General features: G+C 63.0%; 104 protein-coding genes and 2 tRNA genes (2 of these 106 only partly in view). 44 read left to right on the forward strand and 62 right to left on the reverse strand.

All coding sequences use genetic code 11. The annotated features are described in order from the left end of the window. Positions 1–178: the 5' end (the start) of a hypothetical protein gene (locus tag AC1Q6X_RS09660; RefSeq protein ID WP_492496646.1), read on the reverse strand. The gene continues 587 nt to the left of window position 1, outside the view; 178 of the gene's 765 nt are visible here — the first part of the coding sequence; its start codon is at positions 176–178; the stop codon falls past the left edge of the window. 175 nt (positions 179–353) lie between these two features. Here AC1Q6X_RS09660 and AC1Q6X_RS09665 point away from each other — a divergent pair, with 175 nt between their 5' ends. The 4 genes from AC1Q6X_RS09665 (at position 354) to AC1Q6X_RS09680 (ending at position 4,727) form a co-directional block, all read left to right on the forward strand. Beyond that, a complete protein-coding gene (locus tag AC1Q6X_RS09665) occupies positions 354–1,742 on the forward strand; it encodes a caspase family protein (RefSeq protein ID WP_492496648.1) in 1,389 nt (462 codons plus the stop codon). An 85-nt stretch (positions 1,743–1,827) separates the two neighbouring features. Next, positions 1,828–2,652: a hypothetical protein gene (locus AC1Q6X_RS09670; RefSeq protein WP_492496650.1), complete on the forward strand. Its 825-nt coding sequence runs from the start codon at positions 1,828–1,830 to the stop codon at positions 2,650–2,652. Positions 2,653–2,683: 31 nt separating this feature from the next. Continuing rightward, positions 2,684–3,415 carry a hypothetical protein gene (locus AC1Q6X_RS09675; protein WP_121670848.1) on the forward strand — a complete coding sequence of 244 codons (732 nt, stop codon included), beginning with the start codon at positions 2,684–2,686 and terminating at the stop codon, positions 3,413–3,415. A 46-nt stretch (positions 3,416–3,461) separates the two neighbouring features. Beyond that, on the forward strand, positions 3,462–4,727 hold the full coding sequence (locus AC1Q6X_RS09680) for a DUF6445 family protein (RefSeq protein ID WP_492496652.1): 1,266 nt from the start codon (positions 3,462–3,464) through the stop codon (positions 4,725–4,727). A 116-nt stretch (positions 4,728–4,843) separates the two neighbouring features. Here the strand turns inward: AC1Q6X_RS09680 and AC1Q6X_RS09685 are convergent, their stop codons facing one another. The 18 genes from AC1Q6X_RS09685 to AC1Q6X_RS09770 all read right to left on the reverse strand — a co-directional run bounded on the left by AC1Q6X_RS09685 (position 4,844) and on the right by AC1Q6X_RS09770 (position 27,225). Continuing rightward, positions 4,844–5,785: a LysR family transcriptional regulator gene (locus tag AC1Q6X_RS09685; protein ID WP_070219038.1), complete on the reverse strand. Its 942-nt coding sequence runs from the start codon at positions 5,783–5,785 to the stop codon at positions 4,844–4,846. Between the two features lie 93 nt (positions 5,786–5,878). Further along, positions 5,879–6,850, reverse strand: coding sequence for a glycoside hydrolase family 43 protein (locus AC1Q6X_RS09690; RefSeq protein WP_492496655.1), 972 nt, complete (start codon positions 6,848–6,850; stop codon positions 5,879–5,881). Positions 6,851–6,854: 4 nt separating this feature from the next. After that, positions 6,855–7,829 carry a galactofuranose ABC transporter, permease protein YjfF gene (gene yjfF / locus AC1Q6X_RS09695; RefSeq protein ID WP_492496657.1) on the reverse strand — a complete coding sequence of 325 codons (975 nt, stop codon included), beginning with the start codon at positions 7,827–7,829 and terminating at the stop codon, positions 6,855–6,857. Continuing rightward, a complete protein-coding gene (locus AC1Q6X_RS09700; protein WP_492496659.1) occupies positions 7,826–8,911 on the reverse strand; it encodes an ABC transporter permease in 1,086 nt (361 codons plus the stop codon). Before AC1Q6X_RS09700 ends, yjfF begins: the two co-directional genes overlap by 4 nt. Then, positions 8,908–10,449, reverse strand: coding sequence for a sugar ABC transporter ATP-binding protein (locus AC1Q6X_RS09705; protein WP_492496661.1), 1,542 nt, complete (start codon positions 10,447–10,449; stop codon positions 8,908–8,910). The genes AC1Q6X_RS09700 and AC1Q6X_RS09705 overlap by 4 nt, the downstream gene beginning before the upstream one ends. 9 nt (positions 10,450–10,458) lie before the next feature. Continuing rightward, positions 10,459–11,433: an ABC transporter substrate-binding protein gene (locus tag AC1Q6X_RS09710; protein ID WP_492496663.1), complete on the reverse strand. Its 975-nt coding sequence runs from the start codon at positions 11,431–11,433 to the stop codon at positions 10,459–10,461. A 160-nt stretch (positions 11,434–11,593) separates the two neighbouring features. Beyond that, positions 11,594–12,619, reverse strand: coding sequence for an arabinan endo-1,5-alpha-L-arabinosidase (locus AC1Q6X_RS09715; protein WP_492496665.1), 1,026 nt, complete (start codon positions 12,617–12,619; stop codon positions 11,594–11,596). A gap of 65 nt (positions 12,620–12,684) precedes the next feature. Next, positions 12,685–14,235 (reverse strand): alpha-N-arabinofuranosidase, encoded by a 1,551-nt coding sequence (locus AC1Q6X_RS09720; RefSeq protein ID WP_492496667.1) that lies wholly within the window; start codon positions 14,233–14,235, stop codon positions 12,685–12,687. A gap of 232 nt (positions 14,236–14,467) precedes the next feature. Further along, a complete protein-coding gene (locus tag AC1Q6X_RS09725; protein WP_492496669.1) occupies positions 14,468–15,235 on the reverse strand; it encodes an SDR family NAD(P)-dependent oxidoreductase in 768 nt (255 codons plus the stop codon). A 75-nt stretch (positions 15,236–15,310) separates the two neighbouring features. Further along, complete coding sequence (locus AC1Q6X_RS09730) at positions 15,311–16,888, reverse strand: aldehyde dehydrogenase (NADP(+)) (RefSeq protein ID WP_492496671.1); 1,578 nt, start codon at positions 16,886–16,888, stop codon at positions 15,311–15,313. Continuing rightward, on the reverse strand, positions 16,885–17,877 hold the full coding sequence (gene araD1 / locus AC1Q6X_RS09735; protein ID WP_409027436.1) for an AraD1 family protein: 993 nt from the start codon (positions 17,875–17,877) through the stop codon (positions 16,885–16,887). Before araD1 ends, AC1Q6X_RS09730 begins: the two co-directional genes overlap by 4 nt. Before the next feature lie 12 nt (positions 17,878–17,889). Beyond that, positions 17,890–19,632 (reverse strand): IlvD/Edd family dehydratase, encoded by a 1,743-nt coding sequence (locus AC1Q6X_RS09740; RefSeq protein WP_492496673.1) that lies wholly within the window; start codon positions 19,630–19,632, stop codon positions 17,890–17,892. 200 nt (positions 19,633–19,832) lie between these two features. Continuing rightward, positions 19,833–20,903: an aldose epimerase family protein gene (locus AC1Q6X_RS09745; RefSeq protein ID WP_492496674.1), complete on the reverse strand. Its 1,071-nt coding sequence runs from the start codon at positions 20,901–20,903 to the stop codon at positions 19,833–19,835. A gap of 18 nt (positions 20,904–20,921) precedes the next feature. Continuing rightward, on the reverse strand, positions 20,922–21,869 hold the full coding sequence (locus AC1Q6X_RS09750; protein WP_492496676.1) for a glycoside hydrolase family 43 protein: 948 nt from the start codon (positions 21,867–21,869) through the stop codon (positions 20,922–20,924). Positions 21,870–21,893: 24 nt separating this feature from the next. After that, positions 21,894–23,246, reverse strand: a complete 1,353-nt coding sequence (locus AC1Q6X_RS09755; protein WP_492496678.1) for an MFS transporter — start codon at positions 23,244–23,246, stop codon at positions 21,894–21,896. 109 nt (positions 23,247–23,355) lie between these two features. Beyond that, positions 23,356–26,013 (reverse strand): TonB-dependent receptor, encoded by a 2,658-nt coding sequence (locus AC1Q6X_RS09760; protein ID WP_230504222.1) that lies wholly within the window; start codon positions 26,011–26,013, stop codon positions 23,356–23,358. A gap of 476 nt (positions 26,014–26,489) precedes the next feature. Further along, positions 26,490–26,954 carry a helix-turn-helix domain-containing protein gene (locus tag AC1Q6X_RS09765; RefSeq protein ID WP_492496680.1) on the reverse strand — a complete coding sequence of 155 codons (465 nt, stop codon included), beginning with the start codon at positions 26,952–26,954 and terminating at the stop codon, positions 26,490–26,492. Positions 26,955–27,149: 195 nt separating this feature from the next. Next, a tRNA-Arg gene (locus AC1Q6X_RS09770) sits at positions 27,150–27,225 on the reverse strand. A gap of 199 nt (positions 27,226–27,424) precedes the next feature. Between AC1Q6X_RS09770 and AC1Q6X_RS09775 the strand changes: the two genes are divergently transcribed. Next, positions 27,425–27,988, forward strand: a complete 564-nt coding sequence (locus AC1Q6X_RS09775; protein WP_070219012.1) for a c-type cytochrome — start codon at positions 27,425–27,427, stop codon at positions 27,986–27,988. A 309-nt stretch (positions 27,989–28,297) separates the two neighbouring features. Here the strand turns inward: AC1Q6X_RS09775 and AC1Q6X_RS09780 are convergent, their stop codons facing one another. The 3 genes from AC1Q6X_RS09780 to AC1Q6X_RS09790 all read right to left on the reverse strand — a co-directional run bounded on the left by AC1Q6X_RS09780 (position 28,298) and on the right by AC1Q6X_RS09790 (position 33,090). After that, positions 28,298–30,373 carry a M13 family metallopeptidase gene (locus AC1Q6X_RS09780; protein WP_368858613.1) on the reverse strand — a complete coding sequence of 692 codons (2,076 nt, stop codon included), beginning with the start codon at positions 30,371–30,373 and terminating at the stop codon, positions 28,298–28,300. 243 nt (positions 30,374–30,616) lie between these two features. After that, positions 30,617–32,692 carry a M13 family metallopeptidase gene (locus tag AC1Q6X_RS09785; protein WP_070289420.1) on the reverse strand — a complete coding sequence of 692 codons (2,076 nt, stop codon included), beginning with the start codon at positions 32,690–32,692 and terminating at the stop codon, positions 30,617–30,619. A 176-nt stretch (positions 32,693–32,868) separates the two neighbouring features. Continuing rightward, complete coding sequence (locus AC1Q6X_RS09790) at positions 32,869–33,090, reverse strand: hypothetical protein (protein ID WP_230504228.1); 222 nt, start codon at positions 33,088–33,090, stop codon at positions 32,869–32,871. 367 nt (positions 33,091–33,457) lie between these two features. Here AC1Q6X_RS09790 and AC1Q6X_RS09795 point away from each other — a divergent pair, with 367 nt between their 5' ends. From AC1Q6X_RS09795 to AC1Q6X_RS09805, 3 genes are all read left to right on the forward strand, one after another. Further along, positions 33,458–34,900, forward strand: a complete 1,443-nt coding sequence (locus tag AC1Q6X_RS09795) for a S41 family peptidase (protein WP_070289417.1) — start codon at positions 33,458–33,460, stop codon at positions 34,898–34,900. 197 nt (positions 34,901–35,097) lie between these two features. Then, the gene (locus tag AC1Q6X_RS09800; RefSeq protein WP_492496683.1) at positions 35,098–36,219 is read left to right on the forward strand and encodes a beta-ketoacyl-ACP synthase III; all 1,122 of its coding nucleotides are present in this window, start codon (positions 35,098–35,100) and stop codon (positions 36,217–36,219) included. Positions 36,220–36,428: 209 nt separating this feature from the next. Beyond that, positions 36,429–38,138, forward strand: a complete 1,710-nt coding sequence (locus AC1Q6X_RS09805; RefSeq protein ID WP_070313081.1) for a cation:proton antiporter domain-containing protein — start codon at positions 36,429–36,431, stop codon at positions 38,136–38,138. An 81-nt stretch (positions 38,139–38,219) separates the two neighbouring features. Here the strand turns inward: AC1Q6X_RS09805 and AC1Q6X_RS09810 are convergent, their stop codons facing one another. After that, positions 38,220–40,265 (reverse strand): 2,4-dienoyl-CoA reductase FMN-binding domain-containing protein, encoded by a 2,046-nt coding sequence (locus tag AC1Q6X_RS09810; RefSeq protein WP_492496685.1) that lies wholly within the window; start codon positions 40,263–40,265, stop codon positions 38,220–38,222. Between the two features lie 159 nt (positions 40,266–40,424). Between AC1Q6X_RS09810 and AC1Q6X_RS09815 the strand changes: the two genes are divergently transcribed. Next, a complete protein-coding gene (locus tag AC1Q6X_RS09815) occupies positions 40,425–41,006 on the forward strand; it encodes an SRPBCC family protein (protein WP_492496687.1) in 582 nt (193 codons plus the stop codon). 1 nt (position 41,007) lies between these two features. Here the strand turns inward: AC1Q6X_RS09815 and AC1Q6X_RS09820 are convergent, their stop codons facing one another. The 4 genes from AC1Q6X_RS09820 to AC1Q6X_RS09835 all read right to left on the reverse strand — a co-directional run bounded on the left by AC1Q6X_RS09820 (position 41,008) and on the right by AC1Q6X_RS09835 (position 43,580). After that, the gene (locus tag AC1Q6X_RS09820; RefSeq protein ID WP_034752899.1) at positions 41,008–41,463 is read right to left on the reverse strand and encodes a hypothetical protein; all 456 of its coding nucleotides are present in this window, start codon (positions 41,461–41,463) and stop codon (positions 41,008–41,010) included. Between the two features lie 42 nt (positions 41,464–41,505). Beyond that, entirely contained in the window at positions 41,506–41,946 is a 441-nt protein-coding gene (locus tag AC1Q6X_RS09825) for a DUF2721 domain-containing protein (protein WP_070219003.1), read from the reverse strand. Between the two features lie 112 nt (positions 41,947–42,058). Further along, complete coding sequence (gene pip, locus AC1Q6X_RS09830) at positions 42,059–43,015, reverse strand: prolyl aminopeptidase (RefSeq protein ID WP_492496690.1); 957 nt, start codon at positions 43,013–43,015, stop codon at positions 42,059–42,061. A gap of 82 nt (positions 43,016–43,097) precedes the next feature. Then, positions 43,098–43,580, reverse strand: a complete 483-nt coding sequence (locus tag AC1Q6X_RS09835) for an Lrp/AsnC family transcriptional regulator (protein WP_034783718.1) — start codon at positions 43,578–43,580, stop codon at positions 43,098–43,100. Between the two features lie 153 nt (positions 43,581–43,733). On the opposite strand from AC1Q6X_RS09835, the gene AC1Q6X_RS09840 reads away from it, so the two are divergent. Continuing rightward, positions 43,734–44,354, forward strand: a complete 621-nt coding sequence (locus tag AC1Q6X_RS09840) for a LysE family translocator (RefSeq protein WP_409027449.1) — start codon at positions 43,734–43,736, stop codon at positions 44,352–44,354. Here the strand turns inward: AC1Q6X_RS09840 and AC1Q6X_RS09845 are convergent. The 5 genes from AC1Q6X_RS09845 to AC1Q6X_RS09865 all read right to left on the reverse strand — a co-directional run bounded on the left by AC1Q6X_RS09845 (position 44,291) and on the right by AC1Q6X_RS09865 (position 49,667). Continuing rightward, positions 44,291–45,739, reverse strand: coding sequence for a hypothetical protein (locus tag AC1Q6X_RS09845; RefSeq protein WP_492496693.1), 1,449 nt, complete (start codon positions 45,737–45,739; stop codon positions 44,291–44,293). The genes AC1Q6X_RS09840 and AC1Q6X_RS09845 overlap by 64 nt on opposite strands. 118 nt (positions 45,740–45,857) lie before the next feature. Then, positions 45,858–46,598 carry an acetoacetyl-CoA reductase gene (phbB, locus tag AC1Q6X_RS09850; protein WP_070219113.1) on the reverse strand — a complete coding sequence of 247 codons (741 nt, stop codon included), beginning with the start codon at positions 46,596–46,598 and terminating at the stop codon, positions 45,858–45,860. Between the two features lie 144 nt (positions 46,599–46,742). Beyond that, entirely contained in the window at positions 46,743–47,921 is a 1,179-nt protein-coding gene (locus AC1Q6X_RS09855; RefSeq protein ID WP_071325828.1) for an acetyl-CoA C-acetyltransferase, read from the reverse strand. A gap of 222 nt (positions 47,922–48,143) precedes the next feature. Next, entirely contained in the window at positions 48,144–48,629 is a 486-nt protein-coding gene (locus AC1Q6X_RS09860; protein WP_070219000.1) for a phasin family protein, read from the reverse strand. A gap of 129 nt (positions 48,630–48,758) precedes the next feature. Beyond that, entirely contained in the window at positions 48,759–49,667 is a 909-nt protein-coding gene (locus AC1Q6X_RS09865) for a LysR family transcriptional regulator (RefSeq protein ID WP_070218999.1), read from the reverse strand. A gap of 118 nt (positions 49,668–49,785) precedes the next feature. Here AC1Q6X_RS09865 and AC1Q6X_RS09870 point away from each other — a divergent pair, with 118 nt between their 5' ends. The 4 genes from AC1Q6X_RS09870 (at position 49,786) to minE (ending at position 54,052) form a co-directional block, all read left to right on the forward strand. After that, positions 49,786–51,969 carry a 5-methyltetrahydropteroyltriglutamate--homocysteine S-methyltransferase gene (locus tag AC1Q6X_RS09870; protein WP_492496696.1) on the forward strand — a complete coding sequence of 728 codons (2,184 nt, stop codon included), beginning with the start codon at positions 49,786–49,788 and terminating at the stop codon, positions 51,967–51,969. 227 nt (positions 51,970–52,196) lie between these two features. After that, on the forward strand, positions 52,197–52,946 hold the full coding sequence (gene minC, locus AC1Q6X_RS09875) for a septum site-determining protein MinC (RefSeq protein ID WP_121671262.1): 750 nt from the start codon (positions 52,197–52,199) through the stop codon (positions 52,944–52,946). Between the two features lie 37 nt (positions 52,947–52,983). After that, positions 52,984–53,799 (forward strand): septum site-determining protein MinD, encoded by an 816-nt coding sequence (gene minD / locus AC1Q6X_RS09880; RefSeq protein ID WP_034752889.1) that lies wholly within the window; start codon positions 52,984–52,986, stop codon positions 53,797–53,799. A gap of 1 nt (position 53,800) precedes the next feature. Next, positions 53,801–54,052, forward strand: coding sequence for a cell division topological specificity factor MinE (gene minE, locus AC1Q6X_RS09885; RefSeq protein WP_034752886.1), 252 nt, complete (start codon positions 53,801–53,803; stop codon positions 54,050–54,052). Between the two features lie 3 nt (positions 54,053–54,055). On the opposite strand, the gene AC1Q6X_RS09890 is transcribed toward minE, so the two are convergent. Further along, entirely contained in the window at positions 54,056–54,559 is a 504-nt protein-coding gene (locus tag AC1Q6X_RS09890) for a hypothetical protein (RefSeq protein WP_070218997.1), read from the reverse strand. A 168-nt stretch (positions 54,560–54,727) separates the two neighbouring features. Here AC1Q6X_RS09890 and AC1Q6X_RS09895 point away from each other — a divergent pair, with 168 nt between their 5' ends. From AC1Q6X_RS09895 to AC1Q6X_RS09925, 7 genes are all read left to right on the forward strand, one after another. Beyond that, positions 54,728–55,417: a response regulator transcription factor gene (locus AC1Q6X_RS09895; RefSeq protein WP_046681910.1), complete on the forward strand. Its 690-nt coding sequence runs from the start codon at positions 54,728–54,730 to the stop codon at positions 55,415–55,417. An 80-nt stretch (positions 55,418–55,497) separates the two neighbouring features. After that, positions 55,498–56,772 (forward strand): glutamyl-tRNA reductase, encoded by a 1,275-nt coding sequence (gene hemA, locus AC1Q6X_RS09900; protein ID WP_070289406.1) that lies wholly within the window; start codon positions 55,498–55,500, stop codon positions 56,770–56,772. Between the two features lie 88 nt (positions 56,773–56,860). Then, positions 56,861–57,937, forward strand: a complete 1,077-nt coding sequence (prfA, locus tag AC1Q6X_RS09905; RefSeq protein WP_070289405.1) for a peptide chain release factor 1 — start codon at positions 56,861–56,863, stop codon at positions 57,935–57,937. Positions 57,938–58,083: 146 nt separating this feature from the next. Continuing rightward, positions 58,084–58,602 carry a disulfide bond formation protein B gene (locus AC1Q6X_RS09910; protein WP_346428564.1) on the forward strand — a complete coding sequence of 173 codons (519 nt, stop codon included), beginning with the start codon at positions 58,084–58,086 and terminating at the stop codon, positions 58,600–58,602. Between the two features lie 10 nt (positions 58,603–58,612). Beyond that, the gene (gene prmC / locus AC1Q6X_RS09915; protein WP_070313090.1) at positions 58,613–59,443 is read left to right on the forward strand and encodes a peptide chain release factor N(5)-glutamine methyltransferase; all 831 of its coding nucleotides are present in this window, start codon (positions 58,613–58,615) and stop codon (positions 59,441–59,443) included. A 216-nt stretch (positions 59,444–59,659) separates the two neighbouring features. Next, entirely contained in the window at positions 59,660–61,261 is a 1,602-nt protein-coding gene (gene gshA, locus AC1Q6X_RS09920; protein WP_492402437.1) for a glutamate--cysteine ligase, read from the forward strand. Positions 61,262–61,289: 28 nt separating this feature from the next. Beyond that, positions 61,290–62,333 carry a histone deacetylase family protein gene (locus AC1Q6X_RS09925; RefSeq protein WP_492496702.1) on the forward strand — a complete coding sequence of 348 codons (1,044 nt, stop codon included), beginning with the start codon at positions 61,290–61,292 and terminating at the stop codon, positions 62,331–62,333. Positions 62,334–62,415: 82 nt separating this feature from the next. Here the strand turns inward: AC1Q6X_RS09925 and AC1Q6X_RS09930 are convergent, their stop codons facing one another. Together AC1Q6X_RS09930 and AC1Q6X_RS09935 are read right to left on the reverse strand one after the other, a co-directional pair. Further along, complete coding sequence (locus AC1Q6X_RS09930; RefSeq protein WP_492496704.1) at positions 62,416–63,198, reverse strand: LytR/AlgR family response regulator transcription factor; 783 nt, start codon at positions 63,196–63,198, stop codon at positions 62,416–62,418. Further along, positions 63,185–64,450: a histidine kinase gene (locus AC1Q6X_RS09935; protein ID WP_492496706.1), complete on the reverse strand. Its 1,266-nt coding sequence runs from the start codon at positions 64,448–64,450 to the stop codon at positions 63,185–63,187. The genes AC1Q6X_RS09930 and AC1Q6X_RS09935 overlap by 14 nt, the downstream gene beginning before the upstream one ends. Before the next feature lie 401 nt (positions 64,451–64,851). Between AC1Q6X_RS09935 and AC1Q6X_RS09940 the strand changes: the two genes are divergently transcribed. Continuing rightward, positions 64,852–65,277, forward strand: a complete 426-nt coding sequence (locus tag AC1Q6X_RS09940; RefSeq protein ID WP_070289401.1) for an organic hydroperoxide resistance protein — start codon at positions 64,852–64,854, stop codon at positions 65,275–65,277. Positions 65,278–65,382: 105 nt separating this feature from the next. Here AC1Q6X_RS09940 and AC1Q6X_RS09945 read toward each other — a convergent pair whose 3' ends face one another. Next, positions 65,383–65,970, reverse strand: coding sequence for a PEP-CTERM sorting domain-containing protein (locus AC1Q6X_RS09945; RefSeq protein WP_492496708.1), 588 nt, complete (start codon positions 65,968–65,970; stop codon positions 65,383–65,385). A gap of 253 nt (positions 65,971–66,223) precedes the next feature. Here AC1Q6X_RS09945 and AC1Q6X_RS09950 point away from each other — a divergent pair, with 253 nt between their 5' ends. After that, complete coding sequence (locus AC1Q6X_RS09950; protein WP_492496710.1) at positions 66,224–66,691, forward strand: GNAT family N-acetyltransferase; 468 nt, start codon at positions 66,224–66,226, stop codon at positions 66,689–66,691. Further along, positions 66,688–67,359 carry a Dph6-related ATP pyrophosphatase gene (locus AC1Q6X_RS09955; protein WP_492496712.1) on the forward strand — a complete coding sequence of 224 codons (672 nt, stop codon included), beginning with the start codon at positions 66,688–66,690 and terminating at the stop codon, positions 67,357–67,359. Before AC1Q6X_RS09950 ends, AC1Q6X_RS09955 begins: the two co-directional genes overlap by 4 nt. A gap of 64 nt (positions 67,360–67,423) precedes the next feature. Here AC1Q6X_RS09955 and AC1Q6X_RS09960 read toward each other — a convergent pair whose 3' ends face one another. Together AC1Q6X_RS09960 and AC1Q6X_RS09965 are read right to left on the reverse strand one after the other, a co-directional pair. Continuing rightward, positions 67,424–67,885, reverse strand: a complete 462-nt coding sequence (locus AC1Q6X_RS09960; protein ID WP_070218985.1) for an FKBP-type peptidyl-prolyl cis-trans isomerase — start codon at positions 67,883–67,885, stop codon at positions 67,424–67,426. A gap of 168 nt (positions 67,886–68,053) precedes the next feature. After that, the gene (locus AC1Q6X_RS09965) at positions 68,054–69,931 is read right to left on the reverse strand and encodes a potassium transporter Kup (protein WP_230504263.1); all 1,878 of its coding nucleotides are present in this window, start codon (positions 69,929–69,931) and stop codon (positions 68,054–68,056) included. 238 nt (positions 69,932–70,169) lie between these two features. Between AC1Q6X_RS09965 and rarD the strand changes: the two genes are divergently transcribed. After that, positions 70,170–71,054: an EamA family transporter RarD gene (gene rarD, locus AC1Q6X_RS09970; protein WP_070218983.1), complete on the forward strand. Its 885-nt coding sequence runs from the start codon at positions 70,170–70,172 to the stop codon at positions 71,052–71,054. Positions 71,055–71,141: 87 nt separating this feature from the next. Next, a complete protein-coding gene (gene ettA / locus AC1Q6X_RS09975) occupies positions 71,142–72,809 on the forward strand; it encodes an energy-dependent translational throttle protein EttA (RefSeq protein ID WP_034752850.1) in 1,668 nt (555 codons plus the stop codon). 72 nt (positions 72,810–72,881) lie between these two features. Here ettA and AC1Q6X_RS09980 read toward each other — a convergent pair whose 3' ends face one another. Further along, positions 72,882–73,463 (reverse strand): porin family protein, encoded by a 582-nt coding sequence (locus tag AC1Q6X_RS09980; protein WP_070218982.1) that lies wholly within the window; start codon positions 73,461–73,463, stop codon positions 72,882–72,884. Positions 73,464–73,687: 224 nt separating this feature from the next. Between AC1Q6X_RS09980 and AC1Q6X_RS09985 the strand changes: the two genes are divergently transcribed. Further along, positions 73,688–74,269 (forward strand): putative pterin-binding protein, encoded by a 582-nt coding sequence (locus tag AC1Q6X_RS09985; protein ID WP_230504265.1) that lies wholly within the window; start codon positions 73,688–73,690, stop codon positions 74,267–74,269. A 15-nt stretch (positions 74,270–74,284) separates the two neighbouring features. Here AC1Q6X_RS09985 and AC1Q6X_RS09990 read toward each other — a convergent pair whose 3' ends face one another. Then, positions 74,285–74,647, reverse strand: coding sequence for a hypothetical protein (locus AC1Q6X_RS09990; RefSeq protein ID WP_070218980.1), 363 nt, complete (start codon positions 74,645–74,647; stop codon positions 74,285–74,287). Positions 74,648–74,871: 224 nt separating this feature from the next. On the opposite strand from AC1Q6X_RS09990, the gene AC1Q6X_RS09995 reads away from it, so the two are divergent. Continuing rightward, positions 74,872–76,368, forward strand: coding sequence for a sensor domain-containing diguanylate cyclase (locus AC1Q6X_RS09995; RefSeq protein WP_492496716.1), 1,497 nt, complete (start codon positions 74,872–74,874; stop codon positions 76,366–76,368). Here AC1Q6X_RS09995 and AC1Q6X_RS10000 read toward each other — a convergent pair. From AC1Q6X_RS10000 to AC1Q6X_RS10030, 7 genes are read right to left on the reverse strand one after another with little or no spacing between them, the layout of a single operon-like run. Beyond that, positions 76,365–77,192, reverse strand: coding sequence for a Rossmann-like and DUF2520 domain-containing protein (locus AC1Q6X_RS10000; protein ID WP_492496718.1), 828 nt, complete (start codon positions 77,190–77,192; stop codon positions 76,365–76,367). The genes AC1Q6X_RS09995 and AC1Q6X_RS10000 overlap by 4 nt on opposite strands. A gap of 9 nt (positions 77,193–77,201) precedes the next feature. Continuing rightward, positions 77,202–77,789, reverse strand: a complete 588-nt coding sequence (locus tag AC1Q6X_RS10005; protein WP_492496720.1) for a DUF924 family protein — start codon at positions 77,787–77,789, stop codon at positions 77,202–77,204. Between the two features lie 5 nt (positions 77,790–77,794). Next, a complete protein-coding gene (locus AC1Q6X_RS10010) occupies positions 77,795–78,535 on the reverse strand; it encodes an MgtC/SapB family protein (protein ID WP_070218976.1) in 741 nt (246 codons plus the stop codon). Next, positions 78,536–78,790, reverse strand: a complete 255-nt coding sequence (locus AC1Q6X_RS10015) for a hypothetical protein (RefSeq protein WP_046681889.1) — start codon at positions 78,788–78,790, stop codon at positions 78,536–78,538. It abuts the gene before it with no gap. Next, positions 78,790–80,613, reverse strand: a complete 1,824-nt coding sequence (locus AC1Q6X_RS10020) for an aminopeptidase P family protein (protein ID WP_492496723.1) — start codon at positions 80,611–80,613, stop codon at positions 78,790–78,792. The genes AC1Q6X_RS10015 and AC1Q6X_RS10020 overlap by 1 nt, the downstream gene beginning before the upstream one ends. Before the next feature lie 46 nt (positions 80,614–80,659). Continuing rightward, the gene (locus AC1Q6X_RS10025; protein WP_492496725.1) at positions 80,660–82,729 is read right to left on the reverse strand and encodes a DUF4132 domain-containing protein; all 2,070 of its coding nucleotides are present in this window, start codon (positions 82,727–82,729) and stop codon (positions 80,660–80,662) included. Continuing rightward, complete coding sequence (locus tag AC1Q6X_RS10030) at positions 82,716–83,414, reverse strand: Crp/Fnr family transcriptional regulator (protein WP_492496727.1); 699 nt, start codon at positions 83,412–83,414, stop codon at positions 82,716–82,718. Before AC1Q6X_RS10030 ends, AC1Q6X_RS10025 begins: the two co-directional genes overlap by 14 nt. 180 nt (positions 83,415–83,594) lie before the next feature. Here AC1Q6X_RS10030 and AC1Q6X_RS10035 point away from each other — a divergent pair, with 180 nt between their 5' ends. The 8 genes from AC1Q6X_RS10035 to AC1Q6X_RS10070 all read left to right on the forward strand — a co-directional run bounded on the left by AC1Q6X_RS10035 (position 83,595) and on the right by AC1Q6X_RS10070 (position 92,754). Beyond that, complete coding sequence (locus AC1Q6X_RS10035) at positions 83,595–85,526, forward strand: AMP-binding protein (protein WP_492496729.1); 1,932 nt, start codon at positions 83,595–83,597, stop codon at positions 85,524–85,526. Positions 85,527–85,540: 14 nt separating this feature from the next. Continuing rightward, the gene (locus AC1Q6X_RS10040; RefSeq protein ID WP_029496076.1) at positions 85,541–86,356 is read left to right on the forward strand and encodes an ABC transporter ATP-binding protein; all 816 of its coding nucleotides are present in this window, start codon (positions 85,541–85,543) and stop codon (positions 86,354–86,356) included. A 19-nt stretch (positions 86,357–86,375) separates the two neighbouring features. Next, positions 86,376–87,272: a branched-chain amino acid ABC transporter permease gene (locus AC1Q6X_RS10045; RefSeq protein ID WP_175444778.1), complete on the forward strand. Its 897-nt coding sequence runs from the start codon at positions 86,376–86,378 to the stop codon at positions 87,270–87,272. Between the two features lie 78 nt (positions 87,273–87,350). Continuing rightward, a complete protein-coding gene (locus AC1Q6X_RS10050) occupies positions 87,351–88,409 on the forward strand; it encodes a branched-chain amino acid ABC transporter permease (protein WP_034752817.1) in 1,059 nt (352 codons plus the stop codon). A gap of 58 nt (positions 88,410–88,467) precedes the next feature. After that, entirely contained in the window at positions 88,468–89,787 is a 1,320-nt protein-coding gene (locus tag AC1Q6X_RS10055; protein WP_070218969.1) for an ABC transporter substrate-binding protein, read from the forward strand. A 135-nt stretch (positions 89,788–89,922) separates the two neighbouring features. After that, complete coding sequence (locus AC1Q6X_RS10060) at positions 89,923–90,762, forward strand: ABC transporter ATP-binding protein (protein WP_492496732.1); 840 nt, start codon at positions 89,923–89,925, stop codon at positions 90,760–90,762. Between the two features lie 90 nt (positions 90,763–90,852). After that, entirely contained in the window at positions 90,853–92,109 is a 1,257-nt protein-coding gene (locus AC1Q6X_RS10065) for a phenylacetate--CoA ligase family protein (protein WP_099408130.1), read from the forward strand. A 63-nt stretch (positions 92,110–92,172) separates the two neighbouring features. Next, the gene (locus AC1Q6X_RS10070) at positions 92,173–92,754 is read left to right on the forward strand and encodes a hypoxanthine-guanine phosphoribosyltransferase (protein ID WP_070218966.1); all 582 of its coding nucleotides are present in this window, start codon (positions 92,173–92,175) and stop codon (positions 92,752–92,754) included. 105 nt (positions 92,755–92,859) lie between these two features. On the opposite strand, the gene AC1Q6X_RS10075 is transcribed toward AC1Q6X_RS10070, so the two are convergent. The 4 genes from AC1Q6X_RS10075 to AC1Q6X_RS10090 all read right to left on the reverse strand — a co-directional run bounded on the left by AC1Q6X_RS10075 (position 92,860) and on the right by AC1Q6X_RS10090 (position 95,224). Then, positions 92,860–93,813 (reverse strand): NAD(P)H-dependent flavin oxidoreductase, encoded by a 954-nt coding sequence (locus AC1Q6X_RS10075; protein WP_230504282.1) that lies wholly within the window; start codon positions 93,811–93,813, stop codon positions 92,860–92,862. 100 nt (positions 93,814–93,913) lie between these two features. Continuing rightward, on the reverse strand, positions 93,914–94,837 hold the full coding sequence (locus AC1Q6X_RS10080; protein ID WP_492496735.1) for an MBL fold metallo-hydrolase: 924 nt from the start codon (positions 94,835–94,837) through the stop codon (positions 93,914–93,916). Positions 94,838–94,844: 7 nt separating this feature from the next. Continuing rightward, a complete protein-coding gene (locus AC1Q6X_RS10085) occupies positions 94,845–95,078 on the reverse strand; it encodes a DUF1289 domain-containing protein (protein WP_368858614.1) in 234 nt (77 codons plus the stop codon). After that, positions 95,075–95,224: a hypothetical protein gene (locus tag AC1Q6X_RS10090; protein WP_175445182.1), complete on the reverse strand. Its 150-nt coding sequence runs from the start codon at positions 95,222–95,224 to the stop codon at positions 95,075–95,077. The genes AC1Q6X_RS10085 and AC1Q6X_RS10090 overlap by 4 nt, the downstream gene beginning before the upstream one ends. A gap of 131 nt (positions 95,225–95,355) precedes the next feature. On the opposite strand from AC1Q6X_RS10090, the gene AC1Q6X_RS10095 reads away from it, so the two are divergent. Next, positions 95,356–95,769 (forward strand): CopG family transcriptional regulator, encoded by a 414-nt coding sequence (locus AC1Q6X_RS10095; protein ID WP_034783786.1) that lies wholly within the window; start codon positions 95,356–95,358, stop codon positions 95,767–95,769. Between the two features lie 54 nt (positions 95,770–95,823). Further along, positions 95,824–97,107 (forward strand): extracellular catalytic domain type 1 short-chain-length polyhydroxyalkanoate depolymerase, encoded by a 1,284-nt coding sequence (locus AC1Q6X_RS10100; protein WP_230504291.1) that lies wholly within the window; start codon positions 95,824–95,826, stop codon positions 97,105–97,107. Here the strand turns inward: AC1Q6X_RS10100 and AC1Q6X_RS10105 are convergent. The 3 genes from AC1Q6X_RS10105 to AC1Q6X_RS10115 all read right to left on the reverse strand — a co-directional run bounded on the left by AC1Q6X_RS10105 (position 97,100) and on the right by AC1Q6X_RS10115 (position 101,635). Next, a complete protein-coding gene (locus AC1Q6X_RS10105; protein WP_070218963.1) occupies positions 97,100–98,251 on the reverse strand; it encodes a response regulator in 1,152 nt (383 codons plus the stop codon). The two genes, AC1Q6X_RS10100 and AC1Q6X_RS10105, sit on opposite strands and share 8 nt — an antisense overlap. A gap of 31 nt (positions 98,252–98,282) precedes the next feature. Then, on the reverse strand, positions 98,283–101,339 hold the full coding sequence (locus tag AC1Q6X_RS10110) for a response regulator (RefSeq protein ID WP_492496739.1): 3,057 nt from the start codon (positions 101,337–101,339) through the stop codon (positions 98,283–98,285). A 98-nt stretch (positions 101,340–101,437) separates the two neighbouring features. Next, complete coding sequence (locus AC1Q6X_RS10115; protein ID WP_070289374.1) at positions 101,438–101,635, reverse strand: cysteine-rich CWC family protein; 198 nt, start codon at positions 101,633–101,635, stop codon at positions 101,438–101,440. A gap of 231 nt (positions 101,636–101,866) precedes the next feature. Here AC1Q6X_RS10115 and argB point away from each other — a divergent pair, with 231 nt between their 5' ends. Next, positions 101,867–102,760, forward strand: coding sequence for an acetylglutamate kinase (gene argB, locus AC1Q6X_RS10120; protein ID WP_010393729.1), 894 nt, complete (start codon positions 101,867–101,869; stop codon positions 102,758–102,760). 40 nt (positions 102,761–102,800) lie between these two features. After that, a tRNA-Thr gene (locus tag AC1Q6X_RS10125) sits at positions 102,801–102,875 on the forward strand. Between the two features lie 255 nt (positions 102,876–103,130). Here AC1Q6X_RS10125 and AC1Q6X_RS10130 read toward each other — a convergent pair. After that, the gene (locus AC1Q6X_RS10130) at positions 103,131–104,000 is read right to left on the reverse strand and encodes a TraB/GumN family protein (RefSeq protein WP_492418646.1); all 870 of its coding nucleotides are present in this window, start codon (positions 103,998–104,000) and stop codon (positions 103,131–103,133) included. A gap of 90 nt (positions 104,001–104,090) precedes the next feature. Between AC1Q6X_RS10130 and AC1Q6X_RS10135 the strand changes: the two genes are divergently transcribed. The 3 genes from AC1Q6X_RS10135 (at position 104,091) to pabB (ending at position 107,360) form a co-directional block, all read left to right on the forward strand. Further along, on the forward strand, positions 104,091–104,825 hold the full coding sequence (locus tag AC1Q6X_RS10135; protein ID WP_121670813.1) for a pyrimidine 5'-nucleotidase: 735 nt from the start codon (positions 104,091–104,093) through the stop codon (positions 104,823–104,825). Positions 104,826–104,927: 102 nt separating this feature from the next. After that, entirely contained in the window at positions 104,928–105,503 is a 576-nt protein-coding gene (gene slmA / locus AC1Q6X_RS10140) for a nucleoid occlusion factor SlmA (protein ID WP_070313104.1), read from the forward strand. Between the two features lie 21 nt (positions 105,504–105,524). After that, complete coding sequence (gene pabB / locus AC1Q6X_RS10145; RefSeq protein WP_492496742.1) at positions 105,525–107,360, forward strand: aminodeoxychorismate synthase component I; 1,836 nt, start codon at positions 105,525–105,527, stop codon at positions 107,358–107,360. Here the strand turns inward: pabB and AC1Q6X_RS10150 are convergent. Both AC1Q6X_RS10150 and AC1Q6X_RS10155 read right to left on the reverse strand, forming a co-directional pair. Further along, the gene (locus AC1Q6X_RS10150) at positions 107,357–107,716 is read right to left on the reverse strand and encodes a DUF1428 domain-containing protein (RefSeq protein WP_070218957.1); all 360 of its coding nucleotides are present in this window, start codon (positions 107,714–107,716) and stop codon (positions 107,357–107,359) included. The two genes, pabB and AC1Q6X_RS10150, sit on opposite strands and share 4 nt — an antisense overlap. A gap of 116 nt (positions 107,717–107,832) precedes the next feature. Next, complete coding sequence (locus tag AC1Q6X_RS10155) at positions 107,833–108,426, reverse strand: glutathione peroxidase (protein ID WP_070219106.1); 594 nt, start codon at positions 108,424–108,426, stop codon at positions 107,833–107,835. Between the two features lie 175 nt (positions 108,427–108,601). On the opposite strand from AC1Q6X_RS10155, the gene AC1Q6X_RS10160 reads away from it, so the two are divergent. After that, the gene (locus tag AC1Q6X_RS10160; RefSeq protein ID WP_492496745.1) at positions 108,602–109,726 is read left to right on the forward strand and encodes an extracellular catalytic domain type 2 short-chain-length polyhydroxyalkanoate depolymerase; all 1,125 of its coding nucleotides are present in this window, start codon (positions 108,602–108,604) and stop codon (positions 109,724–109,726) included. A gap of 6 nt (positions 109,727–109,732) precedes the next feature. Here the strand turns inward: AC1Q6X_RS10160 and gabD are convergent, their stop codons facing one another. The 5 genes from gabD to AC1Q6X_RS10185 all read right to left on the reverse strand — a co-directional run. After that, the gene (gabD, locus tag AC1Q6X_RS10165; protein ID WP_070218955.1) at positions 109,733–111,187 is read right to left on the reverse strand and encodes an NADP-dependent succinate-semialdehyde dehydrogenase; all 1,455 of its coding nucleotides are present in this window, start codon (positions 111,185–111,187) and stop codon (positions 109,733–109,735) included. An 80-nt stretch (positions 111,188–111,267) separates the two neighbouring features. After that, positions 111,268–112,110: a PPK2 family polyphosphate kinase gene (locus tag AC1Q6X_RS10170; protein WP_121670809.1), complete on the reverse strand. Its 843-nt coding sequence runs from the start codon at positions 112,108–112,110 to the stop codon at positions 111,268–111,270. After that, positions 112,107–112,529 carry a CoA-binding protein gene (locus AC1Q6X_RS10175; protein ID WP_492496748.1) on the reverse strand — a complete coding sequence of 141 codons (423 nt, stop codon included), beginning with the start codon at positions 112,527–112,529 and terminating at the stop codon, positions 112,107–112,109. Before AC1Q6X_RS10175 ends, AC1Q6X_RS10170 begins: the two co-directional genes overlap by 4 nt. Positions 112,530–112,751: 222 nt before the next feature. Then, entirely contained in the window at positions 112,752–113,408 is a 657-nt protein-coding gene (locus AC1Q6X_RS10180) for a bifunctional 2-keto-4-hydroxyglutarate aldolase/2-keto-3-deoxy-6-phosphogluconate aldolase (RefSeq protein WP_492496750.1), read from the reverse strand. Between the two features lie 13 nt (positions 113,409–113,421). Continuing rightward, positions 113,422–113,452, reverse strand: the final stretch of a protein-coding gene (locus tag AC1Q6X_RS10185) for an SMP-30/gluconolactonase/LRE family protein (protein ID WP_492496751.1). Its footprint extends 866 nt past the window's final position; the window shows 31 of its 897 coding nt (coding positions 867–897); the start codon falls outside the window, past its right edge; its stop codon occupies positions 113,422–113,424.

Genomic DNA, 113,452 nt, shown 5'->3' on the forward strand with positions numbered 1-113,452 from the left:
CGATGAAAAACTGGTGGCGCAAGTCGGCCAGCGAGTCGCCGAGCGAGGCCGCCTCGCGCGGGCGGCACGGCGTCAGCGCGGCAATGACGCGCTGGTAAAACTCGCCCAGTTCGCCTTGTGTCAGCCGCTGGCGGCGCGTCCAGAAGTCATGAATCCGTTCAAATTGTTCCGATTGCAAAGCCGGTCCGATCGTGTGTTGGGCGGCACGCGCCACTGGCCGGCGGCGATACCCACCGTGCGCTGGCCAGACAAGAGAAACTTGTCAGTAAGGTAAAATGCATTTAGGCAATTTTCTCATATCACAGTAAAAATCGCTAACTTTTGTTACTTTCACGACAATCCCCGAGACCCTGATGCAACGCCTGATTTCCCTGTTTTTCAGCCTGTTCTTTTTACTGCTCAGCAACGTCGCGCACGCCGCCTTGCCGGCGGCTCCCGGCAAGCGCATCGCCCTGGTGATCGGCAACGCGGCCTATCCGCAGCCGTTGCTGAACCCCGTAAACGATGCGCGCGCCATGGCCGAGCGCCTGCGCCGCCTGGGCTTTGAAGTGCTGTTGCGCACGGACATCAATGCGCAACAGCTGCAAAAGGCGTCGGCCGAGTTTTCCACGCAGGCGCGCGGCGCCGATATCGCCCTCGTGTTTTACGCGGGTCACGGCGCCCAGGCGGGCGAAGCCAATTATGTGCTGCCGCTGGGCGCCAACATGAATGCGCTCAGCGCTGCCGCCATCGCCGCGCAGGGCGTGTCCGTGTCCAGCCTGGCGGGCGACCTGCAGCGCACGGGCGCGCGCGGCGCCGTGCTGATCCTCGACGCTTGCCGCCAGGAATATACGCGCGGCGGCGCCGTGATGGTCACTGGCGGCGGCAATGCGGCCAGCCACGGCTTTGCCGATACGCAAGCGCCACGCGGCGTGGTGATCGCCTATTCTGCCGGTCCCGGCGCCCTGGCGCGCGATTTCTGGTCGCCCGATTCGCGCAACAGCCCGTACACCAGCGCCCTGCTCGACGCGCTCGACGCGCCGGGCTTGCCCATGAGCGACGTCTTCTCGCAAGTGGCGGCCAGGGTCGCCACCATGACGCACGACGTGCAAAAACCGCGCGTGTCATTTGGCGAAACGTCGGCGCGCCTCGTGTTGAACATGGGCAGCGGCAAGGGCGTCAGCCAGCCTCCAGCCAGCGTGCTGGCCGGCGCGCAAGGACAGGGCGGCATGCGCGCACCGGTCCCGGCGCCTGCCCCAGCGGTGGAAAAGCCGGCCGCACCGGGGGCCAAGGTGTGGCCAGGCAATGTGCTGCAAGACATCAACCATGAAATCCGCATGCAGATCGCGGCACGGCCGTTTCCCCGCCAGCAGCTGGAAAAGCGCGCACGGGGCGGCGATCTGGTGGCGCTGACGGCGCTCGGCTACGGCATCGGCGGCGGCGATGCGGGCATCAAACAGCCGAAGGCGGGCATGCAGTGGCTGGAAAAGGCGGCCGCCAAGGATTTCCCGATTGCCCAGACCTACCTGGCCGAATTGCTGATGGTCAAGGGTGACCCGGCGTCATTGAAACGGGCGGGCGTGCTGCTGGACGCCGCCTCGCAAGCCGGCTACAGTCCCGCCCATGCGTATAAATTCGACCTGGCGCGGCGCACGGGCGCACCGCCGCAGGATGCGGCCCGCCATTTGCAAGACGCTTTCATGGGCTTGATGAAGGATTACCAGGGCGCCGCCAAGGACGTATTACAGCCACCGAAAAAATAATTGCAAATAATTTTGGATTTCCCTGAACTGCCCCCGTTATCCGTGGGTACATGCAATACAGCATGACAGTGACCAGGGAAATCTTATGCACACATCCAGCCCGGCAGCAACCATTACCACCGGCCAACGGGGCCGCATCCTCGCCTACCAAGCAAGCGGACAAGGTTCCGTCAGCGTGGCCGGCATCCAGCATGCCTTCGACGTGGCCACCCACTGGCGCTCGGACGTGGCGCCCGCCATCAACGCCGTCGTCGACGTGCGCTTCGACGACGTCGGCGGCCTCGCCACCGTCACGGCCATTCCCGCCCAGCAGCTGGCGCAGGAAGACATGGCCGGTGCCGCCAAGCTGGCGCGCGACAAGGGCCAGCAACTGTGGGGCCGGGCCGTCTCGGCGCTCGGCGTCAAGGTGCTGGGGGCTCTCGGCGTGCTGATCGCCGGCGCCTTCATCTTCAACACCATCGGCATCCGTTTGTTCGCCTCCGTCTCGCGCACCTATTGGCAGCTGCTGGGCCTGTCCGCGGACAGCCTGGAAAGCTTTGCCCGCGATGGCGGCAGCGGTTTTACCTCGGCCCAATTCTTCTTCCTGCTGGCCATTACCGCCTGCTGCGCCACCATGGCCAGCAACCACCCGAAAGCGGCGCTGGGCAAGTGCGCGCCGCTGCTGTTCATCGTCCTCCACAGCAGCTTGCTGTTCATCAAGATCAAGAGCGCCGTCAGCGACGCGGGCAACGCCATGGGCGGCATCATGGGCAGCCGCGCGGCCCGCATGGCCGAGCAGATGGCCAGCGAAATGCTGGGCCAAGTGTGGCAGGGACTCTCGTTCGGCATCGGCTTTTACCTGGTGCTGGCGGCCAGCATTGTCCTGGCCGCTTACGGCATCGGCGAATACAAACGTAAAACCATCGGCTAAGTCACCTCACACATTCACTAAAGGAAATATCATGAACCGTACCCTGCCCGCCCTGCTCGCCATCGCCGTGATCCTGTCCGCCTGCGGCAAGACCGACACCGCCACACCGGCCGCCTCCGCCCCCGTCGCCGCGAATGTCGCCGACATGGCCGCCAAGGCGCAAGTCAAGGCGGCCGCCGCAAGCCTGCCGCAAGCGGATGCTGCCACGCCAAACGCCAGCTATATCGACATCACCAGCGGCAACCAGCTGATGTACAGCTACATCGCCCTGTCCGGCGTGCCGCCCGACTACGCGGCCGTGGCGCAGCGCATCTCGCGCGAATATGCGGGCAGCAACGACGCCTTCCGCAAGCAGGAAGTGCTCGACGCGCTGAAACCGCAGATCGACGCCAAGGTCAATGAAGCGAAGACGAAGCGCTACCTGCGCTATCAGATCAACGGCCAGGGCGCGCTGTCGCCGTACGCGATGGACAAGGCCGCCTTCCCCGCCAAGTTCGCCGAAGCGGGCACGTATTACTACATGTACGACAACGGCGACTACAAGCTGGCATTTACCAACGGCGACGGCTACGCGCTGCTGAAAGTGGACCAGGAGGCGGCGCGCAAGATCGAGGCGGCGCGCAGCGGCTACAAGGATTTCGCCATCATCGTGTACGCCTACGCCCAGGAAGCGGACATGGCCAGCAACCAGGTCAAGGCCCAGATCGTCAAGGTGGCGATCAAGCTGAACGGGCAGGAAATTCCTGTCAGCCAGGCACTGTAGAACGAGCTCGGTTACACTGTTCGCCACATTGCATCGGGATACTGACATGGGCGAACAGACACTGGCGGAACAACAGCTGGCCAAGGGTCGGCAACTGCAGCAGCAAGGCAAGCTGATCGAAGCGATCAACGCCTACCAGGCCGCGTATCAACAAGACCCGGCCCTGGCCGAAGCGCAGCATTTCCAGGGCCTGGCGATGCTGGAACTGGGCCAGGGCGCCTTCGGCCTGGGCCTGTTGAAACTGTCGCTCAGGCAGCAGCCGGAGAACCCTCTGTTCCACTACAACCTCGGCAACGTGCTGCGCGGCACGGACAGCGAGGCGGCGCTGGCCAGCTACGCCATGGCGGCGCGGCTGGCGCCGCACGAACACGATTTCGCCATCAGCCATGCCGAATTGCTGATGGGGAAACAGCGGCTGATGGAGACCATCGCCGAACTGGAACGTGCCCACGCCCTGCGCCCCCAGCGCTGGCAAACCCTGCAGGGCCTGGCCGAACTGTATTACCGCACGGGACAGCAGGAACTGGCCTTGGCCCGCTATGCGCAAGCCCTGGCGCTGCATCCGGCGCTGGCGCAAACGTGCTGCATCGGCTTTGCCAGTCCGCAAGCGGAACAGGCAGAAACATTGACGCCGCTCAATGTCGCGGACACCCTGCACGATTTTATCCGTGAAACCGACCTGCACATCCTCGACGATTTCCTGCCCGATCCGGCCGCCTGGCGCGCGCAGGCGCTGGCGCTGCCGTTCGAGCAGCAGCGCTATGCGGGACAGAATTATCCGGGCAGCCAGACGGCGGGCCAGCCCAGTCAAGCCATCATGGAGCGCATCGCCACGGCGCTGGGCCGCCCCATCCGTTTTATTTCGCCCGACAACGGTTCGTATCGCCTCAGCTATGCGGACGCGATGGCGCGCACGGATATCCACGTGGACAACGAGACGGGCAACAATTTCAATTTCTATGCGGGCGTGCTGTATCTGAACCCGCCCGAGCAGTGCCAGGGCGGCACCACGTTCTGGCGCCACCAGCCCAGCGGCTGGTACCGGAGACTGCCCGAGGCGGACGTCAAGGCGGGCGGCTACGCCAGCTTCAAGGATTTCCAGAAACGCTGGCTGCCGAACAGTAAAGTACAGAAATTCAACGATTTACAGGAACAGCGCGACAGTTGGCAAGCCCTGCTGGAAGTGCCGATGCGCCATAACCGGTTGATCGTGTACAAGGGGCACTACTTTCACTCGATCAGCAATGTGTTTGGCGACGCGCCGGAAAATGGACGATTGGTGCAGCTGTTTTTCTTTGAGGTGCCGGATTAGGCGTAACGGGCAATTGTCGGATTACGCCCTGCGGGCTAATCCGACCTACCAGTCACCGGACCATGCGTAGGTCGGATTAGCGCAAGCGCGTAATCCGACACAACCACCGCCTCGGGTCAATACATGTCGGCGGCCGTCGCCCGTACCGCTTTCAACAGCATATCCGCCCCCGGCGACAGCAAATGATCCTGCTGGCGGATGATGCCGAACGCATCCATCTTGCACGGCAACTCGATGGGCAAAATGCTCAGCACGTTCAGCGACTCATAGTAATGGGCGACTTCCGTCGGCATCACGTGCAGCGAGTCCGTCTGCTGCAGCAATGACGTGATCAAGAGCAAGGCGGTCGTGTCGACCACGTCGACGGGCGGCTCCAGGCTGGCGCGGCGGAACATCATGTCGAAACGGTGGCGCAGGATGCTGCCTTGCGGCGGCAATATCCACGGCTGGGCCGCCAGGTCCTTCAATTGCAGATTCTTGCGCGACAGCAGCGGGTGGCCATTGCGCGCCACGGCGCTGGCCGGCTCTTCCGTCAATTCTTCATAGATGAGGCCGGCGCTGCTTTCCTTTTCCAGGATGCGCCCGATCATGAAATCCAGGGTGCCGTGCTGCAGCATGTCCATCAGGGTGTTGCTGTGTTCCAAATGCACGCCGATGCGCATCAGCGGCGCCTGCTGCTTGATGCGGGCAATCGCGCGCGGCAGCAAGGCCATGGCCGGCGTCATGATGACGCCCACTTCCACCTGGCCCGTCAGGCCTGATTTGAGTGCGACGATGTCGTCATGCGCCAAGGACAGGCTCGTCAGGGCCATGCGCGCGTGGCGTATCATCGTTTCGCCGTAGATGGTCGGCTCCATGCCGCGCGGCAACCTGTCGAACAGGCGCACGTCCAGCATCTCTTCCAGGTCCTTGATTTGCTTGGACGCGGCCGGCTGCGTCATGTGCAATTCTTCCGCCGCGCGATGGATGTTGCGCTGCTCGTCAAGGGCGATCAACAGCAGCAATTGCCGCGTCTTCAGGCGGGCTCGCAAGAACCAGTTGGGGTTGAGGGTATCCATGAATAAATCATATCATGATCGATATCAGTTTTAACTCAATATCGATATTCCAGATATCGGTTTGTCTCCTTTTTGAGCGTCGTCAACGAGCGGTCACGATGCCTTGCAGGCGGCGCTCGGGTTGGCGGCCGGGCCAGCCGTTTGCTGGATGAATTCGATCGTGCCGTCCGGCTTGTATTTCAGCTCTTCCACGGCCACGGAGCGCCGGTATTCTCCGCCGCCGGGCAACTTGTCGTTGTGATAGAAGATGTAGGACTTGCCGTTGAACTCGATGATGGCCTGGTGGATGGTTTTCACGACGGCATTCTTGTCCATGATGGTGCCGCGGAAATGCCACGGCCCCGTCGGCGTTGGTCCCGTCGAGTACGCCGTTTCTTCGGGGAAGTTGCGCGAGTACGACAGGTAATACGTGCCCGCATGCTTGTGCATATAGGCCGCTTCCGTGAACGCATCCATGCCGAAGGTCAAAATCGGGCCATCGAGCTCCGTCATGTTGGCCTTGAGCTTGGCGTATTTCAAGACCGTGTTGCCCCAATAAATGTAGGCCTGGCCATCCGTATCGATGAAGACGGCCGGGTCGATGTCGTCCCACGGGATCGCCGTCTGCTTCGTCATGTCATTCGTGATCAGGGCGCTGCCGCGCGCGTCGACGAAGGGGCCGGTCGGGCTGTCGGAGACGGCCACGCCGATGGCCTTGCCGGGAATGGTCTTGTGGTCGACGGTCGAATAGAAATAGTATTTGCTGCCGCGCTTGACGATGTCGCCCGCCCACGCATCCTTGCCGGCCCAGGCAAAAGTGGAAAAGCGCACGGGCGAGCCGTGGTCGGTCCAGTTCGCCATGTCGCACGAGGAATACACGCGCCATTCGTTCATCCGGTAATCCGTATCCGTGGCGCTCGCTTCATCGTGACCCACGTACAGGTACACCCTGCCATTGTCGACCAGCGCGGCCGGATCGCCCGTGTAGATATTTTTCACGATGGGGTTGGCCGCCTGCGCGCCGCATGCCGCACAGGCGAGCACCGCCGCCATGCCAATGGCGGCACGTGTGTGTTGCTTGAACATCAGATTAACTCCCGTTGGTATTTTTCTGGCCCATGGCCATCAGTCTTTGCACGACGCAAAAGACGAACAGCAGGCCGCCGATGACGATCTTGGTCCACCACGAACTGAGCGTGCCGTCGAAGGCGATCAGGGTCTGGATGGTGCCCAGCACCAGCACGCCGGACAGGGCGCCCGCCACATAGCCGTAGCCGCCGCTGAGCAGGGTGCCGCCGATGACGACGGCGGCAATCGCGTCCAGTTCCGTGCCTTGCGCATGCAAGCCATAGCCGGACAGCATGTAGAACGAAAACAGCACGCCGCCGAGCGAAGCACAAAAGCCGCTGAAGGCATAAATGAAGACCTTGGTGCGGCCCACGGGCAAGCCCATCATCAGGGCCGACTGCTCATTGCCGCCGATCGCATACACGGCGCGGCCGAACGGCGTGGCGTGCGCCAGCCAGATGGCCAGCAGCAGGGTCAGCACGGCGATGACGACGCCGGGCGAGACGAAGCCGCCGAGAAAGCCCAGTTGCGTCTGCGACATGGCGACGAACAGCGGATCGGCTATGGTGATGGAGTTGATGCTGATCAAATAGCACAGTCCGCGCGCCAAAAACATGCCGGCCAAGGTGACGATGAAGGGCTGCAACTTGAAATAATGGATCAGCGCGCCCATGCCGGCGCCAAACACGGTGCCCAGCGCCAGCACGGTGACGATCACCAGGAGCGGCGGCCAGTGCGCCACGTTCAGCAGCCAGGCGGCGATCATGGTCGACAGGGCCAACACGGAACCGACGGACAGGTCGATGCCGCCGGAAACGATGACGAAGGTCATGCCGACGGCGATCACCAGCAAAAAGGCGTTATCGATCAACAGGTTAAAGACCACTTGCGTCGACAGCAGGCCCGGGTAGGCGGCGCCGCCCAGGCCCAGCATCACCACCAGCAGCAAGACCGTGACGAGCGAGGTGAAATACGGGGTGTGCAGCAAGCCCTTCATGCTTTTCTCCGATGCAGCAATTGCTTGAATTCCGACGATTGCGACAGGCAGACGAGGAAGACGACGACCGACTTGACGACCATGTTGACTTCCGGCGGCACACCCAGCGAATAGATGGTGTAGGTCAGGGTCTGGATGATGAGCGCGCCGATCATGCTGCCGACCAAGCTGAACTTGCCGCCAGCCAGGGACGTACCGCCCAGGGTCACGGCCAGGATGGCGTCGAGTTCCAGCATCAGGCCCGCGTTGTTCGCGTCGGCGCTCTTGATGTTCGAGCTGATCATCAGGCCCGACAGCCCCGCGCAGGCGGCGCAAAACACGTAGACGAAGAAGATCAGGGTCGCCGTCCTGATGCCGGCCAGGCGCGCGGCGACGGGATTGATGCCGACGGCCTGGATGAACAGGCCCAGCGCCGTCTTGCGCATCAGCACGGCCGTGATGAGGAACACGGCAGCGACGAGAAACAGGGAAAACGGCAAGCCGAACAGGTAACCGCTGCCGATGAAAAAGAACGGCTGGTAGTAGACGGTGACGATTTGCCCATCCGTGAGCAATTGCGCCAGGCCGCGCCCCGCCACCATCAGGATCAGGGTGGCGACGATGGGCTGCAAGCCGAGACCGGCCACCAGCACGCCATTCCAGGCGCCGCACAGCAGGGCCGCGCCCAAGGCCGCCGCCAGGGCCCAGCCCATGGGGATGTTGCTCACGTAGGTCGGCACGCCGTTCTCCATCACCATGCTGCCGCCGATCAGCATGGCCGCCACAGTGCCGGACAGGGCCACGACGGCGCCCACGGAAATGTCGATGCCGCGCGTGGCGATGACCAGGGTCATGCCCAGCGCGGCCAGCATCAGCGGCGCGGCGCGGTTGACGATGTCGATCACGCTGCCGTACAGGTGGCCATCGCGCACTTCCAGATGGAAAAAGCCGGGGATGGCAAAAAGATCGACCAGCAGCAGCAAGCACAGCGCGGCCAGGGGCCGGCTCAGGGGGTGGTGTAAAACGGTATGCACAATGGAAGAATCCGTGGTGGCAGCCGCCCGCGCCGCAGGGGCGGCGGGCGACGGTGTGGTCATGCTCATGCTGTCTCTCCGGCAATCACTTGCAGCACGGAACTGTCATCGAGCTCGCCGCGCGCATAGTCGCCGCACGCCTTGCGGTCGCGCATGACGACGATGCGGTCGCTGCAGCGCAGCACTTCGGGCAATTCGGACGAGATGAACAGAATCGCCATGCCCTTGCGGCACAGCTTGCTGACATAGCTCATGATTTCCTGCTTGGCGCGCACGTCGATGCCGCGCGTGGGTTCGTCGAGAATCAGCATGGCGGGCGACGTCACCAGCCAGCGCGCCAGCAAGGCCTTCTGCTGATTGCCGCCCGACAGGCTGCCGATCGGCGTCTCGATGCTGGCCGTCTTGATGCCCAGCGCCTTCACATATTCGTCGGCCAGCGCCTGCTGGCGTTTGAACGGGATGGCGCGCAGCAAGCCTGTACGGGCTTGCAAGGCCAAAATGATGTTTTCGCGCACGGACAGCGACAGGATCGCGCCCTCGTGCTTGCGGTCTTCCGAGCAGAAACCGATATCGCGGGCAATCGCGTCGCGCGGCACGGCGAACTGGCGCGGCTGGCCTTGCATGGTGATCGTGCCCGAGTCCGCCTTGTCGGCGCCGAACAGCAAGCGCGCCAGTTCCGTGCGGCCTGAACCGAGCAAACCCGCCAGGCCCAGCAATTCACCCTGGCGGATGTGGAAATCCATGGGCAGCAAGGCGCCCTTGCGGCCCAGTCCTGTTGCTTCCAGCACAGTCGGGCCGAAGCTGGCGGCGCCCGCTTCTTGCGCCAGATCAAGCTCTTGCGCCACGGTATCGGCCGCCACGCCGATCATCTTGTTCACCAGCGCCAGGCGCGACAGTTCGCTGCACGCGTATTCGCCTTCGCGCTCGCCGTTGCGCATGACCGTGATGCGGTCGGAAATGGCGTAGGTCTGGTCGAGGAAGTGCGTCACGAACAGGATCGCCATGCCCTGCTCGCGCAGGCGGCGCAGCACGGAAAACAGCAGATGGACTTCCGCCTCGTCCAGGCTGGACGTGGGTTCGTCGAGGATCAGCACGCGGGCAGAAATGTTCAGCGCGCGCGAAATGGCCACCATTTGCTGGATGGCCAGCGGAAAGCTGGACAATTGCGCGGTGACATCGATATCGATCTGCAATTGCTGCAGCAAGGCACGCGCCTGCTGCTGCATGGAACGCCAGTCGATGGCCCCGAAGCGGCGCGGGTAGCGGCCGATAAAGATGTTTTCCGCCACCGACAGGTTCGGACACAGATTGACTTCCTGGTACACGGTGCTGATGCCGAGCGCCTGCGCGTCCGAGGTGGAGGCGGGGGCGATGGGCTTGCCTTCAAACAGAATCTGGCCGCTGTCGGGCGTGTAGACGCCCGTCAGCACCTTGATCAGCGTCGATTTCCCGGCGCCGTTCTGCCCCATCAAGGTGTGCACTTCGCCCGGATACAGGCGCAGGGCAACGTCGCTGAGGGCTTTGACGCCAGGAAAGGACTTGCTGATGCCGCGCAACTCCAGCAAGGGAGCTGGCGCGGCGTTGTGTTGCGCTTGCGTATTCATCATGCGGCAAGCTTAGTACTTACGGTTCGGGAATTCCTTGGCGGCCACCTCGGCAGGGAACACGCCTTCCACCGTCGTGATGCGCGCCGGCACGGGCTTGCCGGCCACCACGTCGCGGGCGATCGACATCAATTGCGGGCCCAGCAGCGGGCTGCATTCGACGGTGACGTTCAGCTTGCCGGCGATCATGGCTTCGAACGCGCCTTTGACGCCATCGATCGAGATAATGATGATGTCCTTGCCCGGCTTTATGCCCGCTTCTTCGATGGCCTGGATGGCGCCGATGGCCATGTCGTCATTGTGCGCGTACAGCACGTTGATCTTCTTGCCTTCCGCCTTGAGGAACGCTTCCATCACTTCCTTGCCCTTGGCGCGCGTAAAGTCGCCCGTTTGCGAACGGATGATCTTCATCTTCGGATTCTTGCCGATGACTTCCTGGAAGCCTTCCTTGCGGTCGATGGCGGGCGCGGAACCGACCGTGCCCTGCAGCTCGACGATGTTCAGTTGCGCGTCCGGGGTTTTCTTGGCATAGTCCAGCAGCCATTGGCCGGCGCGGCGGCCCTCTTCCACGAAATCGGAACCGATGAAGGTCACGTACAGCGATTTATCGGCCACGTTGACGGCGCGGTCCGTCAGGATGACGGGAATCTTGGCGGCCTTGGCTTCGCGCAGCACCGTATCCCAGCCCGATTCCACGACCGGCGAGAAGGCGATCACGTCGACCTTTTGCGCGATGAACGAGCGCAGGGCCTTGACCTGGTTTTCCTGTTTTTGCTGCGCATCGGCAAATTTCAGGGTGACGCCATCTTTCTTGGCCGCCTCCTTGATGGAGACGGTATTGGCGGTGCGCCACTCGCTCTCGGCGCCTACCTGCGAAAAGCCCATGACGAGGGGCTTGGCGGCAAACGCGGACGAGGTAGCGAAGGTGGTGGCGGAAGCGGCCAGCAGCATGGCGCTGGCGAGGAGTGTGCGGCGTGTCAATTTCATTCTTGTCTCCAGTTTTTTTTGGAATACCATCACAGCCGGATGCCGGATGGGCGGTTTTTTATGAACCCATGGTAGGAGAAAGCAACATAGCCATCCAATCAATTCTTTTTCGCTTGCGATACCGATTTGCGTATCACCTGCCGCCCATCCCCTGGTCCGCTTACCGTTTGGCGGCCGGCAATTCGCGGCTCTGGTAGCGGTTCAAGTCGCGCGGGTCCACCTGCGGCCAGCCGTCCTTGTCCCACGTCATGGGCAAGATCTTGAGCTTCTGCAAATAGTTATCCGCCGTCTCGTAGGCGTGCAGCACCAGGTAATCCTTGCCGTCAAACGTGTAGGCGCTGTTGTGGCCCAGGCCCCGCCAATCCTTGTCGCCTTTCAAGACCACCGTGCCGCCGCCCTGCGCCATGTCGCGGCCATCCTTGTCCAGATACGGCCCCGTCACGCTTTTCGAACGGCCCACGGTCAGGTGATACGTGCTTTTTTCCTTCTGGCAGCACAAGCCCCAGGAGACGAACAGGAAGTATTCATTGCCGCGCTGGAAGATGAACGGCGCCTCGATTTCCTCTGGCGCGGGCTTGAATTCGCCCGCCCGTGGCGGCAGCGGCACGCGGCGCGCCAGCGAATGCCACTCTTGCGGTTCCGCAATGGTTTTCCAGTCGGCGTTGAGTTTCACCAGTTTGATGCCGTTCCAGAACGAGCCGAAGGCCATCCACGGCGTGCCCTTGGCATCGGTGACGATGTTCGAGTCGATGGCATTCCACTCGTCGCGCTCGGGCACCGATTGCAGCAGCATGCCCTGGTCGACCCAGCGGTAATCGGGCGAGCGGGGATTCAAGGTGGTATTGACGGTCACGCCGATGCCGGACGTGTTCTTGCCGAAGCCGGACACCGAGTAGTACAGGTAATATTTGCCGTCATGGAACTGGACATCGGGCGCCCAGATATGATCGTCAAACGACGGTGCGGCCGTCTTGGCCCAGGTCGGCTGGCCCGCGAAGACGCGCCCTTCCGGCTGCCAGTCGCGCATATTCTTCGAGCTGTAGAAGGTGATGCCGGGACCCGTGCTGTACAAATAATACGTGTCGCCTTCCCTGGCCATCACGGGGTCGTGCACGCTGACCTGGGCCGCCTGGACGGGGCTGAACGCAAGCATGGCCGCCAAGGCCATCATTGTCGAAAATTGCATCGTGTTCTCCACATGGCCAGCCGGCCCGTCATGCGGGCCGGCTGGATACCTCAAAATTGGCAGGTTTATTCGACCGCCACCACCACCACCGCCTTGGCGGGCACCGACACGGTCAGCTTGCCGCCTTGCGCCTGGGCATTGAACGCCACCGGCTGCACGGCTTGCGGTTGCGCAAAGCTGTTGACGGCATCCATCTTGCCTGCGGTCAGCACGCGGCCCGTGACCTTGGCCGCCGGCTTGCCGGCCAGCGCCACGCTGACGTCGACGGCCTTGTGCGGATTCGTGTTGACCAGCGACAAGTACACCTTGCCATCCCTGGCGCGCGCGGCCGAGGCGCTCACTTCAGGAATGCTGACCTTGCCCAGGCTGTACTTGCCGTTGCCTTGAATAGCGACCGGCAGCGAAGTGGCGTCCTGGAAGGGCACATACATTTCAAACGCGTGATACGTAGGCGTGAGGAAATATTTATCCTTGTCCGTGATGATCATCGCCTGCAGCACGTTGACCATTTGCGCGATATTCGTCATGCGCACCCTGTCCGCGTGGGCATGGAAGATATTGAAGTTCAAGGCGGCCACCAGCGCGTCGCGCAGGCTGTTTTGCTGGAACAGGAAACCCGTGTTGGTGCCCGGCTCCACGTCGTACCAGGTGCCCCATTCATCGACGTACAGGCCCGTCTTTTTCGACGGGTCGTTCTTGTCGATGGCGGCGAGATTGTTCTTGATCAAGCTATCGATGCGCAGGGTACGGCTCAGGGTGGAAATCCACTCATTTTCGCCAAAGCCCGTGGCGGCGCCCTTCTTTTCCCACACACCGGTCGGCACCGTGTAGTAGTGGAAACTGATGGCATCCATCATGTTCGGCTTGATCTCGCGGCTCAGGGTGCTGGACCAGCTGGTGTCGTCGTCATTGCCGCCGCTGGCGATGAATTTCGGGCGCGCGCTTTCCGGCGTCTTCATGAAGGTGTGATAGTGCTTGTACAGGTCGGCATAGTACTGCGGGCGCATGTTGCCGCCGCAACCCCACGCTTCATTGCCGATGCCGAAATAATCGACCTTGTACGGCTGGGCGCGGCCATTCTTGCGGCGCAGTTCGGCCAGGGTCGATTTGCTGTCCGAGGTCATGTATTCGAGCCACTCGGACATTTCCTGCGGCGTGCCGGAACCGAGGTTGCCGTTGATATAGGTCTGCGCGCCCAGCAACTCGGCCAGGTCAAAGAATTCATGCGTGCCGACGGCGTTCGACTCTTCCACGCCGCCCCAGTTGGTGTTGACCTTGGTCGGGCGCTGGGCGCGCGCGCCGATGCCGTCCTTCCAGTGGTATTCATCGGCAAAACAGCCGCCCGGCCAGCGCACCAGGGGCACGTGCAACTGTTTCAGCGCGCCCAGCACGTCATTGCGCCAGCCCTTGGTGTTCGGAATGCTGGACTCCGGCCCCACCCACATGCCTTCGTAGATGCCGGTGCCCAGGTGTTCGGCGAACTGGCCGTAGATGTTCTTGTTGATCACGGAACCGGGCCTGGCCACGTCGATGGTGACATTGACGGGCGCGGCAAAGGCGCTGCCGACGGCCATGGCCAGGCTGAGGGCCACGATGCTGGTATGGATGAATTTCATGCTGTCTCCTGTTTTTTAGTGAAAAGCAAGGGCCGGGATCAACCCCGGCAAAATCTGGATGTAGCGATGCCTCTCCTGCCGCGGGGTTGGGGCGGCAGGAGCGGTGCTGCAATGGAGGTAGCGGTTTGGCCGCGGATCAGTCCGCAGCCGACAAAACGCCCAGGGCTAGGCGCAGCGTCGAAGACAGTACGCTAGTACGGCGAGACGCTGCAACAACGCCCTGGACGTTTTGTCAGACCCAGCCAGCGTCGACGATGAATTCCTGACTGGAGCACATCGCGCCATCGTCGGAGGCAAGGAACAACACCATGGCGGCGATGTCCTGCGGCATCAGTTTATTGGGCAAGCACTGGCTTTTCTTGATTTCCACTTCCGCCGCGTCGTCGACCCACAGGTCGATCTGGCGCTGCGTCATGACCCAGCCGGGCGTGACCGTGTTGACGCGGATATTGTGAGCGCCGTAATCGCGCGCCAGGCCCCGCGTGAGGCCCACGACGGCCGCCTTGGTGGTGGCGTACACAGGATAGCCGCCCGACTTCATGTGCCAGGAAATCGAGCTGACGTTAATGATGGAACCGCCGCCCTTGCGCTTCATGCCTTCGAAGACGGCCTGGCAGGTGAAGAACATGGGACGTTGATTGATCGCAATGCGCTCGTTCCAGTATTCCAGGGTGACGTCCTGCGCCTGGTGGCGCTGGTCATTGGCGGCATTGTTGACGAGGATATCGAAGTCGCCCAGCTTCTGCGCCAGTTCCGCCATGACGGCTTGCAAGGATGGAATATCCGTGATGTCGCAATAGCGGAACAGGGGCGCCGTCATGCCCGCTTCAGCCAGGCGGCGGCACAGGGCCTCGCTCGCTTCCACGGCGATGTCGACAAACGCCACCAGCGCGCCCTGGGCGGCAAACTCCGCCACCAGGGATTCGCCGATGCCGCTGCCGCCGCCCGTGATGAACACGCGCTTGCCCTGCAAGCTGCCATATTTCGCCAATTGCTTCATCTTGTCTCCGCCTGTTTATTTTTATGTACACGTGCACCACAGCGTACCGCATTCGATATGCGGCTCGCCGTGTTGTTATTCCTTGCCCAACACGCCGTCCTTGCGGCGCCAGATACTGAGCGGATTATCATCGCGCAGCGACTCCGGCAGCAAGTCCTGCGGCAGGTTCTGGTAGGACACGGGGCGCAGGAAGCGGTTGATGGCTGCCGTACCGACCGACGTGCTGCGGCCGTCCGAGGTGGCCGGGAACGGGCCGCCGTGCACCATCGCCGTCGACACTTCCACACCCGTCGGGAAACCGTTGGCCAGGATGCGGCCCACGCGGCGCTCCAGCACGGGCAGCAAACGGCGCGCGTCTTCCAGATCGCCCGCATCCATCTGCAAGGTGGCCGTCAGCTGGCCTTCCAGGCTTTCCGTGATCGCCAGCATTTGCTCCATGTCGCGGCACGCCACCAGCAGCGAGGCCGGGCCGAACACTTCGTCGCGCAGATCGTGCCTGGCCAGGAAGGCCTCGCCCGAGGTGACGAACAGGGCGGCGGCGCCCTTGCCTTCGTCGCCCGTGTTTTGCACCAGCGGCGTCACATCGGCATGCTGCGCCAGCGCGGCGACGCCCTTGGCATAGCTGCTGGCGATACCCGCCGTCAACATGGTGGCGGCCGGGGCCGGCGCCAGCGCTTCAGCGGCGGCGGCGGCAAACGCCGTAAAGTCCGGACCTTCCAGACCCAGCACGAGGCCGGGATTGGTGCAGAACTGGCCCACGCCCATCGTCAGCGACGCGGCAAAACCGTTGGCGATCGCCGCGCCACGGGCAGCCAAGGCTTGCGGCAGCACGAACACGGGGTTGATGCTGCTCATTTCCGCATACACGGGGATCGGCTGCGGACGTTCCGCCGCCACCTTCATCAGGGCGATGCCGCCCGAACGCGAACCCGTAAAGCCCACGGCCTGGATGGCCGGATGGGCGACCAGCGCCTGGCCAATGCCATTGCCCGTACCCGTCAGCAAGGCGAACACGCCTGCCGGCAGCTTGCAGATGGCAATCGCTTTCACGATCGCGCGCGCCACCAGCTCGGACGTGCCCGGATGGGCCGAATGGGCTTTCAGGACGACGGGGCAACCGGCAGCCAGGGCCGAGGCCGTATCGCCGCCGGCCACGGAGAAGGCCAGCGGGAAGTTACTGGCCGCAAACACGGCGACGGGGCCCAGGCCGATCATGCGCAAGCGCAAATCAGGACGCGGCGGCACGCGGTCGGGCAAGGCCGAATCGATGCGTGCATCGGTCCAGGAACCCTCGCGCAGCAAGCCGGCGAACAGTTTTAATTGACCGACGGTGCGGCCGCGTTCGCCTTCCAGGCGCGCGCGCGGCAAGCCGCTTTCCGTCATGGCGCGCACGATCAAATCATCGCCCAGTTCCAGGATTTGCGCGGCGATGGTGTCGAGGAAGTCGGCACGCTGCGCATCGCTGGTGGCGCGAAACGGGTCGAACGCGGCTTGCGCCAGACGGCAGGCTTCGTCGATTTGCGCTACGTCAACCATGTGGAAGGCGGGCGCGATGTGCGCGCGCGCGGCCGGGTCCCACGCTTCGAAGGAGCCGCCATTGCCCTTGACGGCGACGCCGCCGATCAATGCATCACCGGTGATATTGAAACTCATAATGTGCTCACTTTCGCAAATTCGGTTGGGAAGACGTCGAGGCGGTTGCGCAAGGCAGGGCCAAAGGCCGGCGCTTCGATTTCAAAGGTTTCGCCCGGCGCCACGCTCACGCCATCGGCAAAGCTCAGGGTGGCCGTGCCGAAGAAGTGCACGTGCACGTCGCCAGGGCGCTTGAACAGCGGATACTTGAAGTGATGGTGCTCGAGGTTGGCGATCGTGTGCGACATATTGTCTTCGCCGCTGACGAACGCTTTTTCCCAGCGCACATTGCCGGCCGTATCGAGCACGCGCGAGGTGCCGGCGATATGCGCGGGCAATTCGCCCACCAGCAGGGCCGGCCCCACGCTGCAGACGCGCAGCTTCGAGTGGGCCAGGTACAGATAGTTCTGGCGTTCCGTCACGTGGTCCGAGAATTCATTGCCGATGGCGTAGCCGACCCGGTAGGGCTGGCCGTCATCGCCGATCACGTACAGGCCGGCAATTTCAGGCTCTTCGCCGCCATCGAGGGCAAAGTCCGGCATGCGCAGGGGCTGGCCGCCAGCGCGCACGATGGAGCCGTCGCCCTTGTAGAACCACTCGGGCTGGGCGCCGGCCGTGCCGTCGGCCGGCTTGCCGCCTTCCACGCCCAGGCGGAACATTTTCATCGAGTCGCTCAGCGATTCGGCGTCGCCGCCGATCTTCTTGTGCATGGCGTCGCGCGCGCCGGCGCTGCCCAAATGGGTCAGGCCCGTGCCCGTCACGTAGCAGTGCGCCTCGTCCGCATGGTCGAGCGGCGCCAGCAGGCGGCCGCTGGCGGCCACGTCCGCATACGCATGCGTGGCGTTGCCGACGCTGGCGTTCACGAGTTCCGCCAGGTTGACCTTTTTGCGGATGGCGTCTTGCGCCAGCGCATAGGTCGTGTTGTAGCCTTCGATGACGCGGATGACGTCGTCTTGCAGCAGGCCGACGAGGCGGCCGCCGTGTTCATTCGTAAATTGCAGCAACAGCATAATGGTCTCCGCTTAATGTGAGTGGCGCGGCACGGCGGAACCGCGATTGCCGACCAGGAAGTCGAAATCGCAGCCTTCGTCGGCCTGCAACACGTGTTCGATGTACAGCTGCTGGTAGCCGCTCTTCGGTCCGGGCGCGCTGCCCAGTTCGCGCTTCGCCAGGCGCTCGGCTATTTCCGCGTCGCTGATGTCGATGTTCAGGCTGCCGGCGTGGCAGTCGAGGGCGATCATGTCGCCATCCCTGACGATGCCCAGCGGGCCGCCCGCCATGGCTTCCGGCGCCACGTGCAGCACGACGGTGCCGTAGGCGGTGCCGCTCATGCGCGCATCCGAAATGCGCACCATGTCGGTGATGCCTTGCGCCAGCAGTTTCGGCGGCAAGCCCATATTGCCCACTTCCGCCATGCCCGGATAACCTTTCGGGCCGCAATTTTTCATCACCAGCACGGAGTTCGCGTCGACGTCGAGATCCGGATCAACGATGCGCGATTTATAGTGCTCGAAATCCTCGAACACGACGGCCTTGCCCCGGTGCTGCATCAAATGCGGCGAGGCGGCCGATGGTTTCAGCACGGCGCCGCGCGGTGCCAGGTTGCCGCGCAGCACGCAGATGCCGCCATCGGCCAGCAGCGGGTTGTCCAAGGTGCGCACCACTTCGTCGTTGTAGATCGGCGCTTCGACGCAGTTGTCCCAGATCGACTTGCCGTTGACGGTCAGCGCATTCTTGTGCGGCAGCAAGTCGCCCTCGCCCAGGCGGCGTATGACGGCCGGCAAGCCGCCCGCGTAGTAAAACTCTTCCATCAGGAAACGGCCCGACGGCAGCAAGTCGACGATGGTCGGCGTGCCGCGGCCCGTCTTGGTCCAGTCTTCCAGTTCCAAAGGCACGCCGATGCGTCCGGCAATCGCCTTCAGGTGGATCACGGCATTGGTCGAGCCGCCGATGGCCGCGTTGACCTTGATGGCGTTTTCAAATGCCTCGCGCGTCAGCACTTTCGACAGGCGCAGGTCTTCGTGCACCATTTCAACGATGCGGATGCCCGACATGTGCGCCAGCACGTAGCGGCGCGAATCGACGGCTGGGATGGCCGCGTTGTGCGGCAAGGACGTGCCCAGCGCTTCGGCCATGCTGGCCATCGTCGAGGCCGTGCCCATGGTGTTGCAGGTACCGGCCGAGCGCGACATGCCCGATTCGGCCGACATGAACTGGTGCAAGGTGATCGATCCCGCCTTCATCTGCTCGTGCAGCTGCCATACGGCCGTGCCGGAACCGATGTCCTTGCCATTGAGTTTGCCGTTCAGCATGGGGCCGCCGCTGACGACGATGGTGGGAATGTCGACGCTGGCCGCGCCCATCAGCAATGCCGGTGTCGTCTTGTCGCAGCCGACCAGCAGCACGACGGCGTCCATCGGATTGCCGCGGATCGATTCTTCCACGTCCATCGAGGCCAAGTTGCGCGTCAGCATGGCTGTCGGGCGCAGATTCGATTCGCCGTTCGAGAAGACGGGGAATTCCACTGGGAAACCGCCCGCTTCCAGGATGCCGCGCTTGACGTGTTCAGCCAGCTGGCGGAAATGCGCGTTGCAGGGCGTCAGTTCGGACCAGGTATTGCAAATGCCGATGATGGGCTTGCCGTGAAATTCGTGGTCAGGTATGCCCTGGTTTTTCATCCAGCTGCGGTACATGAAGCCGTTCTTGTCCTGCGAGCCGAACCACTCGGCCGAGCGCAGGGCTACCTTCTTTTTTGTCTCAGACATGCCATTCTCCTGGTTGTGCCATGCCGGATCTAATGTCGTCGGCCCGGGCAGCGATGTTGGAATACTAAAGAATCCTGCCATGCCTTTCCAATCAATTTTTAATGCGTTCCGATATCGAAAACGATATCGGCATGCACCAATGAAAACGCCCTGCGGGCGCATGGCGGCAGGGCGTGGAAGGTTTTTGGGGTCTGCGACGATTATTCTGCGGAAAACCGATAGACCGTTTCCGTCTGATACACCTCGCCCGGGCGCAAAATGGTGTTCGGGAAATGCGCCTGGTTCGGTGAATCCGGGAAATGCTGGGTTTCCAGGCACAGCGCGCCGCGGTAAAGGATGGGGCCCTGCTTGCCGTGCTGGCTGCCGTCGAGGAAGTTACCGGAATAAAACTGGATGCCCGGCTCCTGCGTGTACACCTGCATCACCCGCCCCGATTGCGGCTCGCGCACGCTGGCGGCCAGGTTCAGCAACTGCCCCGGCTTTTGATTGAGCACAAAGTTATGGTCAAAGCCGCGGCCGATGCGCAGCTGCTCATGCGGCAAGGCGATGCTGTCGCCGATGACGGTACTCTGGCGCAAGTCGAACGGCGTGCCGGCCACGTCCGCCAGTTCCCCCGTGGGGATAGACCCCGCATCGACGGGCAGGTAGCGGTCCGCGTTAATGGACAGCGCGTGGCCGAGGATAGTGCCCTGCCCCGCCAGATTGAAATAGCTGTGGTTGGTCAAGTTGACGGGCGTGGCCTGGTCCGTGACAGCGTGGTAGCGCAGGCTCAGCGCATTGTCGTTGTCCAGTTCATAGGTCAAGGTGACGTCGAGCTTTCCCGGGTAGCCGTCTTCGCCGTCCGGGCTGCTGCGCGTGAACGTGATACCGACGGCGTCGTCCCTGGTGAACGGCGCGGCTTGCCACATGGCCTGGTGAAAGCCCTGGTTGCCGCCATGCAAGTGATTGGGCGGGTTATTCACGGCCAGCTGATATTCCTTGCCGTCGAGGCTGAAACGGCCCTCGGCGATGCGGTTGCCGTAACGGCCGATGACGGCGCCCAGGAAAGCGCTGTTGTGCAAATACGGTTCGAGGCGATCGAAACCGAGCACCACGTCGGCAAAGCGGCCGTCGCGGTCAGGCACGTGGATTTCGCTGATGATGGCGCCAAAGTCGAGCACTTTCACCTGCATGCCCTGGCGGTTCGTCAGGGTAAATACGCTCACGTGCTGGCCATCGGGCAGGATGCCGAACGGCGCTTGCGTCACTGAAACAGAATCAACTGGGGTCATGGCGTCGGGTCCGGAACGTTACAGGGTCGATGAGCGGCCAAACACGGGCATGCCCTGCGCATCCCAGCGCAGCGGTTTGACAAACGTGTGGCGGTCCGGGTTCCACAGCGGGTCGCCGACGATTTCCGTGTAGGTGCGGGCATGGTACACCAGCAATACGCCGTCGCCGTCGTCGGCCGTGGTAAAGCTGTTGTGGCCGGGGCCGTAGATGCCGTGCTCGTAGCAGGTGGCAAACACGGGATCAGGCGACTTGGTCCAGGAAAACGGGTCGAGCAAGTCGGCGGACTCGTCAGCCCACAGCAGACCCATCGCATAGTTTTCATCGGTGGCGCTGGCCGAGTAGCTGATGAAGATCTTGCCGTTGCGCTTCAGCACGGACGGTCCCTCGTTGACCCAGAAGCCACGGATTTCCCAGTCGAATTCCGGCTTGCTCAGCATGACGGGCGGGCCGGCCAGCTGCCACGGCGTGGCCATCGGTGCGATGTAGAGGTTGGAATTGCCTTCGATGGCCACATCCTTCTGCGCCCACAGGTAGTACAGCACGCCGTCGTGTTCGAACGTGGTGGCGTCCAGGCAGAAGGTGTCGATGCCCGTGTCGATCTGTCCCATGAATTCCCACTCGCCTTCCAGCGGGTTGGCGTTCGTGTTACGGATCGCATACATGCGGTGCTGGAACAGCTTATGTTTGATTTCGCGGCTCGGCGCGGCGGCAAAATACACATACCAGGCGCCCTGGTTGAAGTGCAGCTCGGGCGCCCACACCAGCTCGCTGTACGGTCCCGTGTCCGGCTTGTGCCACACGTCGACCGTTTGCGCGTCGGCCAGGCCGGCGATACTGTCGGCGCGGCGCAGTTCGATGCGGTCGTACTGGGGCACGGAAGCCGTAAAGTAATAATAGCCGTCGCTGTGGCGGTAGATATGCGGGTCGGCGCGCTGTTCGATCAGCGGTTTCAAGATGTCTGCCATGTTGCTTGCTCCATTCAATTATTCTTACGCGGAGACAAAACCGCGCTTGTGCATTTCCGACTTCACGCCGCTGTAGTACGTATCGCTGATGCGGTACTTGAACATCAGCAAGCCCATCAACAGGTGGAAGAAGCCGGGGATGATCGACAGCATCAGGGCGATGCCGTTCAGGGCGAATTGCGTTTGCTCATGGTTGGGCTGGTAGTCGAAATACGCGAGCAGCACGCCCACCAGGCCGCCCGCCACCGCCATGCCCGCCTTCTGGCAGACGGAAATGCCGCCAAAGGCGAAGCCGGAGACGCGCTTGCCCGTCTTGACTTGACCGTAATCGATGGTTTCCGCGATGGCCGACCAGAACACGGGCGCATGCAAATCCACGACAAAGGAGAGCAGGAAATACAGGGCGAAGGCCAGCACGGTGTCGCTAGGTTTCACAAAGAAATAGATCGCCAGGCTGATCAGCGCGACGCCGATCTGCGTGTAGCGGAACAGTTTTACCTTGCAATAAAACTTGGTGATCCACGTCGAGGCGATCATGGCCAGGATGGCGGCCACCACGCCGGTCGTGAGGAAGGCGGCCACCGTTTCCGTCCCGCCACCCAGATAGTATTTCGCGTAATAAATGGCGACGGAACCGCGCACCACGTAGCCGATGGTGCCCGTGACGCACACGCCGCACAGCACCAGCCACTGGTCGTTCTGCAGCAGCACTTTCAATTGGTCGAGCAGCGATTGCTTTTCCACCACGTGCACGACGCGCTCGGTGGTGGAGAAATAGCAGAACAGGAACAGGGCCACGCCCATGACGGCCATCACGGCCATGGCCGCCTGATAGCCGACGGCCGGATTGCCGCCGCCCCAGCGCTGCGACAGGATAGGCACGACGATGGTCACCATGAAGGCGCCGATCTTGGCGAAGAACAGGCGGTAGCCGTTGGCCGACAGGCGGTCCTGGGGGTCGCTGGTCAGGCCGCTGATCAGGGAAATATACGGGATGCCCACGCCGGCCGTCATGATGGTCATCAGGATATACGTCGAGTATGCCCAGATCAGCTTGGCGTCATACTGCCACTCGGGCGTGCTGAAGACGAAGAAGACGCTGACGCCGTACGGCACGGCCAGCCACAGCAGATACGGGCGGTAACGGCCCGAGGCAAAGCTGTAGCGGTCGGTGATCTGGCCCATGACCAGGTCGGCGATGGCGCCGATGACTTTCACGGCCACGAACAGCAGGGCAAGATCCGTGGTTTTCAAGCCATAGATATCGGTATAGAAAAAGGTGATGATCAGCATCATCGACGAGATGACGACATTGAGCGCCATGTCGCCGGCGCCGAAGCCGACCTTTTCAACGGTGGATAATTTTTGCGTCTCCATGCTTTCCGTCCATTCTTTTGATGATGAATCGTGCGTGACTGCCCAACTGACAGGGGCGTTGCCGGCCGAAACCATGGCAACGCCCTTGATTTTTTACGATGTGATCAACTTACATTTTCCAGCGCAGTGATACGCCAACGGTCCGGTCATAGCGCCGCGTATCGCGCGCATACACGCCCGGCTCGTTCCAGTAATCCTTGAACTTGGTGTCGAGCAAGTTATTCCCATCGAGGGTCACGGTGAACTGCTCGTTGATCTTGTATGACAGCGAACCGTCGAGCTGGGCCGTGGCCGCCACTTTCAAGTCCAGGCCGGGGCCGCCCTGGTTGTAGCTGTCGATGAATTTCGAGCGCCAGTTGTAGGCCAGGCGGCCCGACCAGGCATCCTTTTCGTACAGCAGCACCAGGTTGTAGGCATAGCGCGAGACGCCCGTGATGGCATGGCTGCCCGTCTCGTCGTCGGTGGTGCCGCTCATGTAGGTGCCGTTCGCCTGCAGGCCCAGGCCGCTCAGGATACCGGGCAAGCCGTCATAAAACTGCTGGTAGCCGATTTCCAGGCCCTGCAGCTTGCCGGCGGCCGTGTTGTACGGGCGATCCACGTCGTAGGCCTTGCCGCCGATGGTTTCGCTGGCAATGCGTTGCTGGATATAGCCGTCGAACTTGTGGTGGAACACGGTGGCCGTGACGGAACCGGCTGGCGCGAAATACCATTCCAGCGCGGCATCGACATTGTCGCCCGTCACCGGTTTCAAATTCGGATTACCGCCCGCGCCCGTCGCCTTCACCGTTTCCGTCGAGTTGACAAGGGCCACGCCCGGGTTCAACTGTGCAAAGCCGGGGCGGCTGATGATGCGGCCCGCAGCGAAGCGGCCGACCAGGTCGGAGCGCAGCTTGATTTTCAGGGCCACGCTCGGCAGCACGTCGGTGCTGGCCGTGTCGCTGATGACGGGCGTGTAGACGCCATCCTGCGAACTGTTGCCTTGCAGGCTTTGCTCCGTGCGCACGACGCGCACGCCCACGGTGCCATCGACGGGGTAGGCACCCAGCTTGAAGGCGACCTTCGCCTTGGTATAGATCGAATACGTCTTTTCCGTATCCTTGAAGAATGAGCCCGGGTCCATGGCGCGCGCCGCGCTGCTGCCCGTGACGGCCTGGCGGATCGTACCCGTGTTATTGAGCAGGAAGCTGGCGCACGGCGTGTACCATTGCTTCAAGCCATAATCGGGGCCGCCGCCGGACATCGGTTCCGACAGGCAATTGAGGCCCGGAATCGAGGTCACGCTCTGGCGGCTGAACGGAAACGCGGCACCGGACACGTCCGGTGCTTCCGCATTGCCCTCGAAACTCTTGATCGATTCGGCTTCGCGCTTGACGCCGCGCACGCCGACGCTGATTTCCTTGAAGATGCCGCCGGCGCTCGGCGTGTACGCCAGGTCGGCGCGCACATCGTTCGAGCTGCCCTGGTCCTTGCCGTAACGGTCGAAAAAGCCCTTCAGATAGTAGTTCGACGGGTCTTGCAGATCGATGCCCGTGTAGTCGACGTGCAGGGTGCCGTTCTGGTTGGTATTGATGGTGGCGTTCGGCACGACGGTGATGGCGTCGAGAATCGGATTGCGCCAGGCATAAGTGCTTTTGGTGCTGGCCACTTCCGACGTGAAACGCCATTCCGGGTTGATATCCCACAAGCCGCCCACGGCAAACTGCTGCGTCTTCGTCTGGTTCTTGTTCGCCTGCGTCGACATGATGGTGTTGACGTTGGTCGACGTCAGGGTTTGCAGCTGGTTGGTGCCAGGAATCTTGGTCGCCGACACGGGCGTGCCCCACCACGGCAAGCCGACAAAGTAATCGGACTCGGCGTCGAGCAGGAAGCGCGTGGCCATGCCTTCGGCATACAGTTCGACGTCGGCGTTCGGACGCCATTGCAGCACGGCATTGGCGGTCGTGCGGCGGCGGTCGCCCTTGATCGGCAACAAGCCCACCTGGTCCGGCCCCGTCAAGCCCGGCGACAGGAAACTTTTATCCACGGGCGCGGTACTGAACGCGCGTTCCTCATGGTAACGATGCTGCTGCTGCGACAGACCCAGCAGCGCACCCACTTCGCCGATGCCCGTCTTCCAGCGGTTCGCCACCATGCCGCTGATGTTCGGGTCCGTGGCTTTCGATTTGTCGCTGTAGACGGCGCGCGTGTTGACGCTGGCCGTGAAATCCTTGAAGTCGAACGGGCGATTCGTACGCACGTCGATGATGCCGGCCACGCCGCCCTCGACCTGGTCGGCGCCTTGCGACTTGTACACGTCGACGCGCTGCAGCATGGTGGCAGGAATGTCGGCCAGGTTGACGTAGCGGCCCGTGGTGGTGAACAGTTCGCGGCCGTTGAGCAGGGTCGTGACATCGCGCAAGCCACGGATCATGACGGCGCTCGCCTCGCCCGAATCGCGGCGGATCTGGATGCCGGAAATGCGCGCCAGGGTCTCGGCCACGTTGTTGTCAGGGAATTTGCCGATGTCGTCGGCGACGATGGAATCGATGACCTGGTCCGAGCGCATCTTGATCTGCTGCGAGTTCTGCGCCGAGCGGCGCACGCCGCTGACGGTCACGACAGCCACTTCCGCGGCAGGCTCGGCACTGGCATCGGCCGCCACCGCCTCCTGCGCCCAGACCGAAGCCGTGCTCAGCAAGCCGATACCGGCCAATGCCGCAACGGCTGCCTTCAACATGAATGGACGAGGGAAAGTGGCCGCGAGCGGGCCGGTGGCGTTGCGCATCATGAATCTCCAGATATTGTATTGATATTTTTTATGCTGCTTGCATGTCGTGCGCATGCTCGGCGTTTATCTTAGGGGCTGGGCGATAATCTCTCCAATCAATTTTTCCACTGTTTTGATATCAATTTCGATATCGGCGGTGGAGGGGCTTTGGAGGGTGTGAAGCGACAACGGCAGGGGCGTCAGGGACATTTCAGGCGTGATCATGCCTAAAAAAACGGCAGTACACGCTCTAGGACGCGGAGGCATGTATTTAAAGGGGAGGTGGAGCGGTGGAGCGGCTATTGCCGGGTTGCTGAAGCAGACGCTAAAGCAAGGCGACCGCGGAACGCAGCAACGTGCCCAGCTGCGGCAAACCTTGCGCTTCGTAAGTGGCAATCAATTCGGTAGCGGATATGAGGGATTCAATAGATCGCGCAAGGGGGCCGGATACAACACACAGGCATCGAGGACGGCAGTGTAACGGTAGTATCCAGCCATCAGTACCCCAGTTCAAGCTCCTGCGCCTGATCTGCCAAGGCCTGCAAGGCCTGTTGCGAACGCCGTTTGCGCTCATCCTTGTACTGCACCACATCCTCAAAGCGCAGCCGCCTGTGCGTACCCACCTTATGATGGGGAATCTTCCCTGCCTCAAGCAGGCGCACCAGGTAGGGACGTGACATATTCAGGTACATGGCCGCTTCCTGTGTCGTCACGTCATGCTCCTTCGGCATGACCGTCACGGCTTTACCTTGGGCCAAGGTACCTAAGACGTCGGCAAACAGGCGCAACACATTCGGCGGCAAACGCAGCAAGGGAACATCACCCAAGTCCTGCGCGCCCTCTTCCAGAACCGCAATCTGCACGGCACGAGAATAATCAAGCGCACTCACCAGGCAGCGCTGCGCCGCCTTCGCCAGTTCCAGGTCTTCTTTATTGTCCAGACGATCAAGCACATTCGACATGGCATCCTCCCTACTTTCCATTGAAGCTTACGAAGCAAACGCAATAAACGCAACCAAATTAGTATAACAATTTGTGCAAGGACAAGTACGACACGTCGTTTTAACGGCAAGGCGAACAGATACAGGCCGACAGAAAGCCAGTGCCATCAACCGCGACATGGTGGAGAAATGATCTGGAAACGATGAGGAAAATCTTGGTGCGGCTGGCGGGGATCGAACCCACGACCCTTGGCTTCGGAGGCCAATACTCTATCCACTGAGCTACAGCCGCGTAGGGGGAATTTCTGAAGTGATGCGAAGGATACCGTTTTTCTTTACCTACGTCTACGGAAACTGTCGTATCGCTGGCAATTGCATGTCACTGCTCAATTTTTGTGCCTATAATTGTGGGTTTCATAAAGGTTTACATACAAGCATGTAAAAATGCTACCTTACACGGCCATCAGTTTCAAATCTGGACTAAGGACATCATGAGCGACGCACATAACGAACAACAATCAGCGATCAAAACGCCTAAACAATTGCTTGCCGCCGTAGCGGGCTTCTTCCTCGTCACCGTCATCGGCATCATCCTGCTGGTGCAGTTCGTCACGGCGCAAAAACTGACGGGCGCCGGCACGGACAGCCAGTCGCCGGAAGCCATCGATGCCCGCTTGAGCCCGGTGGCCAATGAAGGCTTTACCTTCAAGGATGCCAGCGGCCCGAAAGTGCTGCAAAGCGGTGAAGCCGTCTACACGGCCACCTGCGTGGCTTGCCATGGCGCCGGCGTGGCCGGTGCACCGAAATTTGGCGATGCGGGCAGCTGGTCGGCCCGCCTGGCCCAGGGCTACGATACGGTCCTGAAACACGCGATCGAAGGCTTGCGCGCGATGCCGGCCAAGGGCGGCAATCCCGACCTCGACGATGTGGAAGTGGCGCGCGCCGTGGTCTATATCGCCAACGCGTCGGGCGGCAAGTTCAAGGAACCGGAAGTGCCGGCACCGGCCGCAGCCGCTGACGGCGCCAGTGCACCAGCCGCCGAGCCTGCCAAGTAAGCAGCGCAGCACCCGTATCGAGGAACCGCCCGCAGGGGCGGTTTTTTTTCGCCCGGCGTTTGCGTTACATCCGGCCGTAAAAAAGCCGCCCGGCTTGCGCGGGGCGGCTGGCAACTTATGCCTTGAACTAAGTAACCCCCCAATAAATTATTGTGATTTCTGACTTCTATAACCGGCGCTCTGCAAGGTGGCCGACGAGGCTTGCTCGCCGCTAGCAGTGCTCGCACTGCGTCGCAGTGAGCGCCTTGCATAGCATCCGGTTCTATTCGTCATAAATTCACACTAATTTCCCGAGGATTACTTAGCGTCTTACCACATGATGACGCGGTCTTTCGGCGGCAGATACATCTTGTCGCCCGGTTTCACGTCGAAGGCTTGATAGAAACCTGGCTGGTTGCGCATGGTGCCGTTGGCGCGGAACTGGCCTGGCGAGTGCGGGTCCGTTTTCAACAAGACCAGTTGCTGCGCTTCACGCATCTTCATGCGCCATACCTGGGCAAAGCCCGCGTAGAAGCGCTGTTCGCCCGTGAAACCGTCGATGACGGGGGCTTGCTTGCCGTTCAGCGACAATTTGTACGCTTTGTAGGCAATTGCCACGCCGGAATTGTCGGCGATGTTCTCGCCCAGGGTCAGCTCGCCGTTGACGAAGTGGCCTTTGACGGGGCTGAAGCCGTTGTACTGCGCCACCAGCTGCTTGGTTTTCTTGGCGAAGTTTTTATGGTCGGCCTTGGTCCACCAGTCGCGCAGATTGCCGTCGCCGTCGTACTGAGCGCCCTGGTCGTCGAAGCCGTGGCTGATTTCATGGCCGATCACGCCGCCGATGGCGCCGTAGTTGACGGCGTCGTCCGCCTTGGCGTCGAAGAACGGCGCTTGCAGGATGGCGGCCGGGAAGACGATCTCGTTCAGTTCCGGATTGTAATAGGCGTTCACGGTCTGCGGCGTCATGCCCCACTCGTCGCGGTCGATGGGCTGGCCCAGCTTGTTCAATTCGCGGTTGTAATTGAGCAGGTGCGAACGCTGGATGTTGCCGATCAAATCATCGGGCGCCACCGTCAGGCCCGAGTAATCGCGCCATTTGTTCGGGTAGCCGATCTTGGTGGTGAACTTGGCCAGCTTGATTTGCGCCTGTTTCTTGGTGACAGGGCTCATCCAGTCGAGCTTGTCGATGCTTTGCTTGTAGGCCGTCATCAGGTTTTTCACCAGCGCTTCCATGCGCACCTTGCGCTCGGCCGGGAAATATTGCTCGACGTACAGCTGGCCCACGGCTTCGCCCAGCGCGCCTTCGACGGCGCCCACGCCGCGTTTCCAGCGCGGACGCATTTCCGTCACGCCCGTCAGGGTGGTGCCATAGAACGCGAAGTTTTCGTCGACGTACGCTTTCGGCAAGTAACCGGCGTTAGCATGCAACAAGTGCCACTGGAAATAGGCTTTCCACGTTTCCAGCGGCGTCTTGTTGGCGATCTCGGCAAAACCCTTCAGGTAGCTGGGCTGGCTGACGATCACATAATTGACCTTGCCGGCGATGCCCGTGTCCTTCAGGTAGCGGGCCCAGTCATAGCCTGGCGCCACGCTGGCCAGTTTCGCCAGTTCCACCTTGTTGTAGGTCTTGACGGGGTCGCGGTTCTGCACATTGCTCCATTGGGCCTTGGCCAGCTCCGTTTCCAGCGCGAGGATGGCTTTCGCGTTCGCGGCCGCGTTCGCATCGCCGGCCAAGCTCAGCATTTTTTCCACATGGGCCAGGTATTTGGCGCGCGTGTCGGCCTTGCCCTCTTCCAGATAGTAATCGCGGTCAGGCAAGCCCAGGCCGCTTTGCACGATGTCGGCCACGTATTTGGTGGAATCCTTGGCGTCCTGGTGGATGCCGAAGTCGTACGGCGAGGTCACACCCAGCTTGCTGAAGTGGGCGATCACGGCAGGCAACTCCGCCTTGTCCTGCAGCGCGGCGATCTTCGCCAGTTCCGCGTTCAAGGGCGTCAGGCCCAGGCTTTCCAGCTTGGCTTCGTCCATGAAGCTGTTATAGAAATCGCCGATTTTCTGGGCATTCGAACCGGCCGCGCGGGCCTTGTCAGCGGCAGCGCCTTCGACGATGCCGCGCAGCTGCGTTTGCGTATCGTCGGCCAGCTTGGCAAAGCTGCCCCAGCTCGACTTGTCAGCAGGAATCACGGTTTCCGCCAGCCATTTGCCGTTCAGGTGCTGGAACAAATCGTCCTGCGCGCGCACGGCAGGGTCGACGTATTCGATGGCGATGCCGGACGTCAGCGCGGCCGATGCGGCGGCCGTGGCGGGCGCGGCGGCGGCTTTCTTGGCAGAATCAGCGGCGCCAGCCATGCCGGACACGCCAGCCAGCAAACTCAGGGTCAATGCACTTAACAAATAACGATTCACGGTTGTCCTCTATATTGTATTGTGTGAAATATAAGGGTCAGAAGGCCCTAGGCTTCTGGCCCGGTTTTTGACTGTAGCATACCGGCCGAAATGACAGAAAGAACTTTGACAGAAATACAAAAGAGACCACGCGCGGTGGTCTCTTTTGTTGTGACAAGATAACGTTTACATGACGTAGGTCGGCTTAGCCCGGAGGGCGTAAGCCGACAACATGATGAGCGCCATCGGTGTGTCGGATGACGGTTACCAGATGATCACGCGGTTTTCCGGCGCGACATACATCTTGTCGCCCGGTTTCACGCCAAACGCTTCATAGAAGCCAGGCTGGTTGACCATGGTGCCGTTCGCGCGGTACTGGCCCGGCGAATGGGGGTCGGTCTTGATCTGCACGATCTGCTGCGCTTCGCGCATCTTGCTGCGCCACACCTGGCCAAAGCCCATGTAGAAGCGCTGGTCGCCCGTCAGGCCGTCCAGCACAGGCGCCGGCTTGCCGCCCAGCGAAATCTTGTACGCTTTATAGGCGATCGCCACGCCCGAGTTGTCGGCGATGTTTTCGCCCAGGGTCAGCGCGCCGTTGACGTGATAGCCCGGCAACGGGCTGTAGCCATCGTACTGCTTGGTCAGCGCATCGGCCTTGGCGGCGAAGTTCTTGCGGTCGGCCGGGGTCCACCAGTCGCGCAGGTTGCCGTCGCCATCGGACTGGCTGCCCTTGTCGTCGAAGCCGTGGCTGATTTCATGGCCGATGACGGCGCCGATGGCGCCATAGTTGACGGCATCGTCCGCGTTGGCGTCAAAAAACGGCGGCTGCAGGATGGAGGCCGGGAAGACGATTTCATTCATCGTCGAGCTGTAATAGGCGTTCACCGTTTGCGGCGTCATGCCCCACTCTTCGCGGTCGATCGGTTTGCCGAGCTTGGCCACCTGGCGCGCGGAACCGAAGTTGGCGGCGCGCATCATGTTGCCCACCAGGTCGCCCTGGACGATTTGCAGCTTCGTGTAATCGCGCCATTTGTTCGGATACGCGATCTTCGGCGTGAACTTGGCCAGCTTGGCTTGCGCTTCCTTCTTGGTCTCCGGGCTCATCCAGTCCAGGGTGTCGATGCTGTCCTTGTAGGCGGCCAGCACGTTTTTCACCAGTTCCTGCATGTGCGCCTTGCGCTCGGCCGGGAAATATTGCGCCACATACAGCTTACCGACGGCTTCACCCAGCACGCCTTCGACGGCGCCCACGCCACGCTTCCAGCGCGGCTGGTTTTCCGTCACGCCGCTCAGTACCGTGCCGTAGAAGGCAAAGCTCTCGTCGACGAAGTTTTTCGACAGGTAGCTGGCATAGCTGCGCAGCAACTGCCATTCGAAATACGCTTTCAGGGTGTCCAGGTCGGTGGCGGCCAGCACCTTGTCGTAGCCGGCCAGGTAGCTCGGCTGGTTGACGATGACGTAATCGACCTTGTTGGCGATGCCCAGGGCGGCCAGGCCCGACTTCAGGTCGTAGCCAGGGGTCAGGTCGTTCAGTTTATTGATGTCGGTCTTGTTGTAGCGTTTCACAGGGTCGCGGTTCTCGACCTTGGTCCATTGCACTTCGGCCAAAGCCGTTTCCAGGGCAACGACGGCCTTGGCACGGGCGGCGGCGTTCTTGTCGCCCGCCATGGCCAGCATTTTTTCCACGTGCGCCTGGTATTTTTCCTTCACGCCCGCCTGCTTGGCTTCCAGGTAGTAGTCGCGGTCGGGCATGCCCAGGCCGCTCTGGCTCACGTAAGCCGCATATTTCGTCGAGGCGCGCGCATCCTGGCCCACGTAGACGGCGTATGGCGTCGACACGCCCGTCTGGCTCAGGTGGGCGATCAGGGCGGGCACGCCCTTCTTGTCGCGCAGCGAGCGGATGCGGTTCAGTTCGCCGGCCAGCGGCTTCGTGCCCAACGCTTCGAGCTTGGCTTCATCCATGTAGCTGGCGTACAGGTCGGCAATCTTCTGCGCTTCGGAACCGGCCTTCTTGTTCTTGTCCTGTTGCGTGGACTCGATGATGCCGCGCAACTGCGGCGTCGTGTCGTCGCGCAGCTTGGCGAACGAACCCCAGCTCGATTTGTCGGCAGGAATCTCGGTCGTGGCCAGCCACTTGCCGTTCAAATGGGTGAAGAAGTCATCCTGCACGCGCACGGCGGGGTCGATGTACTGCACATCGATGCCGGAAACGACGCCGGCCGCGGCAGGCGCGGCGCTCGGGGCTACGGTCGGCGCGGCCACGGCGGATACGGGTTCGGCGGCATGGGCAAACGCAGCCAACAGGGTCAGGGTCAGACTGCTTAAGAGATAGCGATTCACGAATTGTCCTTATGGGGCATGTCAAAAAGACCGGGCAGATAGCTGCGGGCGGATAGCCTGCCGCGCCAGGCGCTGCAGGAATGTAGCACGCGGCCATGCCCTTTGGCCAATATTGCCCCCTGACTACCCTGAGAATCGCCGCTCAGTTCGGCCAGGCTCAAGGTATATTCACACGTTTATCCATACAGATACAGCAAGTCGTCGATCAGCGCCAGCTCCTGTTGCGTGAACTGCGTGTCGTTGAACTGTCCGATATCTTCGAGCACACCCCGAATCGGCACTTGCCGTGACGGATCCTGAACGATGTCGATCAGCAGGCCGGCATCGGGATACCGCCCCCGCAGATACTTTTCAATCAGCGCTGTGAGCGCGGCACGTGCCTGCAAATCAGTTAACATTTTTTATCCGCTGCCAAGGAAGAAGCGCCAGTCTAAATGAGCTTGAACCCGCCGACAAAAAAAAGCCTGCGTCCGCGGACGCAGGCAAAACCACTTCGGGTCGAGAATGCGAGTCCACTATAGGGCCGCCGCACACGCTTTTTTTCGACTATTACAAATGCTTACTCCCCTCAAGACCCCCTATACATCGCATACAAAACCGCAACATATGGCAAGCTGACAGCCCCGTTTTCGCGCGTAGACTGGGCCAAGGCATGCTTTTTCCGCGGCCGGCCCACGCCGGCAGAGATTCAGGTCTATACTTTCAACAAAGCGCCGCTCCACGGGGACTGGCGCTTGTGCAAGACACGCTAGCTGCAAAGGTGCAATGATGGGCAAACTCAAAAATACCGGCTTGATCGGCCTGGGCGTGGTGGCCGGCGTCGCCGTGTCGCTGCAATTTTCCGCCATGGCGCAAAAAACCGTCGAGCCGCCCCTGCCGCTGGAAGAGCTGCGCCAGCTGGCCGACGTGTTTGGCCTGATCAAGTCCGATTACGTCGAGCCGGTGGAAGACAAGAAACTGCTGGAAGACGCCATTGCCGGCATGGTCGCCTCGCTCGACCCCCATTCCGCCTACCTGGACAAGAAAGCCTACGCCGAGCTGCGCGAAGGCTCCGAAGGCAAGTTCGTCGGCCTGGGCATCGAAATCGGCCTGAGCGAAGACGGCTACATCAGGATCGTCTCGCCCATCGAGGATTCGCCCGCCTACCGCGCCGGCATCAAGGCCGGCGATTTGATCACCCGCCTCGATGGCCAGCCCGTGAAAGGCGTCAGCCTGGACGACAACGTCAAGCGCATGCGCGGCGAACCGGGCACCAAGGTGTCGCTGACCATTGCTCGCAAGGATGAACCGCAGCCGCTGGCGTTCACCATCACGCGCGAGGAAATCCATCAAAAGAGCGTGAAGGCGAAGATGGTCGAACCCGGCTACGCCTGGCTGCGCGTATCGCAATTCCAGGAACCGACCGTCGACGACATGGCCGCGCAGATCACAGCGCTATACCAGCAAGACCCGAACATCAAGGGCATGGTGCTGGACCTGCGCAACGATCCGGGCGGCGTGCTGCAGGGCGCCATCGGCGTCTCGGCCGCCTTCCTGCCGAAGGACGCGGCCATCGTCTCGACCAACGGCCAGTTGCCGGACTCGAAACAGGTGTTCTACGGCCGCGCCGAATACTATACCTTCCGCTCGGAAGGCGACGCGCTGGCGAAATTGCCGGCCGCCATCAAGAAAGTACCGCTGGTGGTGCTCGTCAACACGGGGTCGGCCTCAGCCTCGGAAATCGTCGCCGGCGCCCTGCAGGATTACAAGCGCGCCACCATCATCGGCACGCAAACCTTCGGCAAGGGTTCCGTGCAAACCATCCGCCAGCTGACGGCCGACACGGCCGTCAAGCTGACGACGGCCCGCTACTACACGCCGAACGGCCGCTCGATCCAGGCCAAGGGCATCGTGCCCGACCTGCTGGTCGACGAGAATGCGGACGGCGACGGCTTGAACGGCTTGCGCATCCGCGAAGCGGACCTGACCAAGCACCTGAGCAACGACCGCGACCAAGAAAGTGCCAAGGCGGCGCCCGTCAACGACGAGATGGAAGAGCAATTGCGCATCATCGCCCTGGAAAAGACCCGCAAGCCGCTGGAATTTGGCAGCCAGGACGATTTTCAATTGCACCAGGCGCTGAACCACCTGAAGGGCTTGCCCGTGCAGCTGGCCAAGGCCGAACCGGTGGTGGTGCAGGCCGACGTCAAGAAAGAACAGAAAAAGTAGGCAGTTTGGGGTCAGACCCGCCGGGTCTGACCCCATCACACGCAATACCCCCAGCACCCGTCCACGCGACAAAAATCAATCTTCCGCCACCCATCCCCCTGCCTCGCAACACGAAACTCTCTACAGTCGAGCCCGTTTGTGTAAAATTTGCTTCACTTATCGGCGCCACGCCGATTGCCAAATTTGAAAGTTTAACCATGAAACAAGTCGTCATCAGCGGTACCGGACTGTATACGCCGCCCTTTTCGATCTCCAACGAAGAGCTGGTCACCTGCTTCAATGCCTACGCGGAAAAGTTCAATGCCGACAACGCCGGCGCGATCGCCGCGGGCGAGGTGACGGCGCTGGAACTGTCGAGCGTGGCCTTCATCGAAAAGGCGTCCGGCATCAAGTCGCGCTTCGTGATGGAAAAGGAAGGCATCCTCGACCCGGCCCGCATGGTCTCGCGCATTGCGGAACGGGGCGATGACGAACTGTCCTTGCAGGCGGAAATGGCCGTCGCCGCCGCCAAAGACGCCCTGGCGCGCGCCGGCCGCACGCCGGCCGACATCGACATGGTGCTGGTGGCCTGCAGCAACATGCAGCGCGCCTACCCGGCCATGGCCGTGGAAGTACAGGATGCGCTCGGCATCGACGGCTATGGTTTTGATATGAACGTGGCGTGCTCGTCCGCCACCTTCGGCATCCAGCAAGCCGTGGCCGCCGTGCAAAGCGGCCAGGCGCGCGCCGTGCTGGTGTTGAATCCGGAAATCACCAGCGGCCACCTGAACTGGCGCGACCGCGACAGCCATTTCATTTTCGGCGACGCCTGCACCGCAATCATCGTCGAAGCGAAGGACACGGCCGTCTCGCAGCACCAGTTCGAGATCATCGGCACGGAACTGAAAACGCGCTTCTCTAACGCCATCCGCAACAATTTCGGCTTCCTCAACCGTTTTGACGAGTCCGGCGTGGGCAAGGCCGACAAATTGTTCCGCCAGCAAGGGCGCAAGGTCTTCAAGGAAGTGTGCCCGATGGCCGCCGAGATGATCAAGGCGACCCTGGCCAAGGCCGGCGTGGAAGTGGCGCAAGTCTCCCGCTACTGGCTGCACCAGGCCAACCTGAACATGAACCTGCTGATCGCCCGCCTGATCCTGGGCCGCGACGCGCAAGGCAACGAAGCGCCCGTGATCCTCGACACCTACGCCAACACCTCGTCGGCCGGTTCCATCATCGCCTTCCATAAATATCAGGATGACATGGCGGCAGGCAGCACCGGCGTCATCTGCTCGTTCGGCGCCGGCTATTCCATCGGCTGCGTGGTCGTGCGCAAGCTCTGAGCGCATGGGTGTAACATCGCCTGACTGCTGAATTAGGCGATGTTCGAGGTGGATAGGCATGCGTTCGTGGCCACCTGGACGAAGATATAGCACAGGTTTTTTGCGATAAAGCCGCAGGAACATTCCGGCAAGGGCTTTGATGCGTTTATACTTGGTCGCTGAGCAACATCTTTTTCTACCAGCACGTCCCCATAAGGAACCCCACACGCATGCCCCATGACATCAGCCTGATCACCACCATCGCCGCCGCCCTCGGGTTCGGCCTCATCTTCGGCTTCATCGCCGCGCGCCTGAAACTGCCGGCACTGGTCGGCTATCTGGCCGCCGGCATCATCATCGGACCGGCCACGCCCGGTTTTGTGGCGGATGCGGAAATAGCGGGACAATTGGCGGAAATCGGGGTGATGCTGATGATGTTCGGTGTCGGCCTGCACTTTTCCATCGAAGATTTGTGGGACGTGCGCAAGATCGCGCTGCCTGGCGCCATCCTGCAGATCGGCGTCGCCACGGCGATGGGCATGGGCCTGGCCCACTGGTGGGGCTGGACCCTCGGTGGCGGCCTGATCTTTGGCCTGGCCCTGTCCGTGGCCAGTACCGTGGTGCTGCTGCGCGCGCTGGAAGAACGGGGCATCCTCGACTCGCTCAATGGCCGCATCGCCGTCGGCTGGCTGGTGGTGGAAGATCTGGTCACCGTCTTGGTCCTCGTGCTGCTGCCGGCGTTCGCCAGTGTGCTCGGCGGCAAGGTCGCGCCCGATGCCGAAGCCGTCAGCCTGTGGCAAACCCTGGCCGTGACCCTGGGTCAAGTGGCCGGCTTCATCATCTTCATGCTGGTCGTCGGCCGCAAGCTGTTCCCGTGGATACTGTGGCAAGTGGCGCGCACCGGTTCGCGCGAACTGTTCACCCTGTGCGTGATCGCCGCCGCCGTCGGCATCGCCTACGCCTCGACCAAGCTGTTCGGCGTGTCGTTCGCGCTGGGCGCCTTCTTCGCCGGCATGGTGCTGCGCGAATCGGAACTCAGTCACCGCGCCGCAGAAGAGTCCCTGCCCTTGCGCGACGCGTTCGCCGTGCTGTTCTTCGTGTCCGTCGGCATGCTGTTCGAGCCGACCATCCTCATCGACAAGCCCCTGCAAGTGCTGGCCGTGTGCGCCATCATTATCTTCGGCAAGTCGATCGCCGCCTTCTTGCTCGTGATGGCGCTGCGCTATCCGCCGAAAACGGCCATCATCGTTTCGGCCAGCCTGGCGCAGATCGGCGAATTCTCGTTCATCCTGGCCGCCCTGGGCCTGTCCCTGGGCCTGATGCCGCAGGAAGGGCAAAGCCTGATCCTGGCCGGCGCCATCCTGTCGATCGCCCTTAACCCGCTCGTCTTCAGCATGGCCAAGCCGCTGCTGCGCGTGATCGGCAACAGCGATTTCGCCCGCAAGTTCGAACGCACCACGGACCCGCTGGCCGAGCTGCCGATGACGGTGCCGCAGGAAAAACTGTCGGGCCAGATCGTGCTGGTCGGCTATGGCCGCGTGGGCCGGCGCATCGCCGCCGCCCTGATGGAGCGGGGCATCCACTTTGTCGTGGCAGAGGAAAACCGCGAAATCGTCGACCAGCTGCGCAAGCAGGGCATCCCGGCCGTGGCCGGCAATGCGGGCGAACCGGCCGTGCTGATCCAGGCGCACATCACGCACGCCACCATGCTCGTCATCGCCACGCCGGACACCTTCCACGTGCGCGCCATGATCGAGACGGCGCGCGCGCTGAACCCGCACATCCTGACGGTGGTGCGCACGCACAGCGAGGAAGAGGCGGAATTGCTGCGCGCGGAAAACGCGGGCAAGGTATTCATCGGCGAGCACGAACTGGCCAATGGCATGGCCGAGCACGTGCTGCAGAGTTTTGAGACGGCCAGCAAGGGGCATGGCCATTAAGGCTCTTTGATGCCGAATCTGTGACCCATGCAAATGCCGGGGTCGGACCCTGAGGGTCCGACCCCAGTTTTTTTTTCAGAGTTACAAACGCGCCGCCAGCTCCGCCCCTTCCCGTATCGCCCGCTTGGCGTCGAGTTCCGCCGCCAGCGCGGCGCCGCCGATCTTGTGGAAACGGGGACCGCCCGCGAGCAGCGGCTTGCCATCCTTGTCCGTTTCCGGCATGAGTTCCGTCAAACTGTCCTGGCCCGCGCAGATGATGACGTTGTCCACCGCCAGCAGGCGCTGTTCACCGCCCACGGTGATGTGCAAGCCTTGCCCGTCGATCTTGTCGTAGGTGACGCCGGCCAGCATGGCCACGCCGTTGCGCGCCAGCGCCGCGCGGTGCACCCAGCCCGAGGTCTTGCCCAGCCCCGCGCCCACTTTCGACGTCTTGCGCTGCAACAGAAAGATTTGCCGCACGGGATGGGGCGCCACGGACGGCACCAGGCCGCCGCCCGTCGCCGCATTCAAGTCCACGCCCCACTCGCCCGCCCAGGTCGATACGGGCTGCGGCAGCGGGTGCGCCGGGTCGTGCAGCAAATACTCTCCCACGTCGAAACCGATGCCGCCCGCGCCGATGATGGCCACGCGCGCGCCCACGGGCTTCTTGGCTTGCAGCACATCCAGGTAGGACAGCACGGTCGGATGGTCGATGCCGGGAATGGCCGGCAGGCGCACCTTGATGCCGGTGGCGATGATGACATCGTCATAGCCGCCGGCCAGCAATTGCTCGCGCGTGACGCGCTGGCCCAGGCGCAGCTTGATAGTCGACAAGGCGATGCGGCGGGCAAAATAGCGGATGGTTTCCGTAAATTCTTCCTTGCCCGGTATCTGCATGGCCACCTTGAACTGGCCGCCCACGCTGTCGCTGCTGTCGAACAGGGTCACCTCGTGCCCGCATTCGGCAGCCACGGTGGCGGCCGACAAGCCGGCCGGCCCGGCGCCGACGACGGCCACGCGGCGCGGCACGGCTTTTTTCGCGTACACAAGTTCCGTTTCATGGCAGGCGCGCGGGTTGACCAGGCAACTGGCGCGCTTATTGGCAAAGGTGTGGTCGAGGCAGGCCTGGTTGCAGCCGATGCAGGTGTTGATCTCGTCCGCGCGGCCCGCGGCCGCCTTGGCGACAAAGTCGGGGTCGGCCAGGAAAGGGCGCGCCATCGACACCAGGTCGCAGTCGCCCCGCTCGAGGATGGCATTGGCCTCGTGCGGCATGTTGATGCGGTTCGACGCCACCACGGGAATGGTGACTTCGCGGCGCAGCCGGCCCGCCACGGAAGCAAATGCGGCGCGCGGCACGGAGGTGACGATGGTGGGGACTCTTGCCTCATGCCAGCCGAAACCCGTATTCAGAATGGTCACGCCCGCCTGTTCCAGCGCCTTGGCCACCGTCACCACGTCGTCCCAGGTATTGCCGCCCTCGACCAGGTCGAGCAGGGAATGGCGGTACATGATGATGAAGTTGGGGCCGACGGCGGCCCGGATGCGGCGCACGATCTCCACGGGCAGGCGCATGCGGTTCTCGATCGTGCCGCCCCAGCGGTCCTGCCGCAGATTCGTGCGCGCGCACAGGAACTGGTTCAGCAGATAGCCTTCGCTGCCCATCACTTCGATGCCGTCGTAGCCCGCCTTTTGCGCCAGGCGCGCGCAACGCACGTAGTCGCAGATGGTGCGCTCGATACCCCGTTCCGTCAGGGGACGGGGGCGGAACGGCGAGATCGGCGATTTTTTGGCCGATGCCGAGACGACGAACGGTTGATAACCATAGCGGCCCGCGTGCAGGATCTGCATGACGATCTTGCCGCCCTCCTCGTGCACGGCGCGCGTGACCTTGCGGTGGTTGGGCACGTCGCCAAGGAAATTCAAGGTGCCGCCGAACGGCAGCAGCCAGCCTTGCCGGTTCGGCGAGATGCCGCCCGTAACGATCAGGCCCACGCCGCCGCGTGCCCGTTCGCGGTAAAACGCGGCAAGCTTGCCATAATGATAAAAGCGGTCTTCCAGGCCCGTGTGCATGGACCCCATGATGACGCGGTTGCGCAAGGTGGTAAAACCCAGGTCGAGCGGGGCCAGCAGATGGGGGTAGGCAGTCATGGTGATCGGTCCGGTAAGGTGGTTGCAGGCCGTACGGTAGCAAGCATTGCCGCTCGCCGCAGCGACTTTCTCTAGACCGGGAGTTCTAAATCGCCCGACGCGCCCGACGGCGGTGCGTACAGCTTGTGCCGGGCGGTACTTTCCCGTAGGCTAGGTGGCATGAAGCGACTCTTCCTCTGCCTGTTGATGCTGTGCGCCGTCCCCGCTACCGCGCTGGCACAGGCCATACGCCTGGACAAGCTGAAGGTCGAGGTCAAGCGCATCGAGGTCGACGGGCAGCGCATGTATGAAGTCGATGCCAGCGGCAGCGTGCAGGCGCCGCCGGCCTCCGTGTGGAAGACCCTGACCACTTACGAGCGCATGAGCGAATTCGTGCCCGACCTCAGTTCCTGCCGCGTGCTGTCGCGCAACGGCAATGAAGTCATCATCGAGCAGCAGGGCATGGCGCGCTTCCTGTTCATGAACCATGCGATCCACTTGGTGGTGCGGGCCACGGAAACGCCGTTGACGGCCATCGACATCGCCCTGATCTCGGGCGACATGCGGCATTACGAATCGCGCTGGAATCTGTATCCCGTGCCCGAGACGGGCGGCACGCGCATCGTCTTTTCCAGCCGGCTGATGCCGGGCTTCTATGTGCCCGGCATGCTGGGCACGACCATGATACGCGGCGATATCGAACGCATGATGGCGGCCGTACTCACCCGCATCGACAGCCAGTACGCGGAAAAGGCAGGTTAAATCAAGCCAGATAGGTGTCGCGGTCGCGGATTTCCGCGAAGTTTTCCAGGCTGCCCAGTTTTACGGTGACGGGGTTGAGGCTCGCTTGCGGCTGCATCGAGCGCCAGGCGAACAGCCATTCCTGTTCGGGCGCTTCGGCGCGCGTCTTGGTGAAGGCGGCGCCCAGGGCCGCGCGCTGGCCGTATTCGACCAGGCCATCGATGCCGGCCCAGCTGGGCAAGGTGCGCTGCACGGCGCGGTGCAGGCGTTCGCCGAATTCTTCCGTATTGTGGATGATCAAACAAGCGTCGGCCGGGGCAAACAGGTCGAACAGTTGCTTGTCCCACACTTGCGAAAAACTCAGGGTCAAACAATTGCCCGCTGGCGCCAGGCGGAACTGGCCCAGGCTCAGCGCCAGCTCGAGTTCGCTGCGCTGGCCGTAGCGGTGCAGGGTGGGGGGACGTTTGTAATCGTGCATGCTGGACTCGTTCTTCAATAGTAGGGTAAACCGGCGCGCCGCCTAGCGGGGCGGGCGGATATGGCGCCGGATGCGCTGGGCCCTGGCAGCCAGGTAAATTTCGCGCAGTAAATAAATAAAACAGCCGATCAGGCAAATCACGGCCAGCACAAAGAAGGCCGCGATGTATTTGTCCAGGGTCAGGTTCAGAATATCGCCCAAAAACAGCATGGCGATGATGACGCAGACGAAGAAACCGCACGCCGTGCTCAGCGAAATCGAATAATTGATCAGATGGGTACGCCGATACAGGGTATCTAGCTCATCCATATAGAAATCGTTGTAGCCGATGTCGAGCCGGTCTTCCAGCACGCGCGTGCGGTCGATGATGCGGCCCAGGCGGTTGGTCAGTACCACCAGCATGGTGCCGATACCGGTCAACAGGAAAACCGGCGCAATCGCCAGCTGGATGATATGGCCGATGTCGCCGATCTGTATGTTCATGGATAAAAAGTCGTGGGTTCACACCGGCGCCCGACCCTGGCGCCAGCACAGGCCATAGTGTAGCAGGTGGCGCACGCCGGCTGGCCGCTTTGCCAACCGGCGTGTTGCAAGGTCATGCGAAGCCGCGCCCCGGCACAAAGCGCTCGGTGGCGCGCACCAGCGCCGAAGCGATGCCGTGCTCGAGCGCGCCATGGCCCGCGTCGGGAATCATTTCCAACTGGGAACCAGGCCAGGCTTGCTGCAGGCGGTAGGCCGACAGCGGCGGGCAGATGGCGTCGTAGCGTCCCTGCACGATGACGGCCGGCAAATGCGCGATGCGTCCCATGTTGCGGATCAGCTGGTCTTCTTCGAAGAAACCGAGATTGGCCATGTAATGCGATTCGAGCCGGCCCACGCCCAGATCCAGCGCATCGTTCGGCGCGTCTTCCGGCTGCGGCATCAGATACACGCGGCGGCCTTCGAAGCGGCTCCAGGCGCGCGCGGCCGGCCAGTACACGGCCGGGTCGCTGCTGAGGATGCGTTGCACGTAAGCCGCCAGCAAGTCGCCCCGCTCCTTGAGCGGAATCGGGGCGGCGAATTCCTCGTACAGTTCCGGATAAAACCAGCGCACGCCTTCGATGAACCAGTCGATTTCCGCCTGCGTGCACAGGAAAATACCGCGCAGCACGAAACCGAGACAGGCCGTCGGATGCGCCTGGCCATATGCCAGCGCCAGGGTCGAACCCCAGGAGCCGCCAAACACCAGCCACTGGTCGATGCCGAACTGGGCGCGCAGGCGTTCGATGTCCTCGATCAGCAGCTGCGTCGTGTTGTTGCGCCATTCGCCCAGCGGCGTGGACTTGCCGGCGCCGCGCTGGTCGAACAGGATCACGCGGTAGCGCTGCGGGTCAAAAAAGCGGCGGTGCTGCGGCGACAGGCCCGCGCCCGGGCCGCCATGCAGGAACAGCACGGGAATGCCGTCGGGGTTACCGCACTCTTCCCAATAAATGGTATGGATGTCATCGACCGCCAGCATGCCGTGCCGGTTCGGCGTCAGGGCGGGAAACAGGGGTGACAAAGAATCGGGCATGGCGAGCGGTCCTTGGAATGGCGGTCAGGGCGCCAGGCATGAGGCCTGGCAACTGTTCCAATTATAGTGCGCCGCCGCCGGCTCAGGCCAGCAGCAAGGGCAGGCGGTTCGACGACTTGATTTCGCGCATCGACAGGCTGGACTGGATTTCCGCCACGCCAGGCAGGCGGCGCAGCACGGTCGAGACGAATTCGCCATACGCTTCCAGGTCGCGCGCCACCACTTGCAGGAAATAATCGGCTTCGCCCGCCACATTGTGGCACGACAGAATTTCGGGAATCGTCGCGATCGCTTGCTCGAACTGCGACGGCTGCTCGCCGCCATGGTTGGCAAACACGACGCGTACGAAGGCCACCAGGCCGATGCCCAGCTTCTTCCGGTTGAGCAAAGCCTGGTAGCCGGTAATAAACCCTTCCTCTTCCAGGCGGCGCAGACGACGCCAGACGGGGGTTTCGCTCAGCTTCAAGCGCTCGGCCAGGCGCGCATTCGACAGCCGTCCTTCATCCTGCAACAGCCTGAGTATCTGCAAATCGGTGGCGTCGAGGCTAACTTCTGGAATTTTCATCTAATTTTTGTTTTGATACGAGTGGAATCTACCCGAATACTAGGGCATGCAGGGCAGGAAAAGCAAGCACATTTCATCGCTACAAGAACATAATGGGGCCCGGCGAGCAGGCTGCAGCGTGCGCATGCTCCCGCTTTTCTTTTCTACTGAGCCATGTCCGATTCTACCTTCCTGATGTACCTGCTGGCACTGGCCGGCGCCTTTTTATTGCCGGGCCCCGACATGGCGCTGGTGCTGGCGACGGGCGCCGCGCGCGGCGTGGCCACGGCACTGGTGACGGCACTGGGTATCGCCGGCGCGCGCGCCGTGCACGTGGCGCTGTCGGGCGCGGGCCTGGCGGCGCTGATGGTCACGCATCCGCAAGCCTTGCAGTGGGTCAAATGGGCGGGCGCCGCCTACCTGCTGTACCTGGCGCTGCGCCTGCTGCAGTCGGCCCTGTCGGCCAAAACAACGGAGGAGAAAGCCGCCCCCGCCACGGCGCACAGCGCCCGTGCCAGCCTGGTGCGCGGCTTCCTGACGAATCTGCTCAATCCGAAGGCACTGCTGTTTTGCAGCATGTTCCTGCCGCAATTCGTCATGGGCAGCGACAGCGTGGGCCTGCAATACCTGCGCCTGGGCGCCATCCTGGTGCTGGTGGGATTACTGTTCGACGCCATGTACGCCGTGCTGGCCGCGCGCCTGGCGCGCCGCCTGCGCGGCAAACCTTCGCCTTACGGCAAGTTCGTACTGCCCACCGTCTTCGTCTTGCTGGCGGGACGGCTGGTGCTGGGCTGAACTTTCAGCGGAACCGGCAGCTGAACCGGCGCTCCGCCGGCAAAGAAGGCGGGATAGTCGTTCAGCAGGCTGCGCTCGAGGTCGTTGACCTTGCGAAATTGCCGCAGGGCCGGCGCCATCGCCCGGCCCGCATCCCAGCTGCGCCAGGCGTTCGGCGCATCGAACTGCGCCAGCAAGGCGTCGCCCAGGTCCTGGTACACGGCCGCCATCTGCGGTTTTGCCTGCAGCACTTGCAGATACAAGGCCGTCGCTGCCGGCCATTGCCCCAGCTTGGCGCGCAAATTCCCCTCGAACAAGGCCAGCACGGGCTGCGCCATCCCCGTTTGCGCCCTTAACTCTTGCACGGTGGCCAGCGCGGCCGCGATACCCTCCTGGTCCTTGGCCAGCAATCCCCGCGTCAAATCATGGATGGGCTGGCATTCCTGCATGGCCAGCTGCTGCCGGGGCGTGAGCTTTTCCACCAGCGCGCCCGTGGAAAAATGGTCTTCCAGCATGGTCAAGAAAGCCTCGAAGGGCTGGTCGGCGGCAAACAGTTTTTCCGCTTCGGCGCGCAGCGCGGGATGGACTTGGGGTCCCGGCGGCGGCAACAGCGCCGCCTGCGCCAGCACGCGCTCGAGCGGGGGCGCATCGGCCGCCAGCGGACGGGGCCGGTAGGCGGACAAGGTATAGGTGGCCGGTGCGCCCGCCGTCATGGCGCTGATGCGGAACCGCCGCGTCACCGTGCCGCCCACCTCCTGGTAGTGCAAGGTGAAGTCGGCGGGAACGCGCTTGCCATCGGCCAGCATCTTCAGCAGCAGCGGGTGGCCACCCCAGGTGTAGCGCAGGTACTGGGCAAAGGCCGTGGCGTCGTCGCCGCTGACGGGGCTGCCCGCGATGCCCAGGCGCAGCAGGGGCTGCCCGTCGAGCGACCACAGCACGGCGCCGTCGAGCACTTGCGGCTGCAGAGCGCCGCGCCGCTTGTTGTCCAGCACCGACAAAGCCTGCTCCTCATACACGCGAGGCGTTGCGTGCTGCTCCAGGCCGCCCGCCTTCAGCATGCCGCCAAGCCCCTGCCGGTGGCGCAGCTCGGCGGCGCGAAAGCCCACCACGTCGAACAGCGAATACGTGTCGTAGGTGGACGCCGCCGTATCGATGACGTGGCGGCGGCGCGTGGCAAAGTCGAGCACGGACAAGCGCTTGCCATCGCGCACGCTCAGGTAATGCGGTCCCAGCACGACATCGCTGTCCTGCGTCTCGCGCGCGGGCAGGCTGGTTTTCAACCCCGGCTTGTGCGCGCGCTCGGTAGTCACCGTGATGTGGAACGCGACGCTGGCCTGGGCCGCGCTGGCGCCCAGGAAAAGGATGGCGGCCACGCTGGCGCGGCGCAAGGCGGGAACAAGGGTCATGGAGATGATGCGGTGGAGAAATGCTGATTCTAAGGCAAAGCGCGCGCTTGTCCCGTTTTGCTGGCAAGCATAAAAAAAGACAGCCGCAGCTGTCTTTTCTGTTTTACTTCAACAACGATTACGACATGTGCTGGCCGCCGTTGATCGAGATATTCGCGCCCGTGACGAACGCCGCTTCATCGGAAGCCAGGTAGGCCACCAGGCCGGCCACTTCTTCCGGCTTGCCCAGGCGCGCCATCGGAATTTGCGGGATGATTTTGCTGTCGAGCACTTCCTGCGGAATCGCCATGACCATCTTGGTGCCGATGTAGCCTGGCGAAATGGTGTTGACGGTGACGTTCTTGCGCGCCACTTCCAGCGCCAGCGACTTGGTGAAACCATGCATGCCCGCTTTCGCGGCCGCATAGTTGGTCTGGCCGAAAGCGCCCTTCTGGCCGTTCACGGACGAGATATTGATGATGCGGCCCCAGCCGCGTTCCACCATGCCGTCGCAGACGGGCTTGGTCATGTTGAAGACGGAATCGAGGTTGGTGCTCATCACGGCATCCCAGTTCGTCTTGTCCATCTTCTTGAACGTCATGTCGCGCGTGATGCCGGCGTTATTCACCAGCACGTCGACAGGACCGATTTCCGCTTCCACTGCCGCCACGCAGGCAGCGGCCGAATCGTAGTCGGCCACGTCGCACGGATATGCCTTGAAGTCGTAGCCCATGTCCTTGGTCGTCGCCAGCCATTCCTCGACCTTCGGATTGCCTGGGGAATATGTGGTCACCACGCGATAGCCGAGCGCCGCCAGCTTGAAACACACCGCTTCGCCCAGACCACCCATGCCACCAGTTACCAATGCAACTCTTGCCATTTTCATCCCCTCAGTGTCGTTCTATTGCCAAAAAGTTAATTATTTAGTGAAAGCAACCCAGTTCCGCCGAGAATTACAGCGGCGTACCGCCGCGAACCCCGCCGTCACGCACTGCGCGCGACGGCGGGGTTCGGTGCCAGCTACTTAATCGCGCTCGATCGCTAAAGCGACACCCATGCCGCCACCGATGCACAGCGCTGCCAGGCCTTTCTTGGCGTCGCGGCGTATCATTTCGTGGATCAGGGTGACCAGGATGCGCGCGCCCGAGGCGCCGATCGGGTGGCCGATGGCGATCGCGCCGCCGTTCACGTTGATCTTGCTGGTATCCCAGCCCATTTCCTTGTTCACGGCAATCGCTTGCGCGGCAAACGCTTCGTTGATTTCCATCAGGTCCAGCTCTTCATGCGTCCAGCCGGCTTTTTTCAGGCACAGACGCGAGGCAGAGACGGGGCCCATGCCCATGACGGCCGGGTCCAGGCCCGACGAGGCGTAAGCCTTGATGCGCGCCAGCGGCTTCAAGCCCAGTTCCTTCGCTTGCGAAGCGGACATCATGATCACGGCGGCGGCGCCGTCGTTCAGGCCCGATGCATTGCCGGCCGTGACGGTGCCGTCCTTGGCGAACGCAGGGCGCAGGCCGGCCAGCGAATCCAGGGTCGAGCCGGGCTTGATGTATTCGTCGCTGTCGAAGACGACCGTGCCTTTTTTGTTGGCGATTTCCAGCGGCAGGATTTCATCCTTGAACTTGCCCGCTTTTTGCGCCGCTTCCGCTTTCAGCTGCGACTGCAGCGCGAATTCATCCTGCTCGGCGCGCGTCACTTCGTATTTCTTGGCGACGTTTTCCGCCGTGATGCCCATGTGGTACTGGTTGTACACGTCCCACAGACCATCGACGATCATGGTGTCGATCATCTTGAAGTCGCCCATGCGGAAACCGTCGCGCGAACCGTTCATCGCGTGCGGCGAGGCGCTCATGTTTTCCTGGCCGCCGGCGATGATGATGTTGGCGTCGCCGCACTTGATCGCTTGCGCCGCCAGGTGCGTGGCCTTCAGGCCGCTGCCGCAGACCTTGTTGATGGTGAATGCCGGGATGGAGCTGGGCAGGCCAGCCTTGATGACGGCCTGGCGCGCGGCGTTCTGGCCGACGGCGGCCGTCAGCACCTGGCCCAGGATGGCTTCGCCGATCAGGTTCGGGTCGATGCCGGTTTGTGCCAGCAAGCCCTTGATTACATGCGCGCCCAGTTCGGACGCAGGAATCTTGGCCAGACTGCCACCGAATTTGCCGACTGCGGTACGGCCGGCGGCCACGATTACGACATCATCCATTTATTTCTCCGATATGCTGGCCACGAGGGCCAAGGTCAAGGTGCTAATAGAATCCAATTGGAATCCAGTGAATCCGGGAAGACGCAGCAAGCTGCGTTTTATTCTAGCGCGGCATGCGCCGCAGTTCCAGCGCCGCACCACTGGCGGCGGCGATGACAGCCTGCTTGCGGTGGCGGCTGGCAACCTGGCGCGGCGGATAGCCGCTGCCGGGCCGCAAAACGCTTAGGCCTGGCGAGCAGGACGCGTGTTTTTATTTTTATCATACCCTTCATCGGCACCGCCGAAAGTGGTTTTTAGAAAATTATTGAAGGGAATAATCAGGGGCACGGGTGTTTGCTTTACCACCTGCAACAGCTCGCCAAATTTTTGACGCGATGCAGCAAACTCACCCTTTGTCACAGTCTCAAATTTCTCCTGGGTTTCTTGAGCAACATCCTTTGCCTGGCGGCCATATGCACCGATGCGTTCGATGGCCAGTTGCGATTGGGTGCGCGACAGTTGCAGCAGCGCTTGCGTATCCTTCACGGACAGCAGCTGATTGCCCGCCACCGTAGCGGCAGCCAGCGCCGCGCGGGCCGCATCGAGCTGCAACTCCAGCACGTTGGCGCCGCTGTCGACGGCGGCCTGGGCATACGCTTGCGCGCTGATCAATTGCGCTTCCACCACGGCCTTGCCAGCCAATGCCCATTGTTCGGAAAATGAAAACATGTCGTTCCTCCCCAAAGAGTAGGCAGCGCCATGTTGCGCCGCACAGTGCTCAACTGTAAGCGGTGGTTCATTGCTGAACCTTGATATTTATCAAGCTTTGCTGTTGGTTTGTTTCCACCTCAACGTTGATCAAGACAACAACTTGATACCATCGAGCGTAGCCGCGCACTGCTCGCGTATCACGCTGACGAAATCGCGCACATAGGCCTTGTCCTGCAACGGCTCCGGCACGGACACGTACAAATCGCTCCACAAGCCATGCTCGCCCACCGGGCGCGCCACCACATAATCGTAATCGACGTAATTCTTGATTGCCCAGTTCGGCAAGGCGGCGATGCCGCGCCGGCTCGCCACCAGTTGCAGCACGGCCACCGTCAATTCGGCCGTGCGGCGTTCAAACTGGATGCCGGCCGGCTTCAGCACTTCACGGATCAGGTCGATGCGCTCTTCCGGCACGGGATAGGTAATCAAAGTCTCGCCCGTAAAGTCGCTCGCCGCCAGCCGGCGCTGCGCCTGCAACCGGTGCTTCTGCGCCATCACCACCAGCATTTCAAAGCGGAACAGGGGAAACACGGTGAAATCGGGGCCGTACGGCGAGCCGATCACGAGGTCCGCCTCGCCCGAACGCAGCAAGTCGGCCGGCTCGCTATGAAAACCCGACACCAGGTCGATTTCCACTTCCGGCCAGCGCTGACGGAACGCATCCATCACGGGCATGAGCCAGTCGAAACAGGTATGGCATTCGAGCGCCACGCGCAACTGCCCCTTGTCGCCCTGCGACAAACGCGCCACGTCGCGCTCGGCCAGCTCGATCTCGGGCAGCAGCTTGTCGGCCAGCTCCAGCAGCCGGCTGCCCGTGGCCGTGAAGGCGATCGGCATCGACTTGCGCTCGAACAGGGGCGCCTTGTAGCGCTCTTCCAGCAAACGGATCTGGTGCGACAGGGCCGACTGGGTCAGGTTGAGCAGCTGCGCGGCGCGCACCAGGCTGCCGGAGGAACGCAGGGCACTCAGGGTGCGCAGGTGGCGAATTTCTAGCATCGGAAAAGTGGGGGCTGTACGTGAAATATTTTCATGTTATTCGGCAAAATGTTTCGTTTTGATTATAGACCAAGTTGCCGCACACTCTAGCGCATTCACATTAAATCTCGATGACATCATGCCCATTCGTACGCACATCCTTGGCTTTCCCCGTATCGGCGCCGCGCGCGAGCTGACACTGGCGCTGGAAAGCCACTGGCGCGGCGAGCTGTCCGAGGCGGCGCTGGAAGCGACGGGCCAGCAATTGCGCGCGCGCCACTGGGCCGTGCAAAGGGACGCGGGCCTGGCCTACGTCACCGTGGGCGACTTCGCCTTCTACGACCACGTGGCCAGCCATATCCAGCTGCTGGGCTGCGAGCCGGCGCGTTTTGATTTCGGCGCGGAACAATCGCCGCTGTCGCGCTATTTCACGATGGCGCGCGGCGGCACCAGCCAGGCGGAGCATGCCGGCTGCCGCCACGGCCATGCGCTGGAAGTGAGCAAGTGGTTTGACACCAATTACCATTACCTGGTGCCCGAATTGTCGCCGCACACCCAATTTTCGCTGGCGTGCGAGCGCCTGCTGGCGGAAGTGGCCGAGGCACAGGCGCTCGGCCACCAGGTCAAGGCGGCCCTGATCGGCCCCCTCACCTTCCTGTGGCTGGGCAAGGAAAAGACACCGGGCTTCGAGCGCCTGGCGCTGCTGGAACAATTGCTGCCCGTCTACGGCGCCCTGCTCGACCGCCTGAAACAGCAAGGCGTGGCGTGGGTGCAGCTCGAGGAACCGATCCTGGGCCTGGACTTGCCCCATGCCTGGCGCAGCGCCTTCGAGAGTGCCTACTGGCAGCTGAACCAGGTGGGGGTGAACATCCTGCTGGCCACGTATTTCTCGCCGCTGGAAGAAAACCTCAGCCTGACATGCCGCCTGCCCGTGGCCGGCTTGCACGTGGACGGCATCCGCGCGCCACATGAATTGGTCAGTGTCACGGACTGGCTGCCCGCGCATAAAGTCTTGTCGATCGGTATAGTCGATGGCCGCAATATCTGGCGCACCGACCTCGATGCGGCCCTGGCCGTGCTGCAGCCGCTGGCCGCCAAGCGCAAGGGGCACCTGTGGCTGGCACCGTCGTGCTCGCTGCTGCACGTGCCGTTCAGCCTGGAAGCGGAGACGGCGCTCGATGGCGACATCAAGAACTGGCTGGCGTTTGCCACGGAAAAACTCACGGAAATTGCGCTGCTGAAAGACGCACTGGAAGGCCATCCCGACGATACCGCGCTGGCGAGGTCCCGCCGGGCCATCGCCAGCCGCCGCGCCAGCCCCCGCGTCCACCGTGCGGCGGTCGCGCAGCGCCTGCAGACGCTATCGCCCACCATCGACCGCCGCGATTCCGGCTTCCCGTTGCGCCAGGCCGCGCAGCATGCACGCCTGCGCCTGCCCGACTTCCCGACGACGACCATTGGCGCCTTCCCGCAGACGCCGGCCATCCGCGCCGAAATCGCCCACGCCGTGGGCCGCCAGGAAGCGCTGGGCCTGGACGTGCTCGTGCATGGCGAAGCGGAACGCAAGGACATGGTCGACTACGTCGGCGAGCAACTGGACGGCTTCGTGTTGACCCGTCACGGCTGGGTGCAATCGTGCGGCTCGCGCTGCGTCAAGCCGCCCATCATCTACGGCGACGTGCAGCGTCCGGCCCCCATGACGGTCGCATGGACGGCCCATGCGCAAAGCCTGACGAGCAAACCGATGAAGGGCACGCTGACGGGCCCGGTGACGCTCTTGCAATGGTCGTTCGTGCGCGACGACCAGCCGCGCGCCGCCACGGCGCTGCAGCTGGCCCTGGCCATCCGCGACGAAGTGCAGGACCTGGAAACGGCCGGCATCGGCATCATCCAGATCGACGAGCCGGCCATCCGCGAAGGCTTGCCGCTGCGCCGCGGCCAGCGGGACGCCTATCTGGACTGGGCCACGCGCGCCTTCCGCATCGCCGCGTCCGTCGTCAGCGACACGACGCAGATCCATACCCACATGTGCTGTGCCGAGTTCAACGACATCCTGCCGCAGATCGCCGCCATGGACGCCGACGTCATCACGATAGAGACGAGCCGCTCGGACGTGGAACCGCTGACGGGCTCAGGCCAGTTCCAGTACTCGAACGAAATCGGCCCCGGCGTGTACGGCATCCACTCGCCACGCATCCCCACCACCGTCGACATGGTGACATTACTGCAAAAAGCCAGCGGCTTGAAGACGCGTGGCTGGGTGGAAACGGAAACAGCGTTGCGTCATATGGTCGAGGCGGCACGGCAGATGCGCGCAGCGTAATCGGACATGGCGCCTGAGGGCGCATGGGCGGCGGCTTTCGGGGCGGCGCACCGGTTTTCCGGGGCGCCGCCCGTTTTTTTTGACATGAAGTAGGTATTGCCCTGCGGAATAGCATGCGCCAGGCCCCTGACGCTGATTTTTTTGCAGTAGAATGCAAGAAATTTACTGCTCCCATTGTTGCCGTACGGAACATCTGGCCTGCCGCAGTTTCACTTTGATAAATGTTTATGTCCAAAAGCCCGTCGCAGAAGCCTATCGAAATCAAGATTTCCACCGTCGTTGCTGTCTCCGCCATTCTGCATAGCGCCGATACGCAGGCACTCGATGCCGCCTTGCGCGACATGACGGGAGGCGTGGCGGACTTTTTCGAGGACGACCTGGCCGTGCTGGACGTGGCGGCCTTGCCGCCCGACAGCGTGCCCATCGACTGGGCCGCCCTCGTGGCCCTGCTGAAAAAATACCGTTTGAATGCCGTGGCCGTGCGCAATGCGCCGGCCGACATGCATGACGCCATCCTGGCGCAAGGCTTGAGCCTCGACAGCGGCAAGACGCGCGACGATGCGCCGCCCAAGGATGGTCCCAAGGATACGCCCACGGCGGCGGCCCAGTCGGGCGCCGACGCCCAGGTGATGGTGATCGACACGCCCGTGCGGGCCGGCCAGCGCATCTATGCGCGCGGCTGCGACCTGATCATCACTGCCGTCGTCAACAATGGCGCCGAAATCATCGCCGACGGCAGCATCCACGTGTATTCCTCGCTGTACGGCCGCGCGCTGGCCGGCGCCTCGGGCAATCCCCAGGCGCGCATCTTCGCGCTGGCGATGGAACCGGAACTGGTCTCGATCGCGGGCGTGTACCGCACGTTCGAGGATGGTTTCCCTGCAGAAATGGCGCGCGGACCCGCGCAAATTCGTTTGGCTGGAGACAGAATCGATATACACTCTGTCAATCCGGTCACTCCCGTGAACCGCTCTTAAGCTGCACAATTCAAGAGATATCTGAAAAGGATTATTTGTGGCAAGAATTATTGTTGTGACGTCCGGCAAGGGCGGTGTCGGCAAGACGACCTCTAGCGCCAGTTTTTCCACTGGCCTGGCCATGCGCGGCCACAAGACAGCCGTGCTCGATTTCGACGTGGGCCTGCGTAACCTCGACCTGATCATGGGTTGCGAGCGCCGCGTCGTGTATGACTTGATCAATGTGATCAATAAAGAAGCAACCCTGAACCAGGCCCTGATCAAGGACAAGCACTGCGACAACCTGTTCATCCTGCCCGCCTCGCAGACGCGCGACAAGGATGCCTTGTCGGAAGAAGGCGTGGAACGCGTGTTGAACGACCTGATCAACATGGGTTTCGAGTTCATCATCTGCGATTCGCCGGCCGGCATCGAGCATGGCGCGCTGATGGCGCTGACGTTCGCCGACGAAGCCATCATCGTCACCAACCCGGAAGTGTCGTCGGTGCGCGATTCGGACCGCATCCTCGGCATCCTGCAAGCCAAGTCGCGCCGTGCGCAGACGGGCGGCGAGCCGGTCAAGGAACATTTGCTGATCACCCGCTACTCGCCGAAACGCGTGGAATCGGATGAAATGCTGTCCTACCAGGACGTGCAGGAAATCCTGCGCATCCCGCTGGTGGGCATCATCCCGGAATCGGAGCAAGTGCTGGCCGCCTCGAACCAGGGCAATCCGGCCATCCATTTCACGGGCACGGACGTGGCGCAAGCCTATGAAGACGTGGTCTCGCGTTTCCTCGGCGAAGAGGTCGAGTTGCGCTTTACCAACTATGAAAAGCCTGGATTACTCCAGCGCATTTTTGGGGCGAAGTGATATGGCCTTGCTTTCTTTCCTCTTCCCCCCCAAGCCGAAGACGGCCACCGCGGCCAAGGAACGCCTGCAGATCATCATCGCCCGCGAACGCAGCGGACGCGATGGTCCGGACTTCCTGCCCGCCCTGCACAAGGAATTGATCGCTGTCATTTCCAAGTACACGAAGGTGAATGCCGACGACATCAAGATCTCGCTGGACCGCCAGGGCAACCTGGAAGTGCTCGACGTCAACGTGGTGCTGCCGGACGCGTAAGGTTTACTCCGGCCTGACCATGAGCAATTCCTGCGCCACCGCGGCGCAGGCGTTCACGTGCTGGTTGCCGATCTGGCGGAACACGGCGTAGCCGATGGCTGCCGCCACCGCCTGGCCGGCGAACGGCACGAAGCGCGCCACCTGCTTGGTGGCAATCTTGACGCCACTGCGCTTGAGCAGGTGGAGGATCAGTTCGCGCGACACCAGCTTTCCTACCAGCATGCCTCCCATGCCCACCGCCGCGCGGTAGGCCATCATCTTGAACTGCGGGTTCAGGCGCTCGATCTGCTCGGGCGTCAGGCCGAATTCGTGGTTGATATCGTTGATCAACATGGAAAACAGACCCACGTCGGACATCAGGTCGATGCCGGGAATGGGAATGGCCGAAGCGCCCGCCGACATCATGGCGCGCCGCTGCACCAGGCGCCGGCAACGCTCGCGCACTTGCTCGATTTCGGCACGACTGGCCGGTATCAGTGTCCAATCGGTAGTGCTCTTGTCTGGCATGGCCGCTTCTCCGCTAGTAGGGGTAGATGAACAAGTGTAACGTAAAGGATCTGCCCTCCGATTTCACTGGACACAGTTGCAATCTCTGTTATATTTCACTTGAGCATTCCTTAACATTACGATAAGCAGAGCAGGCCGTCTGTTTGTTGCTACACACTCCAGCCAATTATGCGAATTGCCGTACTCGATAGCGACCATAGCCAGGCAGAACTGATATGCCAGGTGCTCACCGCCGCCGGCCACGCTTGCCACGAGTTTCAGAGTGGCAAGGAAATGCTGGGGCAGCTGCGCAAGGACAGTTGCGACATGCTCATCCTCGACTGGCATGTGAGCGATCTGGACGGTGCGGAAGTCTTGCGCCGTGCCCGGGAAAAACTGGCGCCGAAGGCGCCCGTGTTGTTTATGACCAACAGTTCCGGCGAAGACGACGTGGTGGCGGGCATGACGGCAGGCGCCGACGACTACATGATCAAGCCCCTGCGGCGCAGCGAACTGACCTTGCGCACCCAGGCGCTGCTGCGCGTGGCGTACCCGGCCCAGAATGGCGCCGAGTACTTGCAATTCGGTCATTACACGTTTGAAACCCGTCCCGGCCGCCTGTTACGCGATGGCGAAGTGCTGGATGTGACGCACAAGGAATTCGCCCTGGCGCTGCTGTTTTTCCGCAACCTGGGCCGTCCCCTGTCGCGCGCCTACATCCACGAAGCCGTGTGGCAGCGCGACACGGCCTTGCCCTCGCGCACCATGGATACCCACGTCTCGCGCGTGCGCAACAAGCTGCAGCTGAAACCGGAACACGGCTACAGGCTCGTGCCCGTCTACAGCTACGGTTATCGCCTGGAAAAACTGGGCGGCTGAACGGCGGCAAACGGCTGACCTGCTCAAAGCGCGGGCACAAAGCGTTATAATGTCGCCATAAGTCATCCAACAGCCCTGAAATGCAACTGCTCGCCGTCGGCCTCAACCATACCACCGCCCCAGTGTCGCTCCGCGAACAGCTGGCGTTTGCGCCTGAGCACTTGGGCCAGGCGGTGATGGCGGCGCGCACCTGGTTCCAGCGCATCGACTTGCGCGACAACGACGAAGCGGCCATCCTGTCGACCTGCAACCGCACCGAGCTGTATGCGGCCAGCCATGTGCCGAACCCGCTCGACGCGGGCGCGCATTTCCTGGCCGACTACCACCAGCTCAACTACAGCGAGCTGCGCCCCCACTTGTATATGCTGCCGCAGCACGATGCCGTGCGCCACACCTTCCGCGTCGCCTCCGGGCTCGATTCGATGGTGCTGGGCGAAACGCAGATCCTGGGGCAGATCAAGGACGCCATCCGCACGGCCGACGAGGCGGGCGGCCTGGGCACGTATCTGCACCAGTTGTTCCAGCGCAGCTTTTCGGTGGCCAAGGAAGTGCGCAGCAGCACGGAAATCGGCGCCCACAGCGTATCCATGGCGGCCGCCGCCGTGCGCCTGTCGCAGCGCATCTTCGACAAGATCGCCGAACAGAACGTGCTGTTCATCGGCGCCGGCGAAATGATCGAATTGTGCGCCACGCACTTTGCCGCGCAAAACCCGAAAAGCATCACCATTGCCAACCGCACCATGGAACGGGGCGAGGAACTCGCGCACCGCTTCAACGGCACGGCGATCCGCCTGGCCGACCTGCCGGAGCAGCTGCACCAGTTCGACATCGTCATCTCGTGCACGGCATCGTCCTTGCCGCTGCTGGGCCTGGGCCTGGTCGAGCGCGCCATCAAGGCGCGCCGCCACAAGCCCATGTTCATGGTCGACCTGGCCGTGCCGCGCGACATCGAGGCGGAAGTGGGCCGTTTGAACGACGTCTTCCTGTACACGGTCGACGACCTGGGCAAGGTCGTGCAGACGGGCCTGGAAAGCCGGCAGGCGGCCGTGGCGCAAGCCGAGGCCATCATCGAGACGCGCGTGCAATCCTTCATGAGCTGGGTCGACGACCGTGCCATGGTGCCCGTCATCCAGCATCTGCATGAAAACAGCGAAACCTTGCGCCTGATGGAAGTGGAACGGGCGCGCAAGATGCTGGCCAAGGGCGCCGACATCGACGCCGTGCTCGAAGCGCTGTCGAAAGGCTTGACGGCCAAGTTCCTGCACGGCCCGCAGCAGGCGCTGCACCATGCGCAAGGCGACGAGCGCAAGCAGCTGGTCACCCTGCTGCCGAAACTGTTCCGCCCCCGCCGTTAGCGCAGCCCCGCTGGCCGCCCGCGCGCGGCTACCCCTGCCCGCCTGCCGGGCTTGCATCATTCCTACACTCTTTTTACCGCGAATCGCTATGAAACCATCCATGCTGGCCAAACTCGATCAACTGGCGAACCGCCTGGTCGAACTCGACGAACTGCTGATGCATCCGGACGCCACGTCGAACATGGACAGCTACCGCAAGATGACGCGCGAGCACGCCGAACTGGGCCCGCTGGTGGCCCTGTACCGCTCCTACCAGGAAGCGGGCAACGACATCGCCACGGCGCAAGAGATGCTGGCGGACCCGGACATGAAGGAATTCGCCCAGGAAGAGATCGAGGCGGCCAAGGCCACCATGGCGCGGCTCGAGCGCGAACTGCAAACCATGCTGCTGCCGAAGGACGTCAACGATGAGCGCAATATCTTCCTGGAAATTCGCGCCGGCACGGGCGGCGATGAATCGGCCCTGTTCGCCGGCGACCTGCTGCGCATGTACACGCGCTTTGCCGAGCGCAACCGCTGGCAGGTGGAACTGGTGTCCTCGTCCGACTCCGACCTGGGCGGCTACCGCGAGGTGATCGTGCGCGTGGTCGGCAATGGCGCGTATTCGAAGCTGAAATTCGAGTCGGGCGGCCACCGCGTGCAGCGCGTGCCGGCCACGGAAACGCAGGGCCGCATCCATACCTCGGCCTGCACGGTGGCCGTGATGCCGGAAGCGGACGAGGTGGAAGACGTCAACATCAACCCGGCCGACCTGCGCATCGACACCTACCGCGCCTCGGGCGCGGGCGGACAGCACATCAACAAGACGGATTCGGCCGTGCGCATCACCCACTTGCCGACCGGCATCGTGGTCGAGTGCCAGGATGACCGCAGCCAGCACAAGAACAAGGCGCAGGCGATGAAAGTGCTGGCCGCGCGCATCAAGGACGTGCAATTGCGCGAGCAGCAGTCGAAGGAAGCGGCCACGCGCAAGAGCCTGATCGGCTCGGGCGACCGCAGCGAGCGCATCCGCACCTATAATTTCCCGCAGGGCCGCCTGACGGATCACCGCATCAATCTGACCTTGTACAAGCTTGACTTCATCATGGACGGGGATTTGACGGAGTTGACGAATGCCTTGGCGGCGGAGCATCAGGCAGAGTTGCTGGCGGCGCTGGGCGACTAAACGCTGGCTCCGTTGTGTCGGCTTACGCTGCGCTAAGCCGACCTACGCCGCCCTACGCCGACCTACGCCGCAATTTGTAGGTCGGCTTGGCGCGCAGCGCGTAAGCCGACAGCTTTAAGTAGCGGCTAAGCAATAAAAATCGGCCCTTGTGCGAAAATGACCAGCTCGATTCCATCCACCTCACCGTGTCGCCCATGAAAAATTCACGCACCGTCCTCCTGTTGACCGCCGCCCTGTGTTTCCTGATGCTGGGCGTGGCCATGTATTTGCAGCATGCCATGAACATGGCGCCGTGCCCGCTGTGCGTGATCCAGCGCTACCTGTTCCTCGCCATCGGCATCGCCTGCCTGGCGGGCGCCGCCGCCAACCGCCCGAAAATCGGCGCCGGCATCGGCTTGCTGGCGGCCCTGGGCGGCATGGGCGTGGGCGCCAAGCATTTGTACGTGCTGGCCAATCCCGGCTTCTCGTGCGGCATCGATCCGGTGGAAACGGCGCTGAACAAGGTCTTCACGGCCGAACTCATGCCCTTCATGTTCGAATCGTATGGCGCTTGCGAAAACGCCGGCGAGCCGTTTTTCGGCCTGTCGATTCCGCAATGGGCATTCATCTGGTTCGCCATCTTCGCCATCACCATGTTGTGGACATTGCTGCGCCGCAAACAATAACCATTCATTTATGCCAGAAACACTGATCCCTGCCGGCAGCACTGTCGGCGCCCTGCAAATCCGTCCGCTGCTCGATCCGCTCGACAACCGCATCCTGCTCGGTCACGCGCTGGGCCTGTCGCGCGTCAGCTTGATCACGCAATCGGAGCGTGTGCTCACTCCCGATGAGGCCGAACGTTTATCGGGCTTGCTGGCGCGCCGTCTGCAAGGCGAACCGATCGCCTACATCGTCGGCCAGCGTGAATTCTTCGGCTTGCCGTTCGAAGTGAACGAGGCCGTGCTGATTCCCCGCCCCGACACGGAAGTGCTGGTGGAACTGGCGCTCGAGCGCCTGCCGCCGGGCGGACGAGTGCTCGACATGGGCACGGGCAGCGGCGCCATCGCCGTCGCGCTGGCGCATACGCGGCCCGACGCCGTCGTCACGGCCCTGGACGTGAGCAGCACGGCGCTGGCCGTGGCGCGCCGCAACGCCAGCGCCAACGGCGTCAACATCACCTTCATGGCCAGCGACTGGTTCGAAGCGCTGGGCACGGAAAAATTCGACCTGATCGTCTCCAATCCCCCCTACATCGCCAGCGGCGACCGCCACCTGGCCGAAGGCGATTTGCGCTTCGAGCCGGCGGGCGCGCTGACCGACCATGCGGACGGCCTGTCGGCCCTGCGCACCATCGTTGCCGGCGCCGCGCGCCACCTGGCGTCGGGCGCCTGGCTGCTGATGGAACACGGCTACGACCAGGCTGCCCAGGTGCGCGAGCTGCTGGCCGCTGCCGGCTATAACAAGGTGCAAAGCTGGCGCGACCTGGCCGGCATCGAACGGGTCAGCGGCGCCCGCCTGGGCTGACCGTTGCCACCTGCGCAAAGCTTGACCCGGCGGCGCGCCAGATCCCCCCGCAGTTTGTTAAAATATCAAGCGAATTCCTGACCGAAGCGCCGTCCCCGTTGCCCGGGGCGGACGCTGGCGACGCGGCGTTTTTTGGGCCGGCGCCGACGCATTTGCCAAAATTCGGTTAATCTCAGCACAAATTATTTATATGCTGCACAAGAAAGGAAGCTCAAATTGCCCAACCTGTTGACTCGCCGCCTGGCATTGCTGACTGAAGATGCCAACCGCGCGCTGCTGGGCGGCTTGCGCGGCATCGAGCGCGAAACCCTGCGCGTCGACCACGCCGGCCATCTGGCTTCCACGCCCCACCCCGCCGCCCTGGGCTCGGCGCTGACGCACCCTGAAATCACCACCGACTACGCCGAAGCGCTGCTCGAATTCATCACCCCGGCCGAAGCCGACATCGCCGTCACGCTCGACAAGCTCGATACCGTGCACCGCCACGCCTACAGCCGCCTCGGTGACGAGTTGCTGTGGAGTCAGTCGATGCCCTGCCAGCTGCCGCCCGAAGCGGACATCGAGATCGCCAACTACGGCACGTCGAATATGGGCATGCTCAAGCACGTCTACCGGCGCGGCCTGGCATTGCGCTACGGCAAGGCCATGCAATGCATCGCCGGCATCCATTACAACTATTCGCTCGACGAGCAGCTGTGGCAAGTGCTGGCCAGCCATCCGGACACCAGCGCCAGCCCCACGCACGCAGCCGCGACGCCAAAAGACGTGCAGTCGGAAAGCTACCTGGCGACGATCCGCAATTTCCGCCGCTACAGCTGGCTGTTGATGTACCTGTTCGGCGCCTCGCCGGCCCTGTCCGCCGGCTTCCTGCGCGGCCGCGCGCACAAGCTCGACACCTTGTCCGACGATACCCTGTTCCTGCCGTACGCGACCAGCCTGCGCATGAGCGACCTCGGCTACCAGAACGACGCCCAGTCCGGCCTGCGCCCGCACGAAAACAGCCTCGATGATTACGTCAACGCGCTCACGCACGCCGTCAACGACCCGTATCCGCCGTACGCGGCGTTGGGCACGAAAAAGGATGGCGAGTGGATACAGTTGTCCACCAACGTGCTGCAGATCGAAAATGAATACTATTCGACCATCCGTCCGAAGCGCGTGATCCGCACGGGCGAGCGCCCCATCCAGGCCCTGTGCCTGCGCGGCGTGCAATACATCGAAGTGCGCTGCATGGATGTCGACCCGTTCGAACCAGTGGGCATCAGCCTGGAAACGGGCCGCTTCCTCGACGCGTTTTTGCTGTTCTGCGCGCTCGACGACAGCGCGCCGATTTCTGCCGAGCAAAGTGCTTGCTACACGAACAATTTCGCCCGCACCGTCAAGGAAGGCCGCAAGCCGGGCCTGAGCCTGCGCCGCGATGGCGAAGACATCACCCTGCAAGCCTGGGGCGAGGAATTGCTGGCGCGTATCGCGCCCGTGGCGGCCCTGCTCGACGCGCGCCAGGGCGGCACGCAGCACGCGGACAGCCTGGCCGCGCAAGCCCGTAAACTGGCCGACCCGGACACGACGCCATCGGCCAAGGTCTTGGCCGCGCTGCGCGCCAACGGCGGCTCGTTTGCCGCCTTCGGCCTGCAGCAAAGCGAACGCCACGCTGCCTGGTTCCGCGCGCAGCCGCCCACCCCCGAGCAAAGCGCGTATTTCGACGCGATGGCGGAAAGCTCGCTGGCCGAGCAGCGTGCCATGGAAGCGGCGCCCGCCGGCAGCTTCGACGACTTCGTCGCCGCCTACCGCGCCAGCACCCTGTGTTCGCACACCTGATCCTGCCTGACTTTTTGCCTGGCGCCCCATGCTGACCTTCTACAATGAATTGCACAGCCAGCACCGGGGCCGCTTCGAGATGTTTCGCGGCACCATGGTGCCCTGCTTCGAGACACCGGAGCGGGCCGACATGGTGGTGGCCGAGCTGGGGCGGCGCAACCTGGGCCGCATCGTCACGCCGCACGGCGTGCCGCTGACCTCCTTGGAGCGCATCCACACGCCCCGTTACCTGCATTTCCTGCGCCATGCCTGGCACGACTGGCTGGCGCTCGACCCCGACAACGGGGGCAAGGATGCCTTGCCGTCCGTGTGGCCCGTGCGCACCTTGCGCAGCGATATCGAACCGGACGACTTCACGGCCAAGCTGGGCCTGTACTCGATGGACAACGGCACGCCGCTGACGGCCGGCACGTGGACGGCGGCCAAGACGGGCGCCGACTGCGCCGTCAATGCGACGCACGCATTGCGCCTGGGCGAACGGGCCACGTTCGCCCTCACGCGCCCGCCGGGCCACCATGCGGGCAGCGATTTCTTTGGCGGCTACTGTTTTCTGAACAACGCAGCCCTGGCCGCGCAGCACCTGCTCGACGATGGCGCGCGCAAGGTCGCCATCCTCGACATCGATTACCACCACGGCAACGGCACGCAGAGCATTTTTTATGCGCGCGACGACGTGCTGTTCGCCTCCATCCACGCCGACCCGCGCAGCGAATATCCGTTTTACCTGGGCCACGCCGACGAAACGGGCAGCGGCGCGGGGCTCGGCTACAACGTCAATCTGCCGCTGCCGGCCGGCACGTCCACGGCCAGCTGGTTCGCCGCGCTGGAAACGGCTTGCCTGCGCATCAAGATGTATGCGCCCGACGCGCTGGTGGTGTCGCTCGGTGTCGACACCTTCGTGGGCGACCCGCTGTCGCATTTCTCCCTGCAAAGCGGCGACTACCTGCGCGTGGGCGAACGCCTCGCGCATCTGAACCTGCCCACCGCCTTCATCCTCGAAGGCGGCTATGCGGTCAAGGAAATCGGCATCAATGTGGTGAACGTGCTGGAAGGTTTTGAGACGGCGGAGTAACTAGCGGAGCTAGTGGGGTCAGACCCTCAACACCGCTAACGTCAAGCTCAGTGCCAACACAAACGGGGGTCTGACCCCGGCTTTACATATTCCGGAACAAACTCATGAACGGCTGGCTCACGGCCAGGGTTTCCGGCCGCGTTTTCAGGCGCAGGGCGCCCCGTCCCACCTCGTCGCGCGTGACGGAGGCCACCATCTTCATGTTGACGATGGTGGAGCGGTGGATCTGTTTGAAAATGGCCGGGTCGAGCACGTCGAGCAGTTCGCGGATCGGCTTGCGCAGCAGCGCCTCGCCGTCGGCCGTCATGACGGCCGTGTACTTGGTGTCGGATTGAAAATAGGCGATGTCTTCCACCATGATCAGACGCGTATCCTTGCCGCTGCTGGCCGTCAGCCACACCAGCGGCGGCGACTTGGCTGCCGCCGGCAAGGCGCTGCTCAATTGCTGCAGCAGGCCGGCCAGCGCGCCGTCGCCCGCCCGGGCCTTGCCGGCCCGCGCCCGCACGCGCTGCAGGGTCGCCTGCAGGCGCTCGCGGGCGACCGGTTTCAACAAATAATCGACGGCGCCCTTGTCGAAGGCGTCGATCGCGTACTGGTCGTAGGCCGTGACGAACACCACCTGCGTGGCGGGACTCGCTTCGAGCGCGCCGGCCGCCACTTCCAGCCCCGTCAGGCCCGGCATGCGGATATCGAGGAAGGCGACATCGGGCTTGCGCGTGGCGATGGCCTCGAGCGCCGTGCCGCCGTCGTCGCAGGCGGCGACGATGCGCAGTGCCGGCCACTCTTCGGCCAGCAGGGCCACGAGCGCATCGCGCAGCAGGGTTTCATCTTCAGCGATGACGCAGGTCATTTCAGGCGGATGCATACGACACTCCTTGCGCCGTGCTGTCCGGCACCGTGATGGTGGCCGTCACGCCATCGGGGAAGTTGGCAACGATGGCAAACGCGGCGGCATTGCCGTAGGTCAGGCGCAGGCGCTCGCGCACATTGCGCAAGCCGATGCCCGTGCCGGCGCCGTCGTCGCTGAAGCCCTTGCCGTCGTCGGCCACCGTGACGATCACCGTGCCATTGCCGCTGCGCGCCATGATCCAGATGGTGCCGCCGCCGCTTTTCGGCTCCAGGCCATGCTTGATGGCGTTTTCCACCAGGGTTTGCAGCATCATCGGCGGCAGCTCCACCTGGCGCAGGTATTGCGGTACCTCGATCTGCAGGTTCAGGCGTTCGCCCATGCGGATTTTCAGGATGTCGAGGTAGGCGCGCGCCCGTTCCAGCTCCGTGCCCAGGGTCGACATGGCTTGCTCCGTGCGCGGCAGCGAGTGGCGCAGGTACAGGATCAGGTTGCCCAGCATCGCGTCGGCGCGCACGGGGTCGCTGCGCGTAAGCAGCTGCGCGCTGGCCAGCGTGTTGTACAGGAAGTGCGGCTCGACCTGCGCATGCAGCAGGCTCAGTTTGGCCACCGTCAGTTCCTTTTCCGTCACCGTTTGGCGCGCCTCGGCCTGCTCGCCGCGGCGGCGCTGCGCCACCCGGCGCGTGATGGCCCGCGTCACCGCCTCCGCGTTTTCCAGGTTGCTGCCATGGTCGACGAGGAACCAGTCGGTCCACGCATTGCGCGCCGGCTCGCAGATCAGGGTCACGCTGCCCGCCTCGCCATTCGGCGTGACGGTGGCGAGGATCTGATTCGGCCGCGGCTCGAGGAAACCCAACACGCGCATGCGGGGCAAGCCCGTGTGCGTATACGGCGCCGCGCGGCGCACGCGCGCCTGCACCTGCAGGCTGTCGCGCGCGCTTTCGACCACTTCGCTGCCCGGCAGCTCGCGGATGGCCGCATCGACCATGTCGAACGCCTCGCCCGCCTCGAACGGAATCTCGATCTGGCGCCGCTGGCGGCTCGACAGGGTGGCGGCATTGACGGCGCCGGCGATCAGGCGCACACGGCGCACGTGCGAAAACGCATTCGTGACGACGGCGCAGGCCAGCAAGGCGCCGATGATGACAAAGAAGCCTTCCGTATGTCCGAAAATATGACGCAAGAAGTTCTCGACCAGGAGGGCGGTGGCGATGATGTACGTGAGCATCGTGGCCAAGGTGAGGCGAAGGATAAAGAAGAGGCTGGTCATGGTTTTTCCCTGGAACGTAGAAGTGGGCCAAGCATAACCATCGGCCCCGGCGGCGGTGGCCATTATGCGATGGAAGCCCGGTAGTGGCGACAAAGGCATCAAAATAAAGGTTCAAGACACCTGACCAAACCTGCTGCGCGTCGGTATAGGTGGCCTGCGATGCTCACCGTACTCAAAGTACGGTTCCGCGTCTCGACCACCTCTCCCTTCCGCTCGCAACGGTTTTGTCAGGTGTCGTGACTTCATGAATAAAATCGCTTGCAATTAAATAGTGCGCGATATATATTGCACACATGGACGCCGGAATTGCTTCTTCAGACGGGCATCCTGGGGCCACGGCCCGCGAAACAAGTAGCACACTATTTAGTAGTCACCTATTTATCTACCTAAAGGAAACCATCATGTCGATCAAACAAGTCCTGTACCGCGCGCAAGCCACCGCCACCGGAGGCCGCGAAGGCCGTGCCGTGTCGTCCGACAATGTGCTGGACGTCAAGCTGACGACGCCAAAAGAACTGGGCGGCAATGGCGCCGTCGGCACCAATCCGGAACAACTGTTCGCCGCCGGCTACTCGGCCTGCTTCATCGGCGCCATGAAATTCGTCGGCGGCCGCGACAAGATCGCCGTGCCGGCGGACCTGTCGATCGAAGGCAACGTCGGCATCGGCGCCATCGAGACGGGCTTCGGCATCGAAGTGGAACTGAAAATCTCGCTGCCGGGCATGGACCGCGCCGCCGCCGAAGCGCTGGTCGCCGCCGCCCACATCGTGTGCCCCTACTCGAACGCCACGCGCGGCAACATCGACGTCACGCTGACGATCGTGTAATCGGACGGCAACACCCGTCATCCGCCCCCCTCCCCGGCCGCGCAAAGCTGCCGGGGATTTTTTTGGCGTGCGAACGCCGGCTGCCTGGATGCAAGACCAACTTGGTCAAATGGAATTTTTACGCCGGCGCAGTCGTGTCAAGTACATGAGCGCCAAGCCCGCAGGCAACATCAGCGCGACCGCTGGTTCGGGGACTGGCGCTGGCGAAATGCTAAAGCTCGTCTGGTCGGACCAATTATATTGATTTACCCACGCTAAGTTCGAGGGTACATTGCCTCCGCCGGTGTGGAAAAAACTGCCGATATCGGCGCGGCTATACCACCAGTAGATACCAAATTCGTCAGCACCGTTCGTGGCGACGGTATAATCAAGATTACCCGTCAGTGCATAATTGAAATTCTCCACTTGGCACCTCAAATAGGGAGTGCCGCATCCGCCAAAGTCCGGTTCTGCCTTGTCAGACAAGAACGTGATGCCCTGAGATTCAAAATAGCTAAGTTCATCAGATGCAATAACACCGTCCAGATTACGGTCTTCCCCGGTGAAACTCCCAGTGAACTTCACCTGCGGATCGAACAAGCCGGTAGCCGCATCGACAAAACCTTGATAAACAAAACTCCACGTCGTCGCTTCGGCATGGGCCGAAGAAATCCCGGCGACAAATAGGACGGCGCATAACAGCTTCTTTTTCATAGCTTCCTCGTATTTTTGCAGAACATTTTCAAGGGAATTCAGGCCGGTGCCCAAATTACAAGTGACAGCCACTTGCCATAATGATATTAGCATATTTATAATATCCATCCAACTGCGGCTTGCTGCAGAGCGTAGGAAAAAGCTTGCAATTCGCTAGTGGCACGTAACACCACACTGCTCTTGTGCGCCAGCGAGTCAACATCCGGGCTCCGAAGCCGGTAAAATCACGGCCACTCTCAATCAAGGATGAACCATGATCAGCTGGCAATGGAACACGTTCAACGAACTCGGCCCCCACGATTTGTACCAGGTGCTGGCCTTGCGCCAGCGCGTGTTCGTCATCGAACAGCAGTGCATTTATCCGGACCTCGATGGCCATGACCAGCAGGCGATGCACTTGCTGGGCTGGCAAACGGTCGATGGCCAGCGCCGGCTGGCCGCCTACCTGCGCGTGCTGGCGCCGGGCGCCAAGTATGTGGAAATGTCGCTGGGCCGCGTGCTGACGGCGCCCGAGGCGCGCAGCAGCGGCGCCGGCAAGCAGTTGTTGCTTGAGGGCATCGCGCGGGCCGAGCGCCAGCATCCGGGCCACGCCATTCGCATCGGCGCGCAGCACTATCTGGAACGCTTTTATCAATCGTTCGGCTTTGTCACCGTCAGCGCGCCGTATGACGAAGACGGCATCCAGCACGTCGACATGCTGCGCGCGGAGCCAGCGGCATGACGACGGCCCTCATTTCCTGGAGCGGCGGCAAGGATTCCTGCCTGGCCCTGTGGCGCGCCCGCAATGCCGGCCTGGCCGTGCCGCTGTTGATCACGGCCATGGATGAAGATGGCCGCAAGTCGCGCTCGCACGGCGTGCCGCCCGAGTTGCTCGAAGCGCAGGCGGCCAGCCTGGGCGCGCGCCTGCAGCGCTATCACGCCAGCTGGGCCAGCTATGAAGAACAGTTCATCGCCACGCTGCGCGCGGCCAAGGCCGAGGGCATGGAGCACGCCATCTTTGGCGACATCGACCTGCAGCCGCACCGCGACTGGGAAGAAAAAGTCTGCGCGGTCGCCGGCCTGACGGCGCACCTGCCGCTGTGGGGCGAAGCGCGGCGCGCGCTGGTCGACGAATTTCTCGCCGCCGGCTTCAAGGCTATCGTCGTGTGCATCAATGGCCAGCATCTGCCGCGTGAATTTTGCGGGCGCGAGTTCGACGCCGCCTTCCTGGCCGACCTGCCGCCCGGCGTCGATGCCTGCGGCGAAAACGGCGAATTCCACACCTTCGTCTACGACGGCCCCGCCTTCAGCGCCCCGGTGGCGCTGCGCCGCACGCAAGTGCTGCAATATGACGCGCCGGCCAAGCTGGGCGGCGCCACGTATTACTTCCAGGAGCTGGCGCCCGCTTAAACCGGCCAGCAAAGCAAAAAGGGCGATTCCGTGGAATCGCCCTTTTCATGTGCGCTGCACGTGCTTATTTTTTCGTCACGCTCACCAGCTTGATCTCGAACAGCAAGCCGGCGTAGCCAGGAATCTTCGGCGCGCTGCCCGCCTTGCCATAACCGAGGTCATACGGAATGGCCAGGGTGCGCGTGCCGCCGACCTGCATGCCGACCAGGCCGCGGTCCCAGCCCAGGATGACCCGGCCGACACCCAGAGGGAAAGTAAAACCGCTGCCTGCCGGGCTCGCATCGAACTGCACGCCCTTGTTGCCCGGCTTGCTTGCGTCATACAGCCAGCCCGTGTAAGTCACCAGCAAGGTGTCGCCCGCCGCCGCCGCCGTGCCGGTGCCGGTCACCGTATCGGTAATGGTCAGTTCTTTCACTTGCGTATTCGGATCGAGCACGACCGGTTTCTCGGTGTTGGCAGCGGCACCGCAAGCGGTCAGGGCCACGGCGCAAGCGAGGGTGGCGATCATTTGAAATACCGATTTCATGGTTTCCCTTTAAATATTGGTGTGTGGCTCAGCCCGTACGGTGCGGACCAGTGCGAGCAGCAGTTTAACAGGAGTCGCGCAGCCAATTTGTAAGCAGACGTAAGCACGGCGGAAGATTGCGCAACAATACAACATTGTCACAACAACCATTCCGCCGCACTGTCGCGTCTAGATTTCCACCTGCGTGCCCAGTTCGATTACCCGGTTGCTCGGGATCTGATAGTAGTCGGCCGCCGTGCGCGCATTGCGCGACATGGTGACGAACAGGTGCTCGCGCCACGGCATCATGCCGGCGCCCGGCGTCGAGATGATGGTCTGGCGCGCGATAAAGAACGACGTTTCCATCATCTCGAAGTCCAGTCCCTGCTCGGCGCACTGCGCCAGCGCAGCCGGAATGTCCGGTTCATCCTTGAAGCCGTAATGCACGTTGACCTGGTAGCACTGGTGGCCCAGTTCCACCACGCGCACGCGCTCCGATGGCGCCACCCACGGCTCTTCATGCATGAAGACGGTGAGGAAAATGACGCGCTCATGCAACACCTTGTTGTGCAGCAAGTTATGCAGCAACGCATGCGGCACGCCATCCGTTTCGCCGCGCAGGAAGATGGCCGTGCCGGGCACGCGCATCGGCGGCGCGATGAACAGCGACGAGAGGAATTCGTTGAGCGGAATCGCATGCTTTTCCAGATTCTGGAATACCAACTGGCGGCCCCGTTTCCAGGTCAGCATGATGATGAACAGGATGGCGCCCAGCAGCAGCGGGAACCAGCCGCCATGGAACAGTTTCAGGGAGCTGGCGGCGAACAAGTTCACATCGATGATCAGGAAGAAGCCCGTGGCAGCCCAGCACAGCAGCAAATTCATCTTCCAGCGGTAGCGGATGACGAAGAAGGTCAGGATCGTGGTCGCCAGCATGGTGGCCGTGACCGCGATGCCGTAGGCGGCGGCCAGCTTTTCAGACGAACCGAAACCGACGACGGCCATCAGCACCACGGCCAGCTGCAGCCAGTTGACGGCGGGGATGTAGATCTGCCCGATTTCGCTTTCCGACGTGTGGCGCACGCGCATGCGCGGCAAAAAGCCCAGCGCGATCGCTTGCTTGGTCATCGAGAAAGTGCCGGAAATGGTGGCCTGCGAAGCGATGACGGTGGCCATGGTCGACAGGATCACCAGCGGATACACGCTCCAGGCGCCCAGCTGCTGGTAGAACGGATTGGAAATGGCTTCCGGATGCGCCAGCAGCAGCCCGCCCTGGCCCAGGTAATTCAGCGCCAGCGCGGGGAAGGCGATCAGAAACCAGGCCATGCGGATCGGCTTCTTGCCGAAGTGGCCCATGTCGGCATACAGCGCCTCGGCGCCCGTCAGCGCCAGCACCACAGCGCCCAGCGACAGGAAGGCGATGCGGCCATTGTCCAGCAGGAAGGCCACCGCATGCAGCGGATTGATGGCGGCCAGAATGCCCGGCGACTTGATGATGTTGACCACGCCCATGCAGGCCAGCGCGACAAACCAGATCAGCATGATGGGAGCGAAGAAGCGGCCGATACCGGCCGTGCCGTGCGACTGCACCGAGTACAGGGCCACCAGCACCACGATCGTCAGCCACACCACATAGGGACTGAAGGCGGGCGTGGCCACTTCCAGGCCCTCGATGGCCGACAGCACGGAAATGGCTGGCGTGATCACGCTGTCGCCATAGAACAGGGTGGCGCCAAAGACGCCGATCACCATCAGCGGTACATGCCAGCGCGACGACTTGCTGACGGACGACAGCACCAGCGCCATCAGGGCCATGATGCCGCCCTCGCCGCGGTTGTCGGCGCGCAGCACCAGGGTCACGTACTTGAGCGAGACGATCAGGGTCAGGCCCCAGAAGATCAGCGAGACGATGCCCAGCAGGTTGTTATGCGTGACCGCCAGGCCGTGGGCAGGATCGAAGACCGTCTTCAGGGTGTACAGCGGACTGGTGCCGATATCGCCGTAAACGATGCCGACGGCCGCCAGCGTCAAGCCGACCAGGCCGCTTTTTTTGTGTTCCGACGTCAAGATTGCACCCGTTTTTGTTTTGTTGCATCGCACAATATGATAGGTATTAGCAAATAGCAAGAGTATTTTTGCATGGTTCCGCAGCTGCCCCAAAGTCGTGGTTTTGTGCCGCTCCGCCTTGCTGCGCGGGCTTGCGGCCATTGATTTGTTGCCATTCTACGCTTCGCCAGCGGCGCCGGGCAGCCCCCGATGTTTTCAGCCATAATGACAGACTGTCTACTCTCCAGCGAAGCCCATCATGAATCCAGGCATGTTGTACGCCTCCCTCGCCTTCCTGTGCTGGGGCCTGTTTCCCCTGTATTTCCACGCCATCGGCGAGATTGCACCACAGGAAATCCTGGCGCACCGCATGGTCTGGTCGCTGTTGTTTCTAGGCATCGTGCTGACCGTGCGCCGCCAGTGGAGCTGGCTGGGCGCCCTGAAAGGCCAGCCGCAGGTCGTGGCCAGCTTCGTCGCCAGTGCGTTCTTGCTGTCCGCCAACTGGTTCATCTATATCTGGGCCGTCAACAACGGCCACGTGGTCGACGCCAGCCTCGGCTACTTCATTACGCCCCTGATCAATGTCATGCTGGGCTTTTTGCTGCTGCACGAACGCCTGCGCCGCCTGCAGTGGCTGGCCATCGGCCTGGCCGCCTGCGGTGTCGCCTGGCTCACTTGGCAGGCGGGGCAAGTACCGTGGATCGCCCTGCTGCTGGCCGCCACGTTCGGCGGCTATGGCTTGCTGCGCAAGACGGCCGCGCTGGGCGCGCTGGAAGGCTTGTCGTTCGAAACCCTGATTTTATTTCCCCTGGCGCTGGCCTACATGCTGTGGCTGGCCTGGCATGGCCAGAGCGGCTTCGTCAATACGGATTCCACCGCCACGCGCGCGCTGCTGCTGGCGTCCGGCCCCATCACGGCCATTCCCCTGCTGCTGTTCGCCGCCGGCGCGCGCCGCCTGCCGCTGGCCGTGCTGGGGCTATTGCAATACATCGCCCCCACGGGCCAGCTCCTGATCGGCGTATGGGTCTTCCACGAATCGTTCACGCCCGAACGCATGCTGGGCTTCCTCGTCATCTGGACGGCGCTGGGCCTGTATGCGGCCGAAGGCCTGTGGAGCAGCCGCCGCGCGCGCCTGGCCGCCTGATCGGTCCGTTCCGGCAGCGCGCAGCGCTGGCCGGAAGCGGGCGTTTACCGTATCCTGTCCGTCTTTGTATATCACCCGAGATTTCTAATGGCAAATTACGTCTACACCATGAATCGCGTGGGCAAAATCGTCCCGCCCAAGCGCCAGATTCTGAAAGATATTTCCCTCTCCTTCTTCCCAGGCGCGAAGATCGGCGTGCTGGGCCTGAACGGCTCCGGCAAATCGACCCTGCTGAAAATCATGGCAGGCATCGACACCGACATCCAGGGCGAAGCCGTGCCGATGCCGGGCCTGAACATCGGCTACCTGCCGCAGGAACCGCAGCTGGACCCGGCAAAAACCGTGCGCCAGGAAGTCGAGTCGGGCCTGGGCGAAGTGTTTGAAGCGCAAGCCAAGCTGGAAGCCGTGTACGCCGCATATGCCGAGGAAGACGCCGATTTCGACGCCCTGGCCACGGAACAGGCACGCCTGGAAGCGATCATCTCGACCTCCGACGGCGGCAATCTGAATCTGCAGCTGGAAATGGCCGCCGACGCGCTGCGCCTGCCGCCATGGGACGCCACCATCGGCGTGCTGTCCGGCGGTGAAAAGCGCCGCGTGGCGCTGTGCAAGCTGCTGCTGTCGAAACCGGACATGCTGCTGCTCGACGAGCCGACCAACCATCTGGATGCGGAATCGGTGGACTGGCTGGAACAATTCCTGCTGCGCTTCCCCGGCACCGTGGTGGCCATCACCCATGACCGCTACTTCCTCGACAACGCGGCCGAGTGGATCCTGGAGCTGGACCGCGGCCACGGCATTCCATGGAAGGGCAACTACTCGACCTGGCTGGACCAGAAGCAAGCCCGCCTGAAGCAGGAAGAAGCGACGGAATCGGCGCGCCAGAAAGCGCTGCAGAAGGAATTGGAATGGTCGCGCCAGAACCCGAAAGCGCGTCAGGCCAAGTCGAAAGCCCGTCTGGCCCGCTTCAACGAGCTGTCCGAGCACGAATACCAGAAGCGCAACGAAACGCAGGAGATCTTCATTCCCGTGGCAGAGCGCCTGGGCAATGAAGTCATCGAGTTCAAGAACGTGTCGAAAGCGTTCGGCGACCGTTTGCTGATCGATAACCTGAGCTTTACCGTGCCGCCAGGCGCCATCGTCGGCATCATCGGCCCCAACGGCGCCGGTAAGTCGACCCTGTTCAAGATGATCACCGGCAAGGAAACGCCGGACAGCGGCGAAGTGGCCATCGGCCAGACGGCGCGCGTGTCCATCGTCGACCAGAACCGCGATAGTCTCGCTGACAACAAATCCGTGTTCGAAGACGTCTCCGGCGGCGCCGACATGCTGACGGTCGGCCGCTTCGAAATGCCGTCGCGCGCCTACCTGGGCCGCTTCAACTTCAAGGGCTCGGACCAGCAAAAGCAAGTGGGCAACCTGTCCGGCGGTGAACGCGGCCGTCTGCACCTGGCGAAAACCCTGCTGATGGGCGGCAACGTCCTGCTGCTCGATGAACCGTCGAACGATCTGGACGTGGAAACCTTGCGCGCGCTGGAAGACGCCCTGCTGGAATTTGCCGGCAGCGTCATGGTCATTTCCCATGATCGCTGGTTCCTCGACCGTATCGCCACGCACATCCTGGCGTTCGAAGGCAATTCACAGGTCACCTTCTTTGACGGCAACTATCAGGAATATGAAGCCGACAAGAAGAAGCGCCTGGGTGAAGAAGGCGCGAAACCGAAGCGTATCCGCTACAAGCCTTTGACCACGTAATTTAGGTCCGGCAATGCAAAAAGGCAGTTACCTCGCGGTAACTGCCTTTTTTTTCAGCAAACTTCCAGTAAATTAGAAGTTGTAGCGTGCGCCCAGTGCCAAACCGGTGGCCTTGCGGCCCTGGTCGGCGCTCTTGCCGAAGTGTTCCACTTCCGCCGTCAGCGAGACTTTCTCGTTGATCGCGTACTGGGCACCGACGGAAGCGTACACGCCCGTCTTGTCGTTGCCGCTGATGCCGGTCGACAGGCCCGTGCCGCTCAAGCTGTTCTTGACCTTGGCCACGCCGAGCTTGCCGAACACGCCGACTTTGTCGCTCACCGGCATGGTGGCCTTGCCGGCCAGGTAGTAGCCGTGCGAATCGCTTTTCACGGAACCGTTGCCGGCGCCGGTGACATAGCTGTAATCCTTGCTGCCGAAATCGGCGTAGCCGCCCTCGACCGCCCAGGTTTTATCGAAATCGTAACCGGCGAAGATCTTGGCGCCGGCCTTGTAGCCGCTGTGATTATCGGCGCTGGTGGCGCCAGGAATATCGAAGTTGTAGCGGTTGCCCGTGACACCGGCGCCCACATAGGCGCCTTCGGCGTGCGCGGCGCTCATGCCGGTCAGTGCAGTAACGGAAGCGATCATTGCAAACAGGATTTTCTTCTTCATCATGTTCTCTCTCTCAATAGTGAATGGTGCCTGGATTCGCAGTTCAGCGAAGTGCGATGAGTACACAATAACAGCCGAAAAAAGCTACGTCTTTCTCCATTGCGTAAGAACTGTGACAAGATGTAAGCGGAAATTGCAAACTGACAATAACCGTAAAATGCGCACCGTTGAACGAACTTAAGCTAGACTTAAGTACATTAACGATTTTCAGTCCGAAGGAGCAGTGCATGCACAAACGCCAGTTTCTCGCCGCCGCCATGGCGGCGGCCACCCTGCCGGCCATCGGCCGGGCGGCGCCCGCCGGCCTGCGCGGTCCTGCCCTGCTGACCGTCACGGGCAGCGTCGACAAGCCGAACCGGGGCCCGTTCGACGCCGTGCGCGACCAGATGATGCACAAGCAGAAAATCAGTTTTGAGCGGGCGCGGGCATTCGACTTTGCGGCGCTGACGAACTTGCCGGCACACACGATTCGCCCCACCCTGGAATACGACGGCAAGGCGCATGCGCTGCGCGGTCCGCTGCTGGTCGATGTCTTGAAGGCGGCGGGCGCACCCGAGGAAGGCGAGGTCCGCCTGCTGCTGCGCGCCGTGGATGGCTATGCGGCGGCGCTGACCATGGCGCAGGCGCGCGCACAGCGTTTTATTGTCGCCACCCACCTCGATGGGCAGCCGATGGCGCTGGGCGGCCTGGGGCCGCTATGGGCGATCCACGACGCGGACCGCATCGCGGCCGTGGCGGCCCTGCCCCTGGCCGAGCGCTTCGCCAACTGCCCGTGGGCGCTGTATCACATCGGCGTGGAGGCGGGTTGAAGCGGTTGAGATAAATTACGCGTAGGCTTCGGCCATCGACATCACCCGTGGCGCGATGGTAATGCCGTGCTCTTCGAACAGGGCAGTGATGGCCGCCAGGTTGTGCGTGCACTCCTCGGTTTTCCAGCCCTTGAAGATATCCGTGCCATCCTTCTGGAAATGCAGGTCCAGCACCTTGCCCGAATCCTTGTGCAGGTAGGGCGAACTATAGGTGTTCTCGAAACCGAGCGCCTTCAATTGCTCCAGCAAGGCCAGCGGCGGATGGTCGGGATCGGTGGCAAGAAAAATGCCGAAGGTCTTGCCTGGCGGCTTGGCGGCGATGTCGACCTCGTAGATGCCGGGGGCCTTGCTAACGGACGTACTCTTTAAAAATAACATGCAACACTCCCTGCGCGGAATGTCCCGCGCCTGAAACGGGCGGCAAGACAGGGGCGATGCGCAATGATTCCCCTCATCAAATCTTATTGCTAATTTGCATCTTTGTCGACAAATCGGCACTTTTATTTGGTAAGTCGTGGTTATCTTGTCGCGTTCGCCAGCATAAATTGTCAATAAAACCAGTTATCATTGCGCCAATATCCGCCCTGCTGCATACTTTTAGCTTGCCTCACCATGGCCTTCCCGCCTGCCACTACCTCGTCTCCATGCGTCTTCTGTCGATCAAATACCGCCTGCTTATCCTCCTGACCCTGATCCTGGGGGCGGGCTTCATGGCCACCAGCCTGGCCAGCTACCTGGCTTCGCGCCAGGCCATCGAGCACGGCATCGCAGACCAGACCCTGCCGCTGACGGGCGACAATATTTACTCGGAAATCCAGAAGGACATGCTGCGCCCCGTCTTCATCTCCTCGCTGATGGCGCACGACACCTTCGTGCGCGACTGGATACTGGCCGGCGAAAACAAGCCGGAACAGATCGTGCGCTACCTGGCCGAAGTCAAGAAAAAGTACGGCGCCATCACCAGCTTTCTCGTCTCGGACAAGAGCAGCAAATATTATTACGCGGAAGGCACCTTGAAATCCGTCAGTCCGGAGGCGACGCGCGACATCTGGTACTACCGCGTGCGCGCCATGGACAAGACCGACTATGAAACGAATGTCGACGTGGACATGGCCAACCGCGACAGCATGACCATCTTCATCAACCACCGCGTGGTCGACTACGATGGCCAGTTCATCGGCGCCACCGGCATCGGCCTGACCCTGGCCACCATGAGCCACATCATCGACCGCTACCAGGCGCGCTTCCACCGCAACATCTATTTTGTCGATGCCGCCGGCTCCCTGGTGCTGGCAGGCAAGAGCGTGCGCAACGGGCACGGCAACATCCGCAGCCTGCCCGGCGTGAACGCCATTGCCGAGCAGATCATCAACCACCGCAGCGAGCCGACGCATCTGTCGTACCAGCTGGGCCGCGCGCAAATCCTCGTCAACTCGCGTTTCATTCCCGAACTGGGCTGGTACCTGGTGGTCGAGCAAAACGTCAGCGACGAAGTCCAGTCGCTGCAGCGCGTGTTCATCTTCAACCTGGCCATCAGCTTTGGCGTCACCCTGCTGGTACTGCTGCTGACCCTGCTGACGGTGAACCGCTACCAGCGCCGCATCGAGCGCATCGCCTCGACGGATGCGCTGACCGGGCTATTGAACCGCCAGTCGCTGGAATTGCTGTTCCAGCGCGCGATGTTATTGTCCAAACGCAATGAGCAGCCGATGTCGGCCATCCTCTTCGACATCGATTTCTTCAAGCGCGTCAACGATACCCACGGCCACCTGTGGGGCGACAAGGTCATCCGTGGCGTGGCGGACGTGGCGCGCGCCACCGTGCGCGAAAGCGACGTCATCACGCGCTGGGGCGGCGAGGAATACCTGGTGCTGCTGAATGACTGCAGCCTGGCCAAAGCGGCGGAAGTGGCGGAAAGCCTGCGCGCCGCCATCGAGCGGCACGATTTCGGCCTGCCCGAGCCGCGCGTCCCCGTGACGATCAGCCTGGGCGTGACCGAGTACCGGCCAGAGGAAAGCGAATCGGCCTTCTTTTCGCGCGCCGACAGCGCCTTGTACCAGGCCAAGGAGCAGGGCCGCAACCGCCTGCACACCGCTTAAAGCGCGGACTTGCGCCGGGCCAGGTCCTGCGTGGGCGCCACCAGCGCCCGGTACAACTCGCCCGTGGCCGCATCCCAGCTTTGCACGGCCAGCTGCTGGCGTTGCACGGTGGCCGAATCGCCGCGCGCGATGGGGCCGGACAGCGCGGGCGCGGCCCCCAGGCGAAACACGTTCGCCACCGCTTCCGTCACCAGCGGCTGCGCCAGTTCGCGCGCCACCGGTTCGGGAATGCCGGCCGCCTGGTAGGCGCGCAAGGCCGCGTCGAGCACCGTCACCAGGTAATTGCTGGCGAAGACGGCAGCGGCGTGATACAGGGTCTTGGCGGCCGGATCGATGGGCACGGGGCGCGCGCCAATGGCGATCAAGGCCGGCGTGAGGAAAACCAGCGCCAGCGGGTCGCCTTCCACGCCGCAAAACGTGCCGTCGAAGGTGGCGGCCACCTGCTGCGGGTCAGCAAAGCTGCGGATCGGGTGGGCGCTGGCGACAAAGGCACCGGCCTGCGTGGCCGCCAGCAGCACGTTCGAGGCCAGCGCACCGCTGCAGTGAAACACGATGGCGCCCGCCTGGCGTCCCTCGGCCACCAGCGCCGCGCAGGCCGGGCCGATCTGGTCGTCCGACACGGCCAGCATAGTGACGTCGGCGTGGCGCAAGGCCGCATAACTGCCGACGGGGGTGCCGGCGCCGATGAAGTCCACGGCCGTCTGCGCCGACGCCATCGAGCGCGTCAGCACATCCTGCACCGCAATCCCGTCCACGCCGGCGAACAGACGGCCCAGCACCTTGCCCACGTGGCCGGCGCCGATGATATTCAATGTCACGTTCATGATGATTGTCTAAAAGCTCGATCCCGGCTGGCGCAAAAATTCCACTTCTTCCGGCGTGGAAGCGCGGCCGAGGATGGCGTTGCGGTGCGGGAAGCGGCCGAAGCGGGCAATCACTTCCTGGTGGCGCTCGGCGTAGTCGAGCATGCTGTCAAAACCGGGCTGCGCCTGCGACAAGCGCTGGAACAGCTCGACGGCGCGCGCCTGCATGGCCAGGTCTTCCGCGTGTTCGAACGGTAAATACACGAAGGCGCGCAGCATCGTCGGCAGTTGCTGGTCCAGCCCCTGCTGCGTCATGGCGACGGCCAGCGCCAGCGCCCAGGCGTCGCCGGCAAAGGCGCGCGGCGTGCCGCGGTACACATTGCGCGTGAACTGATCGAGCACGATGAGGCGCGCCAGCGCGCCATGCGGCGTCGCATCCCATTCGCCCAAGCCGCCGGCTATGGCGGCATCGATCAGCGCGCCGAAACGCACGCGTATCAGCAAATCGAAACCGTCATCCTTGCGGAACCATTCCATGCGCGCCTGGCCGTGGCCGGGGTGATCCGGCGGCAGGAACCAGAAATCGAGTACTTTTTGAGCCTGGGGGTCCATGTCCATCCTTTTCAGTTGCGTGCATGCGACAGCTGGAAGCCGGCGATGCCGTCGAAGGCGGCCAGTTCGGCCGACATGGCCGACAGGCTGGCGCCCGTGTTCTTGCCATGCGCGATGGCGACAAAGCGCCATTCCTGCATGCCGTCCGTGCTGCCGATGGTCAGCGAGCCGCCGGCGATGTCGTAGCCGCGCTTGGCGGCCATGCGCCGCAGCGCATCCTCGCGCGGAATGAAGCCTTGCTTGAAGCGCATGGTGATGGCCACCGCGTGGCGCGACGGCAGCCAGTTCTCCAATTTTGACAGAAAAATCATCGCCATCGCGCACAAAAAGGCCAGGCCCATGGCCGACAGATAAAAGCCGATGCCCACCATGATGCCGATCACGGACGAAGCCCAGATCGAGGCGGCCGTCGTCAGGCCGCTGATATTGAAGCCCTCGCGCATGATGACGCCGGCGCCCAGAAAACCCACGCCCGTGACGATGCCCTGGATGACGCGCGTGGGATCGCTGCCGACGACGGCGCCATGGCCGCCGTACCAGAACTCGGGATAGCCGCCCAGCACGGTCAGCGCGGCCGAGGCCATGCACACGAGGCTGTAGGTGCGCATGCCGGCCGCGCGCCCGTGATACGAACGCTCGTACCCCACCAGCAAGCCCAGCAGCAGCGCGCCCAGCAGGTTCAGCAGGATCACGCCATTCGTCGCCAGCTCGGCCGGCGACCAGTAGGCGCGCAGGAAGTCGATGGTCGGCATTTAATCCTGGGGTTTTTTGGTCAGCTGCTTTTCAAACGCCACGTCGAGCTTGCTGACGCGGCGCGCCTTTTGCGGTCCCAGGCCATTGACGAAGGCGACGAAGGCGTCGAGTTCCAGCGGCGGGCACAGGGGCGGCAAGCCGGGGCCTTCCGTGAGGAAGAACAGTTCATCGCCCGTGCGCGCCATCGTGTAGAGGCGGTTGCCGGTGCGTTCCTTGAGCCGCTCGATGGCGGACGTGGCGCGGGTCGAACGCATCAGATGGCTCCCGTGCGCTGTTCCAGCCACGCCAGCGCAGGCGCATCGGCCGGCGCCGCCAAGTGCGGCGCCAGGCGCGCGCGCACGGTGGCGTGATAGTCGTTGAGCCAGGCCGCCTCGTCGTCGCGCAACAGCGAGCGTTCCACACAGCGCGTGTCGATCGGGCACAGGGTCAATGTCTCGAAGCGCAGGAATTCGCCGAAGGGCGTCGTCCCTGCGGGAATGTTGAGCACCAGGTTCTCGATGCGGATGCCCCACTGGCCGGGACGGTAGATCCCCGGCTCGATGGAGGTGATCATGCCCGGTTCCATCGCCGTCTGCGGCTCCGGCATGGCGGACTGCGAAATCGATTGCGGCCCTTCGTGCACGTTCAGGAAGAAACCCACGCCATGGCCCGTGCCGTGGCCAAAGTCGATGCCTTCGGCCCACAGGGGCGCGCGGGCAATCGAGTCGAGCATGGGCGACTTCACGCCGCGCGGAAACTGCGCGCGCGACAGGGCGATCATGCTGCGCAAGACGAGGGTGAAATCGCGCCGGTGTTCTGCCGTGATCGTGCCGACGGGGACCACGCGCGTGATGTCCGTGGTGCCGCCCCAATACTGGCCGCCCGAGTCGATCAGCAGCAGGCCGTCGCCTTCGATGGTGGCCTCGCTGCCCGCATGGGCGTGGTAATGCATGATGGCGCCATGCGCATTGAAGCCGGCGATGGTGCCGAAACTGGGGCTGACAAAACCGGCGCGGCGGGCGCGGGCGGCCGTCAGGTGTTCGTCGACACCGATTTCCGTCAACGGCGCGCGTTGCGGGTCGGCCAGGGTGGCGTCCAACCAGCTGAAAAATTCGCACAGGGCGGCGCCGTCCTGCTCCATGGCGGCGCGCACGTGCGCCGCTTCAGCGTCCGTCTTGCGCGACTTGGCCAGGGTGGTCGGGTTGATCGATTCGACCACGCGCACGCCGTCGGCCACGGCCTGGCGCGCGCCGAACGTGATGCGGCGCGGATCGAGCAGCAGGGTGGCGCCGGCCGGCAGGGCGGCCAGCGCGGCGGCCGCGCGGTCATACGCGGCCACGTCCACGCCTTCGCTCTCCAGCGTGGCGCGCAGGGCGGCGGGCAGCTTGCCGTCGGCGACGAACAGGGTGGCGCGCTCGGGGCCCACCAGCGCATGGGCGAGGAAGACGGGGTTGTAGTTGACGTCGGCGCCGCGCAGGTTGAACAAATACGCGATATCGTCGAGGGTGGAAATGACGTGGTGGCTGGCGCCGTGCGCCGCCATGCCGGCACGCAGGGCTGCCAGTTTTTCCATGCGCGACAGCGTTGGATACGCGGCCGCATGCTCGTACACCGGCGCGGCGGGCATGGCCGGACGATCCGGCCAGACGGCTTGCAGCACATCGGTATCCGTGCGCAGAGTCACTTGCGCGCCCAGCGCCTGCTGCAGCAGGCGCGCATTGGCCAGGCCCAGCACGGCGCCGTCGACGGCCACCGTCTGCCCCGGCCGCATGGTCTCGCCCAGCCAGTCGATATACAGCACGCTGGCGCCGGACGGGATTTTCTTCAGGACGATGCCGCTGCCGGCCAGTTCGTCTTCCGCCTGCTCCCAGTAGCGGCCATCGGTCCACACGCCGGCGAAATCCTGCGTCACGACCAAGGTGCCGACGGAACCCGTAAAACCCGACAGCCACTCGCGGCCCTGCCAGCGGGCCGGCAGGTACTCGGACAAATGCGGGTCGGCCGACGGCACGATCAGGGCATCGATGTGCTGCGCGCGCATGGCGCCGCGCAGCTGCGACAAACGGGAGGCGGGAGTGGATTGGTCTGGTGTCTGCATGGGAGCGAAAATGGAGCGGTGCTGGGAAGCGTCTATGATACCGCGATTAGCAGCCGGGTTGCACTCGCTGCAACGCCAGCAGCGCCCCGGCGGCGGCGGCGATTTTTTCCAGCAGCGCCTCGTCGTAGGGCAGCCACGGCACGGCGCCCAGCTTGTTCCCCTGCGCTACCGCCTCGATCACCGCCTCGGCGCCATCCTTCGTGACCCTGCCGGTGGTCAGGTGGATCGCATGCCGGCCCACCATCAGGTGGCGCGCTTCGAGCGTCATCCGGCCATCCTCGATCTGGTCCGCGAATACCTGTTCCAGCACGGCGCGCCGCATGCCCGCCATCGGCCCCGGTGCCAGGTTGGCCAGGTAAAACAGGCGCTGTTCGCGCTCCACGCTTTGCTCTTCCTCCACCAGCGCCAAGGCGCTGGCGCTGACCAGCAGGTCCACCGCGCGGCACGCTTCCGAATACGCCACCGGCGCCATCGGCATCATCTGCGCGGGCGCCAGCCCGTTTGACGTGCAGGCGCCGCCCGCCCCCGGATACACGCGTCCCTCGATGCGCAGCGACACGCGCCAGGCACCGAACTGGCGCGACAGGCCTTCATCGTGGTCCAGGCGCCAGCCTTCGCGGCGCGCCAGTCCCAGCAAGGTGGGCAGCGACAGCTGGTAGCCGGCAAATGGGGCGCCGCCGTCGCCGGGCGGTGCATATATTTCGCGATAAACCTGGCGCAGCGGCTGGCGCAGGCGCCGCCGCGCGAGCAGCGCTTGCCAGGCGGCGCGCTCTTCCCCGCTGCCATGCAAGGGGTGCCACAGGCCGATCTCGCCTTGCTCCGGCACATCCACCGGCTGCCCCTGCGCGTCGACGGCGCCCTTCCCGTCGAGCATGAAGGCCAGCCCATCGCCCGTGCGCCAGACCAGCGCGCGCGCCACCGCGTCGATATCGGCATCGTCGCGCAGGCCACGCCATTGGTCCAGGCCAAACCACACCTCGCTGGCGTAGCCCGCTTCCAGGCGGCGCGCCAGCATGGTCTGGCGCCGCTTGCCCATGGGACCCGGCATGCCGATCCTCCAGGCGATATCGGGCCGTTCGGCCAGCGCCCGTTCGGCCGGTTTCAGATTGCGTTCCAGTTTCTTGCGGATGCCCGCATGGCGCACCTGGGCCAGCGCCGCGCGCAGGGCTTGCAGGCTTTCGGGCGTGGGAATGGTTTCCACCGCATGGCCCAGCGCCATCGCCAGCGATTGCGACGGCGCGCTTTTGGCCGCGCCAGGCGCCACGCATGCCAACGGCAGCAGGACGGTAATCACGGGCCTGAACCAGGCATCGTCGCGATAGGACGCCACCCGCGCGGCACGCGCCAGCACCGGAGAATCTGCCGTGGCAAAGGCGGCATCGGCAGCATACGGCACGCTGCCGTCATGGATGGCGGCGATATGGCGCGCCGCCTGCTCCAGTATCGTGCGCGCAAAATCGACATACACCGCATCGTCGGCCAGCTCTTCGGCGGGGTCCGCCTCGCCGATGCTGTCGCGGTTCCAGTGGCCCCTGTAGCTTGAGCCGGCCAGCGCCAGCAGGGACGCTTGCGCCAGCTGCGGCAGCAGTTCCATTTCCCGCAAGGTCAATGGCATCGGATAATCGACGTGACGCTCCGCCATTACCTGCGCAAATTGCGCAGGGGCGTCGCCGCCAGCAAGGCGCGCCAGCAGGTAGGCCTGGTAGGGCCGCTCGGCCCAGCCCGAGGTTGCGCCGAGAATGCGCCGCGCCTGTGCCGCCGTGCCTGCCGGTCCATCGCCATGCAGGCAGGCCAGGCAACCGATGACATATTCCCATTCCCGGTTGTAATCACCGGCCGCGTCGAGCGCGTCGAGGAACACGGCGCCGGCCAGCAACGGCGCCAGTCCAGTCTCGGTCACCTGTTCCAGCAGCGTATGAGCCAGATTAAACCGCGCGATATCGTCATGGCCGAAGCGCGCCGCGCGGTGCAACGCACCCCAGATGGCGCCCAGTTCTTCGGGAGACCAGTCGCTGAAATCGACCGGCGGCCCCGCGAAACGCGCATGGTCGACGGCAGCGCCCTCGAGGCGTGCACGCAGCGCTGCGGCACGGCTGGAGATCTCAGTCTCCATCATCGGCCTCGTAGCGGCGCAAGCCTTCCAGGTCCAGCACGCGGATGCCGCCGTAATCGAGGCGCAATAAACCCTTTTTTTCCAGCACCTGCAAGGCCTGGTTGGCGCGCTGGCGCGAGGAGCCCGACAGCAGGCCGATCTCTTCCTGCGACAGCTGGACCAGGGTTTCCACGCCCGGGTACAAATGCGAGTTGAACATCGACGCCAGGCAGCGCGCCACGCGCGTGTTCAGGTCCAGCAGGCGCTCGTTTTCCACCATACCGATGAACTGGCCCAGGCGTTCGTTGAGCTGCATCAGCAGAAAGCGCGTAAATGGCAGGCTCGTTTCCAGCAGCCAGTGGAAGGTGGCGCCGGGCAGGCGCGCCACGCGCGTGTCGCGCAGGGCCATGGTGTCGTATTTGCGGATCTCGTTCTTCAGCAATGAACCTTCGCCGAACCAGCTGCCGGGCGGCACGCCGATGAAGGTCATGGCCTTGCCGGAAGCGGAAAAATTATTCATTTTCACCATGCCGCTGATGACGCCGATCCAGTTGTCCACCGGTTCGCCCTTGCGGCAGACAAAGCCGCCTTTCGGCACGAAAGTCTCGAACACATCGGCCTCGACCCGGGCCATTTGCACGGGGTCGAGCAGCTGCGCCCAGTTGGCCGCGCGCACGGCATCCTTGAGGCTGATATCAGGGTTGGTCATTGTGCGATGCACCATCGAAAAGTGGGTAAATGTCCCCGAAAAGACAACTCGGCAAACTAACGCAGGCTACTATCATTGCACAAACGCCTTACACATAAAAAACACAGAGCGCCATCCAACGAGGTGGAGCCTGAGACAAGCAACAGGGAGACACTGGTGCAAATGCATACCACAGCAGCAATGCCGACTTTTCCGCGGCGCTTATTGCAACACGGGACAGTACGATCCGACAAGCCCGCCTTTCGCGAAAAATACCTGGGCATCTGGCAGACCTGGACCTGGGCCGAGGTCAACGAGGAGGTGCGCGCGCTGGCCTGCGGCCTGGCCGCCATCGGCTTCCAGCGCGGCATGAACCTGGCCATCATCGGCGACAACCGTCCCCGCCTGTACTGGGCCATGCTGGCCGCGCAAAGCCTGGGCGGCGTGCCCGTGCCGCTGTACCAGGACGCGCCGGCCGCCGACATGGCCTACGTGCTGCAGGATGCGGAAATCCGCTACGCCATCGTCGAAGACCAGGAACAGGTCGACAAGCTGCTCGAGCTCAAGGCCCTGTATCCGCATGTCGCCCACATCGCCTATGACGATGAACGGGGCATGCGCCATTACCGCCAGCCGGAGCTGACGTCCTTTGCCGCCCTGCAGGTGCTGGGCCGGGCCTACGACCGCGAGCATCCCGGCTTCTTCGACGCCGCCGTGGCAGCGGGCCAGGGCAGCGACTCAGCCGTGATCTTGTACACCTCGGGCACCACGGGCAAGCCAAAGGGCGTGTGCCAGAGCCATACGGCGCTGCTGGCAGCCGGCGAAGGCGGCGTCGCCTTCGACCAGCTCACCGACAATGAAGACATCCTGTCCTACCTGCCCATGGCGTGGGTGGGCGACTGCCTGTTCTCGCTGGCGCAGGCCATGGTGGCCGGCTTTACCGTCAACTGTCCGGAGTCGGGCGACACGGTGATGATCGACATGCGCGAAATCGGCCCCACCTGCTACTTTGCGCCGCCGCGCGTGTTCGAGAACATGCTCACCAGCGTGATGATACGCATGGAAGACGCGAGCAGCATCAAGCGCCGCATGTTCAGCCATTTCATGGACGTGGCCAAGCGCTGCGGCGCGCAGATTTTGGACGGTAAACCAGTCTCGCTGACGGACCGTCTCGGCTACAAGCTGGGCGAGCTGCTCGTCTACGGCCCCCTGAAAAACGTGCTGGGACTGTCGCGCGTGCGCGTCGCCTACACGGCCGGCGCCGCCATCGGGCCCGACCTGTTCCGCTTCTACCGCTCGATCGGCGTCAACCTCAAGCAGCTGTACGGCTCGACCGAAACCTGCGCCTACGTCTGTTTGCAGCCGGACGGCAATATCAAGTTCGACAGCGTCGGACTGCCGGCGCCAGGCGTGGAAGTCAGGCTGGCGGCCAATGGCGAAGTGCTGGTCAAGTCGCCCGCCACCATGAGCGGCTACTTCAAGCGCCCCGACGCCACGGCCGAAGTGATCGACAACGACGGCTACTTCCATACGGGCGACGCGGGCGTGTTCGACAGCGAAGGCCATCTGAAAATCATCGACCGCGCGGCCGACGTGGGCAAGATGAATTGCGGCGCCATGTTCGCCCCCAACTACATCGAGAACAAGCTCAAGTTCTTCCCCTTCATCAAGGAAGTGGTGGCTTTCGGCCATGCGCGCGACCAGGTGTGCGCCTTCATCAACATCGACATCGAAGCGGTGGGCAACTGGTCCGAGCGGCGCGGCATCGCCTATTCCGGCTACACGGACCTGGCGGCGCGCGCCGAGACCTATGGCCTGATCCGCGACTGCATCGAGCAAGTCAACGCGGAACTGGCGGCCGACCCGCTGATGGACCGCACGCAGGTGCACCGCTTCCTGGTGCTGCACAAGGAACTCGATCCGGACGACGACGAGCTGACGCGCACGCGCAAGGTGCGCCGCAAATTCATCGCCGAAAAATACGCGGTGCTCATTTCCGCCCTGTACGAGGGCAAGGCAACGCAATACATCGAGACCCAGGTGAAATTCGAGGATGGCCGCACCGGTTCCACTAGCGCCAACCTGCAGATCTGGGACAGCAAAACGTACCGGCCCCAGGGCCTGGCCGCATGATGGAGCACAGCACGATGCAAATGAACGAACCCGACGCCCATTTCGGCACGGCCCGCAAGACGGGTCCCGTGATCCTCGACCTGAAGAACATCTCGCTGTCGTTCGGCGGCGTGAAAGCGCTGACCGACATCTCGTTCGACGTGAAGCAGCATGAAATCCGCGCCATCATCGGTCCGAACGGCGCGGGCAAAAGCTCGATGCTGAACGTGATCAATGGCGTGTACCGCCCGCAGCAGGGCGAGATCATCTACCGCGGCGAGCACCGGCGCGGCATGGATTGCTACGCGGCCGCCAAGTCCGGCATCGCGCGCACCTTCCAGAACATCGCCCTGTTCAAGGGCATGACGGTGCTGGACAACATCATGACGGGGCGCAACCTCAAAATGAAGTCGAATTTCCTGCTGCAGGCCCTGTACTGGGGACCCGCGCGGCGCGAGGAAATCGAGCACCGCAAGAAGGCCGAGGAGATCATCGACTTCCTGGAAATCCAGGCCATCCGCAAGACGCCCGTGGGGCGCCTGCCCTACGGCTTGCAAAAGCGCGTGGAACTGGGCCGCGCCCTCGTGGCCGAACCGGAAATTTTGCTGCTCGATGAACCGATGGCCGGCATGAACGTGGAAGAAAAGCAGGACATGTGCCGCTTCATCCTCGACGTCAACGACCAGCTGGGCACGACCATCGTGCTGATCGAGCACGACATGGGCGTGGTGATGGATATCTCCGACCGCGTGGTGGTGCTCGATTACGGCAAGAAGATCGGCGACGGCACGCCCGACGAGGTGCGCAGCAACCAGGACGTGATCAATGCCTATCTCGGCGTGGCGCACTAGACAAGGAATAGCAATGAATATCAATTTTTTCTTTGAAGTGCTGATCGGCGGCCTGCTGTCGGGCGTCATGTATGCGCTGGTGGCGATCGGCTTCGTTCTGATCTACAAGGCCTCGGGCGTGTTCAACTTCGCGCAGGGCGCGATGGTGTTCTTCGCCGCCCTCACCTGCGTCGGCATCATGGACAAGTTCGGCCTGTCCTTGTGGCTGGCCATCCCGCTGACGATGCTCACCATGATCGTGCTGGGCATGGCGATTGAAAGGGTGGTCTTGCGGCCGCTCGTCAACCAGCCGGAAATCACGCTCTTCATGGCCACCATCGGCCTGACTTTTTTCATCGAAGGCCTGGCGCAGCTGATGTGGGGCTCGCAGGTGCACAAGCTGGACCTGCCCATCGAAGACGTGCCGATGCCCTTCCTGATGGACCATTTCAACATCATCGTTTCGCAGTTCGACGTGGTGGCGGCCGGCATCTGCGCGCTGCTGGTGATTTGCCTGGCCCTGCTGTTCTCGAAAACCAAGGTGGGCCGGGCCCTGCGCGCCGTCGCCGACGATCACCAGGCGGCGCTGGCCGTGGGCATTCCGCTGCAGCGCATCTGGGCCGTGGTGTGGGGCGTGGCGGGCCTGGTGGCGATGGTGGCCGGTTTGCTGTGGGGCGCGCGCAACGGAGTGCAGTTCGCCCTCACCTTCATCGCCCTGAAAGCGCTGCCCGTGCTGATCCTCGGCGGCTTTACGTCGGTGCCAGGCGCCATCGTCGGCGGCCTGATCATCGGCGCCTCGGAAAAGCTGGCCGAAGTCTACCTCGGCCCCATGGTGGGCGGCGGCATCGAAGGCTGGTTCCCGTATGTGCTGGCCCTGCTGTTCCTGCTCGTGCGCCCGGAAGGCCTGTTCGGCGAGAAGATCATCCGTCGAATATAAGGCCCCAAGAGCATCGTAGGTCGGATTAGCCGAAGGCGTAATCCGACAAACACCCCAACAGTGAGCAAAGGACACGCCATGATTTACCGTGAAGCAGGACAATTCAAGACCAGCTACCAGGCTGACAACCAGATTTTCCCGATCCGGCAAGACCGCCTGGCACTGACGGCCACGCTGCTCGTCGCCGTCTTCCTCCTGCCGTATTTCGCTTCGCCCTACATGCTGTCGGCGATCCTGATCCCGTTCCTGATCTTCGCCCTGGCGGCGCTGGGCCTGAACATCCTGACCGGTTACGCGGGCCAGCTGTCGCTGGGCACGGCCGCCTTCATGGCCGTGGGCGCGTTTGCCTCGTATAACTTCATGGCGCGCCTGCCCGGCCTGCCGCTGCTGGTGTCGTTCATCCTGGGCGGCCTGTGCGCGGCCATGGTGGGCATCGCCTTCGGCCTGCCCTCCCTGCGCATCCGCGGCTTTTACCTGGCCGCCTCCACCCTGGCGACGCAGTTCTTCGTTGTCTGGTGCCTGACCAAGATCCCGTATCTGACCAACTACAGTTCCTCGGGCGTGATCACGGTGCAGAAGATGACCATCCTCGGCTACCAGTTCGACACGCCGCAAAGCAAATACCTGCTGGTGCTGGCCATCGTGGCCGGCATGGCGCTGCTGGCCAAGAACATGATCCGCTCGAACGTGGGCCGCTCGTGGATGGCCGTGCGCGACATGGACATGGCGGCCGAGGTGATCGGTTTCAGATTGATGCGCACCAAGCTGCTGGCGTTTGCCGTCAGCTCGTTCTATTGCGGCGTGGCCGGCGCCCTGTATGCGTACGCCTACCTGGGCACGGTGGAGCCGGAAGCGTACAACCTGGACCTGTCCTTCCGCATCCTGTTCATGATCATCATCGGCGGCGTCGGCTCGATTCTCGGCTCCTTCCTGGGCGCGGCCTTCATCGTGCTGCTGCCCGTCTTCCTGAACACCATAGCGCATGGCCTGGCATTGCCGACCAGCGTGGCCTCGAACCTGGAACTGATGGTGTTCGGCGCGCTGATCATCTTCTTCCTGATCGTCGAGCCGCACGGCCTGGCCAGGCTGTGGCAGATCGCCAAGGAAAAGTTGCGACTCTGGCCCTTCCCCCATTAAGTTTTTGCAGTCGATGTCGGTTCACTTGAATACCAAATAAAACAAGAGGAGACACACAATGAAACACATCAAATCGCTCATGCTGGCCGCCGCCATCGCCAGTGCCGCACTCACCATGGCCGGCAGCGCGCAGGCGCAGGACAAGGAACAGTACATCGCCCTGCCCTCGTACCGCGTGGGACCGTACGCGGCCGGCGGCTCCGGTTTCTACGGCGGCATCATCGATTACTTCAACCTGGTCAACCAGGCCGGCGGCGTCAATGGCGTGAAAATCAGCTGGGAAGAATGCGAAACCGAATACAACCCGTCGCGCGGCGTCGAATGCTATGAACGCCTGAAAACCAAGCAGGGCGGCGCCACCCTGGTCGAAACCCTGTCCACGGGCGTCGCCTACGGCATTCTCGACCGCGTGGCGCAGGACAAGATTCCCATGACGATGATCGGCTACGGCCGCTCGGACGCCGCCAACGGCAAGGTCTTCCCGTATGTATATCCGCTGATCTCCAGCTACTGGAGCCAGGCCGCCGCCATGATCAAGTATTTGGGCGACAAGGATGGCGGCATGGACAAGCTGAAAGGGAAAAAAATCGTCCACCTGTACCACGATTCGGCCTTCGGCAAGGAGCCGCTGCCCGTGCTGGAAGCGCTGTCGAAACAGTACGGCTTCGAGCTGATCAAAATTCCCGTCGCGCCGCCCGGCAGCGAACAGCAATCGCAATGGCTGCAAATCCGCCAGGCCAAGCCGGATCACGTGATCCTGTGGGGCTGGGGCGTGATGAACTCCGTTGCCATCAAGACGGCGCAGCGCAACGGCTTCCCGCGCGACAAAATGCTGGGCGTCTGGTGGGCCGGCTCCGAGGAAGACACGATTCCATCGGGCGACGCGGCCAAGGGCTACACGGCGATGACGTTCAATACGCCGGGCAACTATCCCGTGCTCGACGACATCCGCAAAAAACTCTACGCCACCGGCAAGGGCAACCTGTCCGACCAGTCGCGCATCGGCTCCGTCTACCACATGCGCGGCGTGACGGCCGGCATCCTGTGGGTCGAAGCGATCCGCACGGCGCAGGAAAAATTCGGCAAGGGCAAGCCGATCACGGGCGAACAGATGCGCTGGGGCCTGGAAAACCTGAACGTCGACGATGCGCGGCAGAAGGCCGTGGGCGCGCTGGGCATGTTCCCCACCGTGAAAACCAGCTGCGACGACCATGAAGGCTCGGGCGCCGTGAAGGTGCAGCAGTGGGATGGCAAGAAGTGGACCGCCATCACGCCGAAATGGATCGTCGGCGACAAGGCCCTGGTACGCAAGCTGGTCGAGGAATCGTCGGGCAAGTACGCCGAAGAGAAAAAGATCACGCCGGCGTGCATGAAGTAAGCGGCTCTCGACGTGGCGTCGGGTTACGCGCTACGCGCTAACCCGACCTACGCCGACCAACACCGCATTCACGTAGGTCGGATTAGCGTAGCGTAATCCGACAGCATCGCCAACACATATGAAAACGAAGCAGCCATGACACCCACTGCCACGCAAACACCAGACACCGCGCCGCCGCCCTACCTGTCGGTCAACAATATCGAAGTCATCTACGACCACGTGATCCTGGTCCTGAAGGGCGTGTCGCTGCAAGTCCCGCAAGGCAAGATCGTGGCGCTGCTGGGCGCCAACGGCGCCGGCAAGTCGACCACCCTGAAAACCATCTCGACCCTGCTGCGCGGCGAACGCGGCGACGTCACCAAGGGCGAAGTCCAGTTCAAGGGCGAGCGCGTGGATCAATTGACGCCGAATGAGCTGGTCAAGCGGGGCCTGTCGCAAGTGATGGAGGGCCGCCACTGTTTCGGCCACCTCACCATCGAGGAAAACCTGCTAACGGGCGCCTACACGCGCAGCCTGTCGCGCGGCGAGCTGAAAGAGGCGCTGGACAAGGTCTACCACTACTTTCCGCGCCTGAAAACGCGGCGCAGCAGCCAGGCCGGCTATACCTCGGGCGGCGAACAGCAGATGTGCGCCATCGGCCGCGCGCTGATGGCCAAGCCGTCGATGATCTTACTGGACGAGCCCTCGATGGGCATCGCGCCGCAGATCGTCGAAGAGATCTTCGGCATCGTCAAGGATTTGAATCACAAGGAAAACGTATCTTTCCTGCTGGCCGAGCAGAACACCAACGTGGCGCTGCGCTACGCGGACTTCGGCTACATCCTGGAAAACGGCCGCGTCGTGATGGAAGGGCAAGCGCAGGAACTGGCCAGCAACGAAGACGTCAAAGAGTTTTACCTGGGCGTGTCCAGCGCCGGGCGCAAGAGCTTCCGCGACATGAAGTTCTACCGCCGCCGCAAGCGCTGGCTGGCGTGATCCATCAAAAACCTTGGCTGCAACGCGCCCGGCGGTCCTGATGGCCAGGCGTGCGAATCAACATGCAATGACAATTGGAGAATGACTGACATGACCGATACGCTCGACAGTCTGGAAGCACGCGCCCCCGAAGCGCGCGAACGCGAATTGATGGCCGGCCTGCCGCAGCTGATCGCGCGCGCGCAACAGGCGCCGGGCTGGGCCCGCATCCTCGACGGCGTCGATGCGGCCGGCATCACCAGCCGCGCCGCGCTGGCGCAGCTGCCCGTGACGCGCAAGTCCGACCTCAAGCAATTGCAGCACGCGCAGCTGCCGTTCGGCGGCTTGAACACGACACCGAAAAACGCCCTGTCGCGCGTGTTCGTCTCGCCCGGTCCCATCTTCGATCCGGAAGGCCGCGGCCCCGACTGGTGGCGCTTTGCGCGCCCCATGTATGCGGCCGGCGTGCGCGCCGGCGGCCTGCTGCAGAACTGTTTTTCGTATCACTTCACGCCGGCCGCCTTCATGGTCGAAGGAGGTGCCGCGCGCATCGGCTGCACCGTCATCCCGGCCGGCATCGGCCAGACGGAAATGCAGGTGCAGGCGATGGCCGACCTGAAGCCGGACACGTATATCGGCACGCCGTCGTTCCTGAAACTGATTATCGAAAAAGCGCGCGAAATGGGCGCCGACATCAGCAGCGTCACCAAGGCCGTGATGGGCGCGGAAGCGCTGCCCGAATCCTTGCGCAGCTGGTTTGCCGAGAACGGCGTGCCGCACGTGTTCCAGACCTATGCCTCGGCCGATATCGGCAGCATCGCCTATGAAACGGCCAGCAATGGCAAGCTCAATCCCGGCATGGTCGTCGACGAAAACGTGCTGCTCGAGATCGTCCATCCGGGCAGCGGCATTCCCGTCGCGCCGGGCGAGGTGGGCGAAGTCGTCGTCACCGTCTTCAATGCCGACTACCCGCTGATCCGCTTTGCCACCGGCGATCTGTCGGCCGTGCTGATGGACGCGCCGCAGTCGCCGTGCGGGCGCACGAATACGCGCATCAAGGGCTGGATGGGGCGCGCCGATCAAACCACCAAGGTGCGCGCCATGTTCGTGCATCCCTCGCAGGTGCATGAAATCGCGCGCCGCCACCCGCAAATCAGGAAGGCGCGGCTGGTGGTGTCGGGGCGCATGGCCAACGACGAGATGGCCTTGCATTGCGAAGTCGACGATCCGCATGACGCCAGCGGCGTGGAAGCCATCATCGGTTCGATCCGCGAACTGACCAAGTTGCGCGGCGACGTGGTGCTGGTGGCGGTGGGCAGTCTGGCCCAGGATGGGAAAATCATCGACGACATGCGCGATTACAAATAAGGCCGATTTGCGGGATAATACCGGCATTGACCATCAGCCCCTTTCATCGCCATGCAAGAGTCCATGCAAGAATTTCATCACAACCGTGCCCGTGACCTGATCAAGAACGCGGAACTGCTGTTCGACCAAGATACCGTGCAGGCGTCGATCACGCGCATGGCCGATGTGCTCAACACGCGCTTCAACGCCGAGGATTCGAAAGAGTTCCCGCTGGTGCTGGGCGTGATGGGCGGCGCCGTCGTGTTTACGGGCAGCCTGCTGCCGCAACTGAGCTTCCCGCTCGAATTCGACTACATCCACGTCAGCCGCTACGGCGACGACGACAAGGGTGGCGAAGTGGTGTGGAAAGTCATCCCCCGCTCGAACGTGGCGGGCCGCACCGTCATCGTGCTCGACGATATTCTCGACGAAGGCGAAACCCTGGCGCACGTCAAGCAGCGCTTGCTGGACATGGGCGCCTCGGAAGTCATCTTGGCCGTGTTCGCCGACAAGGCCATCGGCAAGAAAAAGCCCGTACAAGCCGACATCGTCGGCCTGGTGATCCCGAACCGCTTCGTCGTCGGCTTCGGCATGGATGCGTACGGCTACTGGCGCAACCTGCCGGGTTTGTGGGCCATCAAGCCTGAGGATTTGAAGCAGGAGTGATTGTGGTGTTGTCGGATTACGGCCTTTGGCCTAATCCGACCTACCAGTGCCCGGTGGCGTAGGTCGGATTAGCGCACCGCGCGTAATCCGACAAACCCACCAGCGTTACAGCTTCAACCGCGCGCGCGCCGCATCGTATTCGGCCTTCAGGCGCGCCACCATCTCTGCCACGCTCGGCACGTCATCCATCAAGCCCACGCCCTGGCCCGCGCCCCAGATGTCGCGCCAGGCCTTGGCGCTGCCGGAGCCGAAATTCATCGCGCTCTTGTCCGCTTCGGGCAAGGCTTCCGGATCGAGCCCGGCCGCTTCGATCGATTTTTTCAGGTAATTGCCGTGCACGCCCGTAAACAGGTTCGTGTAGACGATGTCGGCCGCCGCAGACTCCACGATGGCCTCGCGGTAGCCGTCGCTGACGTTCGATTCCTTGGTCGCCAGCCAGCGCGAGCCGATGTAGGCAAAGTCGGCGCCCATCGCTTGCGCGGCCAGCACGGCGTCGCCCGTGGCGATGGAGCCCGACAGCGCCAGCGGGCCGTCGAAGAATTTGCGCACTTCGCCCACCAGCGCGAACGGCGACAGGGTGCCCGCGTGGCCGCCGGCGCCGCTGGCCACCAGGATCAAGCCATCGACGCCCGCTTCCAGCGCCTTTTTCGCGTGGCGGATCGAAATCACGTCATGCAGCACGATGCCGCCATAGCTGTGGATGGCGTCGAGCATTTCCTTGGGCGGCGCGCGCAGCGAGGAAATGATGATGGGGACCCGGTGTTTCACGCACACTTCCACGTCGTGCGCGAGGCGGTCGTTCGACTGGTGCACGATCTGGTTGACGGCGATCGGCCCGACTTTTTTATCGGGATGGGCGGCCTGGAAGGCGGCCAGCTCGGCCTGCAGGTCGGTCAGCCACGTGTCGAGCAATTCGGCGGGACGCGCGTTCAGGGCAGGGAAGGAACCGACGATGCCGGCCTTGCACTGCGCCGCGACGAGGGCCGGGCCGCTGGCGATAAACATCGGCGAGGCGATAACGGGTAAGGAGAGGTTTTGCAACGCAACAGGCAATGCCATGGCGGACTCGCTGGAAAGTTGATCGGACGTGAAAGACACACTGAACGTTGATTATAGTGCAGAAAAAGTACGATCGTGCTGAATTTATCGCAAGGCCGGTTCAACCTTCGTTGAGCAAGTACTCACCCTCGACCCGCGCCGCTGCTGCCCTGCATAGTTGCGACACGGCCCACTCGGCCAGCGCGGCCGCCTCCTGGCGCAGGAAGCGCCGGTTGGCCTCTTCGAAGACGGGCATGCCGCGCAGCAGGGCCGGTATCCCGGTCAGGGCGATGCGCTGGCGCTCGAGCAGCAAAAATTTCAGCAGCACTTTCACCGCATTCTGCGCATTGCGCACGGGGTCGGACGCCAGGTAATCGAGGCGCGAATACGCACGCTGCAGGGCGCCGGCGGCATCCGTAAATGACCGGCCATGCCCGGGAATGACGACGCGCACGTCCAGGCTGGCGATCAGGTCCAAGGTGGCGCGCGCTTCAGGAAAGCCGGAGCCGCCATCGAGTTCGGGAAAGATCACGCCAAAGCCGTTTTCCCACAGGGCGTCGGCGGAAATCAGGATGCCCTCGCCGGCGCAGTAAAAAATCAGCGAGTGCGGGTCGTGGCCCGGCGCGCCCAGCGCCTGCCAGGCCATGCCGGCCAAAGTCAAGGTGTCGCCGGGCGAGACGGTGGCGTCAAAGCGGAAGCGCGGGCATTGCTGGCCCGTGGCCTGGAAACTGAGGGCATCGACATCCCACGCGCGCACCTTGTCCGCTTCCGCCACGGGAATGGCCGTATGGCAGCCGTATGCGGCTTGCAGCAGCGCGTTGCCGCCGCAATGGTCGGAGTGCAGGTGGGTGTTGAACAGGCGGTCCAGCGGCCGGCCGGCCAGGCTGTGGCGCAGCAGGGCCAGGGTTTGCGGCGCATGCGTGACATAGCCGCTGTCGATCAGGGCCGTGTCATCCTTCCCCTGGAACAGGATGTTGTTCGACGACAGCCAGCCGCGTTCGAACACCTGCATGGCATCGGGGAACAGCGCTGGCGATCGCGGCATGGCTTCCTCAGTAGTCGGGCTCGAAATCGAGCAAAGATTCGCGGCCCGGCAATTCGGCCCACACGGCGCGCTTGAAGTCATCGTCGGCCTTGCTCCAGGCGATGATTTCGTCGAGCGTGCGCAGGCAGCCTTCGCACAAGCCGCTGTTGCGGTTCATCTTGCACAGGCTGACGCAGGGCGACGGCACCGGCGACGGCAAAGAAAGCGGAACGGCTGGCGGAGGTGGGGGAGCGACCATCATGGAGCGGCATCGGTAAACGTGAAGACTTTCATTATGCCGCGAAACGGCGCCGGCGAGGCGATGACATCGCCCTGCAATGTTTCCGTGAATATATTTTCCAGCGAAACAATGCTCAACAACCGCTGTTCCGGAAATATATTTTTCACACATTCTCACTCTGCGGGTGCCCGTCCTACAACACGATCAGCCCGGATCCTGCTTGACTTGAGTCATTTCAGAACTATACTACCATCCATGCAGATGGCAAATGGATGCCACGTGGAGTTTATGGAGAGATATGGCCAAGCAAGACAGCAAGCCCAAAATTGGGGAATCCGAGAAAATCACGATCAACCTCGGTTTGATTGACCTGGGGCAGATCGATCTGCTGGTCCAGGAGGGATTTTATTCCAACCGCACGGATCTGATCCGTACGGCCATACGCAACCAGCTGGGTATCCACGCCGACGTGGTGAAACAAACCGTGGCCCGTAAAAGCCTGGTATTGGGCATGCAGCATTACTCGCGCGCCGACCTGGAAGCGATCCAGGCAGCCGGCCAGCGCCTGCAGATACAGGTGCTGGGACTGGCCAGCATCGCCAGCGACGTTTCGGTGGAACTGGCACTGGCCACCATCGAGTCGATTTTCGTATTAGGTGCCCTGCACGCCAGCACCGTCGTCAAGACGGCGCTCGCAGGGCGAATTCACTAGCGTATTGGTTCGCGGCGATGACCCGGCCGATGCGCGGCACCGTTAAGGATGGTCATGAAACTACCTCTCAACATGTTGGCGCAGATGCGCACAGCGACCCGTAATCTGATGGGCAGCGGCCCCGCCGCCGCCACCGAAGCGATCCAGCAGGCGCTGTCTGCGGCCGGACTGACGCCGCAAGCGGCCGCCACGCAAGCGCCGCCACCGCAGCCGATGCGTGACATCAATCCGCCACCTGCGCCGCCACCTGCACCAGCGCAGGCCCGGGCCGGGCAGCCGCAAGCTGACGCCGCGCCGGAAGCGGCATCGGTGCCGCCCACGCCCGCGCAGGCGGCGCAGGAGTTCGCGCAGGATTTCATGGCGCGCCTGGGCGTGCCGGCCGGCCTGGGCCAGCACAGCTTCGACATGCCCAGTTTCGAACTGCCGAATTTCCACCCGCCCGGCTTCAACGCGCCGGCCGCCACGCCGGTGGAGATCCCCGCCGGCGCGCAGTTCATCGATGGCGTGTACCGCAACCATGCGGGTACGCGTTCGTACAAGCTGTATATCCCCAGCAGCTACCACGGCCAGGCCATGCCGCTGATCGTCATGCTGCACGGCTGCACGCAAAATCCCGACGATTTCGCCGCCGGCACGCAGATGAATGCGCTGGCCGAAGAAAAGGAGTGTTTTGTCGTCTACCCGGCGCAGACGCAGGGCGCCAACAGTTCGCGCTGCTGGAACTGGTTCAACGCCATCGACCAGCAGCGCGACCAGGGCGAACCGTCGCTGATCGCCGGCATCGCCCAGCAAGTCATCGACGACTACCCGGTCAACGAGCGTGAAGTGTTCGTCGCCGGCCTGTCGGCGGGCGGCGCCATGGCCGTCATCGTCGGCACCCTGTACCCCGACCTGTTTGCCGCCGTCGGCGTGCATTCCGGCCTGCCCTTCGCCTCGGCGCAGGACTTGCCGTCGGCGCTGGCAGCCATGAAGGGCGGCGCCATGCCCAATGCCCAGCGCAAGGCGCCAGCCGGCGGCGTGCCCATCATCGTTTTCCACGGCGACCGCGACACCACCGTCAACCCGCGCAATGGCGATGAACTGATCGCGCAGGGCGTGCGCAGCCAGGCGGGCGGCAAGGCGGCCAAGGCCGCATCCGTCGACGGCAGCGTGCCGAACGGCCACCGCTACACGCGCACCACGCACAGCCAGGCCGACGGCTCGCCGCTGGGCGAACACTGGGTCATCCACGGCGCTGGCCACGCGTGGTCCGGCGGCAGCGATAACGGCAGTTATACGGACGGCAAAGGGCCGGACGCCAGCCGGGAAATGCTGCGCTTCTTCAAGACCGTCAGCTGATATTCTCGGTGTAGGGCGCGATCTGCCGCTGCTTGTCGGCGATCTCGCATACGCCGTCGGCATAACGGTTGGAGATGGCGATGAACTGGTCCTGGATCTGCAGGAAGGCGTCGACGATCTCGGCGTCGAAGTGCGAACCGCGTCCCTCGACGATGATCTGCACGGCCTGCGCGTGGTCCATGCCCTGCTTGTAGATGCGCCGGCTGATCAGAGCGTCATACACGTCGGCCAGCGCCATCAGGCGCGCCGAAATCGGGATGGCTTCGCCCGCCAAGCCTTGCGGGTAGCCGCTGCCATCCCATTTTTCATGGTGGCTGTAGGCGATCTCTTTCGCATACTTGAGGAAATCGACTTCGATGCCCAGTTCGTGCTCGGCCGCCAGGATGGCGTCGCGTCCCAAGGTGGTGTGCGTCTTCATGATCGCCATTTCATGCGGCTCGAAACGCCCCGGCTTGAGCAGGATATGGTCGGGGATGCCCACCTTGCCGATGTCGTGCAGCGGCGCCGTCTTGAACAGCAGTTCGATATTCTTGTCCGTCAAAAAATCGCGGAAACGCGGCAAGTTGCGCACCTTCTCGGCCAGCGCCTTCAGGTAGTGCGAGGTGCGGCGGATATGGTTGCCCGTCTCGCTGTCGCGCGTCTCGGCCAGCGAGGCCATGGCGTGGATGGTGACGTCCTGCAGCGCCGCCACTTCCTGCACGCGGCGCTCCACTTCCGTTTCCAGGTACTGGTTCTGGTCGCGCAGGAAATCCTGCATCTGCTTCATCGCCAGCTGCGTCTTGATGCGCGCCAGCACGATGGGCGCCGAAATCGGCTTGGTGATGTAATCGACGGCGCCCAGGGCCAGGCCCAGCTGCTCGTCGGCCACTTCGCTCATGGCGGTCACGAAAATCACGGGGATGCCTGCCGTGGCGGCATCGGCCTTCAGCGCGCGGCATACATCGTAACCGCTCATGCCCGGCATCATGATGTCGAGCAGGATCAGGTCGGGCTGGTCGCTGCCGGCGGCAATCTTCAGGGCGCGCTCGCCATTGACGGCGATCTTGGTGCGGTAATCGTCTTCCAGCACCGCGCGCAGCAGATCGATATTGTCTGGCGTGTCGTCGACCACCAGGATGGTTGGCTTGCTTGCCGGCGCTCTCATACCCGTCCTTCGTTCTGCATAGTTATCCTTCTCACAGTGTCAGCTCCAGCGCATCGGCCACTTCGCCCAGCTGCGCCAGCGCACCTTCGAAATCGTATTGTCCCAGCATGCGCTTCAACTGGCGCGCATGTTCCGCCTGCCCCGCCGCGACCAGCACGGGACCGATGCCGTCAAGGTGCTTGACGGCCTGCGCATCGTCCTGCTGCAGCAGCTGCGACAATTCGCGCAAGCCCGCTTCCAGGTATGCCCGGTCCACCGGCGCCACGTGCGCCACCGCCGCGCCGCCCGCTTCGGCCGCATTGCCGCGCGACTGCATGGCCAGCACGATCTTCGGCACCAGCTCGTCGAGCGCCAGGGTACAGGCGGCCAGCGCCTGCGGCAAGCCGTCGTGCGAACCCAGGCTGAGCAAGTGTTCGACCCGCGCGGCGCTGTCGGCCAGGCCGCCGGCGCCGATATTGCCGGCCAGGCCCTTCAGGGTATGCGCTTCGCGGATCGCCGTCTCGAGCTGGTTGTTCTCGATGGCGGCAACGATGCGCTGCATGGCGTCGAACTGGGTTTCCACAAAACGGTCCAGCAATTTTCGCATCAAAGCGGCATTGCCGCCCACGCGGCGCATGGCTTCCGTCATTTTCAGGCCGGCGATCACGGGCAGCTCCGCTTCCGGCTGCGCCGCTACCGACGTCATTGCCTGCGGCGCGGCCGGCGCGATCCAGCGCGCCAGGGTGCCGAACAGCTGCGCCACGTCGATCGGCTTGGCGATGAAATCGTTCATACCGGCGTCCAGGCATTTCTCCTTGTCGCCCACCATGGCATTGGCCGTCATGGCGATCACGGGCAAATTCGAATAACGGGGGTCCTGGCGCAGCTTGCGCGTCGCCTGGTAGCCATCCATCACCGGCATCTGGCAATCCATCAGCACGCCGTCATAGGCGTTTTCCTCGATCTTCGCCAGCGCGATGGCACCATTGCCCGCGATGTCGACGCGGATGCCGGCGTCGTTGAGAATATGCTGCGCCACTTCCTGGTTCACTTCATTATCCTCGACCAGCAGCAGCCAGGCGCCGCGCAGGGCGCGCTCGTCGTCGCGGTAGCTGCTCTGGCGCTGCGTCTTGCGGCTCTGTCCCGTCACGCCGCCAAACACGAACGATATCTGGTCGAGCAGGGTCGAGGCGCTGACCGGCTTGTTTAATATCCCGTCGAGCGGCAAATCGCGCTGACGCGCCGCCTCCAGCAGCGCTTCGCGATGGAAGGCCGTGACCATGATGCAGGCCGGCGTCGCATCGATGCCGGCGGCATCGGCACGGATGCCGGCCAGGGTATCGAGGCCGTTCATGCCCGGCATTTTCCAGTCCATCAGCACCAGTCCGTACGGACGCCCCTCGGCGCGCGCCTGCGCCACGGCACCGATGGCCAGCACGCCGCCAGACACGGCACGCGCCTCGAAGCCCAGCGCCGCCAGCATGCTGACGAAGATTTCACGCGCGCTGGGGTTGTCATCGACCACCAGCACGCGCAGGCCCTGGAACTGCTGTTGATGTTGCAACTGCGGCAGATTATCGCGCGGCACGGCGGCCAGGCCGAAGCGGGCCGTGAAGAAAAAGGTGCTGCCCACGCCCGCTTCGCTGACCAGGTCGATTTCGCCTTCCATCATTTCCACCAGGCGTTTGCTGATGGTCAGCCCCAGGCCGGTGCCGCCATGGTGGCGCGTGGTGGAGGTGTCGGCCTGGGTAAAGGCCTGGAACAATTTGCTGCGCTGGGGCGGCGTCAGGCCGATGCCCGTATCGCGCACGTCGACGCGCAGCACGGCCGCATGCTCTTCCAGCTGCTGCAGGCGGATGGTGACGACGATCTCGCCCTTGTCCGTAAACTTGATCGCGTTGTTGGTCAGGTTGATCAGCACCTGGCCCAGGCGCAGCGGGTCGCCCTGCAAGGCGTTCGGCACGTCGGGGGCGATGTCGAACAGCAGTTCAAGCCCCTTGTCCTGCGCGCGCATCACGGACAGGTCGGCGATCTGCGCCAGCACGTCCTCGAGGAAGAAATCGACTTTTTCAAAGGCCATCTTGCCCGCCTCGATCTTCGAGAAATCGAGGATGTCGTCGATGATGGCCAGCAGGTTCTTCGAAGCCGATTCCACCTTCTCCAGGTAGTTGCGCTGGGTCGACGTGAGCTCCGTCTGCAGCGCCAGATGGGTCATGCCGATGATGCCGTTCATCGGCGTGCGGATCTCGTGCGACATATTGGCCAGGAAGTCCGACTTCATCTTGGTCGCATCCTCGGCCACTTCGACGGCGTGACGCAGGTCCTGCTCGACGGCCAGGCTGGTGCTCATGTTCTTGAGCGCCTGCAGCAATTCGCCCGTCTCGTCGCGCGACGTCACCTCGATGACGGAACTGAAGTCGCCATTGGCCACGCGCGTGGCGATCGCCACCGCCTCGCCCAGCGGACGCGTGATCGAGCGCGCCGACCAGGCAAAGGCCAGGCCCGTCAGCAGGGCCGCCAGGCCGATGCCGCCCATCAGCAGCAGCGAAGTGTCGATGTCGTTGCGTATCCTGGCCGCGCTGTCGCGGATCAGCTGTTGCTGCAAATCGTCGAGCTGGCCCACGTACAGCAGCACTTTTTCCAGCATCGGCAAGGTCTGCGTCTGTATGGCCTGCTCGGCGCGGGCATCCTCGCCGCGCTCGACCAGTTCGAACATCGTCTTGAGCGAGCCGTAGTACTCGGCGCGCGCCAGGTGCATCTGTTCCAGCAGGCGCCGTTCCTCGGGCCGCGCATCGAGACCGTCGAGAATGCGCACCTGCTCATCGATGCCTTGCTTGATCGCTTCCAGGCGCGCCTGGTTCGCCTGGCGCAGCGCCCGCTCGTGCTGGTTCGGCAGATTGCCGATGCGCGTGGCCGCCTCGCGCGCCAGCCCGTGGATCTTGCTGGTGGCCTTGGCGGCGACCCAGTCGCGCTGCAGGATATCGTCGGTCTCGGCGCGGATGGCGTAGATGCGGCTGCCGGAAAGGACGATGACGACCAGCATCAGCACGATCAACATGGCATAACCGGCATTGATGCGCACGCCGATACTGATATCCCTGAAGCGCATAACTTTCCTATAAGAAATTCTTGGAAATCGAAGTCTGAACGTATTCCCCTACGAAATGCAAGGTTTATTGCAAAGCAATTGCATGATGAAGCACTTATTTAGCCGACGTTAGGCTTGACAGGAGGTGCCAGGGTGGCGATATGGGCTTGCAGGCAGGCGGGGCACCAGCAGCCCACGGCGGCGCTGCCGGGCACGGGCATGGCGGGCGGCAGCGCCGTGCACCAGCACGGTCCGCTGGCCTGCGGGTCGGTCTGGCCGCATTGGAAGGTGGCGCCGCACAGGCTGCACTGGCTCATGGCTGTGTTTGAATTGGCAAGTGTGTGTCATGCTGCGCCGGGACGCGACGCAGATGTAACGGGCAGTAAAAGGGCTGGCTGGGGAACATATCGGGCCAGACTATAGGATCATCAGGGAAAATACAACAAGATCGCCCTATAATGCCTCCAGGATTTTCTTCTTCCCTGTAAAATCGCACAAATCTATTTTCCGGACTCGCCATGAATCAACTAGCTAACTTGAACCTGGACATGAATGACGACTTGACGGCGGTGTCGCCGCAAATCAAGGCGCAGATTCTGGCCGAGGCCCTCCCTTACATCCGCAATTTCCACGGCAAGACCATCGTCATCAAATACGGTGGCAATGCCATGACGGACGAACGCCTGAAGCACGGCTTCGCGCGCGACGTCATCCTGCTCAAGCTGGTCGGCATGAACCCGGTCGTGGTGCACGGCGGCGGACCGCAGATCGACAACGCGCTGAAAAAAATCGGCAAGCAAGGCACCTTCGTGCAAGGCATGCGCATCACCGATGAAGAAACCATGGAAGTGGTGGAGTGGGTGCTGGGCGGCGAAGTGCAGCAGGATATCGTCATGCTGATCAACCATTACGGCGGCCAGGCTGTCGGCCTGACGGGCAAGGATGGCGGCTTGATCCGCGCGCGCAAGATGCAGATGCCGGACCGCGAACATCCGGGCGAATTCCTCGACATCGGCTTTGTGGGCGAGATCGACGCGATCAACCCGGCCGTCGTCAAGGCGCTGCAGGACGACGCCTTCATTCCCATCATCTCGCCGATCGGTTTCGGCCAGGATGGCCAGGCCTACAATATCAACGCCGATGTGGTGGCGGGCAAGATCGCCGAAATCCTGAAAGCGGAAAAGCTGATCATGATGACCAACATCGCCGGCGTCCAGGACAAGCAGGGCAACCTGGTGACCGACCTGTCCGCGCGTGAAATCGACGAGATGTTCGCCGATGGCACGATCTCGGGCGGCATGCTGCCGAAGATCTCGTCCGCGCTCGACGCCGCCAAGTCCGGCGTGAACACGGTGCACATCATCGACGGCCGCATCGAACACTCATTATTGCTGGAAGTGTTGACCGAGCAGGCTTTTGGTACTATGATCCGTTCGCACTAAAAAATAATTCGGCGCAATTCACCCAGCGCCGATTTTTTATGCCCTTGTAGCTCAGTGGTAGAGCACTCCCTTGGTAAGGGAGAGGCCACGTGTTCGATCCACGTCAAGGGCACCAGTATCCTTTCCCCGCAGCTGTAAAAATGCCCATGGCGGCGTTGTCCTTCCTCGCCGTACATTCGTACTGTCTTCGTCAGTCCGCCTTGCCCTGAACATTTTTCCATCTGCTCTGCCGTCATCTCCTCATAGTAAAAAATGTCCATGGCTGCGTTGCCTCGCCTCGCCGTACATTCGTACTGTCTTCGTCAGTCCGCCTTGCCCTGAACATTTTTCCATCTGCTCTGCTATCCGTCGCCCGCATCTCCTCCGCGTTTCAATACACCCGCTCGACCTTCAAGCCCTTCTGACGCAATAAATCCGGCACGCTTTTTTCTCCGACCAGGTGCAGCACGCCGATGGCGGCCAGGCTGTGCTTTTCACGCGCCAGGAGTTTGGCGATGCCGTCGGCCAGGGCCGGGTTGCGGCCGTCCAGCAACACCTTTTGCACGAACTGCGCGGCGAACGAGGGGTCTGTCGCCGCCTTTGCCGCCAGCTTGTCGAAGGCGGCCGCGTCGGCGTTGCGCCAGGCGTCGGCGATCTCGCGCGCTTCCTGGCTTTGTTCCTGATCCTCGATCGATGCCACGCCGTCTTCCAGGAAGCGGCACTGCTCAAACGGCGACATGGCGCCAAACAGCGCCATCTGGCCTTCCATCGATTCGAGTTCCACCACGGGGATCTTGCGCGCCTTGGCCTGCTGCGACAGATAATTGTCGACGGCCAGGTCGGAGCGGTAACCGAGGGTGGAAAATTCGCCGATGGCCAGCACGCTGGCGAGCATCCATGGCTTCATCGGCGCCACCGATTCGGCCGGAATGCCGTATTTTTGCAACAACGGCGCCAGGCGCGGGGCCAGGGTCTGGCGGCAGTCGGCCGGCACTTTGCTGCCCGGCGCCTCCATGCCGTATTTCAGCACGGCGCTCACAGCCTTGCGCGGATCGGCGCCGGGGTCGATCTCCAGCGCCAGCGCCCCGGCCCGGTGCAGCGCCTGCGTTACTGTCGGCTCGAGCGGGTAAAAATCGGGCGCGCCGACATGGATGGTGCCGAACAGATACAGGGTGTGGGCCGCGTCCTGCACCTTGAACAGCGCGCCGCGGTTTTGCGCCACGGGCGACGCTTCGGCGAAGGCCGCCTGCAACGGCAGCAAGAATAATCCGCAAAACATCACTATAATCTGGCGTCGCATGGTTTTCCTGATTGTTGAATTTTTCATCTTCTCTCGCTAGCAAAGACTCTCGTGCCTGTGTCCCATCTTAACCGCTCGTCGCCGGTCTGGCTGTTTGACCTCGACAACACGCTGCACAATGCCTCGCACGCCATCTTCCCCACCATCACGGCCAATATGAACACGTATATTGCCCGGGTGCTGGGCGACGGCGTGACGCCGGCCGACGACGCCATCGTCAATGCGGCGCGCGCGGCCTACTGGCGCCGCTATGGCGCCACCTTGCTGGGCATGGTCAAGCACCATCAGGTGCAGGCCGCGCATTTTTTGCACGAGACGCACGCCTTCGACGATTTGCGCGCCATGATACGCGCCGAGCGGGGACTGGGGGCTTTACTCAAACGCCTGCCTGGCCGTAAAATTTTACTCACCAACGCGCCGCTGCGCTATTCGAGCGACGTGATGCGCCATCTGGGACTGCGCCGGCACTTTTCACACCACGTCGCCATCGAAGCGATGCAGGTGCACCGCCAGCTGCGGCCCAAGCCATCGACGCTGATGCTGCGCAAACTGATGCGCAAGCACCAGATCCGCCCTGGCCGCTGCATCCTGGTGGAAGACACCCTCGCCAACCTGAAGGGCGCAAAAAGACTGGGCCTGCGCACGGCCTGGGTCACGCAATACCTGAAAATGGCCGACCCGATCGGCGTGGCGAAGTTGCCCAAGGCGTTAAATCGCCCCGCTTACGTCGATGTCAAAGTAAAATCTGTCCGGCATTTGGCACGCCGCCTTCACCGTCTGCGTTGAAGGGGACTCCTGGACTTCCGGCTGACGCCGGAAGCCGCACCGCTAGCGGCGGTGACGGACTTCCCCATCAAGGCAGCATTTTTTTTAACGACAAGAGAAAATATGGCAAGCACACCGCCGGGCCAACGCAGGCTACAAATTCTTCAGGCCCTCGCCGCAATGCTGGAGCAGCCGAAAGGCGAAAAGATCACCACCGCCGCACTGGCGGCCAGACTGGCCGTCTCGGAAGCGGCCCTGTACCGCCATTTCGCCAGCAAGGCGCAAATGTTCGAAGGGTTGATCGAATTCATCGAGTCGAGCGTCTTCGGCCTGATCAACCAGATCGCGGAAAAGCACAGCGACGGGATGACGCAGACGCGCGACATCATCGGCATGCTGCTCAATTTCGCCATCAGCAATCCGGGCATGACGCGCGTGCTGATCGGCGATGCGCTGGTCAATGAGGACGAGCGCCTGCAAGTGCGCATGAACCAGTTCTACGACCGCGTGGAACTGGCGCTCAAGCAGGCCTTGCGCGTGGCCGCCGCCGAAGGCCATGGCAAGGAAAGCGAAGTGGCGGCGCGCGCCACCCTGATCGTCAGCTTCGTCATCGGACGCTGGCACCGCTACGCCAAGAGCGGCTTCAAGATCAATCCCTCCCAGGAAGCGGCGCTGCAAATCGCCATGCTGCTGGGGTAAGTCACCGCCGCGGCTGTCCCCATGCATACCGACTGTTTCGCCTTGCTCGACGACGCCAGCACGCCCGGCGCCGCATCGCGCCTGTACACGGGCCTGACGGCGGTCTTGCGGTGCAGCGAGGGGGAACAGTGGCCGGCCCTGCTCGAAGGGCTGCAAGCGGCCTTGGAACGCGGCCAGTATGCCGTCAGCGTGTGCAGCTACGAGCTGGGCGCGCACTTGCTGGCCATGCCGCCGCGCGCGGCGGATCCCGGCGCGCCGCCGCTGGCGCAGGTGCTCGTCTTCGAACATTGCACCCAGCTGTCGCAGGACGAGGTGCTGCAGTGGCTGGCCGCTCGTACGCCGGCGGCGCAAACGCCGGCCGGCATCGCCGGCATCCGCGCCAACGTGGATCAGGCCGAATTCACGCGCGCGCTGCAGCGCATCCACGACTACATCGTGGCCGGCGACACCTATCAGGTCAATTACACGTATCGCTTGCGCTTCGACGCCTTCGGCTCGCCCCTGGCCCTGTATGCGCGGCTGCGGGAACGCCAGCCCGTGCCGTATGGCGCGCTGGTGATGCTGCCCGATGGCGGCGCCCTGCTGTCGCTGTCGCCGGAACTGTTCGTGCGCCATGCGCAGGGCGAACTGACGGCGCGTCCGATGAAAGGCACGGCGCCGGCCGCCCCGCCTGAACAAACGGACGAAAACGCGCGCCGCGCCGCCGCCCTGGCCAATGATCCGAAAAACCGCGCGGAAAACCTGATGATCGTCGACCTGCTGCGCAACGACATCGGCCGCATCGCCGCCACGGGCTCCGTCAAGGTGCCGGCCCTGTTCCAGGTGACGCGCTACAGCAGCGTGCTGCAGATGACGTCCTCCGTGCAGGCGCGTTTGCGCGACGATGCCAGCCTGGCCGACATCTTCCAGGCCTTGTATCCGTGCGGTTCCATCACGGGCGCGCCCAAACGCCGCACCATGGAGATCATCGCCGAACTAGAACCGGCGCCGCGCGGCATCTACACGGGCGCCATCGGCTGGTTCGATCCGCCAAGCGCCGGTAGTGCCCACGCCGTGGGCGACTTCTGCATGTCCGTGCCGATCCGCACCCTGGCCCTGCAGCCGGCGGGCCCTGACGGCCTGCGGCGCGGCGAAATGGGCGTGGGCGCCGGCATCGTCCTCGACAGCGACCCGCACGAGGAATTTGCGGAATGCCAGCTCAAGGCCCGCTTCCTGACGGGGCTGAGCAATGACTTCGAACTGTTCGAGACCCTGCACGCGAGCCGCGCCGGCGGCTGCCTCCAGCAGGAGCGCCACCTGGCGCGCCTGGCCGCCTCCTGTGCCTACTTCGGTTTTGCCTGGGATGCGGACGCGGCCCGCGCCGCGCTGCAGGCCGCCTGCGCCGCGCGCCCCGACGATGCGCCCTTCCGCCTGCGCCTGGCGCTGCGCCAGGACGGCCAGTTTACGACGCAAAGCGGCGCCCTGTCGCCCTTGCCGGAGACGGTCAACATCCTGCTGGCGCCCGAGGCCACGAATGCCGACGACCTGTTCCTGCGCCACAAGAGCAGCGTGCGCGCGCGCTATGACGCAGCGTGGCGCGCGGCCGAGGCGCAAGGGGGCTTCGACATGCTGTTCTTTAACGAGCGGGGCGAGCTGACGGAGGGCGGGCGCAGCAATGTCTTCGTCCGGCTCGATGGCCGCTGGCACACGCCGCCCCTGTCCTGCGGCCTGCTGCCCGGCGTGCAACGCGCAGCCATGCTGGCCGATCCCGCCTGGAACGCGCAGGAAACCATCATCACGCGGGCCATGCTGGCGCGGGCCGAGGCCATCGTCGTGTGCAATGCGCTGCGCGGGGCGATGCCGGCTGCTCTTATTTAAAGATCGACACGCATTTCATAGCCGCCGTAGATCATCCGCTTGCCATCGAACGGCAGCTTGGCCGGGTCCATCATCTCGGCCAGGCGCGGGTCTTTCATGACCTTGTCGTTGATTTCATCGCGCTTGGCGCGCGACTCATACACAATCCATGAAAACACCACCACTTCGCCATCCTGCAAGTCCACCGCCTGCGGGAACGAAGTCAGCTTGCCCGGCTTGACATCGTCACCCACGCACTCGCGAAATTCCAGCGCGCCATATTCGCGCCAGACGGCGCCGCAACTGCGCGACATGGCCAGATAAGCATCGAGCTTGGCTTTCGGTACGGGCACCACAAATCCATCGACATATGCCATGATGATCTCCTTTGTTGTGACAAACGCGAACAACCAGCTTAGGATAATGATGGCAAGACGACAAGCACGGCATTAAAAAAAAAGCAGGCGTTCAAGCCTGCTTGTGTATCTGCAATTTACATCGCCAGCGCTTTTTCCACCGCGCCAACGAGTTTCTTGTCGTCCGGCGTCACCTTGCTGGGGAAGCTTTCCACCACTTTACCGTGGCGGTCGATCAGGTATTTGTGGAAATTCCAGGCCGGGGTCTTGCCCGTCTGCTTGATCAGGTCCACATACAGCGGGTTCGGATTGGGGCCGGAGACGACGGACTTCGAAAACATGGGGAACTTCACGCCATAGGTGTTGTAGCAGAAATCGGCGATTTCCTTGCTGTTGCCCGGCTCCTGCTTGCCGAAATCGTTCGACGGGAAACCCAGCACCACCAGGCCCTTGCTGCCGTACTTGGCGTACAGCGCCTCAAGCCCTTCATATTGATTGGTAAAACCGCAATAACTGGCCGTATTGACCACCAGCACGACCTTGCCTGCGTACTGGCACAGGTTTTGCGGCGCTTCATCCTGCAGGCGGTTGAAGGTCTGCTTGAGGATGGCGGGGCAGGCGGCCGGAGCTATGGCAGCTGGCGCGGTTTCGGCGGCATGGGCCGGCATGGCCAGGCTGGCGCCGGCGGCAAGGGTGGTGAGCGCAAACAGCTGGGCAAGGGTCTTGGACATGAGGGGCACCATGGTTGAACGAAAAAAAACCATTCTATGTCAAACGCCGCGCGCGCGTACAAGACGGACAACAACAGCGATAGCTTGAGCGACATCAACGACGGTGCAGTACTTGCCCAGCGCACAGTTTTTTTACCTATGCTCGGCCTTCCTGTCCCTGCCTTGTGGAGTTGCCATGCCCTACCCGCACCTGACCGCATTACCCACCGCCCTGCTCGCCGCCAGCCTGCTCATCCTGGTGCCAGCCAGCACGCACGCCGCCACGACGGCCAAAGCCGTCAAACCCGCCGCGACCAAGGACGCCCCCGCCCTGCCCGGCTACCAGGCCGATCTGAGCCAGACCACGGTGTCCGGCCTGTCCTCGGGCGGCTTCATGGCGGCGCAGTTTGCCGTCGCCTACTCGGCCACCGTCGCCGGCGCCGGCATCATCGCGGGCGGCCCGTATTTCTGCTCGGGCCAGCCGGGCCGCTTCCCGTATATTCCCTACCTGACGAATGCCCTGACCACCTGCATGAATCCGGGCAGCGCGCAAGTGGCGCCGCCCGTCGCCAGCGAATTGCTGCGCGCGGCGAACGATTTTGCGCGCGAACGTCTCATCGATGACACGGCCAACCTGAAACGCCAGCGCGTGTATCTGTTCAGCGGAACGAAAGACCAGACCGTGACGCGGCCGGTGGTGGAACAGGTGGGGAAATTCTATCAACTGGCAGGCACGCCGGCGGCGCAGATCCGCTTCGTCGACACGCTAGGCGCGGGCCACGCCATCTTGACCGACAGCAATCAGGACAAGCCGTGCGCCGTGACGGAGTCGCCGTTCATCAACGACTGCGACTACGTCCAGGCGCGCGACATCCTGCAGCACCTGTACCCGGACCTGCAACCGTCGTCGACCACCCTGACGGGCAAGCTGATCGCCTTCAACCAGCGCAGCTTCATCCAGAACGCGTATTCGAGCATGAACAATACGGGCTACGCCTACATCCCGAAAGCGTGCGACAGCGAGAGCTGCCGCGTGCACGTGGTGTTCCACGGCTGCCTGCAAACGACGCAGGCGATCGGCGACCGTTTCTATACCAGCACCGGCTACAACCAGGTGGCGGACGCCAACAAGATCATCGTGCTGTATCCGCAGGCCGAACCGAGCCCCGTCTATCCGTACAACCCAAAAGGCTGCTGGGATTTCTGGGGCTACACCAGCATCAACCCGATCGACCCGGATTTCTACCGCAAGAGCGGCACGCAGATGGAAGCGGTCAAGGGCATGCTGGACCGCCTCGCCGCGCGCCGCGGCTCACGCTAGGCGGTCTTAGATGCCGCCCATGCAGATGTACTTGATGACGAGATAATCTTCGATACCGTAGGTCGACCCTTCACGGCCCAGGCCCGATTGCTTGACGCCGCCGAAGGGGGCGATCTCGTTCGAGATCAGCCCCGTGTTCACGCCCACCATGCCCGTTTCCAGGCCTTCTGCCACGCGCCAGATGCGGCCGATGTCGCGCGAATAGAAGTAGGCGGCCAGGCCGAATTCCGTGTTGTTGGCCAGGGCGATGACTTCATCGTCCGTCTTGAAGCGGAACAGGGGCGCCAGCGGGCCGAAGGTTTCCTCGGTGGCCACGCGCATGTCATTCGTCACGTCGGCGATGATGGTCGGCTCGAAGAAGCCGTTGCCCAGCGCATGGCGCTTGCCGCCGGCCAGCAGGCGGCCGCCCTTGCCCAGCGCGTCGGCCACGTGCTCTTCCACCTTGGCGACGGCCTTGGCGTCGATCAGCGGGCCTTGCGTGACGCCCGCCTCGATGCCATTGCCCACCTTCAGCTTGGCCACGGCGGCCACCAGCTTGTCGGCAAACGCGTCATACACGCTGTCCTGCACGTACAGGCGGTTGGCGCACACGCAGGTCTGGCCCGCGTTGCGGTATTTCGAGGCGATGGCGCCTTCCACTGCCGCATCCAGGTCGGCGTCGTCGAAGACGATGAACGGCGCATTGCCGCCCAGTTCCAGCGACAGTTTCTTGATCGTCGGCGCGCACTGTTCCGCCAGCAAACGGCCCACTTGCGTGGAACCCGTAAACGTCAGCTTGCGCACGATGGGGTTCGACGTCATTTCGCCGCCGATGTCTTTCGGCGCGCCCGTGACGATGCTGAACACGCCCGCAGGCACGCCCGCGCGCTCGGCCAGCACGGCCAGCGCCAGCGCGGAAAACGGCGTTGCCTCGGCCGGTTTCAAGACCATCGGGCAGCCGGCGGCCAGGGCCGGGCCGACCTTGCGGGTGATCATGGCGGCGGGGAAATTCCACGGCGTGATGGCGGCGCACACGCCGATCGGCTCCTTGGTGATGACCAGGCGGCGGTCCGGCCACGGCGATTGCAGGGTATCGCCTGCAACGCGCTTGCCTTCTTCGGCAAACCACTCGATGAACGAGGCGCCGAACTGCACTTCGCCCTTCGCTTCCGGCAAGGGCTTGCCCTGCTCGGTGGTCATGATCAGCGCCAGGTCGTCGGCGTTTTCCAGGATCAGGTCATGCCAGCGGCGCAGCACGGCCGCGCGCTCCTTGGCCGTCTTCTTGCGCCAGGCGGGCCAGGCGGCATTGGCCGCCTCGATGGCGCGGCGCGTCTCGGCTGCGCCCATCAGGGGCACCGTGCCGATATGCTCGCCGGTGGCGGGATTGCTCACATTAATCGTCTGGCCACCATCGGCATCCGCCCAGGCTCCATTCACGTAAGCCTGGTGACGCAACAAGGTAGGATCTTTCAACTGCAGCATATGGATCTCCGGTCTGGTTTGAATTATCGACGAGGGATACTATGCCACAGCGCGGCCGATTCCGCAGGCGATGGGCGGAACTACTCGACCTTGAAAGACGACAGTTTCGGGTCCGGCGCCGGGTATTCGAGCTTCATGGCCTGCAGCGTTTCCAGCAGCAGCGAGGCCACCACCAGGTTGCGCTGCGTCTTGGAATTCGATGGCACCACGTACCACGGCGCGTGATCGGCATCGGTCTCGCGGATCGCCGTTTCATAGGCGCGCTGGTAGCCATCCCACTTCTTGCGCTGGGCGATATCGTTGGGATCGAACTTCCACTGGCGGTCGGGATCGTCGAGCCGCTCCTGCAGCCGTCCCCGCTGCTCGTCCTTCGAAATATGCAGGAAGACTTTCAGGATGACGGTGCCCGTCTCGCTCAGCATGCGCTCGAAATCGCGGATCTGCGCGTAGCGGCGCTGGCATTCGGCCTTGTCGATCATGTCCTGCACGCGCGTGATCAGCACATCCTCGTAATGGCTGCGGTTGAAGATGGCGATCTCGCCCTTGACGGGCACGTGCTGGTGCACGCGCCACAGGTAGTCGTGCGCCAGTTCGATATCGGTGGGGCCCTTGAACGCCACGGCGCGGATGCCCATCGGGTTGATATTGCTGAAGATGGCCTTCACCGTGCCATCCTTGCCCGAGGTGTCCATGCCCTGCAGGACCAGCAGCACCTTCTTCTTGTGCTGCGCGTACAGCATGCTCTGGCACTCGGCGATCTGCGCCGTCAACGCCACGGTTTCCTCGCGGTCCAGGGCCTTGCACTGGGCTGGGGTCAGCTTCTTGTTGGCCGCCTTGGTGGCCGCGCCCAGCAGGCGCTTGCCGGCGAATTCCTCGTTCAGATCAAAACCTTTGCCGGCCCGGAATTGCGTGCGCGCCTTCATGCCGCCACCGCCAGCTTGCGGAGCTCGATTTTTGTGCAATGGTCCATCACCACGTCCAGGCCCGCCGCCCGCGCCAGCTGCGCCGCCTCCTCATTGATGACGTCGAGCTGCAGCCACAGGCAGCCCGCCTTGACGGCGATGGCTTCCTCGGCGATGGGCAGGATATCTGCCGGCTTGCGGAAGCAGTCGACGATGTCGATGCGCGCCGGCGCGACGGCAGCCGCAGCCTGCGTCAAGGTGGCGTAAGCGCGCTGGCCCAGCACGTCGCGCCCGGCCAGGGCCGGATTGACGGGCAATACGCGATAGCCATGCCGCAGCAGGTAGTCGGCCACTTCGTGGCTGGCGCGTTCGGGCTTGTCGGACATGCCGACGATGGCGATGATGCGGCTGTCTTGCAGGATGCGGGCGATGTTGGACATATTCTGGTCTATGAGGCGTGCGACATTGCCCGCCTAGCGTAGCAGATTCCCGTCCCGCCGGGAGCTAGCCAGAAGACTTAGAGCCTATCCCGGTAGGGAGCGTCTTCTGCTGGCAACGCATCAGGAGCGCGGACAAGGCGTGAGGAGGACGCGTGGCGAGCCACGCGACGACGATCAACGCAGTCCCCGCTCCTGAGGGGCGTCAGCAGGGGATGGATTCATCTACTGGGATAGGCTCTTAGCCATACGCACGGCCGCCATCTGCGCCACGAAGGCTTGCGCGCGCGCCGTCACGGCCGCGTAATCTCCCGTGGCGCCCGGGCCACTGAGGCTGCTGCCGATGCCCACGGCCACGGCGCCGCTGGCAAACCATTCCGGCAGGTTCTCCACCGTCACGCCGCCCGTCGGCATCAGCGGCGCTTGCGGCAACGGGGCGCGCAGGGCCTTGATATAGGCGGGGCCGAACATCTCGGCGGGGAAAACCTTGACGATGTCGGCGCCCGCCTGCAGGGCCGTGACGATCTCCGTCGGCGTCATCGCCCCCGGCATGGACAGCACCTGGTAGCGCTGGCACAGCGTAATCGTCTCCACGTTCACGCTGGGCGAGATGATGAACTGGGCGCCGGCCAGGATGGCGGCGCGCGCCGTCTCCGTATCGAGCACCGTGCCCGCGCCCAGCAGCACGTCAGGACCATGGCGTTCGCGCAGGGTGCGCAGCACGCCCAGGGTGTCGGGCGTGGTAAATGCCACTTCCAGCGCCGTGATGCCGCCGGCGATGCACGCCTCGGCGATCTGCAGCGCCGCATCGGACGAGTCGGCACGCACGATACCGACCATGCCCCGCTCGAGGATGCCATTGAAAACCATGTGCTTTTGCATCTGCTCTCTCCTGTCAGGCCGGCAGGGCGCCAAAGCGCACTTCC

The organism is Janthinobacterium sp. GW823-FHT06H09 (assembly GCF_058794735.1).

Bases quoted from the DNA above. Each gene is read 5' to 3' on its own strand.
- AC1Q6X_RS09665 (WP_492496648.1), top strand. From the start codon at position 354: ATGCAACGCCTGATTTCCCTGTTTTTCAGCCTGTTCTTTTTACTGCTC.
- AC1Q6X_RS09670 (WP_492496650.1), top strand. From the start codon at position 1,828: ATGCACACATCCAGCCCGGCAGCAACCATTACCACCGGCCAACGGGGC.
- AC1Q6X_RS09675 (WP_121670848.1), top strand. From the start codon at position 2,684: ATGAACCGTACCCTGCCCGCCCTGCTCGCCATCGCCGTGATCCTGTCC.
- AC1Q6X_RS09680 (WP_492496652.1), top strand. From the start codon at position 3,462: ATGGGCGAACAGACACTGGCGGAACAACAGCTGGCCAAGGGTCGGCAA.
- AC1Q6X_RS09685 (WP_070219038.1), bottom strand. From the start codon at position 5,785: ATGGATACCCTCAACCCCAACTGGTTCTTGCGAGCCCGCCTGAAGACG.
- AC1Q6X_RS09690 (WP_492496655.1), bottom strand. From the start codon at position 6,850: ATGTTCAAGCAACACACACGTGCCGCCATTGGCATGGCGGCGGTGCTC.
- yjfF (WP_492496657.1), bottom strand. From the start codon at position 7,829: ATGAAGGGCTTGCTGCACACCCCGTATTTCACCTCGCTCGTCACGGTC.
- AC1Q6X_RS09700 (WP_492496659.1), bottom strand. From the start codon at position 8,911: ATGAGCATGACCACACCGTCGCCCGCCGCCCCTGCGGCGCGGGCGGCT.
- AC1Q6X_RS09705 (WP_492496661.1), bottom strand. From the start codon at position 10,449: ATGATGAATACGCAAGCGCAACACAACGCCGCGCCAGCTCCCTTGCTG.
- AC1Q6X_RS09710 (WP_492496663.1), bottom strand. From the start codon at position 11,433: ATGAAATTGACACGCCGCACACTCCTCGCCAGCGCCATGCTGCTGGCC.
- AC1Q6X_RS09715 (WP_492496665.1), bottom strand. From the start codon at position 12,619: ATGCAATTTTCGACAATGATGGCCTTGGCGGCCATGCTTGCGTTCAGC.
- AC1Q6X_RS09720 (WP_492496667.1), bottom strand. From the start codon at position 14,235: ATGAAATTCATCCATACCAGCATCGTGGCCCTCAGCCTGGCCATGGCC.
- AC1Q6X_RS09725 (WP_492496669.1), bottom strand. From the start codon at position 15,235: ATGAAGCAATTGGCGAAATATGGCAGCTTGCAGGGCAAGCGCGTGTTC.
- AC1Q6X_RS09730 (WP_492496671.1), bottom strand. From the start codon at position 16,888: ATGAGTTTCAATATCACCGGTGATGCATTGATCGGCGGCGTCGCCGTC.
- araD1 (WP_409027436.1), bottom strand. From the start codon at position 17,877: ATGCTGTTGCTGCAATTTACGAATGAACACGGCGGCCGCCTCGTCGGC.
- AC1Q6X_RS09740 (WP_492496673.1), bottom strand. From the start codon at position 19,632: ATGTCTGAGACAAAAAAGAAGGTAGCCCTGCGCTCGGCCGAGTGGTTC.
- AC1Q6X_RS09745 (WP_492496674.1), bottom strand. From the start codon at position 20,903: ATGACCCCAGTTGATTCTGTTTCAGTGACGCAAGCGCCGTTCGGCATC.
- AC1Q6X_RS09750 (WP_492496676.1), bottom strand. From the start codon at position 21,869: ATGGCAGACATCTTGAAACCGCTGATCGAACAGCGCGCCGACCCGCAT.
- AC1Q6X_RS09755 (WP_492496678.1), bottom strand. From the start codon at position 23,246: ATGGAGACGCAAAAATTATCCACCGTTGAAAAGGTCGGCTTCGGCGCC.
- AC1Q6X_RS09760 (WP_230504222.1), bottom strand. From the start codon at position 26,013: ATGATGCGCAACGCCACCGGCCCGCTCGCGGCCACTTTCCCTCGTCCA.
- AC1Q6X_RS09765 (WP_492496680.1), bottom strand. From the start codon at position 26,954: ATGTCGAATGTGCTTGATCGTCTGGACAATAAAGAAGACCTGGAACTG.
- AC1Q6X_RS09775 (WP_070219012.1), top strand. From the start codon at position 27,425: ATGAGCGACGCACATAACGAACAACAATCAGCGATCAAAACGCCTAAA.
- AC1Q6X_RS09790 (WP_230504228.1), bottom strand. From the start codon at position 33,090: ATGTTAACTGATTTGCAGGCACGTGCCGCGCTCACAGCGCTGATTGAA.
- AC1Q6X_RS09795 (WP_070289417.1), top strand. From the start codon at position 33,458: ATGATGGGCAAACTCAAAAATACCGGCTTGATCGGCCTGGGCGTGGTG.
- AC1Q6X_RS09800 (WP_492496683.1), top strand. From the start codon at position 35,098: ATGAAACAAGTCGTCATCAGCGGTACCGGACTGTATACGCCGCCCTTT.
- AC1Q6X_RS09805 (WP_070313081.1), top strand. From the start codon at position 36,429: ATGCCCCATGACATCAGCCTGATCACCACCATCGCCGCCGCCCTCGGG.
- AC1Q6X_RS09810 (WP_492496685.1), bottom strand. From the start codon at position 40,265: ATGACTGCCTACCCCCATCTGCTGGCCCCGCTCGACCTGGGTTTTACC.
- AC1Q6X_RS09815 (WP_492496687.1), top strand. From the start codon at position 40,425: ATGAAGCGACTCTTCCTCTGCCTGTTGATGCTGTGCGCCGTCCCCGCT.
- AC1Q6X_RS09820 (WP_034752899.1), bottom strand. From the start codon at position 41,463: ATGCACGATTACAAACGTCCCCCCACCCTGCACCGCTACGGCCAGCGC.
- AC1Q6X_RS09825 (WP_070219003.1), bottom strand. From the start codon at position 41,946: ATGAACATACAGATCGGCGACATCGGCCATATCATCCAGCTGGCGATT.
- pip (WP_492496690.1), bottom strand. From the start codon at position 43,015: ATGCCCGATTCTTTGTCACCCCTGTTTCCCGCCCTGACGCCGAACCGG.
- AC1Q6X_RS09835 (WP_034783718.1), bottom strand. From the start codon at position 43,580: ATGAAAATTCCAGAAGTTAGCCTCGACGCCACCGATTTGCAGATACTC.
- AC1Q6X_RS09840 (WP_409027449.1), top strand. From the start codon at position 43,734: ATGTCCGATTCTACCTTCCTGATGTACCTGCTGGCACTGGCCGGCGCC.
- AC1Q6X_RS09845 (WP_492496693.1), bottom strand. From the start codon at position 45,739: ATGACCCTTGTTCCCGCCTTGCGCCGCGCCAGCGTGGCCGCCATCCTT.
- phbB (WP_070219113.1), bottom strand. From the start codon at position 46,598: ATGGCAAGAGTTGCATTGGTAACTGGTGGCATGGGTGGTCTGGGCGAA.
- AC1Q6X_RS09855 (WP_071325828.1), bottom strand. From the start codon at position 47,921: ATGGATGATGTCGTAATCGTGGCCGCCGGCCGTACCGCAGTCGGCAAA.
- AC1Q6X_RS09860 (WP_070219000.1), bottom strand. From the start codon at position 48,629: ATGTTTTCATTTTCCGAACAATGGGCATTGGCTGGCAAGGCCGTGGTG.
- AC1Q6X_RS09865 (WP_070218999.1), bottom strand. From the start codon at position 49,667: ATGCTAGAAATTCGCCACCTGCGCACCCTGAGTGCCCTGCGTTCCTCC.
- AC1Q6X_RS09870 (WP_492496696.1), top strand. From the start codon at position 49,786: ATGCCCATTCGTACGCACATCCTTGGCTTTCCCCGTATCGGCGCCGCG.
- minC (WP_121671262.1), top strand. From the start codon at position 52,197: ATGTCCAAAAGCCCGTCGCAGAAGCCTATCGAAATCAAGATTTCCACC.
- minE (WP_034752886.1), top strand. From the start codon at position 53,801: ATGGCCTTGCTTTCTTTCCTCTTCCCCCCCAAGCCGAAGACGGCCACC.
- AC1Q6X_RS09890 (WP_070218997.1), bottom strand. From the start codon at position 54,559: ATGCCAGACAAGAGCACTACCGATTGGACACTGATACCGGCCAGTCGT.
- AC1Q6X_RS09895 (WP_046681910.1), top strand. From the start codon at position 54,728: ATGCGAATTGCCGTACTCGATAGCGACCATAGCCAGGCAGAACTGATA.
- hemA (WP_070289406.1), top strand. From the start codon at position 55,498: ATGCAACTGCTCGCCGTCGGCCTCAACCATACCACCGCCCCAGTGTCG.
- prfA (WP_070289405.1), top strand. From the start codon at position 56,861: ATGAAACCATCCATGCTGGCCAAACTCGATCAACTGGCGAACCGCCTG.
- prmC (WP_070313090.1), top strand. From the start codon at position 58,613: ATGCCAGAAACACTGATCCCTGCCGGCAGCACTGTCGGCGCCCTGCAA.
- AC1Q6X_RS09925 (WP_492496702.1), top strand. From the start codon at position 61,290: ATGCTGACCTTCTACAATGAATTGCACAGCCAGCACCGGGGCCGCTTC.
- AC1Q6X_RS09930 (WP_492496704.1), bottom strand. From the start codon at position 63,198: ATGCATCCGCCTGAAATGACCTGCGTCATCGCTGAAGATGAAACCCTG.
- AC1Q6X_RS09935 (WP_492496706.1), bottom strand. From the start codon at position 64,450: ATGACCAGCCTCTTCTTTATCCTTCGCCTCACCTTGGCCACGATGCTC.
- AC1Q6X_RS09940 (WP_070289401.1), top strand. From the start codon at position 64,852: ATGTCGATCAAACAAGTCCTGTACCGCGCGCAAGCCACCGCCACCGGA.
- AC1Q6X_RS09945 (WP_492496708.1), bottom strand. From the start codon at position 65,970: ATGAAAAAGAAGCTGTTATGCGCCGTCCTATTTGTCGCCGGGATTTCT.
- AC1Q6X_RS09950 (WP_492496710.1), top strand. From the start codon at position 66,224: ATGATCAGCTGGCAATGGAACACGTTCAACGAACTCGGCCCCCACGAT.
- AC1Q6X_RS09955 (WP_492496712.1), top strand. From the start codon at position 66,688: ATGACGACGGCCCTCATTTCCTGGAGCGGCGGCAAGGATTCCTGCCTG.
- AC1Q6X_RS09960 (WP_070218985.1), bottom strand. From the start codon at position 67,885: ATGAAATCGGTATTTCAAATGATCGCCACCCTCGCTTGCGCCGTGGCC.
- rarD (WP_070218983.1), top strand. From the start codon at position 70,170: ATGAATCCAGGCATGTTGTACGCCTCCCTCGCCTTCCTGTGCTGGGGC.
- ettA (WP_034752850.1), top strand. From the start codon at position 71,142: ATGGCAAATTACGTCTACACCATGAATCGCGTGGGCAAAATCGTCCCG.
- AC1Q6X_RS09980 (WP_070218982.1), bottom strand. From the start codon at position 73,463: ATGATGAAGAAGAAAATCCTGTTTGCAATGATCGCTTCCGTTACTGCA.
- AC1Q6X_RS09985 (WP_230504265.1), top strand. From the start codon at position 73,688: ATGCACAAACGCCAGTTTCTCGCCGCCGCCATGGCGGCGGCCACCCTG.
- AC1Q6X_RS09990 (WP_070218980.1), bottom strand. From the start codon at position 74,647: ATGTTATTTTTAAAGAGTACGTCCGTTAGCAAGGCCCCCGGCATCTAC.
- AC1Q6X_RS10000 (WP_492496718.1), bottom strand. From the start codon at position 77,192: ATGAACGTGACATTGAATATCATCGGCGCCGGCCACGTGGGCAAGGTG.
- AC1Q6X_RS10005 (WP_492496720.1), bottom strand. From the start codon at position 77,789: ATGGACATGGACCCCCAGGCTCAAAAAGTACTCGATTTCTGGTTCCTG.
- AC1Q6X_RS10010 (WP_070218976.1), bottom strand. From the start codon at position 78,535: ATGCCGACCATCGACTTCCTGCGCGCCTACTGGTCGCCGGCCGAGCTG.
- AC1Q6X_RS10015 (WP_046681889.1), bottom strand. From the start codon at position 78,790: ATGCGTTCGACCCGCGCCACGTCCGCCATCGAGCGGCTCAAGGAACGC.
- AC1Q6X_RS10020 (WP_492496723.1), bottom strand. From the start codon at position 80,613: ATGCAGACACCAGACCAATCCACTCCCGCCTCCCGTTTGTCGCAGCTG.
- AC1Q6X_RS10025 (WP_492496725.1), bottom strand. From the start codon at position 82,729: ATGATGGAGACTGAGATCTCCAGCCGTGCCGCAGCGCTGCGTGCACGC.
- AC1Q6X_RS10030 (WP_492496727.1), bottom strand. From the start codon at position 83,414: ATGACCAACCCTGATATCAGCCTCAAGGATGCCGTGCGCGCGGCCAAC.
- AC1Q6X_RS10035 (WP_492496729.1), top strand. From the start codon at position 83,595: ATGCCGACTTTTCCGCGGCGCTTATTGCAACACGGGACAGTACGATCC.
- AC1Q6X_RS10040 (WP_029496076.1), top strand. From the start codon at position 85,541: ATGCAAATGAACGAACCCGACGCCCATTTCGGCACGGCCCGCAAGACG.
- AC1Q6X_RS10050 (WP_034752817.1), top strand. From the start codon at position 87,351: ATGATTTACCGTGAAGCAGGACAATTCAAGACCAGCTACCAGGCTGAC.
- AC1Q6X_RS10055 (WP_070218969.1), top strand. From the start codon at position 88,468: ATGAAACACATCAAATCGCTCATGCTGGCCGCCGCCATCGCCAGTGCC.
- AC1Q6X_RS10060 (WP_492496732.1), top strand. From the start codon at position 89,923: ATGACACCCACTGCCACGCAAACACCAGACACCGCGCCGCCGCCCTAC.
- AC1Q6X_RS10065 (WP_099408130.1), top strand. From the start codon at position 90,853: ATGACCGATACGCTCGACAGTCTGGAAGCACGCGCCCCCGAAGCGCGC.
- AC1Q6X_RS10070 (WP_070218966.1), top strand. From the start codon at position 92,173: ATGCAAGAATTTCATCACAACCGTGCCCGTGACCTGATCAAGAACGCG.
- AC1Q6X_RS10075 (WP_230504282.1), bottom strand. From the start codon at position 93,813: ATGGCATTGCCTGTTGCGTTGCAAAACCTCTCCTTACCCGTTATCGCC.
- AC1Q6X_RS10080 (WP_492496735.1), bottom strand. From the start codon at position 94,837: ATGCCGCGATCGCCAGCGCTGTTCCCCGATGCCATGCAGGTGTTCGAA.
- AC1Q6X_RS10085 (WP_368858614.1), bottom strand. From the start codon at position 95,078: ATGATGGTCGCTCCCCCACCTCCGCCAGCCGTTCCGCTTTCTTTGCCG.
- AC1Q6X_RS10095 (WP_034783786.1), top strand. From the start codon at position 95,356: ATGGCCAAGCAAGACAGCAAGCCCAAAATTGGGGAATCCGAGAAAATC.
- AC1Q6X_RS10100 (WP_230504291.1), top strand. From the start codon at position 95,824: ATGAAACTACCTCTCAACATGTTGGCGCAGATGCGCACAGCGACCCGT.
- AC1Q6X_RS10105 (WP_070218963.1), bottom strand. From the start codon at position 98,251: ATGAGAGCGCCGGCAAGCAAGCCAACCATCCTGGTGGTCGACGACACG.
- AC1Q6X_RS10110 (WP_492496739.1), bottom strand. From the start codon at position 101,339: ATGCGCTTCAGGGATATCAGTATCGGCGTGCGCATCAATGCCGGTTAT.
- AC1Q6X_RS10115 (WP_070289374.1), bottom strand. From the start codon at position 101,635: ATGAGCCAGTGCAGCCTGTGCGGCGCCACCTTCCAATGCGGCCAGACC.
- argB (WP_010393729.1), top strand. From the start codon at position 101,867: ATGAATGACGACTTGACGGCGGTGTCGCCGCAAATCAAGGCGCAGATT.
- slmA (WP_070313104.1), top strand. From the start codon at position 104,928: ATGGCAAGCACACCGCCGGGCCAACGCAGGCTACAAATTCTTCAGGCC.
- pabB (WP_492496742.1), top strand. From the start codon at position 105,525: ATGCATACCGACTGTTTCGCCTTGCTCGACGACGCCAGCACGCCCGGC.
- AC1Q6X_RS10150 (WP_070218957.1), bottom strand. From the start codon at position 107,716: ATGGCATATGTCGATGGATTTGTGGTGCCCGTACCGAAAGCCAAGCTC.
- AC1Q6X_RS10155 (WP_070219106.1), bottom strand. From the start codon at position 108,426: ATGTCCAAGACCCTTGCCCAGCTGTTTGCGCTCACCACCCTTGCCGCC.
- AC1Q6X_RS10160 (WP_492496745.1), top strand. From the start codon at position 108,602: ATGCCCTACCCGCACCTGACCGCATTACCCACCGCCCTGCTCGCCGCC.
- gabD (WP_070218955.1), bottom strand. From the start codon at position 111,187: ATGCTGCAGTTGAAAGATCCTACCTTGTTGCGTCACCAGGCTTACGTG.
- AC1Q6X_RS10170 (WP_121670809.1), bottom strand. From the start codon at position 112,110: ATGAAGGCGCGCACGCAATTCCGGGCCGGCAAAGGTTTTGATCTGAAC.
- AC1Q6X_RS10175 (WP_492496748.1), bottom strand. From the start codon at position 112,529: ATGTCCAACATCGCCCGCATCCTGCAAGACAGCCGCATCATCGCCATC.
- AC1Q6X_RS10180 (WP_492496750.1), bottom strand. From the start codon at position 113,408: ATGCAAAAGCACATGGTTTTCAATGGCATCCTCGAGCGGGGCATGGTC.